The 115,343-nt window shown below is 40.3% G+C and carries 99 protein-coding genes, 4 tRNA genes, 3 rRNA genes and 7 pseudogenes (2 of these 113 cut by a window edge); 67 read left to right on the forward strand and 46 right to left on the reverse strand.

Translation table 11 applies throughout. The annotated features are described in order from the left end of the window. From J1G47_RS01200 to J1G47_RS01240, 10 genes and pseudogenes are all read left to right on the forward strand, one after another. Positions 1 to 481, forward strand: a pseudogene (locus tag J1G47_RS01200) (IS3 family transposase); its annotated part reaches 344 nt to the left of the window's first position; the annotation flags it as partial. Between the two features lie 14 nt (positions 482 to 495). Then, on the forward strand, positions 496 to 816 hold the full coding sequence (locus J1G47_RS01205; RefSeq protein WP_010786985.1) for a GNAT family N-acetyltransferase: 321 nt from the start codon (positions 496 to 498) through the stop codon (positions 814 to 816). Continuing rightward, a pseudogene (locus J1G47_RS01210) lies at positions 804 to 1,237 on the forward strand (GNAT family N-acetyltransferase). The gene J1G47_RS01205 and the pseudogene J1G47_RS01210 overlap by 13 nt, the downstream one beginning before the upstream one ends. Beyond that, complete coding sequence (locus J1G47_RS01215; RefSeq protein ID WP_015940017.1) at positions 1,230 to 1,988, forward strand: Fic family protein; 759 nt, start codon at positions 1,230 to 1,232, stop codon at positions 1,986 to 1,988. Before J1G47_RS01210 ends, J1G47_RS01215 begins: the two are co-directional and overlap by 8 nt. Further along, the gene (locus tag J1G47_RS01220) at positions 1,975 to 2,145 is read left to right on the forward strand and encodes a hypothetical protein (protein ID WP_015940016.1); all 171 of its coding nucleotides are present in this window, start codon (positions 1,975 to 1,977) and stop codon (positions 2,143 to 2,145) included. Before J1G47_RS01215 ends, J1G47_RS01220 begins: the two co-directional genes overlap by 14 nt. A 334-nt stretch (positions 2,146 to 2,479) precedes the next feature. Continuing rightward, positions 2,480 to 3,058, forward strand: coding sequence for a HindIII family type II restriction endonuclease (locus J1G47_RS11700; RefSeq protein ID WP_234885601.1), 579 nt, complete (start codon positions 2,480 to 2,482; stop codon positions 3,056 to 3,058). A 43-nt stretch (positions 3,059 to 3,101) separates the two neighbouring features. Then, the gene (locus tag J1G47_RS11705) at positions 3,102 to 3,392 is read left to right on the forward strand and encodes a PDDEXK family nuclease (protein WP_234885602.1); all 291 of its coding nucleotides are present in this window, start codon (positions 3,102 to 3,104) and stop codon (positions 3,390 to 3,392) included. After that, positions 3,370 to 4,368, forward strand: coding sequence for a DNA-methyltransferase (locus J1G47_RS01230; protein WP_234885603.1), 999 nt, complete (start codon positions 3,370 to 3,372; stop codon positions 4,366 to 4,368). The genes J1G47_RS11705 and J1G47_RS01230 overlap by 23 nt, the downstream gene beginning before the upstream one ends. Next, entirely contained in the window at positions 4,304 to 7,168 is a 2,865-nt protein-coding gene (locus tag J1G47_RS01235; RefSeq protein WP_075592647.1) for a valine--tRNA ligase, read from the forward strand. The genes J1G47_RS01230 and J1G47_RS01235 overlap by 65 nt, the downstream gene beginning before the upstream one ends. Positions 7,169 to 7,237: 69 nt before the next feature. Next, positions 7,238 to 8,125: a VirK/YbjX family protein gene (locus J1G47_RS01240; RefSeq protein ID WP_005711726.1), complete on the forward strand. Its 888-nt coding sequence runs from the start codon at positions 7,238 to 7,240 to the stop codon at positions 8,123 to 8,125. Between the two features lie 109 nt (positions 8,126 to 8,234). On the opposite strand, the gene J1G47_RS01245 is transcribed toward J1G47_RS01240, so the two are convergent. The 5 genes from J1G47_RS01245 to aphA form a co-directional block, all read right to left on the reverse strand. Next, positions 8,235 to 8,837: an IS256 family transposase, variant Zn-binding type gene (locus J1G47_RS01245; RefSeq protein WP_207326699.1), complete on the reverse strand. Its 603-nt coding sequence runs from the start codon at positions 8,835 to 8,837 to the stop codon at positions 8,235 to 8,237. Between the two features lie 136 nt (positions 8,838 to 8,973). Further along, positions 8,974 to 9,132: an IS1/IS1595 family N-terminal zinc-binding domain-containing protein gene (locus J1G47_RS12255; protein WP_420370821.1), complete on the reverse strand. Its 159-nt coding sequence runs from the start codon at positions 9,130 to 9,132 to the stop codon at positions 8,974 to 8,976. 207 nt (positions 9,133 to 9,339) lie between these two features. Then, positions 9,340 to 9,729 carry a hypothetical protein gene (locus J1G47_RS01250; RefSeq protein ID WP_005711722.1) on the reverse strand — a complete coding sequence of 130 codons (390 nt, stop codon included), beginning with the start codon at positions 9,727 to 9,729 and terminating at the stop codon, positions 9,340 to 9,342. Positions 9,730 to 9,791: 62 nt separating this feature from the next. Next, positions 9,792 to 13,688: a phosphoribosylformylglycinamidine synthase gene (gene purL / locus J1G47_RS01255; RefSeq protein ID WP_075620974.1), complete on the reverse strand. Its 3,897-nt coding sequence runs from the start codon at positions 13,686 to 13,688 to the stop codon at positions 9,792 to 9,794. A 274-nt stretch (positions 13,689 to 13,962) separates the two neighbouring features. After that, on the reverse strand, positions 13,963 to 14,682 hold the full coding sequence (aphA, locus tag J1G47_RS01260; RefSeq protein WP_005711718.1) for an acid phosphatase AphA: 720 nt from the start codon (positions 14,680 to 14,682) through the stop codon (positions 13,963 to 13,965). A 176-nt stretch (positions 14,683 to 14,858) separates the two neighbouring features. On the opposite strand from aphA, the gene hemG reads away from it, so the two are divergent. Continuing rightward, positions 14,859 to 15,386, forward strand: a complete 528-nt coding sequence (gene hemG / locus J1G47_RS01265) for a menaquinone-dependent protoporphyrinogen IX dehydrogenase (protein ID WP_075620975.1) — start codon at positions 14,859 to 14,861, stop codon at positions 15,384 to 15,386. Here hemG and J1G47_RS01270 read toward each other — a convergent pair. After that, positions 15,381 to 15,641: a YfhL family 4Fe-4S dicluster ferredoxin gene (locus J1G47_RS01270; protein WP_005711714.1), complete on the reverse strand. Its 261-nt coding sequence runs from the start codon at positions 15,639 to 15,641 to the stop codon at positions 15,381 to 15,383. The two genes, hemG and J1G47_RS01270, sit on opposite strands and share 6 nt — an antisense overlap. Positions 15,642 to 15,820: 179 nt before the next feature. On the opposite strand from J1G47_RS01270, the gene nadR reads away from it, so the two are divergent. The 6 genes from nadR (at position 15,821) to J1G47_RS01295 (ending at position 21,277) form a co-directional block, all read left to right on the forward strand. Next, a complete protein-coding gene (nadR, locus tag J1G47_RS01275) occupies positions 15,821 to 17,092 on the forward strand; it encodes a multifunctional transcriptional regulator/nicotinamide-nucleotide adenylyltransferase/ribosylnicotinamide kinase NadR (RefSeq protein WP_075592642.1) in 1,272 nt (423 codons plus the stop codon). Beyond that, the gene (locus J1G47_RS01280; RefSeq protein WP_015940008.1) at positions 17,089 to 17,778 is read left to right on the forward strand and encodes a metallophosphoesterase family protein; all 690 of its coding nucleotides are present in this window, start codon (positions 17,089 to 17,091) and stop codon (positions 17,776 to 17,778) included. The genes nadR and J1G47_RS01280 overlap by 4 nt, the downstream gene beginning before the upstream one ends. Positions 17,779 to 17,905: 127 nt before the next feature. Then, a complete protein-coding gene (prfC, locus tag J1G47_RS01285; protein ID WP_112063122.1) occupies positions 17,906 to 19,495 on the forward strand; it encodes a peptide chain release factor 3 in 1,590 nt (529 codons plus the stop codon). Between the two features lie 93 nt (positions 19,496 to 19,588). Further along, a complete protein-coding gene (gene rlmB / locus J1G47_RS01290) occupies positions 19,589 to 20,323 on the forward strand; it encodes a 23S rRNA (guanosine(2251)-2'-O)-methyltransferase RlmB (protein WP_207326700.1) in 735 nt (244 codons plus the stop codon). 17 nt (positions 20,324 to 20,340) lie between these two features. Then, entirely contained in the window at positions 20,341 to 20,538 is a 198-nt protein-coding gene (locus tag J1G47_RS12260) for an IS1/IS1595 family N-terminal zinc-binding domain-containing protein (protein WP_457769180.1), read from the forward strand. 136 nt (positions 20,539 to 20,674) lie between these two features. Further along, complete coding sequence (locus J1G47_RS01295; protein WP_207326699.1) at positions 20,675 to 21,277, forward strand: IS256 family transposase, variant Zn-binding type; 603 nt, start codon at positions 20,675 to 20,677, stop codon at positions 21,275 to 21,277. 164 nt (positions 21,278 to 21,441) lie between these two features. On the opposite strand, the gene tuf is transcribed toward J1G47_RS01295, so the two are convergent. The 10 genes from tuf to asnC form a co-directional block, all read right to left on the reverse strand. Then, positions 21,442 to 22,629 carry an elongation factor Tu gene (gene tuf, locus J1G47_RS01300; protein ID WP_015939681.1) on the reverse strand — a complete coding sequence of 396 codons (1,188 nt, stop codon included), beginning with the start codon at positions 22,627 to 22,629 and terminating at the stop codon, positions 21,442 to 21,444. Positions 22,630 to 22,696: 67 nt separating this feature from the next. Next, positions 22,697 to 24,799: an elongation factor G gene (gene fusA, locus J1G47_RS01305; RefSeq protein ID WP_207326701.1), complete on the reverse strand. Its 2,103-nt coding sequence runs from the start codon at positions 24,797 to 24,799 to the stop codon at positions 22,697 to 22,699. Positions 24,800 to 24,896: 97 nt separating this feature from the next. Continuing rightward, positions 24,897 to 25,367 carry a 30S ribosomal protein S7 gene (rpsG, locus tag J1G47_RS01310; RefSeq protein ID WP_015940004.1) on the reverse strand — a complete coding sequence of 157 codons (471 nt, stop codon included), beginning with the start codon at positions 25,365 to 25,367 and terminating at the stop codon, positions 24,897 to 24,899. Between the two features lie 129 nt (positions 25,368 to 25,496). Beyond that, positions 25,497 to 25,871 carry a 30S ribosomal protein S12 gene (rpsL, locus tag J1G47_RS01315; protein WP_005708967.1) on the reverse strand — a complete coding sequence of 125 codons (375 nt, stop codon included), beginning with the start codon at positions 25,869 to 25,871 and terminating at the stop codon, positions 25,497 to 25,499. A 283-nt stretch (positions 25,872 to 26,154) separates the two neighbouring features. Next, positions 26,155 to 26,244, reverse strand: a tRNA-Ser gene (locus J1G47_RS01320). A 76-nt stretch (positions 26,245 to 26,320) separates the two neighbouring features. After that, a tRNA-Ser gene (locus tag J1G47_RS01325) sits at positions 26,321 to 26,410 on the reverse strand. A gap of 75 nt (positions 26,411 to 26,485) precedes the next feature. After that, on the reverse strand, positions 26,486 to 27,595 hold the full coding sequence (gene trmA, locus J1G47_RS01330) for a tRNA (uridine(54)-C5)-methyltransferase TrmA (RefSeq protein ID WP_016528570.1): 1,110 nt from the start codon (positions 27,593 to 27,595) through the stop codon (positions 26,486 to 26,488). A 52-nt stretch (positions 27,596 to 27,647) separates the two neighbouring features. After that, a complete protein-coding gene (locus tag J1G47_RS01335; protein ID WP_005714242.1) occupies positions 27,648 to 27,977 on the reverse strand; it encodes a DUF413 domain-containing protein in 330 nt (109 codons plus the stop codon). 176 nt (positions 27,978 to 28,153) lie between these two features. Then, on the reverse strand, positions 28,154 to 28,921 hold the full coding sequence (gene udp / locus J1G47_RS01340; RefSeq protein WP_160416451.1) for a uridine phosphorylase: 768 nt from the start codon (positions 28,919 to 28,921) through the stop codon (positions 28,154 to 28,156). Between the two features lie 111 nt (positions 28,922 to 29,032). Continuing rightward, positions 29,033 to 29,524 (reverse strand): transcriptional regulator AsnC, encoded by a 492-nt coding sequence (asnC, locus tag J1G47_RS01345; RefSeq protein ID WP_005714238.1) that lies wholly within the window; start codon positions 29,522 to 29,524, stop codon positions 29,033 to 29,035. A gap of 176 nt (positions 29,525 to 29,700) precedes the next feature. On the opposite strand from asnC, the gene asnA reads away from it, so the two are divergent. Further along, entirely contained in the window at positions 29,701 to 30,693 is a 993-nt protein-coding gene (gene asnA / locus J1G47_RS01350; RefSeq protein ID WP_160416452.1) for an aspartate--ammonia ligase, read from the forward strand. A gap of 76 nt (positions 30,694 to 30,769) precedes the next feature. Here asnA and J1G47_RS01355 read toward each other — a convergent pair whose 3' ends face one another. Beyond that, entirely contained in the window at positions 30,770 to 31,111 is a 342-nt protein-coding gene (locus J1G47_RS01355) for a hypothetical protein (protein WP_404857268.1), read from the reverse strand. A 64-nt stretch (positions 31,112 to 31,175) separates the two neighbouring features. Here J1G47_RS01355 and J1G47_RS01360 point away from each other — a divergent pair. The 3 genes and pseudogenes from J1G47_RS01360 to J1G47_RS01370 form a co-directional block, all read left to right on the forward strand. After that, positions 31,176 to 31,623: pseudogene (locus tag J1G47_RS01360) on the forward strand (IS1595 family transposase); the annotation flags it as partial. A gap of 134 nt (positions 31,624 to 31,757) precedes the next feature. Further along, a complete protein-coding gene (locus J1G47_RS01365; protein ID WP_457769182.1) occupies positions 31,758 to 32,147 on the forward strand; it encodes a hypothetical protein in 390 nt (129 codons plus the stop codon). Positions 32,148 to 32,270: 123 nt separating this feature from the next. Then, entirely contained in the window at positions 32,271 to 33,101 is an 831-nt protein-coding gene (locus J1G47_RS01370) for an IS256 family transposase (RefSeq protein WP_207326702.1), read from the forward strand. A 14-nt stretch (positions 33,102 to 33,115) separates the two neighbouring features. On the opposite strand, the gene J1G47_RS01375 is transcribed toward J1G47_RS01370, so the two are convergent. Further along, a complete protein-coding gene (locus tag J1G47_RS01375; protein WP_010787204.1) occupies positions 33,116 to 33,319 on the reverse strand; it encodes a hypothetical protein in 204 nt (67 codons plus the stop codon). Positions 33,320 to 33,513: 194 nt separating this feature from the next. On the opposite strand from J1G47_RS01375, the gene J1G47_RS01380 reads away from it, so the two are divergent. The 10 genes from J1G47_RS01380 to J1G47_RS01425 all read left to right on the forward strand — a co-directional run bounded on the left by J1G47_RS01380 (position 33,514) and on the right by J1G47_RS01425 (position 41,700). Next, complete coding sequence (locus tag J1G47_RS01380) at positions 33,514 to 33,882, forward strand: hypothetical protein (protein ID WP_131321226.1); 369 nt, start codon at positions 33,514 to 33,516, stop codon at positions 33,880 to 33,882. A 241-nt stretch (positions 33,883 to 34,123) separates the two neighbouring features. Further along, complete coding sequence (gene nhaC, locus J1G47_RS01385) at positions 34,124 to 35,515, forward strand: Na+/H+ antiporter NhaC (RefSeq protein ID WP_160435314.1); 1,392 nt, start codon at positions 34,124 to 34,126, stop codon at positions 35,513 to 35,515. Positions 35,516 to 35,858: 343 nt separating this feature from the next. Next, positions 35,859 to 36,107 carry a 30S ribosomal protein S16 gene (gene rpsP, locus J1G47_RS01390; protein ID WP_021111941.1) on the forward strand — a complete coding sequence of 83 codons (249 nt, stop codon included), beginning with the start codon at positions 35,859 to 35,861 and terminating at the stop codon, positions 36,105 to 36,107. A 27-nt stretch (positions 36,108 to 36,134) separates the two neighbouring features. After that, positions 36,135 to 36,662 (forward strand): ribosome maturation factor RimM, encoded by a 528-nt coding sequence (gene rimM, locus J1G47_RS01395; RefSeq protein WP_005714604.1) that lies wholly within the window; start codon positions 36,135 to 36,137, stop codon positions 36,660 to 36,662. Between the two features lie 48 nt (positions 36,663 to 36,710). Continuing rightward, a complete protein-coding gene (trmD, locus tag J1G47_RS01400; protein ID WP_005714600.1) occupies positions 36,711 to 37,478 on the forward strand; it encodes a tRNA (guanosine(37)-N1)-methyltransferase TrmD in 768 nt (255 codons plus the stop codon). Positions 37,479 to 37,491: 13 nt separating this feature from the next. Continuing rightward, positions 37,492 to 37,842 (forward strand): 50S ribosomal protein L19, encoded by a 351-nt coding sequence (rplS, locus tag J1G47_RS01405; protein ID WP_005715236.1) that lies wholly within the window; start codon positions 37,492 to 37,494, stop codon positions 37,840 to 37,842. A gap of 313 nt (positions 37,843 to 38,155) precedes the next feature. After that, on the forward strand, positions 38,156 to 39,196 hold the full coding sequence (locus tag J1G47_RS01410; protein WP_005714716.1) for a HesA/MoeB/ThiF family protein: 1,041 nt from the start codon (positions 38,156 to 38,158) through the stop codon (positions 39,194 to 39,196). After that, a complete protein-coding gene (locus J1G47_RS01415) occupies positions 39,189 to 40,367 on the forward strand; it encodes an MFS transporter (protein WP_005714715.1) in 1,179 nt (392 codons plus the stop codon). Before J1G47_RS01410 ends, J1G47_RS01415 begins: the two co-directional genes overlap by 8 nt. Positions 40,368 to 40,400: 33 nt before the next feature. Further along, positions 40,401 to 40,751: a 50S ribosomal protein L19 gene (gene rplS, locus J1G47_RS01420; protein WP_005715236.1), complete on the forward strand. Its 351-nt coding sequence runs from the start codon at positions 40,401 to 40,403 to the stop codon at positions 40,749 to 40,751. Between the two features lie 133 nt (positions 40,752 to 40,884). Next, on the forward strand, positions 40,885 to 41,700 hold the full coding sequence (locus J1G47_RS01425; protein ID WP_016528453.1) for a shikimate 5-dehydrogenase: 816 nt from the start codon (positions 40,885 to 40,887) through the stop codon (positions 41,698 to 41,700). A 288-nt stretch (positions 41,701 to 41,988) separates the two neighbouring features. Here J1G47_RS01425 and tsaD read toward each other — a convergent pair whose 3' ends face one another. Beyond that, positions 41,989 to 43,023, reverse strand: coding sequence for a tRNA (adenosine(37)-N6)-threonylcarbamoyltransferase complex transferase subunit TsaD (gene tsaD, locus J1G47_RS01430; protein ID WP_005714489.1), 1,035 nt, complete (start codon positions 43,021 to 43,023; stop codon positions 41,989 to 41,991). Between the two features lie 274 nt (positions 43,024 to 43,297). Between tsaD and infC the strand changes: the two genes are divergently transcribed. The 4 genes and pseudogenes from infC (at position 43,298) to J1G47_RS01455 (ending at position 45,643) form a co-directional block, all read left to right on the forward strand. Further along, positions 43,298 to 43,777, forward strand: a complete 480-nt coding sequence (infC, locus tag J1G47_RS01435; RefSeq protein ID WP_005714487.1) for a translation initiation factor IF-3 — start codon at positions 43,298 to 43,300, stop codon at positions 43,775 to 43,777. 99 nt (positions 43,778 to 43,876) lie between these two features. After that, entirely contained in the window at positions 43,877 to 44,074 is a 198-nt protein-coding gene (rpmI, locus tag J1G47_RS01440) for a 50S ribosomal protein L35 (RefSeq protein ID WP_005596065.1), read from the forward strand. 90 nt (positions 44,075 to 44,164) lie between these two features. Continuing rightward, a complete protein-coding gene (rplT, locus tag J1G47_RS01445; RefSeq protein ID WP_005714486.1) occupies positions 44,165 to 44,518 on the forward strand; it encodes a 50S ribosomal protein L20 in 354 nt (117 codons plus the stop codon). Positions 44,519 to 44,747: 229 nt separating this feature from the next. Continuing rightward, positions 44,748 to 45,643, forward strand: a pseudogene (locus tag J1G47_RS01455) (extracellular solute-binding protein). A 122-nt stretch (positions 45,644 to 45,765) separates the two neighbouring features. Here the strand turns inward: J1G47_RS01455 and J1G47_RS01460 are convergent. The 5 genes and pseudogenes from J1G47_RS01460 to leuA form a co-directional block, all read right to left on the reverse strand. Continuing rightward, positions 45,766 to 46,185: pseudogene (locus J1G47_RS01460) on the reverse strand (transposase); the annotation flags it as partial. Then, a complete protein-coding gene (locus J1G47_RS01465) occupies positions 46,152 to 46,334 on the reverse strand; it encodes a transposase (protein ID WP_035498565.1) in 183 nt (60 codons plus the stop codon). The gene J1G47_RS01465 and the pseudogene J1G47_RS01460, both read right to left, overlap by 34 nt. Before the next feature lie 111 nt (positions 46,335 to 46,445). Further along, the gene (locus tag J1G47_RS01470) at positions 46,446 to 46,955 is read right to left on the reverse strand and encodes an IS256 family transposase, variant Zn-binding type (protein ID WP_234924165.1); all 510 of its coding nucleotides are present in this window, start codon (positions 46,953 to 46,955) and stop codon (positions 46,446 to 46,448) included. Between the two features lie 445 nt (positions 46,956 to 47,400). Further along, on the reverse strand, positions 47,401 to 48,651 hold the full coding sequence (gene pepT / locus J1G47_RS01475) for a peptidase T (RefSeq protein ID WP_010787192.1): 1,251 nt from the start codon (positions 48,649 to 48,651) through the stop codon (positions 47,401 to 47,403). A gap of 83 nt (positions 48,652 to 48,734) precedes the next feature. Next, the gene (leuA, locus tag J1G47_RS01480; protein WP_005711876.1) at positions 48,735 to 50,300 is read right to left on the reverse strand and encodes a 2-isopropylmalate synthase; all 1,566 of its coding nucleotides are present in this window, start codon (positions 50,298 to 50,300) and stop codon (positions 48,735 to 48,737) included. Positions 50,301 to 50,809: 509 nt separating this feature from the next. Between leuA and J1G47_RS01485 the strand changes: the two are divergent. The 3 genes and pseudogenes from J1G47_RS01485 to J1G47_RS01495 all read left to right on the forward strand — a co-directional run bounded on the left by J1G47_RS01485 (position 50,810) and on the right by J1G47_RS01495 (position 53,615). After that, positions 50,810 to 51,648, forward strand: a pseudogene (locus J1G47_RS01485) (Cof-type HAD-IIB family hydrolase). An 88-nt stretch (positions 51,649 to 51,736) separates the two neighbouring features. After that, a complete protein-coding gene (locus J1G47_RS01490; RefSeq protein ID WP_010787189.1) occupies positions 51,737 to 51,928 on the forward strand; it encodes a hypothetical protein in 192 nt (63 codons plus the stop codon). Between the two features lie 202 nt (positions 51,929 to 52,130). Beyond that, positions 52,131 to 53,615, forward strand: coding sequence for a TrkH family potassium uptake protein (locus tag J1G47_RS01495; protein WP_207326703.1), 1,485 nt, complete (start codon positions 52,131 to 52,133; stop codon positions 53,613 to 53,615). A 113-nt stretch (positions 53,616 to 53,728) separates the two neighbouring features. Here the strand turns inward: J1G47_RS01495 and J1G47_RS01500 are convergent, their stop codons facing one another. From J1G47_RS01500 to fmt, 5 genes are all read right to left on the reverse strand, one after another. Further along, a complete protein-coding gene (locus J1G47_RS01500) occupies positions 53,729 to 55,090 on the reverse strand; it encodes a sodium-dependent transporter (protein WP_207326704.1) in 1,362 nt (453 codons plus the stop codon). A gap of 157 nt (positions 55,091 to 55,247) precedes the next feature. After that, positions 55,248 to 56,357 carry an alanine dehydrogenase gene (gene ald / locus J1G47_RS01505; protein ID WP_026916992.1) on the reverse strand — a complete coding sequence of 370 codons (1,110 nt, stop codon included), beginning with the start codon at positions 56,355 to 56,357 and terminating at the stop codon, positions 55,248 to 55,250. A gap of 898 nt (positions 56,358 to 57,255) precedes the next feature. Next, positions 57,256 to 58,632 (reverse strand): Trk system potassium transporter TrkA, encoded by a 1,377-nt coding sequence (gene trkA, locus J1G47_RS01510; protein WP_015939972.1) that lies wholly within the window; start codon positions 58,630 to 58,632, stop codon positions 57,256 to 57,258. A gap of 15 nt (positions 58,633 to 58,647) precedes the next feature. After that, the gene (gene rsmB / locus J1G47_RS01515; RefSeq protein WP_207326705.1) at positions 58,648 to 59,946 is read right to left on the reverse strand and encodes a 16S rRNA (cytosine(967)-C(5))-methyltransferase RsmB; all 1,299 of its coding nucleotides are present in this window, start codon (positions 59,944 to 59,946) and stop codon (positions 58,648 to 58,650) included. Beyond that, positions 59,946 to 60,896, reverse strand: coding sequence for a methionyl-tRNA formyltransferase (gene fmt, locus J1G47_RS01520; RefSeq protein ID WP_010787183.1), 951 nt, complete (start codon positions 60,894 to 60,896; stop codon positions 59,946 to 59,948). Before fmt ends, rsmB begins: the two co-directional genes overlap by 1 nt. A gap of 181 nt (positions 60,897 to 61,077) precedes the next feature. Between fmt and J1G47_RS01525 the strand changes: the two genes are divergently transcribed. Together J1G47_RS01525 and J1G47_RS01530 are read left to right on the forward strand one after the other, a co-directional pair. Then, entirely contained in the window at positions 61,078 to 61,344 is a 267-nt protein-coding gene (locus tag J1G47_RS01525; RefSeq protein ID WP_021110264.1) for a type II toxin-antitoxin system prevent-host-death family antitoxin, read from the forward strand. An 8-nt stretch (positions 61,345 to 61,352) separates the two neighbouring features. Then, positions 61,353 to 61,772, forward strand: a complete 420-nt coding sequence (locus tag J1G47_RS01530; protein WP_005711856.1) for a type II toxin-antitoxin system VapC family toxin — start codon at positions 61,353 to 61,355, stop codon at positions 61,770 to 61,772. 90 nt (positions 61,773 to 61,862) lie between these two features. Here J1G47_RS01530 and J1G47_RS01535 read toward each other — a convergent pair whose 3' ends face one another. The 3 genes from J1G47_RS01535 to J1G47_RS01545 are packed head-to-tail and all read right to left on the reverse strand — an operon-like array spanning position 61,863 to position 64,228. Further along, a complete protein-coding gene (locus J1G47_RS01535) occupies positions 61,863 to 62,858 on the reverse strand; it encodes a DNA-processing protein DprA (protein ID WP_015939967.1) in 996 nt (331 codons plus the stop codon). 10 nt (positions 62,859 to 62,868) lie between these two features. Further along, entirely contained in the window at positions 62,869 to 63,627 is a 759-nt protein-coding gene (locus J1G47_RS01540; RefSeq protein ID WP_015939966.1) for a phosphoribosyltransferase, read from the reverse strand. Then, a complete protein-coding gene (locus tag J1G47_RS01545; RefSeq protein WP_015939965.1) occupies positions 63,602 to 64,228 on the reverse strand; it encodes an HAD hydrolase-like protein in 627 nt (208 codons plus the stop codon). The genes J1G47_RS01540 and J1G47_RS01545 overlap by 26 nt, the downstream gene beginning before the upstream one ends. Positions 64,229 to 64,347: 119 nt before the next feature. Between J1G47_RS01545 and J1G47_RS01550 the strand changes: the two genes are divergently transcribed. Beyond that, positions 64,348 to 64,740, forward strand: coding sequence for a helix-turn-helix domain-containing protein (locus J1G47_RS01550; protein WP_015939964.1), 393 nt, complete (start codon positions 64,348 to 64,350; stop codon positions 64,738 to 64,740). A gap of 105 nt (positions 64,741 to 64,845) precedes the next feature. On the opposite strand, the gene J1G47_RS01555 is transcribed toward J1G47_RS01550, so the two are convergent. The 5 genes from J1G47_RS01555 to J1G47_RS01575 form a co-directional block, all read right to left on the reverse strand. After that, a complete protein-coding gene (locus J1G47_RS01555) occupies positions 64,846 to 65,811 on the reverse strand; it encodes a PDDEXK nuclease domain-containing protein (protein WP_015939963.1) in 966 nt (321 codons plus the stop codon). Between the two features lie 268 nt (positions 65,812 to 66,079). Further along, positions 66,080 to 66,370, reverse strand: coding sequence for a nucleotidyltransferase family protein (locus tag J1G47_RS01560; protein WP_035494246.1), 291 nt, complete (start codon positions 66,368 to 66,370; stop codon positions 66,080 to 66,082). A 213-nt stretch (positions 66,371 to 66,583) separates the two neighbouring features. Beyond that, the gene (locus tag J1G47_RS01565; protein WP_016528442.1) at positions 66,584 to 67,009 is read right to left on the reverse strand and encodes a universal stress protein; all 426 of its coding nucleotides are present in this window, start codon (positions 67,007 to 67,009) and stop codon (positions 66,584 to 66,586) included. Positions 67,010 to 67,018: 9 nt separating this feature from the next. Then, positions 67,019 to 69,655 (reverse strand): TRAP transporter permease, encoded by a 2,637-nt coding sequence (locus J1G47_RS01570; protein WP_207326706.1) that lies wholly within the window; start codon positions 69,653 to 69,655, stop codon positions 67,019 to 67,021. 140 nt (positions 69,656 to 69,795) lie between these two features. Further along, positions 69,796 to 70,755, reverse strand: a complete 960-nt coding sequence (locus J1G47_RS01575) for a TAXI family TRAP transporter solute-binding subunit (protein WP_005711837.1) — start codon at positions 70,753 to 70,755, stop codon at positions 69,796 to 69,798. Positions 70,756 to 70,980: 225 nt separating this feature from the next. Here J1G47_RS01575 and J1G47_RS01580 point away from each other — a divergent pair, with 225 nt between their 5' ends. Further along, positions 70,981 to 71,589: a YigZ family protein gene (locus tag J1G47_RS01580; protein WP_005711836.1), complete on the forward strand. Its 609-nt coding sequence runs from the start codon at positions 70,981 to 70,983 to the stop codon at positions 71,587 to 71,589. Between the two features lie 28 nt (positions 71,590 to 71,617). Here J1G47_RS01580 and yidD read toward each other — a convergent pair whose 3' ends face one another. From yidD to rpmH, 3 genes are read right to left on the reverse strand one after another with little or no spacing between them, the layout of a single operon-like run. After that, positions 71,618 to 71,920, reverse strand: a complete 303-nt coding sequence (yidD, locus tag J1G47_RS01585) for a membrane protein insertion efficiency factor YidD (RefSeq protein WP_035492232.1) — start codon at positions 71,918 to 71,920, stop codon at positions 71,618 to 71,620. Further along, positions 71,863 to 72,273 (reverse strand): ribonuclease P protein component, encoded by a 411-nt coding sequence (rnpA, locus tag J1G47_RS01590; RefSeq protein WP_010787170.1) that lies wholly within the window; start codon positions 72,271 to 72,273, stop codon positions 71,863 to 71,865. The genes yidD and rnpA overlap by 58 nt, the downstream gene beginning before the upstream one ends. Next, on the reverse strand, positions 72,273 to 72,407 hold the full coding sequence (gene rpmH / locus J1G47_RS01595; protein WP_005599701.1) for a 50S ribosomal protein L34: 135 nt from the start codon (positions 72,405 to 72,407) through the stop codon (positions 72,273 to 72,275). Before rpmH ends, rnpA begins: the two co-directional genes overlap by 1 nt. A gap of 287 nt (positions 72,408 to 72,694) precedes the next feature. Here rpmH and nhaA point away from each other — a divergent pair, with 287 nt between their 5' ends. Next, positions 72,695 to 73,888, forward strand: a complete 1,194-nt coding sequence (gene nhaA, locus J1G47_RS01600; protein ID WP_016528436.1) for a Na+/H+ antiporter NhaA — start codon at positions 72,695 to 72,697, stop codon at positions 73,886 to 73,888. A 63-nt stretch (positions 73,889 to 73,951) separates the two neighbouring features. Here nhaA and carB read toward each other — a convergent pair whose 3' ends face one another. Both carB and carA read right to left on the reverse strand, forming a co-directional pair. After that, the gene (gene carB, locus J1G47_RS01605; protein WP_207326707.1) at positions 73,952 to 77,152 is read right to left on the reverse strand and encodes a carbamoyl-phosphate synthase large subunit; all 3,201 of its coding nucleotides are present in this window, start codon (positions 77,150 to 77,152) and stop codon (positions 73,952 to 73,954) included. Between the two features lie 146 nt (positions 77,153 to 77,298). Next, positions 77,299 to 78,423, reverse strand: coding sequence for a glutamine-hydrolyzing carbamoyl-phosphate synthase small subunit (gene carA, locus J1G47_RS01610; RefSeq protein WP_075605647.1), 1,125 nt, complete (start codon positions 78,421 to 78,423; stop codon positions 77,299 to 77,301). Between the two features lie 265 nt (positions 78,424 to 78,688). Between carA and J1G47_RS01615 the strand changes: the two are divergent. The 22 genes and pseudogenes from J1G47_RS01615 (at position 78,689) to J1G47_RS01720 (ending at position 106,754) form a co-directional block, all read left to right on the forward strand. Beyond that, positions 78,689 to 79,986, forward strand: a pseudogene (locus J1G47_RS01615) (L-cysteine desulfidase family protein). A 26-nt stretch (positions 79,987 to 80,012) separates the two neighbouring features. Further along, on the forward strand, positions 80,013 to 81,092 hold the full coding sequence (locus J1G47_RS01620) for a calcium:proton antiporter (protein ID WP_005711822.1): 1,080 nt from the start codon (positions 80,013 to 80,015) through the stop codon (positions 81,090 to 81,092). Between the two features lie 227 nt (positions 81,093 to 81,319). Then, on the forward strand, positions 81,320 to 83,221 hold the full coding sequence (gene dnaK / locus J1G47_RS01625) for a molecular chaperone DnaK (RefSeq protein WP_005711820.1): 1,902 nt from the start codon (positions 81,320 to 81,322) through the stop codon (positions 83,219 to 83,221). A gap of 218 nt (positions 83,222 to 83,439) precedes the next feature. Beyond that, positions 83,440 to 83,865: a virulence-associated protein VapD gene (locus tag J1G47_RS01630; protein WP_010787163.1), complete on the forward strand. Its 426-nt coding sequence runs from the start codon at positions 83,440 to 83,442 to the stop codon at positions 83,863 to 83,865. A gap of 52 nt (positions 83,866 to 83,917) precedes the next feature. Continuing rightward, positions 83,918 to 85,054, forward strand: a complete 1,137-nt coding sequence (gene dnaJ, locus J1G47_RS01635; RefSeq protein ID WP_010787162.1) for a molecular chaperone DnaJ — start codon at positions 83,918 to 83,920, stop codon at positions 85,052 to 85,054. Between the two features lie 159 nt (positions 85,055 to 85,213). Next, the gene (ubiD, locus tag J1G47_RS01640) at positions 85,214 to 86,683 is read left to right on the forward strand and encodes a 4-hydroxy-3-polyprenylbenzoate decarboxylase (protein WP_207326708.1); all 1,470 of its coding nucleotides are present in this window, start codon (positions 85,214 to 85,216) and stop codon (positions 86,681 to 86,683) included. A 93-nt stretch (positions 86,684 to 86,776) separates the two neighbouring features. Further along, positions 86,777 to 87,805, forward strand: a complete 1,029-nt coding sequence (trpS, locus tag J1G47_RS01645; RefSeq protein ID WP_015939957.1) for a tryptophan--tRNA ligase — start codon at positions 86,777 to 86,779, stop codon at positions 87,803 to 87,805. A 38-nt stretch (positions 87,806 to 87,843) separates the two neighbouring features. After that, positions 87,844 to 88,443, forward strand: a complete 600-nt coding sequence (locus J1G47_RS01650) for an SGNH/GDSL hydrolase family protein (protein ID WP_010787159.1) — start codon at positions 87,844 to 87,846, stop codon at positions 88,441 to 88,443. Continuing rightward, on the forward strand, positions 88,444 to 88,947 hold the full coding sequence (locus J1G47_RS01655) for a chorismate--pyruvate lyase family protein (protein WP_010787158.1): 504 nt from the start codon (positions 88,444 to 88,446) through the stop codon (positions 88,945 to 88,947). It begins immediately after the preceding gene. A 33-nt stretch (positions 88,948 to 88,980) separates the two neighbouring features. After that, positions 88,981 to 89,784, forward strand: coding sequence for a glutamate racemase (gene murI, locus J1G47_RS01660; protein WP_075605650.1), 804 nt, complete (start codon positions 88,981 to 88,983; stop codon positions 89,782 to 89,784). A gap of 349 nt (positions 89,785 to 90,133) precedes the next feature. After that, positions 90,134 to 91,676 (forward strand): 16S ribosomal RNA (locus tag J1G47_RS01665). A gap of 79 nt (positions 91,677 to 91,755) precedes the next feature. Next, positions 91,756 to 91,832, forward strand: a tRNA-Ile gene (locus J1G47_RS01670). Between the two features lie 69 nt (positions 91,833 to 91,901). After that, a tRNA-Ala gene (locus tag J1G47_RS01675) sits at positions 91,902 to 91,977 on the forward strand. Positions 91,978 to 92,261: 284 nt separating this feature from the next. Then, positions 92,262 to 95,278: ribosomal RNA gene (locus J1G47_RS01680) — 23S ribosomal RNA — on the forward strand. A 335-nt stretch (positions 95,279 to 95,613) separates the two neighbouring features. Continuing rightward, positions 95,614 to 95,729 (forward strand): 5S ribosomal RNA (rrf, locus tag J1G47_RS01685). Together the 16S, 23S and 5S rRNA genes with 2 tRNA genes alongside form the textbook arrangement of a ribosomal RNA operon. Positions 95,730 to 95,875: 146 nt before the next feature. Continuing rightward, positions 95,876 to 98,350: a class I adenylate cyclase gene (locus J1G47_RS01690; RefSeq protein WP_207326709.1), complete on the forward strand. Its 2,475-nt coding sequence runs from the start codon at positions 95,876 to 95,878 to the stop codon at positions 98,348 to 98,350. A 14-nt stretch (positions 98,351 to 98,364) separates the two neighbouring features. Continuing rightward, on the forward strand, positions 98,365 to 100,299 hold the full coding sequence (locus J1G47_RS01695; RefSeq protein ID WP_075592621.1) for a monovalent cation:proton antiporter-2 (CPA2) family protein: 1,935 nt from the start codon (positions 98,365 to 98,367) through the stop codon (positions 100,297 to 100,299). A 76-nt stretch (positions 100,300 to 100,375) separates the two neighbouring features. Then, positions 100,376 to 101,380: a Holliday junction branch migration DNA helicase RuvB gene (gene ruvB, locus J1G47_RS01700; RefSeq protein ID WP_010787109.1), complete on the forward strand. Its 1,005-nt coding sequence runs from the start codon at positions 100,376 to 100,378 to the stop codon at positions 101,378 to 101,380. A gap of 180 nt (positions 101,381 to 101,560) precedes the next feature. Then, the gene (locus J1G47_RS01705; protein ID WP_207326710.1) at positions 101,561 to 103,198 is read left to right on the forward strand and encodes an ABC transporter substrate-binding protein; all 1,638 of its coding nucleotides are present in this window, start codon (positions 101,561 to 101,563) and stop codon (positions 103,196 to 103,198) included. Positions 103,199 to 103,292: 94 nt separating this feature from the next. Further along, a complete protein-coding gene (gene oppB, locus J1G47_RS01710; protein WP_005711628.1) occupies positions 103,293 to 104,216 on the forward strand; it encodes an oligopeptide ABC transporter permease OppB in 924 nt (307 codons plus the stop codon). 10 nt (positions 104,217 to 104,226) lie between these two features. Beyond that, on the forward strand, positions 104,227 to 105,147 hold the full coding sequence (oppC, locus tag J1G47_RS01715; protein ID WP_005711630.1) for an oligopeptide ABC transporter permease OppC: 921 nt from the start codon (positions 104,227 to 104,229) through the stop codon (positions 105,145 to 105,147). A gap of 11 nt (positions 105,148 to 105,158) precedes the next feature. Next, positions 105,159 to 106,754 (forward strand): ABC transporter ATP-binding protein, encoded by a 1,596-nt coding sequence (locus J1G47_RS01720; RefSeq protein ID WP_035490331.1) that lies wholly within the window; start codon positions 105,159 to 105,161, stop codon positions 106,752 to 106,754. A 67-nt stretch (positions 106,755 to 106,821) separates the two neighbouring features. Here J1G47_RS01720 and J1G47_RS01725 read toward each other — a convergent pair whose 3' ends face one another. After that, positions 106,822 to 108,822: an ABC transporter ATP-binding protein gene (locus J1G47_RS01725; RefSeq protein WP_160434800.1), complete on the reverse strand. Its 2,001-nt coding sequence runs from the start codon at positions 108,820 to 108,822 to the stop codon at positions 106,822 to 106,824. Positions 108,823 to 109,073: 251 nt separating this feature from the next. Here J1G47_RS01725 and malT point away from each other — a divergent pair, with 251 nt between their 5' ends. Further along, positions 109,074 to 111,791: an HTH-type transcriptional regulator MalT gene (malT, locus tag J1G47_RS01730; RefSeq protein ID WP_207326711.1), complete on the forward strand. Its 2,718-nt coding sequence runs from the start codon at positions 109,074 to 109,076 to the stop codon at positions 111,789 to 111,791. A gap of 205 nt (positions 111,792 to 111,996) precedes the next feature. Beyond that, on the forward strand, positions 111,997 to 112,308 hold the full coding sequence (locus J1G47_RS01735) for an HI1450 family dsDNA-mimic protein (RefSeq protein ID WP_005711639.1): 312 nt from the start codon (positions 111,997 to 111,999) through the stop codon (positions 112,306 to 112,308). A gap of 109 nt (positions 112,309 to 112,417) precedes the next feature. Here the strand turns inward: J1G47_RS01735 and J1G47_RS01740 are convergent, their stop codons facing one another. The 3 genes in view from J1G47_RS01740 to J1G47_RS01750 are tightly spaced (at most 17 nt apart) and all read right to left on the reverse strand, a layout consistent with a single transcriptional unit that may run on beyond the window. Beyond that, complete coding sequence (locus J1G47_RS01740) at positions 112,418 to 113,668, reverse strand: heme biosynthesis protein HemY (RefSeq protein ID WP_021109777.1); 1,251 nt, start codon at positions 113,666 to 113,668, stop codon at positions 112,418 to 112,420. A gap of 10 nt (positions 113,669 to 113,678) precedes the next feature. Then, positions 113,679 to 115,040, reverse strand: coding sequence for a uroporphyrinogen-III C-methyltransferase (locus J1G47_RS01745; RefSeq protein ID WP_207326712.1), 1,362 nt, complete (start codon positions 115,038 to 115,040; stop codon positions 113,679 to 113,681). 17 nt (positions 115,041 to 115,057) lie between these two features. Then, on the reverse strand, positions 115,058 to 115,343 hold the final stretch of the coding sequence (locus tag J1G47_RS01750) for a uroporphyrinogen-III synthase (RefSeq protein ID WP_015939564.1). 473 nt of this gene lie beyond the right edge of the window; only the last 286 of its 759 coding nucleotides appear in the window; its start codon lies beyond the right edge, outside the window; it ends in the stop codon at positions 115,058 to 115,060.

A 115,343-nucleotide genomic window follows, 5' to 3' on the forward strand; every position in this document is an offset into this window, starting at 1 on the left:
CCCAAATCAAAAATGGGTCACCGATGTGAGTGAATTTAAGTGTGCAGGAGGTAAACTTTATCTCTCGCCGATTAAGGACTTGTTTAACGGTGAAATTATTGCTTATGATGTGGCAAGAAACCCAAGTTTCGAGCAGATAAGCCGAATGATAAAACGAGCTGTAGCAAGGCTTGACGGAGCAACGCCAATACTCTATTCTGACCAAGGTTGGCAATATCAAATGGTAAGTTATCAGTCGATTTTGAAACAAAACGGCATCGTACAAAGTATGTCGAGAAAGGGAAATTGTTTGGATAACAGTGCAATGGAAAGTTTCTTTGGGCGTTTAAAAACGGAATGTTACTTTGGTAAACGGTTTGAGACCTTTGAGCAACTGGAACAAGCTATTCACGAATATATTCATTATTACAATCATGAGCGTATTCAAGTAAGATTAAAAGGACTAAGCCCTGTGGAATACAGAACTCAGTCCTTGAACTAAATCAGTCTAACTTTTTGGGGGCAGATCATAGCTACTCGCAATTTTATAGCCGAGCTGCTTATGACGGCTCTCGCGAAATCAGTTTTTATCTTGATAAAGCTGTTCATGGCAAAGGTATCGGTAAAGCCTGTGTGAATTTCTTAATTAAACAAATGCCCAATTACCAACTGCATACATTATTAGCTTTTGTGTTCGGCAATAACGATCAAAGTTTAGGCTTACTGAATAAAATGGGCTTTGAAATTTGGGGAAAACTTCCCCAAGTTGCAGATATGGAAACAGATTTTGAAGATTTAGTAATCTTAGGATTGAAACAAGGCGTATGTGGCAACTAAAGGCATTTTCCGAACTTTCTGCCCAAGAACTGTTTGAAATTTACCAAGCTCGAGTCGCTGTTTTTGTCGTAGAACAAAATTGTGCGTATCAAGAAGTTGATGAAAAAGATCGGAAAGCCTTGCACCTTTTTGCAAAAAATTCGGCAAAACTGACCGCTTACTGTCGGATTATCCCCGAACAAGATGGTGTGCATATCGGCAGAGTGTTGGTTACCGAAGAAGCACGAGGAACAGGATTTGCGAAAAATTGATGGCACAAGCCTTAACCATTTGCCAGCAACAATGGCAAAGTGAAAACGTCTATGTGCAAGCCCAAGCCTACTTGCAAGATTTTTATCAATCGCTTGGGTTTAAACCGATTTCTGAGGTTTATTTGGAAGATGAGATACCGCATTTGGATATGGCATTAAACAATGAATAATAAACTAGACCAAATTGAATACTTGAAAAATCAGCTAGCTCAATATCGTCCACTTTCAGCCGCTGAAGTGCAACGCTTGCGAGAAGAGTTTATTATTGAGAGTAGCTATAACTCTAATGCGATTGAAGGAAATACAATTACATTGCGTGAAACAGTGCTGATTTTAAAAGAAGGCATTACCATTGCAGAAAAACCAATTCGTGAACATTTGGATATTATCGGTTTTAAAGACGCGTTTAATTATATTTATGAATTAGTGGCAAATAATGAGCCATTAACCGAACGCACGATTAAAGATATTCATTCTTTGGTATTAATGGGGAGTGCGGAAAATCGCGGTGTTTATCGCAAAATTCCTGTGCGTATTTTAGGGGCTGAAAATGAGCCGACGGCACCTTATTTAATTGCGGAAGAAATGCAAAGGTTAATTGAAAAATATCAGCAAAAACTGACCGCACTTCACCCGATTGAAGCGATTAGCTGGTTACATTTGGCATTTGAGAGTATTCACCCTTTTATTGATGGTAACGGACGAACCGGGCGATTGCTGATTAATTTTGAATTATTGAAGCACGGCTATTTACCTGTTGATATTAAATTTACTCATCGATCAAACTATTACCAATGTTTTGATGATTTCCATAAAAATCAGCAAAGTGCAGTGGCTTTAACGGAATTAATTGCGGATTATGAAATTCAAGAGTTAGATCGGTATTTGAAAATTTTGGAGAAATACAATGACCAAAATTGAACGAATTAGAGAACAACAACGCCAACTGCAAATTCAATTTAAAGCGTGGATGGATGATAAGAAAAAGCGTGAAGTGCTGACTTTCCAACGCTCGAATGGAAATATTGTTCGCCATTATCCTGACGGACATGAAGAAATCATTGAATATGCAAAATAATTTAGCTATTTTTTACTTTGTTATTGTGTTTGACAAATCTCCCCTAACCCCTCTTTGCTAAAGAGGGGGATCAGATCGAAGAAAATAATCGCTCATCTGAAAAATTGAGCCTCTTTTTGAAGTACTTCGATTTTATATTTTCGTTTGAGCCAGTTCCCCTCTTTAGCAAAGAGGGGTTAGGGGAGATTTGGCAGAAGTGAAAACGAAGTCGGTAAGTAAAATTTGCCTTATCCCTAGCACGGCAAAGCCGTACTAGATCAAGCATAAGTTAGTCCTTTCAGGACTTTGATTTGAGCTACAGTGTAGCTTATTTATACATAATGTTGAGAAATATATGAAAATAGAAGAAAACACTGTTTTACAGAAATTATTAAATTTAATTGATAGTTTAAGTACTACTAAATTTAAAGATGCAAGTGATGAGCTAACTAACTTTATTTATTCTTTAAACAAAAATCAGTTAATAGCTCTTGTAAGAGCTATTGGTATATTACCTGAATCAATAAAACCAAGCTCAACCCAAGAAAAATTATTTTCTAAAGCTGGAGATATTGTTTTAGCCAAAGCTCTTCAATTACTTAATTTAGATGCTAGACCTTTAGAACAAAGAGGAAATGCTGCTGATGTAACAGCACTATCTATAGAGTTTAACTACGGCTTAGTTGCTGATGCAAAGTCTTTTAGACTAAGTCGCACAGCAAAAAACCAAAAAGATTTTAAAGTAAAGGCTTTAAGTGACTGGAGAGAAGATAAAGATTATGCTGTATTAACAGCCCCCTTTTTCCAATATCCAACAACACAAAGTCAAATATTTAAACAATCATTAGATGAGAATGTATTACTTTTCAGCTGGGAACATTTAGTTATTTTATTGGCAATTAGATCTAAAAGAAACAGATTCTTTTACGTTTGAACAATTGTGGAATTTTCCATTAAAACAAAGTAAAAAAACATCGGTGGCAGAATCTGAGAATAATTTTATGAAAGATTTTAATGAATATTTTATGAAGTTATTTAAAATAGATAAAAAAACATTACATAAATTATTCCAAAATGAAATTAAATTTATTGAAAATAGATCTATAAATGAAAAGTCTTATTGGGAAGGGCAAATTAAAAGAATTAAATCTTTAACTAGAGAAGAAGCTATTGAAGAATTATTAAAAGAAATAAACATATCATCAAAGATAGATATCATTGATGGGTTTGTTGAGGCAATAAAGAATGATGAAAGATTGTATCTATAATGATGATTCGATAATTGCTATAAAAAATATCAAAAGTAATTCTATTCATTCAATCATATCTGATATTCCTTATGGGATAGATTATGATGATTGGGATACGTTACACTCTAATACTAACAGTGCGTTAGGCGGTAGTTCCATAGCTCAACAGAAGACATCTCTATTTAAAAGAAGAGGAAAACCTCTTAATGGTTGGTCTGAAGCAGACAAAAGACGACCACAAGAATATCAAGAATGGGTAGAAAGTTGGTCTAATGAATGGTATAGAGTTCTAAAATCAGGTGGTTCTGTCTTTATTTTCGCTGGAAGACAATTTGCACATAGAGTTATTGTTGCTTTTGAAAATAGTGGGTTTACTTTTAAAGATATGCTTAGTTGGGAAAGAGATAAGGCACCACATCGTGCCCAAAGAATTTCCTGTGTATTTGAAAAAAGAGGAGATACTTTTAATCAGCAAAAATGGGCAGGTTGGAGAGTTGCAAATTTACGTCCAATATTTGAACCAATACTATGGTTTCAAAAGCCATATAAAACAGGGGGGACTTTAGCAGATAATTTAATAGAGAATGAAGTTGGAGCTTGGAATGAAAATGCATTAACATCTTGGAATATTCAGCGAGGAGCTTTAAATCATTCAAATATGTTTAAAGTACAGGTGACCACAGAAGATAGAAAATATCATATCACCCAAAAACCTTTAAACTTAATGAAATTACTGGTGGAACTAGTCACTAAAGAAAAGCAGATTGTTTTAGATCCTTTTGCTGGTAGTGCATCCACCTTATTAGCTGCTCGAGAATTGAATAGACATTTTATAGGATTTGAAAAAAATAAAGAAATATATGATATAGCAGTTAAACGCTTAGAAAATACTTTGGATAATAAGTTAGTACATCAAAAAAGAGACAACAATGACCCAAAAATTCGAAATGGCAGATCGTTTCGACTCGTCGGCAGTCGAACAAGCACTTTATAAACACTGGGAAGAACAAGGCTATTTTAAGCCGAATGAAAACCCGAATGTTCCAAGTTACTGTATCGCAATTCCACCGCCAAATGTGACGGGGAGTTTGCATATGGGGCATGCTTTCCAGCAAACCTTAATGGATACTTTAATCCGTTTTAATCGTATGGAAGGCAATAACACCCTATGGCAAGCGGGTACAGACCACGCGGGGATTGCAACCCAAATGGTGGTGGAACGCAAAATTGCGGCGGAAGAAGGCAAAACCCGTCACGATTATGGGCGTGAAGCCTTTATCAATAAAATCTGGGATTGGAAAGCTTATTCGGGCGGCACAATCAGCCAGCAAATGAGACGACTTGGTAACTCAATCGACTGGGATCGTGAGCGTTTCACAATGGATGAAGGCTTGTCCAATGCGGTAAAAGAAGTGTTCGTGCGTTTACACGAAGAAGGCTTGATTTATCGTGGCAAACGCTTGGTAAACTGGGATCCAAAATTACATACAGCGATTTCCGATCTTGAAGTGGAAAATAAAGAGAGCAAAGGCTCGCTGTGGCATTTCCGCTATCCATTAGCCAATGGGGCGAAAACGGCGGACGGTAAAGATTATTTGGTGGTAGCGACCACTCGTCCTGAAACGATGTTAGGCGATACGGCGGTGGCGGTTCACCCTGAAGATGAACGTTACCAGTCTTTGATCGGTAAAACCGTAATCCTACCGCTTGCAAACCGTGAAATTCCGATTATTGCGGACGATTATGTAGATCGTGAGTTCGGTACAGGCGTGGTGAAAATTACTCCTGCTCACGACTTCAACGACTACGAAGTCGGTAAGCGTCATCAGTTGCCAATGGTGAACGTGATGACCTTAAATGCGGACATTCGTGCGGAAGCGGAAATTATCGGCTCAGACGGTAAACCTTTGACAAATTACACCGCACTTATTCCAGCGGATTATCAAGGTTTAGAGCGTTTTGCGGCACGCAAGAAAATCGTGGCAGACTTTGAAGCACTCGGTTTATTAGATGAAATCAAACCGCACGACTTAAAAGTGCCTTACGGCGACCGTGGGGGTGTGCCGATTGAGCCGATGCTGACAGACCAATGGTATGTGAGCGTGAAACCGCTTGCCGAAGTGGCAACCAAAGCGGTGGAAGACGGCGAAATCCAATTCGTGCCGAAACAGTATGAAAACCTTTATTTCTCTTGGATGCGTGATATTCAAGACTGGTGTATTTCTCGCCAATTATGGTGGGGACACCGCATTCCTGCGTGGTACGATGCGGAAGGCAACGTTTATGTGGCTCGTGATGAAGCGGAAGTGCGGTCAAAATATCAGTTAAATGCTGATGTTGCGTTAAAACAAGATGAAGACGTGTTAGATACTTGGTTCTCATCAGGCTTATGGACATTCTCAACCTTGGGCTGGTCAGAGCAAACCAAAGAACTCAAAATGTATCACCCGACCGATGTGTTAATCACAGGCTTTGACATCATCTTCTTCTGGGTGGCTCGTATGATTATGTTTACGATGCACTTCATCAAAGATGAAAACGGCAAACCGCAAGTGCCGTTCAAAACTGTGTATGTAACGGGCTTGATCCGTGATGAACAAGGGCAAAAAATGTCGAAATCAAAAGGGAACGTATTAGACCCGATTGATATGATTGACGGTATCAGCCTTGAAGATCTACTTGAAAAACGTACGGGCAATATGATGCAACCGCAGTTGGCGGAAAAAATTGCCAAAGCGACCCGTAAAGAATTCGAGAACGGTATCGCTCCGCACGGTACGGACGCACTGCGTTTCACCTTAGCGGCATTAGCGAGCAACGGGCGTGACATCAACTGGGATATGAAACGTTTGGAAGGCTATCGTAATTTCTGTAACAAATTATGGAATGCGAGCCGTTTCGTACTCACTAACGATAAATTAGACTTATCGGCAGGCGAAGTGGAATACAGCTTGGCGGATCGTTGGATCCAATCCACCTTCAACCGCACCGTAGGCGAGTTCCGTGATGCGTTAAGCCAATACCGTTTCGATTTAGCGGCAAATACCATTTATGAGTTCACTTGGAACCAATTCTGCGACTGGTACTTAGAACTCACCAAACCTGTGTTTGCTAACGGTACAGATGCTCAAAAACGAGGTGCAAGCCAAACCCTCGTACGTGTGTTGGAAAAATTGTTACGTTTAGCGCACCCGATTATTCCATTCATTACGGAAGAAATCTGGCAGAAAGTGAAAGGCTTTGCATGGGTGGAAGGCGACACCATTATGTTACAACCTTTCCCGAAAGTGGAAGAAAGCCAAATTGACGAAGCAGCAGAAATGCAAATCAACTGGTTAAAAGAGTTGATTGTGGCAGTGCGTAATATTCGTGCAGAGTGCAACATCGCCCCAAGCAAAGGCTTGGATTTCTTAGTGCGTAACCTGTCTGACGAACATTGCAAAATGTTAGCGGAAAACGACCGCTTGTTAAAAGCAATGGCGAAATTAGACAGCGTACAAGTGCTTGCCCAAGGCGAAGAAGCTCCGCTTTCAGTGGCGAAATTGGTGGGCAACGCAGAAGTACTAGTGCCAATGGCTGGCTTTATTAACAAAGATGCCGAGCTTGCTCGTTTGACCAAAGAGATCGAAAAACTTCAAGGCGAAGTGAAACGTATCGAAGGTAAACTCAGCAACGAAGCCTTTGTCGCAAAAGCCCCAGAAGCGGTTATTGCCAAAGAGCGTGAAAAAATGCAAGAGTACCAAGACGGACTTGAGAAATTGCAGACGCAGTATAAGGCGATTGAGGCGTTGTAATATAGTAATAACTGTCGTTGGAGGTGATATTCTCCAACGGCTCTATTAGTCACGAAAACACATTTCATTATGCACAATACAGTTTATAAATGGCCTGAGCCGTCTCATCTCTATCCAGATAGAGGAAAAAAATCTTATAGATTAAAACGTTTCCGTTATCGTTTTCGCTCTATATTACATAGATCTCTCATAAAGAAATTTGAACATAAAATTAATTCTGAATCTTCGTTAAAACCGTTATTAATCAAAAGAGCCGATTATAGCTATCCTTTAGTTCATCGTTTCTTAGATAAACGCTTTAATAGTCAAAGACGTTTTAACATGATTTGTGACAATTTAGACTTTTTACCTAAAGTACTCTTATCTAAAAATCTCCCTCAGTTATGGGATAGCCCTATATGTTTTACAGAAGTAATTGAAGATTTTGAAATCTATTTAAATGTCAACGAATATCAACCAATGGAGGGTTTCTGGGCATTAGAATTACGCTATAAACCAAGCGGTCAGTTAGTTTATTTATTGACATTTGGTAAATTAGAAAATGCATTACTTATCGCAGTTATTCAAGGTCCGAACTTTGAAGGTTCTAAAGAATTAGTCAAACAACTAACTAAAAAATGCCATGGGCTTCGTCCAGCCTATTTAATGGTTGAAGCCATGAAAGCTTTAACTCAGGTCTTAGGGTATTCTAAATTATTTGGCATTCCACAAAAATATCAGAATAAGTCACGCTTTGTTCAAAGCACACGCTATTTTGTTGATTATGATACTATTTTTAAAGAGAGTAATGGTGAATTAAAGGAATATTGGGAACTTCCCTTAACATTAGAGTCAAAAAACCTTGAAGATATTCCGAGTAATAAACGCTCAATGTATAGAAAAAGATACACAATGCTTAATCATTTATTAAGGGCTATTGCTTCTAAACTAAAATCTGAGTTAGATGTAGTCGTTTAGATAAATTCGGTACTTAATTTTAGGGGCATAGTAGACAAAATGGTTGCTAATTTCGTGAAAACTATGCCTATATGACAAAGTGGTTACTAATGAATATTTTTAATTATTCTTAGCAACTCTTTTTATTTAAAAAATCCTGTATAAACAATATCTGACGATTTTTCGTTAATCCATTATGATTATTTAATTTTCGTTTAAGTTCACTAAATAGCCCCTCTGAGCGATTTGTCGTCTTTTCTATATTTAATTCAGAATGTTTTTCATAGATAAAAATAAAATCCATATAACGCTTTAAACTGGCACAAGCACTTCTTATATTGCGATGTTTATAAGGAAAATAGCCTTTTTCATTCGCTTTATCACTCCTTTCTTTTAAAAAATCTTGATGTTTTATAAACCAAGAATGTAATCGCCGATAAAATTCATTTTTTGAGCTTTTTGTGAGTGTTTTTGCAATTATTTTTAATTCTTTACCCGCTTGTGATTGATGCTTTTTTCTTAATTTCCGCATCACAATTGCCACCATATGAAATTGACACATCTGTACTGGTGTATTAAATAAATCTTTCATCAAACCACGTCTACCATCACAGACAATTGATTGAATTTTATAGCCTTTCATACGAAGTGAATTAAACGCTATTCTGTAATAAACATCTTTTCCCGTTTTGATGACACGATGGTAAACCACTTTTTTAGAAAGCGAATCCATCAGGACTAAAATACTAAATTCACGACCAAAGAAGGTAGTATCCTACAATAATATTTAAATCACGTGATAGTGGTGGATTTAATGCTGTTTTAGGGGCTTTTTCGAGATATCTTTGAATTGTTCTAATTGAACAATGCTATTTTTCGGCAAGTTGTTTATAGGTTTGTTTTCCTATTGAATAATCATTCCAAATACTTATTGGATTTAATTTCTTTTTAAGGGTAAATGTTTTATTACAGGCATTACATTTATAGCGTTGAATATTATTTCTTATACCATGTTTCTTTATTTTCAGACTTTGGCAAAATGGGCAGTTTTTTGTTCATGTTTCAAAAAGAGAGCTTAAAGCCTTGTACTATGAGGCTTTAAGCCACTTTTAGCAGTAGATTTGTCTATTATACCTTTTAATAGAAAGGCTTGTAAGAATATTCATCAGCAATCATTTTATCTACTATACTTTGATAGATCTTATCAAAAACAGGAGCTATCGGAGAAAGGGATATTACTTTTTGTTTGTGATATTACTTTGAATCTTTTCCAGTGACTCTCTCGTCATTTCTTGTGATTTTTCCAGCATTTCGGCTGGATCAAGTTTATCTCCCCATTCTGTAACTTTATTATTTAATAAGGTTACTGATAATCTATCTTGAGATAACATCTGATTATCTATCATACTAAATCCGACAAGTGTTTTCCCCCAATAGCTTAGCACTTCAACGTGCCCTTTATCTGTATTTCTAGCAGATACTTTATTTGGTTGCCCTAATAAGCTAATCACATCTTGTTTAGACATATCCATTTGTAATTGCATAGCTAGCTGATTATATGATGGTTTAGGTGTACAGCCGACTATAAAAATAATAAAAGAAATACTTGCTAATAATTTTTTCATATTAAGCTCCTACATTGTAATTAACAATCTAAAATTTCTAAATAGAACTCGTAAGAATTAGATTATTTGAATGCCACACGCGCATTTCTAAACAACCTCATCCACGCCCCATCTTCCCTCCAGTACTCCGGATACCAAGAGTTGCTCACCGCACGGTAAACGCGTTCTGGGTGTGGCATCATAATAGCGACACGTCCGTCTAGGTTAGAAATGGCGGTAATGCCGTTTACCGAGCCGTTCGGGTTGGCTGGGTAAACTTCGGTTGGGTTGCCGTTATTGTCGATGTATTGGGCGATAACCAAGTTCTGCTTTTGTAAATTTTCAAGCTGATCTGACCGCTTGAATTCCACCTGTCCTTCGCCGTGGGAAACGGCAATCGGCATATGCGAGCCTGCCATTCCGCTGAACCAGAGTGAGTTGGTGTCGTTGATTTTTACCAGCCCTACACGAGCTTCAAAACGTTCGGATTTGTTACGCACGAAGCGTGGCCAGTTTTCTGTACCAGGAATAATTTCTGCCAAGTTTGACACCATTTGGCAACCGTTACATACACCTAATGCGAGTGTATTCGGGTTAGTAAAGAATTGGCTGAATTGATCACGCAACATTGGGTTGAATAGGATCGATTTCGCCCAGCCGCCACCTGCACCAAGTACGTCTCCGTAAGAGAAGCCGCCGCACGCCACGAGAGCATTGAAGTCGGCGAGATTGCGTCTGCCAGCCATTAAGTCGCTCATATGCACATCAATCGCATTGAAGCCTGCACGGTCGAAGGCGGCTGCCATTTCGTAATGGCTGTTTACGCCCTGTTCACGTAAGATTGCCACGGTCGGTTTCACGCCACGGTTGATAAACGGTGCGGCAATATCTTCATTGACATCATAGGTTAAGAATGCAGATAAGCCTTTGTTATTTGGGTCTTTTTTGGTTGCAAATTCTTGATCGGCACATTCAGGGTTGTCACGCAAGCGTTGCATTTGGTGTGTAAGTTCCGCCCAAATTCCACGCAATTCAGAGCGTTTTTCACTGAGTAATTTGCGTGTGCCACTGGTGATTTCAAACAGATCGCCTTCCGTTGCCGAGCCGATGTCTTTGGTAATGTGTAGCAAGTTATGGGCTTTCAATACATCACGCACCGCATTTAAGTCGCCCTCTTTGATTTGAATAACCGCACCGAGTTCTTCGTTGAATAACACGGCTAAACCATTGTCGCCTAATGCGGTAATGTGAGCTGATACGCCACAGTTGCCGGCAAACGCCATTTCCGCAAGGGTGGTGATTAAACCACCGTCTGAGCGGTCGTGGTAAGCGAGTAATTTATCGTCTGCAACTAGGGTTTGCATTGCGTTGAAGAAGTTTTTCAAGGTTTCCACATTCACCACATCGGCAGGTTTATCGCCAAGTTGTTTGTAAACCTGTGCTAACGCCGTTGCACCTAAGCGGTTTTTGCCTTCGCCTAAATCGAGTAACAATAAGCGTGTTGCACCTTTATCGGTACGAAGTTGTGGAGTAACGGTTTTACGCACATCTTCCACACGCGCGAAAGCTGAAATGACGAGAGAAAGTGGAGCGGTAACCGCTTTTTGCTCACCATTCTCTTCCCAAGTGGTACGCATTGACATTGAGTCCTTGCCTACCGGAATGGTAATGCCGAGTGCAGGGCAAAGCTCTTCGCCCACCGCTTTTACTGCTTCATATAATCCTGCGTCTTCGCCTGCGTGACCTGCCGCCGACATCCAGTTTGCCGAGAGTTTAATGCGTTTAATATCGCCGATATTGGTTGCCGCAATGTTGGTAATGCTTTCTGCTACTGCTAAGCGAGCAGATGCGCTGCAGTCAAGTAAGGCAACTGGCGCACGTTCGCCCATTGCCATTGCTTCGCCGTGATAACTGTCTAAACTTGCTGTGGTTACAGCACAGTCGGCAACAGGGATTTGCCACGGGCCGACCATCTGATCGCGAGCTACCATTGCGGTAACTGAGCGGTCGCCGATAGTAATTAAGAAGGTTTTTTCTGCGACTACTGGCAAGCGTAACACACGGTGGAAGGCTTCTTTAAGCTGAATATCTTCCTGTGCAAGCGGTGGATTTTGGACGGTTTTTGACGAAACCTGACGGTGCATTTTCGGGGTTTTTCCGAGTAGCACGTTCATCGGTAAATCAATCGGGTTGTTGTCAAAATGATCGTCGTGTAGGGTTAAATGTTTCTCTTCGGTCGCTTCGCCAATCACAGCATAAGGCGCGCGCTCACGTTGGCAAAGGGCTTCAAATAATGGCAATTTATCCGCCGCAACCGCTAACACATAACGCTCTTGCGACTCGTTACACCAGATTTCAAGCGGTGACATTCCTTTTTCGTCACACAGAATTTTGCGTAAATCGAACTTACCGCCACGATCACCGTCGTGAACTAACTCCGGCATTGCGTTCGATAAACCGCCAGCACCCACGTCGTGAATAAATAAAATCGGGTTCTCATCGCCTAACTGCCAGCAACGGTCGATCACTTCTTGGCAACGGCGTTCCATCTCTGGATTTTCACGTTGAACGGAAGCAAAATCTAAATCTTCTTTGGATTTGCCTGACGCCATTGACGAAGCCGCACCACCGCCTAAACCGATATTCATTGCAGGGCCGCCAAGTACAATTAATTTCGCCCCAACAGGAATTTCGCTTTTCTGAACGTGTTCGGCACGAATGTTACCGATACCGCCTGCGAGCATAATCGGCTTGTGATAACCACGAACTTCTTCACCACCAAAACTGTTTACTTTTTCTTCATAGGTACGGAAATAGCCAAGTAATGCAGGGCGACCAAATTCATTGTTAAATGCCGCTCCGCCAAGTGGACCTTCAATCATAATATCTAACGCAGATGCGATACGGTTCGGCTTAGAAAGCGGATTTTCCCACGGCTGTTCAAAGTTTGGGATCACCAAGTTAGATACGGAGAAACCGGTTAAACCTGCTTTTGGTTTTGCACCACGCCCTGTCGCCCCTTCATCACGGATTTCGCCACCTGAACCTGTCGCCGCCCCTGGGAATGGTGAAATGGCTGTCGGGTGGTTGTGGGTTTCTACTTTCATTAAAATATGCGCATCTTCTTGATGATAGCGATATTGCCCGTCTTGATCAGGGAACCAACGACCGACTTTGGAACCTTCCATTACCGCCGCATTATCTTTATAGGCAGAAAGCACATAATCTGGCGTTTTCTCGAAGGTGTTTTTAATCATTTTGAACAGCGATTTCTCTTGTTTTTCGCCGTCAATCGTCCAGTCTGCATTGAAAATTTTATGGCGACAATGCTCTGAGTTCGCTTGTGCAAACATATAAAGTTCAATGTCGTGCGGATTGCGGTTTAACGCCGTGAAATTTTCCACCAAATAATCAATTTCATCTTCTGCCAACGCCAAACCTAATTCCACGTTTGCCACTTCTAAGGCTTTGCGACCACCGTTTAAAATATCCACAGTCGTAAACGGCTTCGGCTCGTGTTGGGCAAACAGTTGGCTCGCTTGGTTTTCATCGGTTAAAACGGTTTCTAACATACAGTCGTGCAACAAGCCTTTTAGGGTTGCCAACTCTGCTTCATTTAACGCTTGTTCAAACTCGAAATAGTACGTTAAACCGCGCTCAATGCGGTTTACCTCTGATAAGCCACAGTTATGGGCAATATCTGTCGCTTTTGACGACCACGAAGAGATCGTACCAATGCGAGGGGTTACAATCAAACAAAAGCCGGTTGGTTCGTGTTCCGCAAGGGTTGGGCCATAATGCAACAGCTCTTGGATTTTTTGTGTTTCATCGGCTACAAGCGGTCGGTTTAGCTCAACAAAATGCAAATATTCGGCATAGACCGATTTGACAGGCAGTTGATGTTGCTCGAATTTTTGTTGAAGTTGGTTTAAACGAAAGTCAGATAAGGCAGGTGAGCCACGAAAGGTTTGTACAGTCATTGGGCAGTTCCGTTAATGATAGAAAACAAAATTGAAGGCATTATAACGGATTGCGCAAACGTTTGCATTTTAAAAATTCAGAAAGTTTTTCTCATTTTATATTTGGAAGGGGTAGTCTAACGAAACAGTATCGCACAATTGGAGTAACAAAAATAGCACTCATCTAGACAATATGCCTTCTTCTGTTAATTTATTTCGTACAATCTATACTTGAACAGTATTCAAAGGCTATAAGGGAATAACAAATCCCCGCCTTTTAAGACGGGGATATTTATTAGTAGCTTGAATTTATAATAACTTCCTCTCCATATCCGCCAGCCTGAGGGAATGGCGTATAAGTTGAACTTGTGGTACGCAATACACGAATACCACGAATGCCAGCCTCTTTAGCGGCGAGAATATCATCATCGCTATCGCCGTAGTGTAACTGAATATTATGTTTTAAAATCCCTGCGGCTTTATTGTATTTTGTTTTTAATTTATCTTGACCGTGTCCGCCCATAAAATTAACAGGTTGCATATTTTTTATGCCAAAGGTTTTTTCAAGTAACGGGGTGACTTGGTCGTCCTTACCCGCAGTTCTTCCTGTGATAAAGAAAATCTGATCGCCACGCTCTTGGTGCATATTAATGAGATCTTGAGCTACTTGTTTCGGAATAGAGTATTTATCACAGCCTGCATTAATTTCGTCCCAGAACTCTTGATTTTTGAGATAGCTATAATCATTCGGTGAATACTTCTGCTTACCATAGTAGAAGCAACCGCTACTTGCTAATACGGTATCATCAATATCAAAGCTCACATTCATCGGGGCTTTGCCTTTTAAGCTCTCTTTAATTTGCTCAATAGAAACCCAATGAATTGGGGCTTGCTGTTGCTCTGCTAAACGTGTGTTAAATCCAGCTTGAGTATAAGGCTCTTTAGGGGCAGCTTGAGCAGAAAGTGCAACAAACATATACGCTAACAAAGCTGTACGTAAAAAAATAGATTTCATTATATATACTCCTTTTATAAGTGAACAGTAATTAAGCTAATACTCAGATGAATTTTAATTTTCATTCTAAATAAAATCAAAATACTTTAATTAACGGATTGATATAAAACAAATTATAGTTCTTTTAAATTTAAATTGTTAAGATCGTTTTCACAATAGGTTATAGGGAACATAATATGAAAACTGCAATATTTTATTTAACAAATGATGGACAAACAAAAAAAATTTCTGACTATCTTGCGAAGGAGCTACAGCAAGAGACACAAGTTTTCTCCTTACGAGACTTTTCTCTTTGGTCTGTAGAAACATTAGAACAATTTGATTGTATTGTTATTGGCGCATCGATTCGATATGGACATTTTGACCCAGTATTGGAACAATTTATTGATCGATATTATGAGCTACTAAATATAAAAAAATCTGTTTTTTTTAGTGTCAATTTAACTGCTCGTAAAATAACTCGTAATACACCTTATACGAATACATATACACGTAAATTGCTAGACAAAATTCTATGGAAACCAAATATCGCTGAAGTATTTGCTGGAGCATTACTCTATCCTCGCTATAATTTTTTTGATAAAACCATGATTCGCTTTATTATGAAAATAACGAAAGGTGATACAGATACTAGCAGAGAGTATGAATATACAGATTGGCAGCAGGTTAGTGAATTAGCTCAACGAATCAGAAAGCTATCATAGTTTATCCGAATGATGAATTAACACAAACCGTTCCCAAAGCTGTTCATTAGTTTCAATATGCTCAGGATCGGTGATGATACAGTTGTTGATCGGACACACTTTTTGGCAGGTTGGCGTTTCGTAATGTCCAACACATTCCGTGCAAAGATCGGGATCGATGACATAAATTTCATCGCCCATTGAGATCGCTTGATTAGGACACTCAGGTTCGCACATATCGCAGTTGGTACATTTGTGGGTAATCAATAACGCCATAATTTGTTAAATAAGGAATAATTTGGAAGCGAGATTATACCGAATAGTGCAAAAGTAGAAAGTCTTTATACATAATTTTGCAATTTGTTATGTAAATCTTACCGCTTGACTATACATTTTTAAATGACAAAAAGGTCAATTTCGCCTATCATTCTCTCTATTAATGTGAGGACGAACTTATGACAAATTTTGCTTATCTTCAACAAAAACGTAAACAGTTAAAGCTAAAAGTGAATGATGTTTGCGAGCAAGCAGGGGTAACTAGAGCTTATTTTAACCAATTAGTGTCGGGGAAAATTAAAAATCCAAGTGCGACAAAATTAGGTGCGTTGCATAAAGTGTTGAATATCGTTGAGGAACAAAATCAACGAGTAGGCGTAATTTTTGGTAAGTTCTATCCAGTGCATACGGGGCATATTAATATGATTTATGAAGCCTTTAGTAAGGTGGATATGCTACACGTTATTGTTTGTACCGATACTGAACGTGATTTACAACTGTTCCGTGATAGTAAAATGAAGCGTATGCCAACGAATGAAGATCGTTTACGTTGGATGCAACAGATTTTTAAATATCAGCAAAAACAGATTTTTATTCATCATTTAGTGGAAGATGGTATTCCAAGTTATCCAAATGGCTGGGAAGGTTGGGCGGAACGTGTCAAAGAGCTATTTGCTGAAAAACATATTCAGCCAACATTAGTCTTTAGTAGTGAGATCCAAGATAAAGCACCTTACGAGAAATACTTAAATTTGGAAGTGCATTTGGTCGATCCTGAACGTAACTCATTTAATGTATCAGCGACAAAGATCCGCAACAATCCGTTCCAATACTGGCGTTTTATTCCAAAAGAGGTGCGTCCATTCTTTGTGAAAACTATCGCTATTTTAGGTGGTGAAAGTAGCGGAAAAACTGTTCTAGTCAGCAAACTTGCTAATGTATTTAATACGACATCGGCGTGGGAATACGGGCGAGAATTTGTCTTTGAACAACTTGGCGGTGATGAACAGGCAATGCAGTATTCAGACTATCCACAAATGGCATTAGGGCATAAGCGTTATGTTGATTATGCAATGAAGCACGCACACAAAGTGGCGATCATTGATACGGATTACATTACTACTCAAGCATTCTGTATTCAATATGAAGGCAAACCTCACCCATTCTTAGATTCGATGATTAAAGAATATCCTTTTGATGTCACTATTTTATTATCAAATAACACTAAATGGGTTGATGATGGTCTGCGTAGTTTAGGTTCACAAAAACAACGCCAACGCTTCCAGCAGTTACTCAAAAAATTGTTAGAAAAATATAACGTACCTTATATTGAAATTGAATCGCCAAGTTATTTAGATCGCTATAATCAGACAAAAGCGGTGATTGAGGCGATCTTAAATGAAGAATCCATAACATTAACTTTTAAAAACCAAAACGAGAAGAGCGAATGATACTTTTTGCGGGCGATCCTCACGGTAGCTACGTCCACCTTTACCCCTTTGTTCAAGAACGTGAGAATGTGGCGTTAGTGATTTTAGGGGATTTGCAATTAACCACGACCGCAGAGTTGGATAAGCTGGCTCAACACTGCGATATTTGGTTTATTCACGGTAACCACGATAGTAAAACGGTTGCTGCGTATGATGCTATTTGGGGAACTGCTTGGAAAGAACGAAATCTTCACGGTCGCGTTGTCAATATACAAGGCACAAAAATTGCAGGACTAGGGGGCGTTTTTAGAGGGCATATCTGGATGCCTCCTCACCGCCCAATGTTCTTTGATCCTATCCATTATTGCCAATATAGTCCACAAGAGCGTATTTGGCGAGGTGGTGTACCACTGCGTCACCGCACCTCAATTTTTCCTTCAGATGTGGAAGGTTTAGAAACGCAAAAAGCAGATATTTTAATTACCCACGAAGCTCCTCGCCCACACCCACAAGGTTTTGCAGTGATTAATCAACTGGCTCGAAAAATGGGCGTGAAGAAGATTTTTCACGGACATCACCACGATAATTTTGATTATCGTCTAATTAATCGTAATAAGGCCTGTGAAATTTTTAATATCGGTTTTAGAAGTTTAGCAGATATTCAAGGCAACTATTTGCTAATTGGCGTAGATGATCGGGATAAATAAAATTTTATTAGCGGTCAGTTTTTGTCAATAGTTTGCAAATCTTAATATAACCCATCCCCGTCGGTTGTGATCTCTGACTAAATCAGAGAAAATAGCCACCATTTTTGAAAAAGAAAACGAGAATAGAATGTCATTAAATAATTACCCTCAAGAAGTAAATAAACGCAGAACTTTTGCGATTATTTCTCACCCCGACGCTGGTAAAACGACCATCACCGAAAAAGTGTTACTTTACGGAAATGCCATTCAAACCGCTGGTTCGGTAAAAGGCAAAGGCTCGCAAGCGCACGCCAAATCAGACTGGATGGAAATGGAAAAGCAACGTGGGATTTCGATTACTACCTCCGTAATGCAGTTCCCTTACAATGATTGCTTAGTCAATCTACTCGACACACCAGGGCACGAAGACTTCTCGGAAGATACCTATCGTACCTTAACGGCGGTGGATAGCTGTTTAATGGTAATCGACAGTGCAAAAGGGGTTGAAGAACGTACCATCAAATTGATGGAAGTAACCCGCTTGCGTGATACGCCGATTTTAACCTTTATGAACAAGCTCGACCGTGATATTCGTGATCCGATGGAATTGTTAGACGAAGTTGAGAGCGTGTTGAAGATCAACTGCGCGCCGATCACTTGGCCGATTGGTTGCGGTAAGTTGTTCAAAGGCGTTTATCATCTCTATAAAGACGAAACCTATCTCTACCAAACAGGGCAAGGGCATACCATTCAGGAAGTGCGTATTGTCAAAGGGCTAAATAATCCAGAGTTAGATCAAACTGTGGGCGATGATTTGGCTCAGCAACTGCGTGACGAATTAGAACTGGTGCAAGGGGCAAGCCACGAATTTGAACTAGACGCCTTCTTAAACGGCGAATTAACCCCTGTTTTCTTCGGTACGGCATTAGGTAACTTTGGAGTTGATCACTTCTTAGATGGCTTAACCGAATGGGCGCCCGCTCCGCAAGCCCGTGAGTCTGATTTACGCAAAGTAGAAGCAAGCGAAGAAAAATTCAGTGGCTTTGTGTTCAAAATTCAAGCGAATATGGATCCAAAACACCGAGACCGTGTTGCCTTTATGCGTGTGGTATCGGGCAAATATGAAAAAGGAATGAAGCTCAAGCACGTTCGTATCGGCAAAGATGTGATCATCTCCGATGCTTTAACCTTTATGGCAGGCGAACGCTCCCACGCAGAAGAAGCCTACGCAGGCGATATTATCGGCTTACACAATCACGGTACGATCCAAATCGGCGATACCTTTACGCAAGGCGAAAACTTGAAATTTACCGGTATTCCGAACTTCGCCCCTGAATTGTTCCGCCGTATCCGCCTAAAAGATCCGCTTAAGCAGAAACAGTTGCTTAAAGGCTTGGTGCAACTGTCGGAAGAAGGTGCTGTGCAAGTGTTCCGTCCATTGATGAATAACGACTTAATCGTTGGTGCGGTCGGTGTGCTTCAGTTTGATGTGGTGGTTTCACGCCTGAAAATCGAATATAACGTGGAAGCAATCTACGAAACCGTCAATGTAGCAACTGCTCGTTGGGTGGAATGTAAAGATGCCAAGAAGTTTGAAGAATTTAAACGTAAAAACGAGCAGAATTTAGCCCTCGATGGTGGCGATAACTTAACCTATATTGCCCCAACAATGGTTAATCTCAACTTGGTTCAAGAGCGTTATCTGGATGTGGAGTTCTTTAAAACAAGAGAACATTAATTGCCCTCTCCCTCCGAAAATCCTGCGGATTTTCTCCACCCTCTCCCGTAAACGAGAGAGGGGAAAAATAAGATACAGAATAGAAGAATAAATATGAGCGAACAAATCTACGGTATTCATGCCGTTAAATCCTTTTTAGATGTTGCACCCGAACGATTAATCGAAGTGTTTGTACTAAAAGGTCGTGAAGATAAACGATTAACCCCATTACTCAACGAATTACAGCGTTTAGGCATTCGAGTGCAACAGGTCAATCGTCAAGCACTCGATAACAAAGTGCAAGGCGAAGTACATCAAGGGATTATTGCCAAAATCATTCCTGCTAAAGAGCTAAATGAAAGCGATCTTGATCAAATTTTAGATCGCAAAGCAAATCCGTTCTTATTGATCTTAGACGGTGTGACCGATCCCCATAACTTAGGGGCTTGTTTGCGTACTGCCGATACGGCAGGAGTTGATGCAGTGATTGTGCCAAAAGATAAATCGGCACAGCTCACCTCAACGGCTCGCAAAGTGGCTTGTGGTGCGGCGGAAACCGTGCCACTTATTCGAGTAACGAACCTCGCCCGTACTATGCGTGAGTTACAAGAACGTAATATTTGGATCGTCGGCACAGCTGGCGAAGCGACAGAAAGTCTGTATCAGGTGAAATTAACTGGCTCGATTGCGTTAGTGATGGGGGCAGAAGGGGACGGAATGCGTCGTCTTACCCGTGAACATTGTGATCAACTGGTGAGTATTCCAATGGCAGGATCGGTATCATCGCTGAATGTATCCGTGGCGACTGGGGTTTGTCTGTTTGAGATTGTAAGACAGAAGTTATTATAGTCGCCTTAATTCTTTTTTTGAATTATGAACCAAAAAAATGTCATTTTTGCTACAGTAGCGACATTCACAAACATGGTATAAGAAATAATATTCAACGCTATAAATGTAATGCCTGTAATAAAACATTTACCCTTAAAAAGAAATTAAATCCAATAAGTATTTGGAATGATTATTCAATAGGAAAACAAACCTATAAACAACTTGCCGAAAAATAGCATTGTTCAATTAGAACAATTCAAAAATATCTTGAAAAAGCCCCTAAAACAGCATTAAATCCACCACTATCACGTGATTTAAATATTATTGTAGGATACTACCTTCTTTGGTCGTGAATTTAGTATTTTAGTCCTGATGGATTCGCTTTCTAAAAAAGTGGTTTACCATCGTGTCATCAAAACGGGAAAAGATGTTTATTACAGAATAGCGTTTAATTCACTTCGTATGAAAGGCTATAAAATTCAATCAATTGTCTGTGATGGTAGACGTGGTTTGATGAAAGATTTATTTAATACACCAGTACAGATGTGTCAATTTCATATGGTGGCAATTGTGATGCGGAAATTAAGAAAAAAGCATCAATCACAAGCGGGTAAAGAATTAAAAATAATTGCAAAAACACTCACAAAAAGCTCAAAAAATGAATTTTATCGGCGATTACATTCTTGGTTTATAAAACATCAAGATTTTTTAAAAGAAAGGAGTGATAAAGCGAATGAAAAAGGCTATTTTCCTTATAAACATCGCAATATAAGAAGTGCTTGTGCCAGTTTAAAGCGTTATATGGATTTTATTTTTATCTATGAAAAACATTCTGAATTAAATATAGAAAAGACGACAAATCGCTCAGAGGGGCTATTTAGTGAACTTAAACGAAAATTAAATAATCATAATGGATTAACGAAAAATCGTCAGATATTGTTTATACAGGATTTTTTAAATAAAAAGAGTTGCTAACATTTAAAGAAAATAAACATTAGCAACTGTTTTGTCCACTTGGTATAGTTTTTGACGAATCAGCAACTATTTTGTCTATTACACCAAATAAAAGGGCTGAATACGATTAAATATCGCATCCAGCCCTTAAGATAACAATCTAATCTTCTTAAACTAAAAACAGATTATTTGATGATTTTCGCAACAACACCCGCACCTACTGTACGACCACCTTCACGGATAGCGAAACGTAAACCTTCGTCCATTGCGATTGGGTGAATTAAGCTTACTGTCATTTTGATGTTGTCGCCTGGCATTACCATCTCAACACCTTCTGGTAATTCGATAGTACCCGTTACGTCAGTTGTACGGAAGTAGAACTGTGGACGATAGCCTTTGAAGAATGGAGTATGACGACCACCTTCTTCTTTTGATAATACGTAAACTTCTGATTCGAAGTCTGTGTGTGGAGTGATAGAACCTGGTTTAGCTAATACTTGACCACGTTCGATTTCTTCACGTTTGGTACCGCGTAATAATGCACCTACGTTCTCACCCGCACGACCTTCGTCTAATAATTTACGGAACATCTCAACACCAGTTACAGTTGTTTTAGTTGTATCCTTGATACCAACGATTTCAACCTCTTCACCTGCTTTAATGATACCACGCTCAACACGACCTGTTACTACTGTACCACGACCTGAAATTGAGAATACGTCTTCGATTGGTAATAAGAATGGTTTATCAATCGCACGCTCTGGCTCTGGAATGTAGTTGTCTAAGTGATTTGCTAATTCAAGAATTTTCTCTTCCCACTCGGGCACGCCGTTTAACGCTTGTAACGCTGAACCACGCACGATTGGTGTGTCATCACCTGGGAAGTCATATTGTGAAAGAAGTTCACGAACTTCCATCTCAACTAATTCTAATAACTCTTCATCGTCAACCATGTCGCATTTGTTTAAGAATACGATGATGTATGGAACACCTACTTGGCGACCTAATAAGATGTGCTCACGAGTTTGTGGCATTGGACCATCTGTTGCTGCAACTACTAAGATTGCGCCGTCCATTTGTGCCGCACCAGTAATCATATTTTTAACATAGTCCGCGTGTCCTGGGCAGTCAACGTGTGCATAGTGACGTGATTCTGTGTTGTACTCAACGTGTGAAGTATTGATGGTAATACCACGCGCTTTCTCTTCTGGTGCGTTGTCGATTTGATCAAACGCACGCGCAGCACCACCGAATTTTTTCGCAAGAACGGTTGTGATTGCTGCTGTTAAGGTTGTTTTACCGTGGTCAACGTGACCGATTGTACCTACGTTTACGTGGACTTTATCGCCACGATTAAATTGTTCTTTAGCCATTGTAAAGTTTCCTTTGTTGATGAAATCCCGTAGCACGATATGTGCTACGGAGTTTGTAAGTTAAAAATTATTTTTTACGCGCTTCGATAACTGCTGCCGCAACACTTGTTGGAGCTTCAGCATATTTTAACGGTTCCATTGAGTATGATGCACGACCTTGAGTTTGTGAACGTAAGTCTGTTGCATAACCAAACATTTCTGAAAGTGGAACTTCAGCATTGATTTTAACGACAAACTCGTTCGCTTCTTGACCGTTTACCATAGCACGACGACGGCTTAAGTCACCGATAACGTCACCCACATAATCTGGTGGAGTTTCCACTTCAACTTTCATGATTGGCTCAAGTAGAACTGGGTTTGCTTTAGCAAACGCTGCTTTGAATGCTAATGACGCTGCTAATTTGAACGCTAATTCTGATGAGTCAACATCGTGGTATGAACCGAAGTGTAAACGTACACCTAAATCCACTACTGGGTAGCCCGCTAATGGACCAGATTTAAGTTGTTCTTGGATACCTTTATCAACCGCAGGGATATATTCACCAGGGATTACACCACCTTTGATTTCGTTCACGAACTCATATCCTGGACCTTCTGGATCTAATGGATATAAGTCGATAACAACGTGACCATATTGACCACGACCACCTGATTGTTTTGCGTGTTTACCTTCAACATCATTAACACGAGTACGGATAGTTTCACGGTAAGATACTTGTGGTTTACCGATGTTTGCTTCCACTTTGAATTCACGTTTCATACGGTCAACGATGATATCTAAGTGTAACTCACCCATACCTGAAATGATGGTTTCGCCTGACTCTTCATCTGTGTGAACACGGAATGAAGGGTCTTCTTGTGCTAAACGACCTAACGCTAAGCCCATTTTCTCTTGGTCAGCTTTAGTTTTTGGCTCTACCGCAACAGAGATTACTGGCTCTGGGAATTCCATACGCTCAAGGATGATTGGTGCATCTTGTGCACATAATGTATCACCTGTACCAACATCTTTTAAGCCGATTGCCGCAGCGATATCGCCCGCACGAACTTCTTTGATCTCTTCACGTTTGTTTGCGTGCATCTGTACGATACGACCGAAACGTTCACGTTTTTGTTTTACAGAGTTATAAACTGTATCGCCAGAGTTAATTACACCTGAGTACACACGGAAGAAGGTTAAGTTACCTACGAATGGGTCAGTTGCAATTTTGAATGCTAATGAAGCAAATGGCTCATCATCGCTTGCGTGACGCTCACCTTCAGTTTCATCTTCGTTGATACCTTTGATCGCTGGGATATCAGTTGGTGCCGGTAAGTAATCGATTACCGCATCAAGCATTGCTTGAACACCTTTGTTTTTGAATGCAGAGCCACAGCAAACAGGGATTACTTCACCCGCTAATACGCGCTGACGTAATGCAGTTTTGATCTCTTCTTCTGTTAATTCTTCGCCTGAGAAGAATTTTTCCATTAACTCTTCCGATGCTTCAGCTGCTGCTTCAACAAGGTTGTTACGCCATTCTTCACACGCTTCTACCATATCTGCTGGGATATCTTCATATGTGAATGTCATACCTTGGTCAGCTTCGTTCCAGTTGATTGCTTTCATTTTGATTAAATCAACTACACCTTTGAAGTTTTCTTCAGAACCGATAGGAAGTTGAAGAGGAACAGAGTTACCACCTAAACGTGTTTTGATTTGCTCAACAACACGTAAGAAGTTTGCACCTGTACGGTCCATTTTGTTTACGAACGCAATACGTGGTACTTTATATTTGTTAGCTTGACGCCATACTGTTTCAGACTGTGGTTGAACGCCACCTACCGCACAGTAAACCATTACCGCACCATCAAGTACACGCATTGAACGTTCTACTTCGATTGTGAAGTCCACGTGTCCCGGAGTATCGATAACGTTGATACGGTGTTGTGGGTATTGTTGTGACATACCTGACCAGAATGCTGTTGTTGCAGCAGATGTGATCGTGATACCACGTTCTTGTTCTTGTTCCATCCAGTCCATTGTTGCTGCACCATCGTGAACTTCACCGATTTTGTGACTTACACCTGTATAGAAAAGGATACGCTCAGAGGTAGTTGTTTTACCTGCGTCGATGTGAGCACTGATACCGATATTACGATAGCGCTCAATGGGAGTTGTACGAGCCATTATTATTACCTTATTTGGAATCTAATGTGAATTTGTTCATATAGTAATAGGCTTCATCACAAATTTTGAGATGAAGCCTACAAACATCAAAAGCTTATTACCAACGATAGTGAGCAAACGCTTTGTTAGCTTCAGCCATACGGTGAACATCTTCACGTTTTTTCACTGCTGAGCCTTTGTTGTCTGCTGCATCTGAAAGTTCGTTAGCTAAACGCATTGCCATTGATTTATCGCCACGTTTACGCGCAGCTTCAACAATCCAACGCATTGCTAATGCATTACGACGAGTTGGACGAACTTCTACTGGTACTTGGTAAGTAGAACCACCAACACGACGAGATTTAACCTCAACTGTTGGACGCACATTTTCAAGTGCGATTTCGAATGCTTCTAACGCATCTTTACCAGAGCGTTGAGCTAATGTTTCTAACGCATTATAAACGATTGATTCTGCGATAGATTTTTTACCATCAACCATTAAAACGTTGATGAATTTTGCAAGTAATTCTGAACCGAACTTCGGATCTGGAAGAATCTTGCGAGGTTCAATACTACGACGACGTGGCATTGCAATTTCTCCGTATTATAAATCTTCAGGATTATCCAAAACTCTATGGCGACAAAGTCGCATTGACTGGAGTTTATGGTTTAAATAGTTTGACTAATTAGACGTTTGGCCTTACTTAACGGAGAACCATTAAGACTTAGGACGTTTAACGCCGTATTTAGAACGACCTTGTTTACGGTCTTTAACGCCTGCACAGTCAAGTGCACCACGTACAGTGTGATAACGCACACCCGGTAAGTCTTTAACACGACCACCACGGATTAACACAACACTGTGCTCTTGAAGGTTGTGACCTTCACCACCGATATAAGAAGTTACTTCAAAACCGTTTGTTAAGCGGATACGACATACTTTACGTAACGCTGAGTTTGGTTTTTTAGGAGTTGTAGTGTATACACGAGTACACACACCACGTTTCTGCGGGCAAGCCTCTAATGCAGGAACGTTGCTTTTTACAACCTTTTTCACACGCGGTTTGCGTACTAGCTGGTTGATAGTTGCCATTAATAAAGCTCCAGTTAAGATTAAAACAATAAAAAAGCCTTTCACAGACGAAAGGACTAACTCATTCTAAAATAGAACTCAATAGAAGTCAAACCTATTTAATAATATTGGATATCTGATTTAGAGCAAGGACTCTTGAAAATAATGATAATAGTCCTGATGTAGACCGACTTATGAACATAATTACCCAAAGATTATTTGAGATCTACAGCGAGAATAAATTGTAACTAAAAACTAAGAAAATCCCGTTCAGCTTAGATTATTCATATTTTCTATGTTTAGTTGGCGGAGGAAGTGAGATTCGAACTCACGGAGGGCATTAACCCTCGCCGGTTTTCAAGACCGGTGCATTCAACCGCTCTGCCATTCCTCCGAGTTGATGCTATTTTGATTTGCTCTTGAGAGAGAAAACCTGCTGGTAATTACTTACCAACAGGTTGTATATTCAGTGGCGGAGGAAGTGAGATTCGAACTCACGGAGGGCGTTAACCCTCGCCGGTTTTCAAGACCGGTGCATTCAACCGCTCTGCCATTCCTCCGCTGAAAACAGGCGAAATGATATAGATAACTCTGAACTAGGTCAAGCATAAAATGATGCAAAACCGTCAAATGTTCTATTTTTCGCCTACTTGGTTGTTACGAATTAACCAAACCCCACTTTCAATATGCTCGGTGTAAGGGAATTGGTCGAACAATGCACAGCGTTCAATGCGGTGAGTTTGAGTTAATTGTTTTAAATTGTCAGCTAACGTATGTGGATTGCAAGAGATATAGAGGATTCTTTCATAGCCCTGCACCATTTCTAATGTGGCTTGATCAAGCCCTACTCGTGGCGGATCAACAAAAATGGTATTGCAATCATATTGTTTCAAATCAATACCACGTAAGCGGTAAAAGGCCCGAACGCCATTCATCGCTTCCGTAAATTCTTCCGCAGACATTCGGATAATTTGCAAGTTATCTACGCCGTTTACTGCAATATTATATTGGGCAGATTCTACCGATGATTTTGAAATCTCAGTCGCTAATACCTTACGAAATTGATTTGCTAACGCAATTGAAAAATTACCATTGCCACAATAGAGTTCTAATAAATCACCCTTACTATTTGCCGTACAAGCTCTCGCCCATTCCAACATTTTGATGTTCATTTTGCCATTGGGCTGCGTAAAGCTGTTTTCTACTTGGCGATAGCGGTAAATTTGCCCATCAACATTCAAGGCTTCTTCTACATAATCACAATCTAATGCAATTTTTTGCTTCGTCGCACGCCCGATTAACTGGACATCAAAGCCATAGCCGATCAACCGTTGTTTAAGTAACTTCGCTTGCTCTATCCATTCTTCTGTCAGCGATTTATGATAAAGCATTGAAACGGCGATTTGCCCACTTAATGTACTTAAATAGTCAATCTGAAACAGCTTACGTGTAAGTAGCTCATTGTCTTTGATTTCAGCCAGCAACACCGTCATCATTCGATTAATCAGTTGGCTTGCAATCGGAAATTGATCGACACGGTAGCGTTGCTTAGTCGCCTGATCGAACATAATGTGATAGAGATCACCATTATCATGCCAAACACGAAATTCTGCACGCAAGCGAAAATGGCTTGTGTCAGAGGCAAAAACGTCAAGTTCAGGTGCATTAAAAGGTGCAAGTAAAGCGGTGAGATTCTCTGCTTTTTTTGCAAGTAACGCTGGATATTGATGAATTGGTAAGGTCATTTGAATTTATCAATAAAGAAAAAGAAAAGGCTTTTTCAAGCCTTCCCACATATTATTCTGCTGAATCATCGCCACCAAGATCGCCACTTACATCGCCTGAAAGGGTGTAAATGCGTTTGGTTTTGCTGGTTAAATCACGGTATTTAAGCCACGTTTTTTCTAAGAAAGTTTCTGCAACTTTTTCACCTTTAACAACGGCTACGAACTGTTTTTCTTCCGCTGTAGCAGGTTCACGTTCACCGTTTTCTAATGCTAAGCAGGCTTGACCAAATTGCTCTAAGGTTTGCGATTCACGAATGGTGTAATCACCGTGACGAGAGAAACCACGAGGATAATTTTTATCGTCGAAAAAACGACGTGTTACGCTAAAACTTTCTGCCATAATTGCCTCTATTTACACTTTTATTTAGAAAAATCAAAATTGGGCAAGCATTAAAGCTAAAACTTGGGAAAAGATCAATGGTTTATTGATATAAAAACAAGAAAAGAGATAGACTAACCCGAATCCCTTATAAAAACTGAGGCAGTCTGAGATATTCACACTGCCTCATCAACATTTTATTTATAATCTTGAGCCAACTTACCTGCTGCTTCTACCACCACGGAAACCGCACGATCTTCAGTGCCTTTAATGGTTGCTTCGTTTGGGATCTCTTGTTGAGTACGGTTTACGATTACACCCGCAACCATTCCTGAACGTAAGCCTGATGCAGAACACATAGTGAAGAGTGTCGCAGACTCCATTTCAAAGTTCATCACATTTAATTCTTGCCACTGTTTCAATGAACCTTGGAAATGGCGGTAGATTTTGCCTGTGAATGTATCGTAACGCTCTTGACCTGGGTAGAAGGTATCAGATGATGCGGTAATACCAACATAAGGATCGATACCTTGATTTTTCGCTGCCGCATAAAGCTCATTCGTACAACGGAAATCAGCCACCGCAGGATATTCTAATGGTGCAAAATGGCGACTTGCCCCGTCTAAACGTACTGCACCTGTCGTTACCAACACATCACCTACATTAATATGCGGTTGGATTGCCCCTGTTGTACCAATACGCAAGAAAGTACGCACGCCTAATTGAGCAAGCTCTTCAACACAGATAGAAACCGATGGTCCGCCAATACCTGTTGAGCAAACCACAATTGGCTGACCGCCTACATAACCTAACCACGATGTAAATTCACGAGTTGAAGCTAAAAACTCTGGATTATCCATTTTTGCTGCAATACGCTCACTACGAGCTGGATCGCCAGGAACGATAGCAACTTTTGCCCCTTTTAACATTGCTTTGGTTAAGCCAAGATGAAATACCTCTGACATAATTGACTCCTTTTGAGAAAAATTCGAGTAATCTAACCGCTTCATTCTACCAATCAAGCGATCAGAATTGCGATCTTTTTTGCAAACCAATGTTCAAAAATGTGAACAAGATCAACTGGAAACGTTTGCTTGAGGTTTAATTTCTCTCAAAATTGGGTTTTGCATTGAAATTAGGGTGTCTGTTGATTGAATTTCATCAATGCCCTGAATTTTAGTAGCTAAAACATAGTGCAATTCTTGAATGGTATGGGTCATTACTTTAATAAAAATAGAGTAATCCCCCGTGGTGTAATAGGCTTCAACCACTTCATCAAACTCCTGCAACTTTGCAATCACCTTTTCATAATCCTTCGCACTTTTTAGAATAATCCCAATAAAACAGCAGACATCATAGCCCAGTTTACGCGGATTAATGCGTACTTTAGTGCCTTCAATAATTCCTGCTTGACGCATTTTTTCAACACGAACGTGAATTGTCCCTGCACTCACCCCAAAATTTTTTGCCATTTCAGCATAGGGAACTCGAGCATCTTGGGTCAAAACTTGCAGAATTTGTTGATCCAGTAAGTCAATCTGCGATGTTGCCTGATAGTTTTTATGCATTTTCTGTTCCTTTTCTATCTTTTGTTAGAAATTAACTAAAATATAGCATAAATTATTAAATAATATCTAATATAGATTAACTTTGTTTGATTTTTTTATGTAAGTTATTGCGTTTATCAAGAATTAATTTAAATTACGCACATCTCTTACAGAATTTATTCAAAAGGAAATTTATTATGCAAAAATCATTTATTCTTCAACAACAAGAAATCAGCTTTGTTAAGAACACCTTTACCCAAAACCTCATCGAACAGTTAGGTATTATTGAAGTACAAGGCCCAATTTTAAGTGAAGTAGGCAACGGTATGCAGGATAACTTATCAGGTATCGAAAAAGCGGTACAAGTGAACGTAAAATGTATCCCAGGTGCAGTTTATGAAGTAGTTCACTCACTCGCTAAATGGAAACGCCACACCCTTGCACGTTTTGGTTTCCAAGAAGGCGAAGGCTTATTCGTCCATATGAAAGCGTTACGCCCAGATGAAGACTCACTCGATCCAACACACTCTGTTTATGTGGATCAATGGGACTGGGAAAAAGTGATCCCAGCAGGAAAACGCAATTTCGACTACCTAAAACAGACTGTTCGCTCAATCTACCGTGCAATTCGTTTAACCGAATTAGCCGTTGAAGCACGTTTTGATATTCCATCTGTATTACCAAAAGAGATTACCTTTGTTCACAGCGAAGATTTAGTGAAACGCTGCCCAACATTAACCAGCAAAGAGCGTGAAAATGCGATTTGTAAAGAATACGGAGCGGTATTCCTAATCGGCATCGGTGGCAAATTATCAGACGGCAAAGCGCACGACGGACGTGCTCCAGACTACGACGACTGGACAACGGTATCGGAAGGCGAATATAAAGGCTTAAACGGCGACATCTTAGTTTGGAACGAACAACTTGGTACGGCATTTGAATTATCATCAATGGGTATCCGTGTTGATGAAACCGCACTACGCTTACAAGTGGCATTAACAGGCGACGAAGACCGTTTAGAAATGGACTGGCACAAAGATTTATTAGCAGGACGTTTACCACTTTCAATCGGTGGCGGTATCGGTCAATCTCGTATGGCAATGTTCTTATTGCGTAAAAAACATATCGGTGAAGTGCAATCAAGCGTATGGCCGAAAGAGATGTTAGCGAAGTTTGAGAATATTCTTTAATATTATCTCAAAAGCAGGCTAATATTTTTCCGGCATAGTAGACAAAGTGGTTGCTAATGAATATTTTTAATTATTCTTAGCAACTCTTTTTATTTAAAAAATCCTTTATAAACATGATCTTGTGTTTTTTCATTAATCCTGTATGATGCGATAATTTTTCCTTTGGTTGCCCAAATAAGTTTTCGAGCCTATTTGTCGTTTTTTCGATATTTAAATCGCCATGCTTTTCATAGGTAAATAGATAATCCATATAACGTTTAAAACTATGATAAGCACTTCTTACATTCCGATGTTTATAGGGATGATAGCCCTTTTCATTCGGTTTATCTGACCATTCTTCTAAAAACGCTTTATGTTTTAAATACCAATGATGTAATCGTAAATAGAAGTCTTTTTTAGCGCTCTGTTTAAGTGTCAATGCAATAATTTTGGGGCTGTCCTAGATAACGACTAAAAGCTCTATTTTAAGTTAAAATAACCAAATGAGAAAAAGTCGTCTAAGTCAGCATAAACAAAATAAACTCATTGAGCTGTTTGTGGCAGGTGTCACTGCTCGAACAACAGCTGAGTTGGTAAATGTAAATAAAATAACAGCAGCCTATTACTTCTATCGTCTGCGATTGCTTATCTATCAAAACAGTCCACATATGGAGATGTTTGAAGGTGAAATTGAAGCCGATGAAAGCTATTTTGGCGGCCACTCGCAAAGGTAAACGAGGTCGTGGAGCTGTGGGTAAAACCGCTGTATTCGGGCTTTTAAAGCGTGATGGTAAGGTATATACTGTCGTTGTACCGAATACTCAATCTGCGACACTTTTACCGATTATTCGAGAAAAGGTGAAGCCTGACCGCATTGTTTACACCGATTTTTATCGAAGCTATGATGTTCTTGATGTGAGTGAGTTTAATCATTTTCGTATCAATCACAGTAACTTAAAATCTCAAATTTCCATTTTAAAACAATTGGTTAAGGGCAGTTTAAGTTGGTTATCTAGGACAGCCCCAAGATTTATTTATTTAATACACCAGTACAGATGTGTCAATTTCATGTGGTGGCAATTGTGATGAGGAAATTAAGAAAAAAACATCAATCACAAGCGGGTAAAGAATTAAAAATAATTGCAAAAACACTCACAAAAAGCTCAAAAAATGAATTTTATCGGCGATTACATTCTTGGTTTATAAAACATCAAGATTTTTTAAAAGAAAGGAGTGATAAAGCGAATGAAAAAGGCTATTTTCCTTATAAACATCGCAATATAAGAAGTGCTTGTGCCAGTTTAAAGCGTTATATGGATTTTATTTTTATCTATGAAAAACATTCTGAATTAAATATAGAAAAGACGACAAATCGCTCAGAGGGGCTATTTAGTGAACTTAAACGAAAATTAAATAATCATAATGGATTAACGAAAAATCGTCAGATATTGTTTATACAGGATTTTTTTAAATAAAAAGAGTTGCTAACATTTAAAGAAAATAAACATTAGCAACTGTTTTGTCCACTTGGAGCCTCTCCCACAATTTGTGTAAATACCTGTTTCTGAGATAATACATTCAGACACAGGTATTTTATTATGAACGAAAAACAACTTCACGCCTTGGAAGCGGAATTTGCCAAAAATCTAAAAACACCGGAAGACCTCAATCAATTTTCACGGATGCTCAAGAAAATCACCGTCGAGGCTGCGTTAAATGATGAACTGACCGACCATCTTGGTTATGAAAAACATCAGCCTAGAAAAGGTAAAAATGCACGTAACGGTTACACATCTAAGACCGTCATTTGTGATGAAGGTGAGATAGAAATTGAGACGCCTCGTGACCGTGATTGGATTGCTGAAAATGAAGGTGTGAAGTTCTGGGCGAATGTGCTGACAGAGCTTCAAAATCGAGGTTTAAAAGGCTTCCCGGAAGCCATCAATGCAGTCTATCCTAAAACGAAGATTCAGCTTTGCATTGTGCATTTAGTGCGTAACAGCTTGAAATTCGTTTCGTGGAAAGATTACAAAGCCGTCACCGCAGATTTAAAGCAGGTTTATCAAGCCCCGACGGAAGCACAGGCTCGCGAAAATCTGACCGCACTTTCGCAAAAATGGCAGGCAAAATACCCGCTTGTGGCGAAAGGCTGGGAAGATAACTGGGCAAATATTGCCACATTTTTTGATTATCCGGCTGATATTCGTAAAGCGATTTATACCACGAATGCCGTGGAATCGCTTAATAGCGTGATTCGTCGCGTGATTAAAAAACGAAATGTATTCCCGACGGATGATTCAGTTTTCAAAGTGATTTGGCTTGCGATTAAAGATGCATCAAAAAAATGGACAATGCCGATTCAGAACTGGAAACTGGCGATGAATCGATTTATGATTGATTTTGGTGATCGCCTAGACGATCACCGTTAAGTTGAAATGGGTGTTTACACAGAATTTGGGATAGGGTCGCGACCATCTTCAATAAAACGAATATCTAAGAATGCAAGGTTATACACAAAGGTTTGTCCCCGTCCATTTGGTAAGGTATATTGCGATCCGTCAATGGTAAAACGTTGTTCTTCTCTTACCGCAACTAAGGCTAACTCTAACATCATTTCTTGCTCAGTTCTCATTTTGAAGGTTGTCATTTTAGGCTCTCCTGTTTTGCTTAAGTGACGACAGGATTACTCTGTTAGCCCTGCATGGCAAGTTTAGTTTGAGTAAAAACAACTGAGTGCGGTGTATTTAGACTGGGGAGGTGTGGACGGCTGGGGTGGGCAAAAGTGTAATATTATTTCATTAAATGAAAAAGCGAGAATAAGAAATTATCTCGCTTTTGGGGTTGCGGTTATGTCGTGCGGTTTTAGCAAGTGGCAGCGGTAAATATACTCCTTACCCAGAACAAAAATGGAACAACAATCTAGCTCAAGACTGGAATAACGGTTCTATTGCAGGTGTGAAAGCTGATGTGAAGTTAAACGCAGACATTAAACGTGAAACGACAAACACACCAGTTAATGTGAATGCAAAACAAAATAACCTTGTTGTAAACGGTAAGACAGTGAAAGCACGCTTGGTTCCAGAGAAAAAAGCAAACACCAAAGTTACCGCTCATTTACATACCAATGTAGAAGAGATGGTTAAACAAGCGAATGAACAGATGAAAAAAGGACAAACTCCGTTCATTCAAGTGGTAACTCAACGTAAATAAGCGTTAAGTTGAGATGTAAAAAATACCTGTATCTAAAACGAGATACAGGTATTTTTTATTTTATATAATGAAATATTAATCAAATATGTTAGAATAGCTCCCGAATAAATCCACAACTCCCCTCTCTGTCGAATTTCCCCTTGTAAATTAATCTCTCATCGCTTCGATGAAAATTTCCTATTAGTGAAAGCTACCGAAAAGCAAATTACTCTGTATTTCTTACCGCTTGTTTGAGGAAGTTATGTCACACACAACCGAACCACAAATTCACATTCCATTTGGCTATGCCTGTTTACCTATCATTGTGATGATGGTATCAATGGGAATTGCTGTCATTCAATTTGAATCATCTCCCCATATTCCTTTACTGATTAGCACAATTATCGCGGCTATCGTTGCTCGCTGTTTTGGGTATCGCTGGCATACGATAGAACAAGGGATATATCAAGGGATTCGTATTTCTCTGCCAGCTATCGTTATCATCATTATGATTGGTTTAACGATAGGTGCGTGGATTGGTGGAGGGATTGTTGCCACGATGATCTACTATGGATTGCAACTCATCTCGCCTTCTCTATTTTTAGTGACAATTTGCCTTATCTGTGCGGTAGTGACCCTTGCGATTGGCAGTTCGTGGTCCACAATGGGAACTATCGGTGTTGCGGCAATGGGTATTGGGCTAAGTCTCAATATCCCCGCTCCGATGGTTGCAGGTGCGGTCATTTCGGGGGCGTATTTTGGCGATAAGATGTCCCCGCTTTCAGATACCACCAATCTCGCCGCAGGCATTACGCACACGCCGCTTTTTGAACATATTCGCTATATGTATATCACTACCCTCCCAGCGTTCCTTATTGCTCTTCTTGTTTATGCTTATCTCGGTTTACAGTTCAATGCTCAAAGTGTCGAACTCGAAAAAATTGCCGAAATTATGCAAGCCATTAAAACGCACTTTGTTATTTCACCGTGGCTATTAACTGTGCCACTCGTTGTTGCTGTTTTAGTTGCAAAAAAAGTGCCTACACTCCCCGCTTTAACTATCGGGATTTTGTTTGGCTGGCTTTGTCATATTGTGGTACAAGGTGGCGAGATAAAAGTCGCGGTGAACACGCTACATTATGGCTATAAAATAGAAAGTGGCAATGCAATGATTGACTCATTATTCAATCGAGGGGGCATTGAAGCAATGGGGTTCACCATCTCACTGACCATTATTGCAATGGCATTTGGCGGTATTGCGGAGAGAACGGGAATGCTGAAGTCCATTGTTGAAACTATTCTTCGTATTGCCCACAAAACAACCCATCTTATTATTGCTACTGTTCTTTCCTCTATTTTGACTAATTGCACTGCCGCTGAACAATATATTTCTATTCTGCTTCCTGGACGGATGTACGCAAATGCTTACCGTGAAAAAGGCTTAAGTTCAAAAAATCTATCTCGTGCAATTGAAGATGGCGGTACAGTGACTTCCGTATTAGTGCCGTGGAATACTTGCGGTATTTATGCATTCTCTATGCTACAAGTTAGTGCATTTGAATATGCCCCCTACGCCGTAATGAATTATGTAATTCCGCTTATTGCGATTTTATTAGCGAGTTTAAATGTGAGGGTTGAGTATTTGAGAAAGTAGCTTAGTTTTATAACTAAGCTACTTTTTAAATAACGTTTAAGATAACAAGATAGGATTATTTACGACACTGATTCAAAATATCTAATTCTTTATTATAGGTTGAAAGTGATAAGTTCATATCCATCATTCCTATCACAGAATGAAAATAATTGTCGTGAGAATAGGTTTTTGTTTTGCATTTTCTTCTAGAGTTGTAAACATAAAACAAGGGTTTTTCCCTTGCCTTTTTACAAAAAATCCGTATAATCTGGCCGCTTGTTCTCTCTTTTTTGAACAAGTTTCGCACCCTCACCTCGAACGAGGGTTTTCTTTTTTACTATCATTAAACTTTTAGAGGACGGTTATGGTAACCATTCGTTTATCTCGTGGCGGAGCTAAAAAACGCCCATTCTATCAAATCGTTGTCGCTGACAGCCGTAGCCCACGCGACGGTCGTTTCGTCGAGCGTATCGGTTTCTTCAACCCTATCGCAACTGGTAACGCAGAACGTTTACGTTTAGACGTTGCTAAAGTAGATGCTTGGGTTGCTAAAGGTGCATCACTTTCTGATCGTGTTGCAGTATTAGTGAAAGAAGCGCGTCAAGCAGCTTAATTCCACAAATTAAATAAGTAGGTGAATATGAGCGAGCAAAAAATTGAAGTTGTCGGAAAATTAGGTTCAACCTATGGTATCCGTGGCTGGCTACGCCTTTATTCATCGACAGAATATCCTGAAAGCATTTTCGATTATCAGCCGTGGTTCTTAAAAATTAAAGGGCAATGGCAACAAGTTGAACTCGAAAGTTGGCGTTATCACAACAATGATTTGATTGTGAAATTAAAAGGCACAGAAGACCGCGAAACCGCACAGCTATTAACCAACGCCGAGATCGGTGTGGATTTAGCCGTGTTTCCAGAATTGGAAGAAGGGGATTATTATTGGCACGATTTGATCGGTTGCCAAGTGCTAAACCTTGAAGGTTATGCAATGGGAACTGTGACCGAAATGATGGAAACAGGTTCAAATGATGTGTTGGTGGTAAAAGCTGGCAGTAAAGATGCTTTCGGTAAGCAAGAACGTTTAATCCCGTTCTTATATGAACAAGTAGTTAAAAGAGTAGATCTCGCCACTAAAACAATTACAGTGGATTGGGACGCTGGTTTCTAACCTCAGGTATGCAGTGAGCTTTAGCAGTCGCATTTCGTAGGTCAAAATATGTGGATTGGTATTATTTCCCTTTTCCCCGAAATGTTTAAAGCAATTACTGATTTTGGGGTAACAGGTAGAGCAGTAAAACAAAATCTCTTACAAGTGCAGTGTTGGAATCCCCGAGATTTCACACACGACAAACATAAAACGGTAGACGACCGCCCTTATGGTGGTGGGCCAGGTATGTTGATGATGGTGCAACCGCTTCGTGATGCAATTCGTGAAGCAAAAGCAACCGCTTGTAAGGAAGACGGTGTAGAAGCTAAAGTGATTTATCTCTCTCCGCAAGGGCGTAAACTCGATCAAGCTGGTGTACAAACTCTGGCGATAAATCAAAAATTGATTTTGGTTTGTGGGCGTTATGAAGGCATTGACGAGCGATTAATCCAAACTGAAATAGATGAAGAATGGTCAATCGGTGATTACGTTCTCACAGGGGGGGAACTTCCTGCAATGACGTTAATTGACGCTGTTGCACGATTTATCCCTGGGGTATTAGGCAAACAGGCTTCAGCATTGGAAGACTCTTTCGCAGAAGGTTTATTGGATTGTCCGCATTATACTCGCCCTGAAGTATTAGATGGTTTACCTGTACCGCAAGTGCTGATGTCGGGTCACCACGAGCAAATTCGCAAATGGCGATTAGAACAGTCGCTAGAACGAACGTGGTTAAGACGCCCTGAGCTATTGGATAGCCTAGCTCTGACTGACGAACAACGCGTGTTGTTGAATAACATAAAGAAACGACACAAATCAGTTAATTCTAGGACATAGAAGGTTTATTAAAATGAGTAACATCATCAAACAAATCGAACAAGAACAGTTAAAACAAAACGTACCTAGCTTCCGTCCAGGTGACACATTAGAAGTTAAGGTATGGGTAGTAGAAGGTAGTAAAAAACGTTTGCAAGCGTTCGAAGGCGTGGTTATTGCAATTCGTAACCGTGGCTTGCACTCAGCATTCACCTTACGCAAAGTTTCAAACGGCGTAGGCGTTGAGCGTGTATTCCAAACTCACTCACCTGTAATTGACAGCATTGCTGTTAAACGTAAAGGTGCGGTACGTAAAGCGAAACTTTACTACTTACGTGAGCGTTCAGGTAAATCTGCACGTATCAAAGAGCGTCTTGGCGAATAATTTTCGCTTATGCGTTAATGCAAAAAGAAAGCCTTGGGGAAACCCAAGGCTTTTGTTTTGATAGTTTTTAAGAAAGCTATCTATTTGTTAGTACTCTAATTCACAATAAATAAGAAAAAGTTATTATAGTAATAAAAAAAAGTATTGATAATTTATCTTTAGTGCTATAGTATTTTTGTGCCACCTAGATGTGGTATGAAATTTAATCTATAAACTAATAGGGAGGCTACTATGCGTGGACGTCGTGTAAACTAATTTTTTAATATAAAAGAGGGCTATTAAATAGCCCTTTCTTAAATAGTAGGAGATAAATATGAAATATAAAACTACAAACCACACGTATTTAGATTTTTTTAATAACGATGAATTTGTTATTGGCATAGGAAGCATTCAGAAAATAGTATCGGATGAAATATTTTTTCAAGGAATGCTTGATTTGTGTCATTTCTGTATAAGTGAAAAAGAACTCTATGAGATACGTGATTTTATGAAAAAGAACAATATTTCAGAAGAGGTATTGTCCATAGCATTAACAAATAATTTTATCGCTCATTATCATATAGATTTCCAAGATCAGTATAGTAGAAACCATTTATATTATAGCGTGCTAGGTTATGATATTAAAAAAGTTCAGGATAAAATATCAAACAGCCATATTCTAGTTATTGGAGCTGGGGGGATTGGAAATATAGTTTCTTATTTTTCTAGTGTAATTGGCGTGAAAAAAATAACTGTTATTGATGATGATGTTGTAGAGAGATCTAACCTAAATAGGCAATTTCTATTTAGAGAAAAAGATGTTCATAGCTATAAAGTAGATGTAATAAAACGAGAGCTTAGTAAGTTAAGAAATGATTGTGATATTTTTGTAATCAAAGAAAAATTGGATAAAAAAATAATTTATGACCTAGATAATATTGATTTAGTTATTTGCTCAGCAGATGATGATTATTGTGTCGAATTAATTAATGAATACTGTTGTATTAAAAAGATACCCTTGATTAATGTAGGATACTTAAATGATATTTCTGTAATTGGTCCGTTTTATATACCTAAATTACCTAATAGTTGTTGTTTATGTTGCGACAAATCTATTTATTTAGAAAACAATATAAAAAATGAGAAAGTAAATGACTTAAAAGCTAATATGAAAGCTCCTTCCACGGTAGTAAATAATTTCTTTTCAGGGGCTATGCTTGGTTCAGAAATGATAAAGCTCTTTGCAGAAGACTACGATGCTATAACTAGTTTAAATGCGGTAATAGGTATACATAATAAAGATTTCCAATTAGAAAAAATTGATCTTGTTAAGAATAAAAATTGTCAATTTTGTGGGGGAGATGTTTATGAATAACTATGAAAAAATTATTGCTAGTTATGTAAGTACATCATCTGCTCGAATGCTTATTGGAGCTTCATCTACCGTATATATGCTAATTTCAAATATCAGTTTATACCAAATTGGTCTTATTAAAAGTCTACAGGCGATTATTATTCTATTTTTGGGGTTTGTCATAGGTATTGTTTCTGATAGGGTTGAACGAAAAAAATTATATTTGATAGCAATATTTTTGGCTGTTGTATGGCTATTGCTTTTTTATATTGCAGGGATTATACAAAGCTTTGAAATCTTTTTACTTGCTGAAATTTTTAATGCTATTTCTTTAGCAATTTTTCAAAATAACTCTAATGCTTATCTTGTTGAACAATATATTGTTGATAAGCCTAATGGAAATTTATCAGAAGCATTTGGTAAATTAGGAAAATATGATTTTTTCGTTATGGCTATCTTTTCTCTTCTAGGTGGCATGATTTATAGCATAATCAATGGATATGTTTTTGGACTAGCTTCGTTTATTATGTTAATCATTCTATTCCTTTCTTGGCGATTTTTACCTAAATGCAAGCGAAGTTTAGCAAAAAAAAAGCGATATATCAGTAAGCTAGATTTTGCTATTTTGAATAAAAAATTCAAGAAATATCGCTTTGAGGTGGTTGTTTTTGTTATATTGAGTCTCTATTTTCAGATTATTATTCAGTATTGGCAGGTCGTTGTTTATAATTTTGATCTTATTAAAGAATATGAGTTTTTATTAGGGGTTTTATTATTCTTTATGTTAATCGCTCAATCATTAGCAGGCAAGTTAATTGAAACTAATAAAACAAAAATATTGAATTTTATGCCATTTTTGTTTATGGGTAGTGTATTTTTATGTTTGTTCGGTGAGCTAATTCAGAGTTTTATTTTATATTCATTCGGAATTTGCTTGTCATTATTTTCAATACGTCATACATTAATAAAAATAGATGCTATTCTACATCACCAATTATTATCACGTTTTAGAGCGAAGTATGATATGTTACTTAATAGTATAGTTAGAATAGTCAGTGCGTTAGGGTTAATTCTTATTGGTCATTTGAGTGAAATTTATGGTGTTATTACAATCAATTTTGTTGGTGTTTTAATTGGGATTTTATTTTCAATTATGATTATTCTTTATAGGGATAAATGCAATACTCTTTAGATATGTTTAAATTTCTAAAAATATATGTTTTTAATGAGTAACATCATCAAACAAATCGAACAAGAACAGTTAAAACAAAACGTACCTAGCTTCCGTCCAGGTGACACATTAGAAGTTAAGGTATGGGTAGTAGAAGGTAGTAAAAAACGTTTGCAAGCGTTCGAAGGCGTGGTTATTGCAATTCGTAACCGTGGCTTGCACTCAGCATTCACCTTACGCAAAGTTTCAAACGGCGTAGGCGTTGAGCGTGTATTCCAAACTCACTCACCTGTAATTGACAGCATTGCTGTTAAACGTAAAGGTGCGGTACGTAAAGCGAAACTTTACTACTTACGTGAGCGTTCAGGTAAATCTGCACGTATCAAAGAGCGTCTTGGCGAATAATTTTCGCTTATGCGTTAATGCAAAAAGAAAGCCTTGGGGAAACCCAGGGCTTTTGTTTTTTCACGACTTCCTTGTTGTTTTACATCTAAAACAGCATAATGGCACTTATTATTCTATTCAATAAGGCAAATTTATGATCAATAAAGATACTCAACTTTGTATGTCCCTATCGGGCAGACCAGGCAACACCGGCACTTATTTCCATAATTATCTTTATCAAAAACTCGGTTTAAACTTTGTTTATAAAGCATTTACCACCAAAGATATTGAACACGCTGTTAAGGGCGTGAGAGCCTTAGGTATTCGGGGGTGTGCGGTTTCTATGCCGTTTAAGGAAGCCTGTATGCCGTTTTTAGATGAAATTGATGCATCTGCAAAAGCGATTGAATCGGTCAATACGATTGTCAATACCAATGGCTATTTGAAAGCCTATAACACCGACTATATTGCGATTGAGAAATTAATTGCAAAATATCAGCTCGATCCAACCGCTTGTGTGATTGTGCAAGGCAGTGGCGGTATGGCAAAAGCCGTTGTTGCAGCATTTAAACATTCAGGTTTTACGAATTTGAAAGTCTATGCTCGTAATCAAGACACAGGAAAATATCTCGCAGAACTTTACGGCTATCAATATATCAATAGTCTTGAAAATCAACAGGCGGACATTTTAGTCAATGTCACTCCGATTGGTATGAAGGGCGGAAAAGAAGAGTTTGACTTAGCCTTCCCCGAAATGATGATTCAACAGGCTCAAACGGCTTTTGATGTGGTGGCAATGCCAGCCGAAACACCTTTGATTCAGTATGCGAAAGCTCAAGGCAAACAGGTGATTTCTGGTGCAGAAGTGATGACATTACAAGCAGTTGAGCAATTTGTGCTTTATACGGGGATTCGTCCAAGTGATGCGTTAATCGCAGAAGCGGCGGCTTTTTCTAGATCGAATCAATAAAGGCATAATAGACAAAATTGAACGCTATCCTGTAATAAACATCTTTTTATGTTTTGATAACTCAATGGCAAACCATTTTTTTAGAAAGTAAATCCATCAGGACTAAAATACCAAGTTCACGATCAAAGAAGGTCGTATCCACAATAATATTTAAATAACGTGATAGTAGTGGATTTAATGCTATTTTAGGGGCTTTCGAGATACTTTGAATAGTCCTGATAATTCAAAAAAGTGGCTCAAAGCCTTATATTACAATATCTTAATCTACCCTTTATAATACTTTGTCTACTATACATCGATGGGACAAAGTTCAACCATCGGCCAACGTGGTTTGACACTCACGGATAAATCCGTCTGTTCGCCATTTTTTAAACGCAAGAAACCTGCATAGGCAATCATTGCACCATTATCGGTACAAAATTGTGGGCGAGGGTAAAAGACTTCACCGCCGATCTGCTTCATTAATTCGGATAAATCGTGACGAAGTTGTTTATTTGCACTCACACCGCCTGCGATCACTAAACGTTTATAGCCCGTTTGTTGCAACGCTCTACGGCATTTGATAATCAATGTTTCAATCACTGCTTGTTGGAACGCATAGGCAATATCGCAACGGGTCTGTTGATCTAATTCGCCTTTCTCATTCAAATTCGCATTAATCGTATTTGCCGCAAAGGTTTTCAAGCCCGAAAAGCTGAAATCTAAGCCTGGGCGGTCCGTCATTGGACGTGGAAAGGTAAAACGATTTGGCGTGCCAGTTTCAGCAAGTTTAGCTAACGCTGCCCCCCCTGGGTAATCTAAACCGAGCAATTTTGCAGTTTTATCAAAGGCTTCCCCCGCAGCATCATCAATAGATTCCCCCAACAATTCATATTCACCCACATTTTTTACATCGACTAGCTGAGTGTGTCCCCCCGAAACAAGTAAGGCGACAAAAGGAAACTCAGGGGCGTTTTCTTCTAACATTGGTGCGAGCAAATGCCCTTCCATATGGTGAACCCCTAAAGCTGGAACGTTCCACGCATAAGCTAAAGATCGTGCAATGGTTGAGCCGACCAATAACGCCCCAACAAGTCCTGGGCCTGCCGTATAAGCAACGCCATCAATATCCGAAGCGGTGAGATTAGCTTCTTTTAATGCTTCTTGAATAAGTGGCAATGTTTTACGGATATGATCACGAGAAGCTAGCTCTGGCACAACGCCACCGTAGTCAGCGTGCATTTCGATTTGGCTATAAAGTTGGTTTGCGACTAATCCCTTGGCTTCATCATAAATTGCCACGCCAGTTTCATCACAAGAAGTTTCAATACCGAGAATTTTCATTATTGTTATTGGTTTAAGTAATTAAGATAGTGCTTATTATAATGGAATATCAACAATTTTGCTGAGAATGTAATGAAATGATTTTGTCTGTTGCATAATCAGACGAATTTCTGTAGAATCTCGCCCGTTTTGCTCTCTTTAGAGCCTATAAAAAGAAATCATATCTTCTGCAAGCGGTATGATCGTAGCTTAAACTTACTAGAGGAATAGTACTATTAAACCTGTAAAACGTGTTCAGACAAATCGCGCACATCGTCTTAACGAAGAAATCCGCGTGAAAGAAGTTCGCTTAACCGATCAAAACGGCGACCAACTTGGTATCGTATCAATTCAAGAAGCATTAGCGAAAGCTGACGAAGCTGAGTTAGACTTAGTTGAAATTAGCCCAAATGCTGAACCACCAGTTTGCCGTATTATGAACTACGGTAAGTTCATCTACGAGAAAGAGAAAGCTGCAAAAGAGCAGAAGAAAAAACAGAAAGTTGTACAAGTGAAGGAAATTAAATTCCGTCCAGGTACAGACGAAGGCGACTATCAGGTAAAACTACGCAGCCTGATTCGCTTTTTGGAAGATGGCGACAAAGCCAAAATCACGGTTCGCTTCCGTGGACGTGAAATGGCTCACCAAGAAATTGGTATGGACGTGCTAGAACGTGTTAAAAACGATTTAGCGGAAATTGCCGTAGTAGAGTCTGCCCCAGGCAAACTCGAAGGTCGCCAAGTTGTAATGGTACTAGCGCCTAAAAAGAAATAGTCCATTACCTTGAGATGTAATTAGTGCTTCCAAGTAATATTGGCAACAATATTCGCCTAATTACTGGTTATTCATAAACAATGCGGAGTTATTTTAACAATGCCTAAAATTAAAACAGTACGTGGTGCTGCGAAGCGTTTCAAAAAAACGGCTTCTGGCGGTTTCAAACGTAAACAATCTCACTTACGTCACATTTTGACTAAGAAAACAACTAAACGTAAACGTCACTTACGTCACAAATCAATGGTAGCGAAAGCAGACCAAGTTTTAGTAGTAGCGTGCTTACCATACGCATAAGCGTAAATTAAGTACAACGTACGATTAGTTAATTTTTAGTTTAATAATGTCAAAGCGTTAATTTACGCTTAAATAGTAGGAGATTTAATAATGGCTCGTGTAAAACGTGGTGTTATTGCAAGAGCACGCCATAAGAAAGTTCTTAAGGCTGCTAAAGGTTATTATGGTGCACGTTCACGCGTGTATCGCGTTGCTTTCCAAGCAGTAGTTAAAGCTGCACAATATGCTTACCGTGACCGTCGTCAACGTAAACGTCAATTCCGTCAATTATGGATTGCACGTATCAACGCGGCAGCTCGTCAAAACGGTTTATCATACAGCAAATTCATCAATGGCTTGAAAAAAGCGTCTGTTGAAATCGATCGTAAGATCCTTGCTGATATCGCAGTATTTGACAAAGTGGCTTTCGCAGCATTAGTTGCTAAAGCAAAATCTGCTCTTTAATTTTAAAGAATAGATAAATAAGGACGCTTTCGAGCGTCCTTTTTCTTATACTTACATGATGAGGGATTATATGCAAAGTAGGTATAAGAAGTCCAGAATAGCAGCATCTTACTGAAGATGTTGCAATCAGCTTCAATTAACCTAAAATCATAGCCATCTTTAGGTAAGTTTTTATATGGCTTTAGTCAATATAAAAGGACGATTTCTCTCTATTTGGAGAACAAAAAATATGAAAAAATGGGCAGTGGTTTTATCTGCGGCAACTCTTACCTTTGGTAGTCATCACATCATGGCGAAGGAAGGGAATACGGTTTATCTCTATACATGGTCTGAATATGTACCATCAAAGTTATGATGTAATTGCCCCCACCAGCTATTTTGTTTCTAAAATGGCACGTGAAGGAATGTTGAAAGAGTTAGATCATAGCAAATTGCCTGTATTAAGTGAGCTTGACCCACAAATGCTTGATCGTCCTTTTGATAAAGGCAATAAATACTCGGTACCACAACTTTTTGGGGCAACGGGGATTGCATACAATACGGAAACCAGAGTTTAAAGATAAATTACAGTTGTTAGATGATCCTCGTGAGGCATTTAATATAGCGTTATTAAAAATGGGGCAGGATCCGAATACCCAAGACCCTGCGATTTTAAAAGCAGCGTATGAAGAATTTTTGAAATTACGTCCAAATATTTTGGCGTTTAATTCTGACAATCCCTCAAGCTCATTTATTTCTGGTGAAGTAGAAATCGGTACTCTTTGGAATGGTTCTGTACGAATTGCCAAAAATGAAGGTGCTAAAATCAATATGGTTTATCCTAAAGAAGGCACACCGCTTTGGATTGATAACTTGGCAATTCCTGCAACTTCGCAAAATCCGGAAGGAGCTTACAAGCTGATTAACTATATGCTTTCAGCTCCCGTCGCTGCAAAATTGACAAAAGCTATCGGTTATCCAACAGCAAATAAAGTGGCATTAGCACAGTTACCAAAAGATTTGGTTGACGATCCTGCTGTTTTTATTCGTTCTGAAGTGATTGAGAAAAGCCCTTGGCAAGTTGATGTAGGCGATGCGATTGAACTTTATGAGAAATATTATCAAGACCTGAAAACAGCGAAATAAATAGTCAAGGTTGCAAACAGTACAAATAAAATTGGCATAGTAGACAAAATAGTTGCTGATTCGTCAAAAACTATACCAAGTGGAGACCCTATCCCAAATTCTGTGTAAACACCCATTTCAACTTAACGGTGATCGTCTAGGCGATCACCAAAATCAATCATAAATCGATTCATTGCCAGTTTCCAGTTCTGAATCGGCATTGTCCATTTTTTTGATGCATCTTTAATCGCAAGCCAAATCACTTTGAAAACTGAATCATCCGTCGGGAATACATTTCGTTTTTTAATCGCTTTACGAATATCAGCCGGATAATCAAAAAATGTGGCAATATTTGCCCAGTTATCTTCCCAGCCTTTCGCCACAAGCGGGTATTTTGCCTGCCACTTTTGCGAAAGTGCGGTCAGATTTTCGCGAGCTTGTACTTCCGCTGGGGCCTGATAAACCTGCTTTAAATCTGCGGTGACGGCTTTGTAATCTTTCCACGAAACGAATTTCAAGCTGTTACGCACTAAATGCACAATGCAAAGCTGAATTTTCGTTTTAGATAACCAAGATGGTCGGTCAGTTCACCATTTAACGCAGCCTCGACGGTGATTTTCTTGAGCATCCGTGAAAATTGATTGAGGTCTTCCGGTGTTTTTAGATTTTTGGCAAATTCCGCTTCCAAGGCGTGAAGTTGTTTTTCGTTCATAATAAAATACCTGTGTCTGAATGTATTATCTCAGAAACAGGTATTTACACAAATTGTGGGAGAGGCTCTTGGTTTTAATTATTTTTCCTAATTATTACCAACTCTTTTTATTTAAAAATCCTTTATAAACATAATCTTATGCTTTTTCGTTAATCCATTATGAACCGATAATTTCTGCTTCAGTTCTTTAAATAACCCTTCCAACCGATTTGTTGTTTTTTCTATATTTAAGTGAGAATATTCTTCAAAGGTGAATAAATATTTCATATAGTATTTTAAACTAGCATAAGCCCCTCTTACATTACGGTGTTTATAAGGAAAATATCCTTTCTCATTGGGATATTCAGACCGTTCATCTAAAAACGCTTTATGTTTTAAATACCATTGATGTAATCTCAAATAAAATTCATTTTTGTGGCTTTCTTTTAGCGTTTTTACAATAATCTTTAATTCTTTACCCGCTTGTGATTGATGTTTTTTTCTTAATTTTCTCATCACAATGGCGACCATATGGAAGTGGCACATTTGGATTGGGGTATTAAATAAATCCTTTAACAGCCCTCTACGCCCATCATTTGTAATGGATTGAATCCTATAGCCTTTTTCTCGAAGTATGTTCAATGCGAGCTTATAATAGAGGTCTTTTTCTGTTTTGATGACACGGTGATAAACGACTTTTTATAGGTTTGTTTTCCTATTGTGTAATCAGTCCAAATATCTATTGGATTTAATTTCTTTGTGAAAGAAAAAGTTTTATGACAGGACGAACAAAAGTATCTCTATTATTTTTCTTTCCATACTTTTGGATATTGTTCTTAAGGCAAAAAGGACAGTTTTTTGTTCACATTTCAAAAAGTGGGCTTAAAGCCTTGTACTATAAGGCTTTAGCCCACTTTTTTACCAACACTTTTGTCTACTATGCCTAATTTGATATTTAGTAGATAAAGAAAAAATTACTTTGGGAAAGGCGCAATGTTAGCGCCTATTCAATTTTAGGTCTATGATGATCAAGATATAACTTATTCGTAACTATCCTTACTACAAATAATTTTAATTATAAGAATATCTATAATGATTTAAACGGATATCCCCCAAAGGCTTTTGCAATCCCCACCACCACATTTGTCGCCTGTTCCATTACATCAACAGAAATAAACTCGAAACGTCCGTGGAAGTTTTCGCCGCCTGTAAAAATATTTGGCGTTGGTAAGCCCATATATGATAGGCGTGAGCCGTCAGTACCGCCACGAATTGGCTCTAGGTTTGGCGTAATACCCTGTGCTTTCATCACATTTTCAGCAATATCCACCAGATAGCGATAATCTTTGACTACTTCGTACATATTGCGATATTGCTCGACAATCTCTACTTTACCGCACTGTTCGCCATATTTTTGTTGCATTTGTGCCATTGTAGCGGTGAGATAAGTGCCGAATTTTGCTAATTCTTCACGCTCAAAACTGCGTAAAATATAGTGGATTTTACATTCGCTTAAATCGCCTTCAATGTCGTGCAACATAATAAAGCCTTCACGCCCTTCGCTGGTTGCAGGGGTTAAATGTGGCGGTAGGCTGTTTTGGAACTCACAAGCTCGCTCTAAGGCATTGATCATCTTGCCTTTGGCTGTGCCTGGGTGAACACTGCGTCCGTAGAACGTAACAGTTGCCGCATCGGCATTAAAGTTTTCGTACTGTAATTCCCCAAGCGGTCCGCCGTCTAAGGTATAGGCAACATCTGCCCCAAAGGCTTTGACATCAAAATGATCCGCTCCACGCCCGATTTCTTCGTCGGTAGTAAAACCGATACGGATCTTACCGTGTTTGATTTCAGGGTGTGCTAACAAGTATTCTACCGCTGACAGAATAATCGCAATCCCAGATTTATCATCTGCACCAAGCAAAGTTGTGCCGTCGGTGGTCACGAGCGTATGTCCGACTAAGCCGTTTAGGTTCGGGAAATCCTGTGGCGATAGCGTATGCCCACTGCCTTTTAGCAAAATATCACCGCCTTGATACCGCTCAATAACCTGTGGCTTCACATTCTCGCCGTTGAAATCAGGGGAGGTATCAACGTGAGCCAGTAAACCGAGTACGGGAATGGCTTTGTCGCTATTGGCAGGCAATGTTGCAAACACATAGCCGTTAGGATCAACGGAAATCTCGGTTAATCCCATCGTTTCCATTTCAGTTTTGAGTAGATGAAGTAAATCCCACTGTTGCGGTGAGCTAGGGACAGTTTGGCTTTTCGGATCTGATGTGGTGTGGATTTGAACGTAACGCAATAGGCGTTCAAAAAGTTTTTTCTTAAGTAGAAACAAAAATGACCTCCCTTATACAATGACAGTAATATATTAAAATTTTTATATCACGAAATTTTAACTCAACCACAGATAAACTTAAGCTAATTTTTAAGAAAATGACTATTTATTTTCCCCTTCAAATCCGCCACTTTCTGTGAACGATAAATCGCATTGATTGCGTGGATTAAAGCTCTTGCTGAAGATTCCACAATATCTGTCGCTAAACCAACCCCATGGAAACGGCGACCTTGATATTCTACGACAATATCAACCTGTCCTAATGCTTCAGCACCTTCGCCTTTAGCGGTTAAGTTATAGTTGAGCATTTTAATTTCCATACCTGTAATCGCTAAAATAGCATTATAAACCGCATCAACAGGACCGTTACCGCCTTGTGAAACTTGGCTTACACGTTTAGCATCTAACTCAACTTGCACAAAGGCTGAAGCTGGCAAACCACTAATAATTTGTGTGGTAAATACATCAAGGGCTAAACGATCTTCATCGCCTTGTTGCATATCAATAAATGCAAGTGCTTCCAAATCATAATCAAAAACTTGACCTTTTTTATCTGCCAGTTTTAAGAAGGTCTCATAAAGTTTGTCTAAATCGTAATCGCTTTCTTGATAGCCCATCTCTTCCATATGGTTTTTCACGGCGGCACGACCAGAACGAGCGGTCAGATTGAGCTTCTCTTTTTTCAATCCGATAGTTTCAGGCGACATAATCTCATAGGTATTTTTATTTTTAACCATACCGTCTTGGTGGATACCCGATGAGTGAGCAAATGCATTTGACCCTACGATCGCTTTATTCGGTTGAATTGGCATATTACAAAGTTGGCTGACCATTTGGCTGACACGGTGAATTTCTTGAGTATTGATACGAGTATCTAAGCCGTTAAATAAGGCTTGGCGGGTTTTAATTGCCATTACTACTTCTTCAAGTGCTGTGTTACCTGCACGTTCACCGATACCGTTGATGGTACACTCAATCTGTCTTGCACCGTTTTGAATTGCGGTTAATGAGTTTGCAGTTGCCATTCCTAAATCGTTATGGCAATGGACAGAAATCACCGCTTTATCCACATTTGGTACACGGTTCATCACATTAGCAATGATGTTTCCGTATTCCATTGGTAAGCAGTAACCTACGGTATCAGGAATATTGACTGTGGTTGCCCCTGCTTTGATCGCAGCTTCAACAATACGGCAGATATTATCTACCCCTGTGCGTCCTGCATCCTCGCAAGAAAATTCTACATCATCGGTATAGCTTCTTGCTCGTTTTACAGCGTGAACTGCCATATCTAATACATCGTCAAAGGTTTTACGAAGTTTAGACTCAACGTGCAAAGCGGAAGTTGCTATAAATGTATGAATACGAAATGCTTCAGCAACCTTTAAGGCTTCTGCTGCGACATCAATATCTTTATCAACCGCACGAGATAAAGCACATACTCGACTATTTTTAATATGGCGAGCAATGGTTTGAACAGATTCAAAATCGCCAGCAGATGACACAGGGAAACCAACTTCCATTACATCTACCCCTAAACGTTCAAGAGCAAGTGCGATTTGCAATTTTTCTTTTACCGTTAAACTTGCTTTTAATGATTGTTCGCCATCACGTAAAGTGGTATCAAAAATAATAATGTTGTTGCTCATATAAAGTACCTCTTAAAATGTATTCGATAAAAAAAAGCCCACATTTTGACGTGCGGGCTAAGTGTGGGTAGTGAACTTTTCTCTAACCGAGCCTTATCCTCGCACAGAATGCGTGAATCCCAGCAGGTTAAGAGTTAAAAGTTTTACCATAGTTGTGTGTTTATGTTTGCATTGTTATTCAGAAATTGAACATATATTAACTTCAAATGGAGTAATGTCAATAGCATTTTATACTTGGCGCAAACGTTTTCTGTGTATTTTTAGGTAATTAAAATAGTTAAATATGCTAAAAAATTTAGACTAACTAGTGATTAATATAAACCCCTGTAATGTATAACGCATAAATATCATTTTTTTTCAGCAAAAAATGATGTTTAGTATTTTTTATATTATTTTGCTATTTTTTAACCGTAGCTTAATCACAAACAAAAAATGAATGCTTTCTTTTGCGATGATAAAATAAATTTGTTAGGCTTAAACTACCATTTCAAAATGATAAAGGAATTTCTATGACCTTACCTTTTCGTGCAATTATTTCTGATCTTGATGGCACATTACTTAATGCAAATCACCGCATTGGCGATTTTACTATCGAAACATTACGCAAACTTTCACAACGTGGTGTCGATATTTTTTTAGCTACAGGCAGAAATTACCCTGATGTTAAACATATTATTAGTAAAGTTGGCGTCAGCGAAGCAATGTTGGTTACATCTAATGGTGCGAGAGGGAATAGCCTTTCTGGTGAGTTGCTTTATCAAAACCACATTCCTGAAGAGATTGCTTTTAAGATAATGAGCGAAACACCCTTTGATCCTAAGCGAGTCTTCATTAATAGCTATCAAGACGATGAATGGTTCATTAATATTGAAATCGAACAATTACGAAAATATCACCAAGACTCTGGCTTTATGTATCAAGTGGTAGATTTTCAGCAACATCACGGTAAAAAACTGAAAAAGTGTTCTTTATTGGAAAAACGCCTGAAGACTTGTTACCTGTCGAGCAATTTGTGCGACATCATTATGGTGATTTACTACAAATTACTTATTCTACCCCTCAATGCCTTGAAATGATGAATAAAGGCGTTTGTAAAGCAAATACACTTGCAGACTTAGTCAAGTTACGAGGCTATACCTTGAAAGATTGTATTGCTTTTGGCGATGGAATGAATGATATTGAAATGCTATCCCAAGCAGGAAAAGGCTGTCTAATGGGTAATGCAGATCCTCGTTTAAAACAGGCTTTACCAAATAATGAGCAAATTGGTGAAAATAAAGATGAGGCAGTAGCTCAATATCTTAGACAATTATTTCAGCTAGATAAAATATGTAATTCAAGAGCGTGAAATTGAACAAATCTTATTTTGTAAAATTAGAGCATCATTTACATTTTCGTTATAAGCATATGCAGTTCGCTTTGAAACGTTTGGAAAGTTGGCGGCAAATAGTGTTTCTATTGTTACGCTATTAAGTACAGTAACTATCTCATCCGTATTATTTGGCTTAGTCAGTGCAGATAAACCAGCATTGTTTAGAACGGCAATGGAAATTCACGATAAAATTCGAGAGATGAGAGAAATTAATCAATGGTTGAAAGAAGATATGGCGAAAAAATTAGTGATGTAAACAAATGAGTATGCCTAAATTGAATATGGTGAAACCAATTTGGTCATTGAAAAATTAGAACAAAGACAGAGTAAAATTTATTCTTCGTAAAATACAAAATTTATCTCACCGCTTATAAACCAAGATCTTGGTTTTCAAATGATTTGACTCGTGCGAAAAGCAGAGTACCATTTCATTATCTTATTATTTAAAGGATTTCCCTGTGCAATTTTTTTCAATTATGCGTATTGTTGGCATTTTGGTGATGTGTTTTTCTTTCACGATGCTTGTGCCAGCGTTTGTGGCGTTGATTTATGATGACGGCGGCGGTCGTGCGTTTTTGGAGGCCTTTGTGCTGAATTTCAGTGTCGGTACGGCTTTGTGGTGGTTTTGTCGAAAATATAAGCAAGAGCTACGTTCCCGTGAAGGTTTTCTAATCGTGGTGCTGTTTTGGGTGGTGCTAGGGTCGCTGGGGGCGGTGCCATTTATTCTGTTGGAAAACCCTGATTTGAATTTCTCTGAGTCTATTTTTGAGTCTTTTTCAGGTTTAACAACAACAGGGGCAACGGTAATTACAGGGCTAGATCAGCTGCCAAAAGCGATTTTATTTTATCGTCAGTTCCTACAATGGCTCGGCGGAATGGGGATCATCGTGCTTGCGGTAGCCATTATTCCGTTATTAGGCATTGGGGGAATGCAGTTATACCGTGCGGAAATGCCTGGCCCGTTGAAAGAGCAGAAAATGCGTCCACGGATTGCAGAAACGGCAAAAGCATTGTGGCTGATTTATCTCTCTTTGACAGTGCTGTGTGCAGTTGCTTACTGGTTGGCAGGTATGAACGGTTTTGATGCAATTTCCCATAGTTTTGCCACGGTGGCAATTGGCGGATTTTCAACCCACGATGCGAGTATCGGCTACTTTAACAGCCCGATGATTGACTTGATTACGGTACTGTTCTTATTGATCTCTTCCTGTAACTTAGCTCTGCATTTTGCGGTGTTTGATCAGTTTAATGATCGCTACAAAGGCAATAATAAGTCGAATTTTCTTGGTTTGTATTGGAAAGATTACGAATTTCGCTTTTTTATTACGGTTCAGTTAGCGTTATTTGTTATCTGTTTTGGGGTGTTGTTGATTTATAACTATTTTGACGATCACTCCGTCACTTTTATTCAAGCCTTGTTCCAGTCAGTATCTATTTCGACTACGGCAGGTTTTACCACCAACGATTTTAGCCAGTGGCCCTCTTTTTTGCCGTTGTTATTAGTGCTTGCTTCTTTTATCGGCGGTTGTGCAGGTTCAACGGGCGGCGGTTTAAAAATGTTCCGTGTGTTGTTGCTTTATTTGCAAGGAAAACGAGAAATCCACCGCTTTATTCACCCAAATGTTATTCAGCCGATTAAACTTGGTAAACACGTTTTATCAGAGCGGATTGTGGAAGGGGTATGGGCATTCTTTTCAGCCTATTTCTTTGTATTTGTGGTCTGTTGGTTGGCGACTATTGCTTGTGGTATGGAAACTTTCGATGCATTAAATGCGGTGATTGCAAGTTTGAATAACCTTGGGCCAGCATTAGGCACGGTCAGTAGTAACTTTACTCAAATTCCCGACAGTGCAAAATGGGTATTAACGTTTGCAATGGTTTGTGGGCGTTTGGAAGTGTTTACCTTGTTGGTTATTCTCAGCCCGAGCTTTTGGATAGATTAAGAGATTAGTAGTATCCTCCTTTATTAGATTTTATTTACTATTATACCCACTAAACAGAAGCGGTGAGAATATTGTATTTTTTACAACTTTCTCACCGCTTTCATATTACCTAATTAAAGCGAATTAACAAAAATCACAATAATCAGTACAGGAATAACATAACGGACGTAGCTAAACCAAATGTTTGTGAATTTTTCACTGGTGTTTAACTCTTTCTTCGCTTCATCTTTCAACACATAGCCGACGAAAATCGCACTGCCTAGTGCGGTTAAAACAAAGAGAATGTTACCGCTTATGTAGTCGAAAGCATCAAAAATGCTCATACCTGCAATTTTGACATTGCTCCAAACGTTATCGCCAAGTACTGATGGAATATTACCCACGATAAAGATACCAAATAACGTCAAGGTGATCGCTTGTTTACGGCTCAGTTTGGTTTTTTCTTGCAATGCGGTAATCAATACTTCATAGATGGTAATTGATGTCGTAAGTGCCGCAGTGATTAATAAACCAAAGAAGATAATCGCAAAGATTGTACCTGCCCACATATGTGAGAACACTATCGGTAGGCTTTGGAACACTAATGTTGGTCCTGCGTTCGGGGCAACATTAAAGGTAAAGAGTGATGGGAAAATCATAAAGCCAGCAGCAAGGGCAATTAAGGTATTAATAACCCCTGTAATTGTTGCGGTTTTGACTAGATTTTCTTGTTTAGACAAGTAGCTTGATAAGGTAATTAATACCCAAAAACCAAGACTGAGTGCGAAGAACACTTGTCCTAATACGAAGACAAAGAGCTTCGGTGTGATTTTTGAGAAATCAGGCACAAGATAGAAGCTGATACCTTCGGCCGCACCAGGTAAGGTGACATTACGAATAATCATAATGATTAAGAAGACAAAGAGTAGTGGCATCAGTAATTTAACAGAACGCTCGATCCCCTTTTTAATACCTCTAATTAGGATAAAGTAGTTTACCGCAACAAAAACGCCCGTATAAAGAATAACTCTTAATGGATTGTTTTGAATGTTATCTTTAAAGTAGGCAGATGTGGTTTCAATTGTGACTGGAGAAGAGAGATCTAAGCCGCCTGTTGCTAAACTACCGATATAGGTGAGTACCCAACCGCCTAATACCATATAGTAGGCTAAGATACCGACAGAACCCAGTAGCCCCATATAGCCGAGAATTTTCCACGCAGAATGGATTTTTTTGCCATTCGCACTGCCACCGAAGGCATCAATGGAATTGACTTGCATACGACGACCGATCACATTTTCAACTAAAATCATCGGAATACCGATTACAATCATCGCAATACAGAAAAGGAAAACATAAGCACCACCGCCGTTTTCCCCTACAAGATAAGGGAAACGCCAAGTCGCACCGAAACCGACTGTTGCCCCTGCGACAGTTAAAATATAGGTTAATTGACTAGACCAAGACTGCCGTTCAGGTTTTGTATTTTCACTCATAGTACACCTCTTTTAAAAATAGCAGAGAGTAGGCTCAGTCAAGCTAACACAACCGCTAATTTGAGATTGATTTAGGGAAAACCCTAAATGGTGGATAGGAGAGATCCCCCTGATTATTCAGGGGGAATGTTCTTGATCAATACAACACAGCTTGATATTAATTTAATGCATCTTTTGGATCGGTATAAGCAATACCAAAGGCATCACTCACACCTTTGAAAGTACATTTACCGTTGTAAGTATTCAAACCTTGTAATAAGGCTGGATCAGACAAGCACGCTTCTTTCACACCGAGTGCTGCGAGTTTCAAGCCAAATTCTAAGGTTGAGTCAGTTAAACCTAAGGTTGAAGTACGAGCCACACAGCCTGGCATATTTGCCACACAGTAGTGGATTACGCCATCAACTTCATAGATAGGTTCATTGTGTGTGGTTGGATGAGAAGTTTCAAAGCAACCGCCTTGGTCAATTGCTACGTCCACTAATACTGCACCTTTTTTCATCAATTTGAGGTCTTCACGACGTAGTAAGTGCGGAGCTTTAGCACCTGGAATTAATACCGCACCGATCACTACGTCAGCTTCTGGTAATAGGCTTAAAATATTGCCACGAGAGCTGGTGAGTGTTTTGATACGCATATCAAAGATTTGATCGATATAAGCAAGACGAGCAGCGTTAATATCTAGGATAGTGACATCCGCCCCGATACCCATTGCAATTTGAGCCGCATTTAAGCCCACAACACCGCCACCTAAAATCACCACTTTCGCTTTTGGTGTACCCGCTGTACCGCTGAGTAACACACCAGCACCACCGAAGGTTTTTTGGATATATTTCGCAGCTTCTAAGGTCGCCAAACGTCCTGCAATGGCACTCATCGGTGCTAAGCAAGGTAAACCTGCAGGGGTTTTGATGGTTTCATACGCCACAGATTGAATTTTGCGTTCAAGCAACATTTCGGTAAGCGGTTTGTCTGCGGCTAAGTGTAGGTAGGTATAAAGGATTTGATTTTCGCGGAAGTAGTGATATTCACATTCAATAGGCTCTTTCACTTTGATGATCATATCACTTTTTGCAAAGAGTGTTGCTTTGTCAGTCAAAGTTGCACCTGCGGCTTGATACGCTTCATCAGGGAAACCAATTTCAGCACCTGCACCGTGTTCAATATAAACAGTATGCCCTGCTTCAACATAAGATTGCACATTTGCAGGGGTTAAGCCAACACGATACTCTTGGACTTTCACTTCTTTTGGGCAGCCAAGAATCATAGTTTTCTCCTTTAAGATGTAATGAATATATTATAAATAGTTGATTGAAATAGTTATTAATAATATATCATTCAGCGGTTGCATTTATGTATCAGATATACTATTAAATATCCTGTTTCGTCTATATTATATTAAAGGCTTATAAAGTAATTCTGTGATCACAATCACATTTTTTGAAAAAAGATATCTTGATATATCCGTTTGTAGAACCATAAAACCATCTTTGACAGGAGGTTCCCTCTCTTTCTGTAGATTGCTTTTTATCATTTATAAACAGAATAATATTATCGTTTTCTTTACTCATTATGGTTATGCACAATTAGTATTTTGTACCTACCAGTAATCTCTCCTTGTGACCATTTTATCTTACGGATTTTACGCTTTGCGTAGTTTTCCTTTAGCGTTTCCGAATATGATGCTTTTTATTTATTTCGTCAGAAATTACCGAAAATAAACTTTGGCTACTTGAATATTCGGACTTTGATAATTTAACTTTCTTAAATAGTAATAATGACAGGATATAAATCAAGTCTAATAATTCAAACTTAGCAATATAAAAACTAAGTAATGGTGGTTAAAAGAGAAATCCAATAATTAAATTTGATTTACTCTTTCATTCAAAATCAGTACTTATTTTAATTTTAGATTAATAAGATAAGTAGAATCTGTTGTTAAACACATATGTAGTGGAGTTTATATGACGTATAAAATTATTTTTATCCATTGTTATTTACACGAACATAGCATATAAAATGGAAGCGAGCATAGAACTATTTTATTTTGAAGATTTGCCCGTGATTTGTGACTTACATCTCAGCTAGAAAGAGAGGCGAAATAGATTTTGTATTAGATACAATATAGGCAAGTTAATACTAGTTCTATTACTCCTCCTTACTTATTACAAGAAAAACGCACTCAACTGGAAGAGTTTTTCCACTTCGGCAGACTGTTTCTTATCATTCACAAACAGAATAATGTGATCGTTTTCCTCGATCACCGTAGATTTATGGGCAATCAGCACCTCACTATTTCGCATAATCGCCCCCACAATTGCCCCCTGTGGCAGTTTTAGCTCGCTGATTTTGCGACCAACCACTTTTGAGCTTTCTTTATCGCCGTGAGCAATCACTTCAATGCCTTCCATTAAACCTTGTTTAAACGAAGCCACACGAACAATATCGCCTTTGCGGACGTGGCTTGACAAAGCGGAAATTGTCGCTTGTTGTGGTGAAAGAGCAATATCAATAGTCCCACCTTGAATAAGGTGTAGGTATGCCATTCGTTGCACTAAAACGATCGCTTTTTTTGCTCCTAACCGTTTTGCTAACAAAGACGACATAATGTTCGCCTCATCATCGCTCGTCAAAGCAAGGAATAAATCAATGTTCTCAATATGTTCTTCAAATAACAGCTCTTGATCGGACGCATCGCCACATAACACCAAAGTCTTAGACAGCTTAGAAGCAAGTTTTTCGGCTCTTTCTTGGTTTCGTTCAATCAGTTTAACACTGCAACGATCCTCAAGTGCTTTAGCAAGTGCAATTCCAATGCTTCCGCCCCCCACAATCATTACTCGCTTATGTGGTTTTTCCAGCCTTTGTAATTCTGCCATTACCGCTTTGATATGTTGCGTAGCACAGACAAAAAAGATTTCATCACCAGCTTCGATAATCGTTGAACCTTGAGGAATAAAGGCTTTTTCTTGACGGAAGATTGACACAATTCGGGCTTCAACATGAGGTAAATGATCGCCTAATGCCGAAATAGGGTAGCCAACCAACGGACCACCATAATACGCCTTTAAACTCACCAAACTAATTAATTCATCGGCAAAGTGAGCAATCTGCAAGGTACCTGGGTAATCAATAAGGCGTAAAATATCCTGTGTAACTAATAATTCAGGTGCAATGATATGATCGATAGGCAATACGGCGTTATTAAATAAGGTATCACGCTCACGGACATAATCCGAATTACGAATACGGGCAATTTTAGTTGGTACATTAAAGAGCGTATATGCAATCTGACAAGCAATCATATTGCTTTCATCATTATTTGTTACCGCAACCAATAAATCCGCATCACTTGCTCCCGCCTCTCGTAAAATACGAGGTGAAGCCCCATTACCACGAATAACTTGTAAATCGTGCTTATCTTGCAATTGTGCTAAACGTTGCTGATCATCATCAATAATGGTGATGTCATTATCATTATTCGCTAAATTTTCTGCCAGTGTTGAGCCAACTTGCCCTGCACCTAAAATGATGATTTTCATTGCCTACTCACCGTTTTACGCCTGTTTCACTAACTTCGCATAGAAAAATCCATCTCCCCCATCTTGTTTAGGAAAGAATTGCTTCATTAAACATTGCTCGCCACCCACATTGATTTCGACTAATTTAGCCTCTGGGGTTTGAGCTAAAAAGTGCTGAATTTGCTGACTGTTTTCTTCTGGTAACACAGAACAAGTGGCATACAGCAACACACCGTTGGGCTTGAGCCTTGCCCAAAGTGCTTTGAGAATTTTCCCCTGTAATTCTGCCAACTCAGCAATATCTTCTTCTTTGCGTAGCCATTTAATATCTGGGTGACGACGGATTACCCCCGTTGCAGAACAAGGGGCATCAAGTAAAATTTTATCGAACATCTCACCGTTTGTAAGCCACTGTTCAGGCTGGCTGGCATCACCGCAAATCACCGTTGCCGTTTGGTTTAAACGAGCTAAATTCTCTTTAACCCGAACTAAACGGGCTTCTTCAATATCTAATGCAATTACTTTTGCTTGCGGTGCTTTTTCTAAAATATGGGTTGTCTTGCCCCCCGGTGCCGCACAGGCATCTAAAATCAACTCGCCATTTTGTGCATCAAGTAATTCGGCAGACCATTGTGCGTGTGCATCTTGCACCGTTACCCAACCTTGCTCAAAGTGAGGAAGCTGGCTGACCGACACTGCTTTATCTAATAAAACGGCACAATCAGGCACGCAAGCGGTTGCTTCTTTGTGATTTTTTGCAAGATCGCCCAACAATGCCACATAGTCCGTTCGGTTAGTCCGTTGAGTATTCACCCTGATCCACATCGGCGGTTTTTGGTTATTTGCATCAACAATCTCTCGCCAATTCGGATAGGCTTGTTTCAGCTTATTCACCAACCATTCAGGGTGTAGCGTTTGCCAATGTTTATCCACTTTCGCCAAAATTGCTTCTTGCTCACGCAGAAAACGGCGAAGTACTCCGTTAGTCAAGGCTCGAAAGCTATCTAACTTTAACACTTTTGTCGAATTAACCACTTCATCTACCGCGGCGTAGGGCGGTACTCGCATATAAAGTAGCTGATATAAGCCAACCAAAAGCAAACAATGCACCAAGCGAGTTTTGTTTTTCAGCGGTCTTTCTACCAACAATTTGATAATCGCTTCTAAACGGGGCAACACACGGCAAATACCAAAGGTCGTTTCCTGTACCCACGCTAAATCTTTACTATCAAGTTGCGATTGTGCTTCGGGGATCAAGGTTGAAAGGGATTTGCCCTGATCCAACACCTGTAAAATAATCTGTGCCGTAACGGCACGAGTGGAATGTTTTTTCATTAGAGAACGCTTCCTACCTTAAACCAATCCCCCCGTCCGTTTAAAAAATCTTGTACGGACATCGGTTTTTTACCTGCTGGCTGAAGTTGGGTAATGTTTAACACACCTTGTTGCGTGGCAATTTGGATACCGTTTTTATCCACCGCCAACACCGTGCCGACCGCTTTCTCTTGATGTGGTAGCACTTCCGCTTGATACACTTTTATCCGCTCCTCCACCTCATTCACCATCAGAGTTAAGTATGCCATCGGGGCAGGATTGAAGGCTCGGATATTACGTTCAAGCTGACAAGCGGTCATATTCCAATCTAATTTTGCTTCTTCTTTCGTAAGTTTTTCGGCATAGTTCGCTTGCTCGTCTTGCTGTTTTTCAGGCTTAAACTGACCGCTTGTTAAACCGTTTAATACTTCAAGCAACGCTGGCGGTGCAAGTTCGGCAAGTTTGGCATAAAGGCTGGCAGACGTTTCCGTCGCTAAAATCGGTGTTGTCACCTTATGCAACATATCGCCCGTATCTAAGCCAATATCCATCTGCATAATGGTCACGCCCGTTTCCGTATCACCAGCCCAAATAGAACGCTGAATAGGCGCAGCCCCACGCCAACGAGGTAACAACGAGCCGTGAACATTTAAGCAACCATATTTCGGTGCTTTTAACACCGCTTCTGGCAGAATTAAGCCATAAGCCACCACAACCATCACATCAGCGTTTAACGCCTGTAACTCTGCCTGAGCCTCTTCTTTGCGTAACGATTTCGGTTGATACACAGGAATATGGTGCGCTTCCGCCAACTGTTTGACTGGACTAGCTTGTAGCTTTTTCCCACGCCCAGCAGGCTTATCTGGCTGTGTATAAACAGCAATAACGTTATGTTCCGAATTTAACAAGGCTTGTAAATGGGTTGCGGCAAAATCAGGTGTGCCTGCAAAAATAATGTTGAGTTTTTTCATTGTTGATAATCAAAAGTCATTTTGTTGAATGGCATTATTGTAGCGTAAAAATGGTTTGAACGCTGGAACAAAATAAGAGTAATTGAACGGTATAAATCATATTCCACTTTTTACGCTTGTCCTATTTCGCCAATCGCAGTAAGATTGTAACTACTTATCTACATTAAAACGGAGGTACAAAATGCCAGTTATAACCAGCCGTGAATTTAATCAACGTCCTAGCCAAGCTCAAAAAGCCGCTATGCTAGAACCTGTGATCATTACCAATCGTGGTACACCTGCATTTGTGTTAATGACATATCGGGAATATGAAAAAGTACAGCAGGCGAAGCCGTTTGTGAGTATTGCAGATGCACTTTGCCCAAGTAATCCTAATGTAGCGGATATTGAATTTGAGTTGCAACCTCGCAGCAAAGTTCAACGTCGTCCTGTAGATTTTACTGAGTAGGGGAAAAAATGTATTTATTAGATACTAATTTAATCAGTGAAATTAGAAAATTACCTAAAGGTAAATGTAATCAAGGGGTGGCACAGTGGGTAATGACAACATCAAAAGAGTTGATGTTTACTAATGCAGTTGTGATGATGGAATTAGAACGTGGTGTGATGGCAATCGAGCATAAGGATACACTGCAAGGTGAAATGTTACGCCACTGGTTTGAATTTGAGATCAAACCTGCTTTTGATGGCAAAATCCTGAAAATAGACGAAAAAACCGCCCAAATCTGTGCCAAATTACATATCCCTGATCACGCTCCCGAAAATGATGCGTGGATTGCCGCCAGTGCAATTCAACATAACTTAACGCTAGTCACTCGAAATTCCGCTGATTTTGCTCGCACAGGTGTGAAGTTGTTTAATCCCTTTGAAGGGTAAGCGGTGGGATTGAGCAAATTATTTACAAAATTTAGGCATAGCAGTGATTTTTTGCTATGCCTTTTTTGTTTCAAATTACTATCACCTAAATTAGAATAATCCCATTTGTCCATCATCACTCTCTTGGTTTGATGATGGGCTTTTATCCAAATTTAAAATCTGCGTTATCATTGGCATTGGATTGGTTGGATCAATCACAATAACCTTTGCATCTTTCATTACTTGTCGGTTTAAATCATATTTAGGGTTTCTTTGGTATTTCTCGTGATAAATAACCGCACGAGGAATACTATACTCTAAAGATTTTTCCATTGCGTGACGTGAGCCACTATCAATTTTCAATGCGGTAGGATCCACACTATTTGGAGTATAACTGGCACTTAAAATAACAATATCACTAAATAACGCCTGTAAACGATCTCGCCTAATATAACGGGAGCTTAATTCCATTTTAGTGCTAGGAGCATCGTAATATTCAGTAATAAGTAATCCACCCGTTTCAAAAATTTGTTGTGCAAATTCACGATGTTTTACAGGCATTATGTTATTTAATGGGCTAGGTAAAATTGCTACCGTAGCCCCACCGAATTTGAGCGTTTGATCGTGAGCGATAAAATCGCAGCCCTGAGCAAGGCCACTTACGATGACTGCATCTTGTTGCACTAAAAGGCTAACGATTTTACGTTCATCCATTTCGGTATCTTCATCTGGCGTTAAAACACCAATCACAGCTACATTAGTATTTTCCAAACTGAGTAAACCTAGATCACCTTTATAAAAAAGGACATTCGGCTGTTCACTTTCTTTTACTGCTCCACGATGAGTAGGAAATTTTTCATCTCCGATCGCTACAACGCCATCACAACTATCTCCCAAAAGTAAAATCTGTTTTTCAATATTGCTTTTTCGTTGTAAGAAAATTTCTTCTGAAACAGTTTCCTTTTTTACACTTTTGGCTAGTAATTCAACAATTAACTCAAGAGGAGAAGTTTTCGTTTTACTTAAATTCTTATTGATCCAAGCATCTCCAATACCATTGAACGTTTTTGCGGTAAGAATATTTAGAGCATTATCACTATATTTCATTGTTTTATCCTTAAAAAGGGATGTCATCATCTGACGTATTTACGGGGTTGCCAAAAGCATCTAATCGGGAACTGCGTGATCTGTCATTATAACGAGCAGTTTTACTACTATTGATTGGATTACCGAAAGCATCGAAATCATATTGAACGCCCTGCTTGCTATCACTATGATGAGCTGTTTTTGCAACTGTAAATAATACAACTTTATTTGCACCTTCATCTAATAATGCCTGAATACAGTCTTCATCAATATTGATAGTTTTAGTATAAATATCATCAATAAGTAAAATATTTTTTCCTTTTATACCAAATGAAATCAGACAGGTTTTCTTAGTAATACTAGGATAGGGTGAATCTCCATCACCGCCATATTCAGGTTTATGATGGAAGTGAGTAGTTTTTGTATTTTCTATTCTTAGAATATGCTTTATATCTACTCCAATATCCAATGCAATGCGTCGCATTGTAGCAGAAAATAGAAGCTGATTAGGTTTATAGTAAGCTTCTCTTTTAGCTCGGGGAACGATACAAATTGTATCTAATTTTTCCTTTTTAATAATTTCATTTATCGATTCATAGCTATTAGCCCTGAGTTTCTTACAGGCATTATCTAAAACAGAATCACTTTTTTCTCCAAAATCATTTTTTAGATCATTAATAAAATCAGGATTATTAGGTTTTCCCCACCCAAAATAATCTAAGACATAGTAGGCTTTAATTACTTGATGTAAGTATTCATTTATTTCAAGTTGATGAGAATGTAAAGTCATTTTTAACTCCTATAGGGTTGATTTTAATAAGTCGTATATCTGAAACACCTGATAACTTAGCAGAGTCAAGTTGATTTTGATCGTCATCTATAATTATTAAATTATCAGGATCTAAATTTAATTGAGAAATAACTAATGAATATTTATCTAAACTATTATTAGTGTAAAAAATTCGTTCGAATAGATTTTCCAAATCGAAAAAGTCTAATATAGGAATAACACGTCGTGGATTTGCATTTGTAACTAAAATTATTGTAATTTCAGGATTAGATTTAATGTTTTCTAATGCTCTAATCAAAACATCATTTTTCTGAATATAGGATATAAAAGCAGGATAGATTTTATTCTTATAGGTGGCAATTTTAGGTACATCAAGAATAGTATTAAGAATTTCCGAAATAATCTCATAAAGACCTGCTGCAGTGATACGCTGATCAGGCATAGAAGAAACTACTAGTTGATATTGTTTGTCACTCATCTTCATTTGTGCTATATCTTCTATTGAACGGCGATATGCGAGATTATTAGCTTCATTTGTGAAGACTAGCGTGTTATCAAAATCAACGAGCAAATATTTAAAACTAAGTGAATTATCTAACATAACAAAAATCTAGTAAAACCACATAAAATAAACATATCCATTCTACAAACCGTTCACTTATGCTACAATCCACAAAACATTCACATTACCACCCTAAAAAGTACTGATAAGGCAAGGCTATGAATATCAATGATAAAATCCGTTTATTTCGAGAAGATCATCAACTTTCACAAGAAGAAATGGCGACTAAATTAAGTATGTCCACCAAGGGATATGCTAAAATTGAGCGTGGTGAAACCCGAGTGAATTTTGAAAGATTAGAACAAATTTTGGGTGTATTAAATGCGGATATTTATGAATTATTAACTTATGGGGAAAATAAAGGGATTACTATTAGTACAGGAAATAATAATACTAATGCAAGTTCAAATATATTTTTAGGTAGTGATGATGTTGAAAAATTAAATTTAATGCTTGCTCATAAAGATGAAATTATTAAATTAAAAGATGATGTGATTGAAAGTTTAAGAAATGAAATTAGCCTGTTAAAAGAAAAATTATCTGCTCAATAGTAAATAGTTCAAAATATAAAGCGGTAGGATTGTGACAACATTTTGCAATGTTTTATCATAATCCTACCGCTTCATTTTATTGTTTAACACCAAACCAATATCGGTTTATTCCATATCAAATTCAGCCAACAGTTGCTGAAGTTGATATTCTGCAACGCCAATGGGTAATGGATTATTTTGTAAAGCATATTCCACAACAACTTTATTGCGATTTTTACACAACAATAGTCCAATCGTCGGCGTATCTATCTCTGTTTTTAGTTGGTTATCGACGACAGTCAAATAGAAATTAAGTTGTCCGATATGCTCGGGTTTGAAATCGCAGGTTTTCAGCTCAATAACAACATAACAGCGTAATTTTAAGTGATAAAACAGTAAATCAATATAGAAATCATCACCCCCAACATTTAACTTGACTTGGCTTCCGACAAAACTAAACCCAGCACCAAGCTCTAATAAGAATTGTGTAATATGTTTGGTTAAAGCCTGTTCTAATTCACGTTCGTGGCGTTGTTCCGTTAAATTTAAAAAGTCGAAAATATAGGGATCTTTAAAGGCTTGCCTTGCGAGATCAGACTGTGTATCTGGCAGGGTTTTGTCAAAATTCGTGATGGCTATACCCTGACGGTAAAATAGCTGACCTTCAATTTGATGTACCAGCATATTTCTAGACCAGCCATTTTCAATTGCTTTGCGAGCATACCAAAGGCGTTCTTGTTCATCACTCAGCTTATCTAGTAAAGCAATTTGATGATACCAAGGTAATTGTGCAAGCACCTCTTGCACAATTTCAAATTCAGTCCATTCTTGAGCAAATTTTCGCATATATTTCAGGTTTCGACTGGAAAAACCTTTCATGTCTGGAAATTCTGCAGTGAGATCTCGTGAAAGTTGATCGATGACTTTTGCTCCCCACCCTTCGCTTTGCTGCCGCTGTAAAATTTCTTGTCCGATTTTCCAATAAAGCAAAACCATTTCGCTGTTTACCGCGAGCATAGCTCGTTGCTGGGAGTGGTGAATGTGATATTTAAGTGATTTTAACCAATTTTGATAGCTTTCTAGATGTAACATAAATCTGCCCTTGAGATAAGTGAAAAGGCATTATAGAAAGCTGGTATAAGAAGAAAAGTTGATATTTTTCATTTTTCGACGCAGATCGAAAAAATAAGATTTTCTTAATGACAAAAGCGGTGGGATTTCGCAAATATTTTGCAAATTGCAAAAATACTTCCAAAATTCTAGCGCTTATTTTGTGTCTCCAATATTAATGCTTCAATTTGAGTTAATAATTCAGGCACAGATGTAATAGCCGTTTCATAGACTACTACAAAATCTAGCCTCATAATAATTTTGCCTCTGCTAATACTTGCTCACGAAATTTTTCAGGTAAACTGCGTGGGGTAAGCACATCAACTTTTATACCTAGCAAATCTTCCAACTCCATTTGTAAACCACATAGATCAAACATTGTCGTTTTAGGTGTGGTATCTACCAAAATATCTAAATCACTATTTTCTGTGTCTTTCCCTTTGGCGACTGAACCAAATATACGCACATTCTCCACTGCAAATTGTCGGCTGATTGCCATAATTTCAGTGTGTTTAGCTTGAATAAGTTGAGATAGGGTCATTATCGGCTCCTTTAGTCACTCTCATTAATGAAAAGTATAACGGAAAAGTGTTTGATTTGAAATTTTGAATAAGGCTATTTCCTTTAATTCGATATAGCGTTACGTTTAGCTGACAGAAAAATAAGATTTTCTTAATGACAAAAGCGGTGGGATTTCGCAAATATTTTGCAAATTGCAAAAATACTTCAAAATCCTACCGCTTGTATTGATTGCCTAACGCAGAACTAAAATTGGTTTGTCGCTATTTCGAGCGACTTTTACCGTATTTGAACTCAGTCCTTTTGCATTAGGTTTACTGCTTGCCAACATCACGATCAGATCAACGGATTTTTCTTCGGCAATGCGGTTGATCTCTTCGTAGATGGTGCCGTGAGCCACAATATGTTGAACCTTTGAGCCCTCTGGGAAGTTGGCTTGAGTAAAGGCATGTAAGGCTTTATTCGCTTCTTCTATCACAGACTTGTCGAAGTTCTTTGGTAGAAAAGCAGAAATAAAGCTGTCGTCAATGGGTTCGATAATGGTCACAACCCGATACACCGCATCGGAATTGTTCCCTGTGAGTTTTAATGCCGTATCAACCACATATTTAGCACTATTGAGATCGTTTAAGTCGATCGCAAGGAGAAGTTTGTTATACATAATTTGTCCTTATTTTTTCATGCGACGGCGCTGATTCCAGCCGACAAAAATCGCTAATAGGAAAGCCGGAATAAACATTAATTCTTTTGGAAGCGAGTTTTGTGGTAACGCTACATCAAGAATGGTTTGATCCCAGTTTAAACCTGCTTTAGCGGCCGGTGAATCAATTTCAACATTATCAATTAAGATCTTCGGTGACATTTCGCCGTTGATTTCAATTTTCTCTCCGGTATCCAACAAGGTTAATCCCATTGCTTTGATACGCTCTTCGCCCGTTGCACCTTCAGGCACTGTAAGCTGTGAGTAGAATTCAATCGGTTTGCCATAAGGGTTTACTCCTGCGACTTTCAATGTGAGATTTTGTCCTGCTGGCACTTTACCTAACTCCTGAACCATTTGAGCAGGCTCAATATGGCGTGAAGTCGGTGAAATGTGTTCCATAAAGAAGCCTGGGCGGAACAAAATAAAGGCAGCGAAGATCAATACGAATGTTTCCCATAACTTATTTTTGGTAAGAAAGTAGTTCATCGTTGCTGCTGTAAAGAGCAGAATCCCAGTGGTTGCACTGATAAAGACGAGAATCCCTTTCGCCCAACCAACATCAATTAAGAGTAAATCGGTATTGAAGATAAATAGGAACGGTAAAATCGCTGTTCTTAAGCTGTAGTAGAATGCTTGTACCCCAGTTTTAATCGGGCTACCGCCTGAAATAGCAGCCGCTGCAAAAGAGGCTAAACCAACCGGTGGCGTTACGTCCGCCATAATCCCGAAGTAGAATACGAACAAGTGAACGGCGATCAATGGTACGATTAATCCATTCTGTTTACCGACTTCGACAATCACCAATGCCATCAATGAAGATACCACGATATAGTTTGCCGTAGTCGGTAATCCCATCCCTAAAATTAAGCTAAAGATAGCGACTAAAATCAGCATTAATAAGATATTGCCCATCGAGAGCATCTCAATAATACCAGAAAGTTGCACTCCGAAACCGGTGAGCGATACCGCACCTACAATGATACCTGCGGTTGCTGTTGCAATACCGATACCAATCATATTTCTTGCACCCGACTCCAAACCGTCCACTAACTCTTGAACGCCTTGTTTAACTAGCGCAACTTTGTTACCCGCATCATTACGGAAGAAACTTAATAATGGGCGTTGTGTGACTAAAATCACTGCAAGCGCAACAGTTCCCCAGAAAGCGGATAACCCTGGTGAGAATTGCTCAATCATCAAACACCACATTAATACCACAACAGGTAATAAGAAATGTAAGCCAGCGTTCACAGTTGGTTTACGGCGAGGCAATGACACGACCAGTGAATTTGGATCATCAGCTTCTAAATCAGGGAATTGTGAAACGCGGTGAATCAATTTGATATAGACCGCCGCTAATAAAATACACACAATTAAGAAGGCAAAATCAGGGGCAACATTTTTAATCCAGCCTAAGCCGTAATGAACCGCAATAGCTAAGCCAAGTGTTACTAAAATATAGCTTACAACTTTAAGCAAGGTGATTAAAATCGGACTGACAGGTTCAACACGATCCAATCCTTTTAAGCCCATTTTTTGCGCTTCAAGGTGAACGATATACACCAAAGCAATATAAGAAATTAATGCAGGTAAGAACGCATGCACAATCAATTGGCTATACGGCATATTGACGTATTCAATCATCAAGAACGCCGCTGCCCCCATGACTGGCGGCATAATTTGTCCGTTCACTGATGAAGCCACTTCAATCGCCCCTGCTTTTTCAGAGGTCAAACCGACACGTTTCATCATCGGAATGGTGAATGTCCCTGTGGTAACCACGTTGGCAATAGATGAACCTGAAACCAAGCCCGTTAACGCAGAAGAAACTACCGCTGCTTTACCTGGACCACCGCTAAAGTGACCTAAATAAGCAAATGCTGTTTTGATAAAATAGTTACCTGCACCCGCTTTATCCAATAAAGCTCCGAATAACACGAATAAGAATACATATTTGGTTGAAACACCGAGGGCGACACCAAATACCCCTTCCGTGGTGATCCATTGTTGGTTAATGATTTGGGATAATGAACCAGAACGGTGGCTGATGATAGAACTGCTCGGTAAAAATTGTCCAAAATAGTTGTAAAGCAAAAATACAGTCGCAATAATCACTAACGGCAAACCCAAACTACGACGGCAAGCCTCTAACAATAATAAAATGCCTAAACAGCCAGCAATAATATCTTGCGTATTCGGCGCACCAAAACGAGTAACTAGCCCTTCATAGAAAAAAATGTAGTACGCAGCAAGAAACGCTCCGAGGGTTGCAAATAACCAATCTTGGAAAGGAATACGATATTTCGGCGATGTTGCAAAGGCAGGGAAAGACAAGAAGGCAAGGAACATGGCAAAGGCAAGATGGATAGAACGTGCTTTGGTATCATCTACCACCACATTCAAATTCCAGCCCCAATCTCTCACCACTTCTTGTAGCCAAAATGGAAATGGTGAAGTGTAATAGATTTGGAATAGCGACCATAAAATCGCTGTAATAACAATTAATTTTTTACTAAAACCTGTCGGGTTACGACCGCCTGAATCATTTGAGGCGACGAGATCTTGCAGATCATCGTAATCCATAGTTTTGGATTGAGCAGACATAAACTCCTCCGAGAAAACCTAAGACAAGCGGTTAGATTTAACGAAAAATTTGCAAAAAATCAGCCAAATCTGACCGCTTGATGAAAACGACAAAAGGCAGGAAGTGATTTACTCCTGCCTTAATATTAGAAACGGATGAATTACATCCAACCACGCTCTTTATAATAACGGATTGCACCTTCATGTAATGGCGCAGAGAGCGCATTTTTGATCATCTCTTCTTCTTTTAGGTTTTCAAACGCAGGGTGTAAACGTTTGAAACGATCGAAGTTATCAAATACCGCTTTCACCACAGTATAGACACGATCGGCATCCACATCCGCAGAAGTCACAAGCGTTGCATACACACCGAAGGTTTCTACCGGATTATCGGTACCTTTATATAAACCGCCCGGAATCGTTGCTTTTGCATAATAAGAGTGATCTGCCACTAATTTATCAATCGCTTCGCCGGTTACTGGCACTAAATGTGCATCACAAGATGCTGCCGCTTCTTTTAGCGCACCGTTTGGGTGACCAACGTTATAAGTAATTGCATCTAAGTTGTTATCACACATTACAGATGCCATTTCTGCTGGTTTTAATTCAGAAGCTACTTTGAACTCTTTATCTGTCCAACCTTTTGCCGCTAAAATAACGTTCATCGTTGCACGTGTACCTGAACCTGGGTCACCCACATTCACACGTTTACCTTTTAAATCATCAAAGTTAGCAATTTTGGCATCAGTACGAGCCATGACTGTAAATGGTTCTGGGTGAATTGAGAAAACTGCACGTAATTTATCGTTTTTCTTGCCTTTAAATGAGCTTGAGCCGTTGTAAGCATGATATTGCCAATCAGATTGTGCAATACCCATTTCCATCTGTTTATCGGCAATCGCATTCAAGTTTGCAACAGATGCTCCTGTAGATGGCGCATTACATTTCACATTGGTTTTTGCTGTGTCACGGTTTACTAATTGGCAGATTGATTGACCCACTACATAGTAAACGCCTGTTTGACCACCAGTACCGATAGTGACGAATTTGTCCTCTGCGTGAGCTGCCATAGAACCCATTGCTAAACTTGCAACTAACGATAATTTAAAAAAGTTTTTCATGTCTATTTCCTCTAAAAATTCAGGATTGGGAAAAGTAAGATGTTGCGTTTGACCTATAACTCAAATAGGAAAACGATATAAGATATACTCGACTTTTTTCTGTTATGCAAACGTTTTCTCTTAAAAACATGATGACTTTCACATTTTTTTAACAATTTGAAAGAGATTTATCAAATCTCATCATTTAAAGTATGATGGAACTCTATGAAGTAATCAGTTGAGAATATGGAATTTTTTATCCCCAAAGCAGAAGTGATCTTTGAAGAAGAGATCAAAAAAAGTCGCTTTATTACCTACATTCGCCATACAGAAGGAATGGAACAAGCCAAAGCCTTTTGGGCTGAAATACGAGCTTTACATCCGCATGCTCGACATCATTGTTGGGCAACGGTTGCAGGGCAGCCGAATGATTCACAGCAATATGGCTTTTCTGATGATGGAGAACCTTCAGGGACAGCTGGTAAACCAATGCTTAATTACTTGCTAGGTTCAGGCTTGGGGGAAATCAGTGCGGTGGCGGTTCGTTATTACGGCGGGATTTTGCTCGGCACGGGCGGACTCGTTAAAGCCTATGGCAATGGTGTACAACAGGGGCTATTGCAAGTCGAAAAAATTCGCAAAGTTTTAGGTAAATCTTACCGCTTGCAGTGTGAATATGAACAATTTAATACGATTCAACATTTGATTGCGGAACGGGATATTGAGCTACTTGAGCAACAATTTAGTGATAAGGTGGAATTAATCTTAGCGATTAACCCCACACAAGTAGAACTGTTTCAAAATCAATTAACGCAACGTTTTGCGGGTAAGTTGGTATTGGGCAAGATAGATTAAGTTGAGCATTACTGCCCGACCTACAATATTATTTATGTTTTTTACCGCAATTACACTTCGGCGGAACAGGATCTTCCCCCCCTTCGTTCAATGGATTGCAACGTAAAATACGTTTTAGCACAAGCCAGCCACCTTTTATGGCACCGTGAATTTTAACCGCTTCTAACGCATAGGTAGAGCAAGTGGGATAAAAACGACAGCGTGGTCCAATTAATGGGCTAATGACATAGCGGTAAAAATGCACAAAGGCGAGCATTACATAAGCCAAAGGGCTTAGTTTTGATGTTGTTCCTGTTGTACTTTCTGAGCGAGGCGAATGTGGCGTTGCCATAGTTTATCCAAGGTTTCAAATAATTCTTGGTTGCTTAGTTTACCAATTCCGCCTTTTGCCACAAAGACAAAATCATAAGCAGGAAGTTGATGTTGCTTCAAGCGGAAGCTTTCTCGCACAATGCGTTTGATACGATTGCGGTCGTGGGCTCTTTTTAGATGCTTTTTAGCAACAGTAAGACCAATTCGAGCGTGTTCAATATCGTTTTGGCGAGATAAAAGGGTTAATTGAGGTGTGCTAGCACGGAGAGGCAGTTCAAAAACCGCTTTAAATTGAACGGGAGCTAACAGACGTAGCTCCCGAGGAAAAGTTAGCTTATTCACACTGAGTGTTTTGGCTGACTTATCTGCCATTATGCAGATAAGCTTTTACGACCTTTAGCACGACGACGCGCTAATACTTGACGACCGTTTTTAGTTGCCATACGAGCACGGAAACCGTGAGTACGAGCACGTTTTAATACAGATGGTTGAAATGTACGTTTCATTTGCTATCTACCTAAAAATTAAAAATTGACTATAAGCCAAAATGAGGATCATAAAAAAGAGTCGCAATTTTAGCGATAAATATCAAAAAGATCAAGGTTAATCTATAAATTTACCCAAACATAAATTCAAATCCTTGATGGCTACTTTTCGTGAAGTTGATCAAACAAATTTTACAAATTTTCTGCAGTATCTGCCCGCTTCGCCTTGATCTTACACGCTGATTTTGTTAAAAGGAAAAAAGATTTAAGAAAGATTGACGAATTTTACATAACAAGAGGTTAACATAATGATCCAGCATATCCGAAAATTTTTACAACTAGAGTCTGCAAGCGGTATTTTATTGCTCACTTTTGCAATGTTTGCAATGCTGTTTGCAAATACCCCCTTGAAAGACCTCTACTTTGATTTTTTAAGTATGCCAGTCAGTATCCAGATTGGCTTATTCAGTATTTATAAACCGTTATTAATGTGGGTAAATGACGGCTTTATGGCTGTGTTTTTTGTCCTTATAGGGCTAGAAGTGAAGCGTGAAATGATGGTTGGAGCAATTTCTAACTACCAACGTGCAATTTTCCCCGCTATTGGTGCATTAGGGGGAATGATTGTACCAGCTCTTGTTTTCACATTGATTAATAGTGATTCGCCAGAATTTCAGCAAGGTTGGGCGATTCCGATGGCAACAGACATTGCATTTGCACTTGGAGTTTTAGGATTACTCGGCAAACGAGTGCCATTTGCTTTGAAAATTTTCCTACTCGCATTAGCGATTATTGATGACTTGGGGGCAATTGTCGTAATTGCTATCTTTTTCTCTCACGAATTAAGTACCACAGCCCTGATTTCAGCAGCCATTGCAATTGCTGTTTTAATTATAATGAACCGAATGCGAGTTACGGCAATTTGTGCTTATATGGTCGTTGGATTAATTTTATGGGCTTCAGTATTAAAATCAGGGGTTCACGCAACATTAGCGGGGGTAATTATTGGCTTCTGCGTTCCACTAAAAGGTAAAAATGGAGAAGAACCATTGGCCCATTTTGAACATCTCCTTGCACCGTGGTGTTCGTTTGTGATTTTACCGCTATTTGCTTTTTCAAACGCTGGTGTATCTTTAGCAGGAATGAGCTTAAGCACATTATTCTCACCGCTTACAATGGGGGTTGCGTTAGGTTTATTAGTAGGTAAAACCTTAGGTGTATTTAGCTTTAGTTTCCTTGCCGTGAAATTGGGTATCGCACAGTTATCTGAGGGAATTAATTTTAAACAGATCTTCGCTGTGTCTGTCCTTTGTGGTATCGGCTTTACAATGTCAATGTTCTTGGCTGGGCTTGCTTTTGGTGGCGACGAAGCTGACGGCCAATTTATCTCTCTTGCTCGTTTAGGTATCTTAATTGGCTCGGGGATTTCAGCTGTATTGGGGTATTATTTATTAAAATTGTGTACTATGCCTAATATCCATATTAATAATCTGTCTAAATAGATTAGTAAAGAGCTTGAATAACATTAGTTTTGTAAAGTATATTCAAGCTCTTCTTTTTATAATCTAGTTACTATGCAACTCCTGCACCGAATAAACCCCGAACTCGTTGATATGTTCAACGGCATAGGAAATCGCATCAGCTCCTGCAATCGTGGTATAGACAGGCACACGTTGTTGCAGTGCGGTACGGCGGATTGAGTGGCTGTCGGCAATCACTTCAGGCTCACCGTTTACAGTGTTGATCACCATCGCAATTTCGCCGTTTTTAATTGCATCTACGATATGCGGTCTGCCTTCACGCACTTTATTCACGATTTGGGTCGCAATGCCGTTCTCACGCAAGAATTTTGCCGTGCCTAAGGTTGCACATAAGCCGTAGCCTTGCTCTTGTAAACGTTTTGCCACATCGAGTAAGCGAGGTTTGTCGTTGTTATCCACCGATAAGAACACTTTTCCTGTTCTTGGAATACGTTCCCCTGCGCCTAGCTGTGCTTTAAAGAAGGCTTCGGCAAAGGTTTCTCCTACACCCATTACTTCCCCTGTCGAACGCATTTCAGGGCCTAAAATCGTATCTACCCCTGGGAATTTGATGAATGGGAACACTGCTTCTTTGACGAAGTATTTTTGTGGGATCACTTCTTCAAGGGCATTGAGTTCCGCAAGGCTTTCCCCTGCCATTACTCGTGCGGCGATTTTGGCTAACGGCTGACCTGTCGCTTTACTCACAAACGGCACGGTACGGCTGGCACGAGGGTTTACTTCAAGAACATATACCACATCATTTTGTACCGCAAACTGTACGTTCATTAAGCCTTTAACCCCAAGAGCAAACGCCATTTCTTTAGTCTGTCTGCGAATTTCATCGAGGATCTCACCGCTTAATGAGTAAGCAGGTAGAGAACACGCCGAGTCGCCACTGTGGATCCCTGCTTGTTCAACGTGTTGCATAATACCGCCGATTACCATGTTTTCACCGTCACAGATACAGTCCACATCAACTTCAATCGCATTGTTCAAGAAGTGGTCGAGTAAGATCGAGCTGTCGTTAGACACAGACACCGCTTCACGCATATATTTGTTCAATTCTTCATCGTTATAAACGATTTGCATTGCACGTCCACCAAGTACATAAGATGGACGAACCACCAACGGATAACCCACTTCATTTGCCAATACCACCGCTTCTTGTGCATTGCGAGCCGTGCGGTTAGCCGGTTGTTTTAGGTTCAAATCGTGTAGGATTTTTTGGAAGCGTTCACGGTCTTCCGCCGCATCAATGCTGTCTGCTGATGTACCGATAATGTTCACACCGTTTTCGTGTAAAGCATTCGCCAGTTTTAACGGCGTTTGACCGCCATAGTGAACAATCACGCCCCACGGCTTTTCTACACGCACCACTTCCAACACATCTTCCAACGTTAATGGCTCGAAATACAAGCGGTCAGATGTATCAAAATCCGTCGAAACGGTTTCAGGGTTGCAGTTCACCATAATGGTTTCATAACCAGCTTCACGCAAGGCAAGGGAAGCGTGAACACAGCAGTAATCGAACTCAATCCCTTGTCCGATACGGTTTGGACCACCGCCTAAAATCATCACTTTTTTACGATCCGACGGGTTCGCTTCGCACTCTTCTTCGTAAGTAGAATAGAGATAAGCCGTATCAGAAGCAAACTCCGCCGCACAGGTATCGACACGTTTGTAAACCGGCAGAATACCAAGGGTATGGCGATAATCACGCACCGCTTTTTCGCTGACTTTGGTGAGCTGAGCGATACGTTTATCCGAGAAGCCTTTGCGTTTTAAACGACGCAATTCTTCACGATCTAAATCGCTTAACTGTTTTTTCTCAAGGGCAAGCTCTTCTTGCACTAAATCTTGAATTTGAATTAAGAACCACGGATCGATTTTTGAATAGTGATGTACTTCGTCCAAGCTAAAACCTGCACCAAAGGCATCGGCAACATAAAGAATACGGTTCGGGCCTGGGTTTGCCAGTTCACGACGGATTTTTTCAGGCTCTTCCGATAACAAGTTGAAACCACAAATCCCCGTTTCTAAGCCACGCAACGCTTTTTGTAAGCTCTCTTGGAAAGTTCTTCCCATCGCCATCACTTCGCCCACTGACTTCATTTGTGTGGTTAAACGGTCGTCCGCATTCGCAAATTTTTCAAAGGCAAAGCGTGGAATTTTGGTCACGACATAGTCAAGGGTTGGTTCAAAAGAAGCTGGAATTAAACCGCCCGTAATATCGTTGCGTAGTTCATTTAAGGTATAACCCACCGCTAATTTCGCCGCGACTTTTGCAATCGGGAAACCTGTCGCTTTAGAAGCGAGAGCAGAAGAACGGCTCACACGTGGGTTCATTTCAATTACGATCATCTCGCCGTTTTCAGGGTTGATCGCAAATTGCACGTTTGAACCGCCTGTATCCACGCCGATTTCACGCAACACGGCTAAAGAAGCGTTACGCATAATTTGATATTCTTTATCGGTCAAAGTTTGTGCAGGTGCAACGGTAATGCTGTCGCCCGTATGCACGCCCATCGGGTCAAAGTTCTCAATCGAACAGACGATAATGCAGTTGTCCGCTTTATCACGCACCACTTCCATTTCATACTCTTTCCAACCCAAAACAGATTGCTCAATCAAGAGTTCGTGGGTTGGTGACGCTTCAAATCCCCGTTCGCAAATCGCTAAAAATTCATCACGGTTATAAGCGATACCGCCACCTGAACCGCCCATTGTAAATGATGGACGAATTAATGTTGGGAAACCGACCGCTTCCTGTGCTTTCAAGGCTTCTTCAAGGGTGTGAGCAATAAAAGATTTCGGGCAAGACAAACCGATTTTTTCCATCGCTTGTTTGAAACGACCACGGTCTTCCGCCTTATCAATCGCATCTTCACTCGCCCCGATCAGCTCAACATTGAACTGTTTTAACACCCCATTGCGAGATAAATCTAAAGCACAGTTTAATGCCGTTTGACCGCCCATTGTCGGCAAAATCGCATCAGGGCGCTCTTTTTCGATGATTTTCGCCACCGTTCGCCACTCAATCGGCTCAATATAGGTCACGTCCGCCATATTCGGATCGGTCATAATGGTTGCTGGGTTTGAGTTCACCAACACCACTTTATACCCTTCTTCACGCAACGCCTTACACGCCTGCGCCCCTGAGTAGTCAAATTCACACGCCTGCCCAATCACAATCGGACCTGCACCAATAATTAAAATCGTGTTTATATCTGTACGTTTTGGCATAGTTTTTTCTCTGTTGTTGAATTTGGTTGTCTTTTAATATCCGCCACTATTTAGTCCCCTCCCCCGCTTGCAGGGGAGGGGACTTGAATACTAAGCGGTCATTTTTCACAAGATTTTGCAAATTTCCCTTCAAATCTCACCGCTTATCACCCTTTCACCTTTCTCAATTCATCAATAAAGCGGTCAAACAGGTATGCCACATCGTGCGGGCCTGGGCTGGCTTCTGGGTGTCCTTGGAACGAGAATGCGGATTGATCGGTGAGTTCAATGCCTTGTACTGTGCCGTCAAAGAGTGAGCGGTGGGTGACACGAACGTTAGCTGGCAAACTGGCTTCATCAACTTCAAAACCGTGGTTTTGGCTGGTGATCAGCACGTTTTGTGTGTCTAAATCTTGCACAGGGTGGTTTGCACCGTGGTGTCCGAATGCCATTTTCTTCGTTTTGCCACCAGCGGCTAATCCGAGTAACTGATGTCCTAAGCAGATGCCGAAAATCGGTTTTTTGGTTGCCAATAATTTTTGAATAGCGGTAATCGCATAGGTGCAAGGCTCTGGGTCACCCGGACCGTTAGATAGGAAAATACCGTCCGGATTTAAGGCTAATACCGCTTCTGCAGAAGTTGTTGCTGGCACAACGGTGATACGACAGCCACGTTCAGCAAGCATTCTTAAAATGTTACGTTTTACGCCAAAATCGTAAGCGACAACGTGAAATTCAGGGGTGGTTTGTTGCACATAACCTTTGCCAAGTTGCCATTCGCCTTCCGTCCATTGATACAGCTCTTTACAGGTCACTTCTTTGGCTAAATCTTGCCCAGCCATTGAGCCAAAACTGTTGGCAAGTTCAAGGGCTTTAGCCACATCATCACCGACATAAATACAGCCTGCTTGTGCGCCTTTATCACGCAAAATACGAGTTAAACGGCGTGTGTCAATGTCGGCGATTGCAACGATTTTATGTTTAACCAGATAATCAGAAAGCGAAGAGTTAGCACGGAAATTACTATGAATAAGGGGAAGATCACGAATAATTAAACCTGCAGCATACACTTTATCTGCTTCTTCGTCTTCGCTATTTGTTCCTGTATTACCGATATGTGGATAAGTCAATGTAACAATTTGATTAGTGTATGAAGGATCGGTGAGAATTTCTTGGTAGCCCGTCATTGCGGTATTAAAGACCACTTCACCAATGGTATGTCCTTGATAACCAATAGATTTTCCGTGAAACACAGAACCATCGGCAAGAACTAAAATGGCAGGTTCAAACATTATATGTACTCCTAATTATTGAAATTTTTGGCTGTCATTTTGCAAGCTGCCTAATCTCTTACTCAGGAATAGGCGGCTAAGTTTACTAGAGCAAACGTTTGCGTTCAAGTGATAATTATAAAAAATAAATTCAAACATTATCATAATGAATAATTATATTAAAATAATGCATTTTTATTCAACTAAAGACAAGTGAAAAAAGTTACTTTTTGATTATGCAATAAGCGGTTAGAATAGAGAGAAATTTTACTAAAGAGAAAAAAGAATGAATAAATTTGAATTTGCAGAACAATTAATCGCCATTGTGAAACGAGATGTTGCCCCAGCACTAGGTTGTACCGAGCCGATTTTGTTGGCGTTAGCGTCTGCGATTGCGAAATCACATTTGGGCAGTGAGCCTGTTCAAATTCAGGCTAAAGTGTCCCCAAATTTAATGAAAAACGGTATGGGGGTTACCGTACCTGGAACAGGTATGGTGGGATTGCCGATTGTGGCGGCTGTGGGGCGATTGCAGGTGATGCAACGGCAGGTTTGGAAGTGTTGAAACATATTCAAGCTGACGATGTCGCCAAAGCGAAAGCGATGTTAGATGCAAACCAAGTGAGTGTAGATATTGCAAATGTGGATTTTCCGCTTTACTCGGAAGCCTTGTTGTTAGGCGAAACGGGTTGGGTCAAAGTCTGTATTCAAGATACCCATACCAATGTGGTGTTGATTGAGAAAAATGGGGAAGTGTTGTTCCAGCAACAAACGCAAGCGGTTGAAATAGCAGACGATTATCACTTTTTCAATCAACTTTCCGCCGAACAGATTTATCAATTTGCGATGGAAGTTCCTCTTGAACAGATTGCCTTTATTGCCGAAGCGGCTAAATTAAATTCTGCGTTATCTAAAGAAGGTTTGGAAAAAGAGTATGGTTTGCATATCGGACGAACTTTGAAAAAACAGATTGAACTTGGCTTGATGTCTGATGATTTATTATCACGTATTGTGATTGAAACCACGACAGCGTCAGATGCTCGAATGGGCGGTGCGTTGTTGCCTGCGATGAGCAATTCTGGATCGCGCAATCAAGGTATTGCGGCAACAATGCCGTCAGTGATTGTGGCACGCTTTGTGAATGCTGATGATGAGCAACTGATCCGTGCGTTATTTCTTTCTCATACTATTGCGATCTATATTCACAGTAAATTACCAAAACTATCCGCTCTTTGTGCCGTGACTACGGCGGCAATGGGCAGTGCGGCAGGTATGGCATATTTGCTGAAAGGTAATTTTAACGCCATTAGTATGGCGATTTGCAGTATGATCGGCGACATCAGCGGTGTATTGTGTGATGGGGCGGCAAATAGCTGTGCGATGAAAGTTTCAACAGGGGTATCATCTGCCTACAAAGCGGTGTTAATGGCGTTAGATAATAGCCGAGTGACCGGCAATGAAGGTATCGTGGAACATAGCGTTGATAAATCAATCAATAACCTATGTGCGATTGCGACAAAAAGTATGGTCTATATGGATAGACAAATTATTGAGATTATGAGTACAAAAGAGCAGGATTGTTAAACGATAAAAATAAAGGAGAAGACATTATGGCAACACATTCCCATTCCCCTTTGCCAATTTGGTCGGTGATCTTACCGCTTGCAGCTTGGGCTATCTATTTTGTTGGCGTGAAAGAGAACATTTGGCTACAACTTGGGGGCGGTGCGTTATTGATTGGTAGCGTGCTTTCTGCGGTTCACCACGCAGAAGTCGTGGCACATAAAGTTGGAGAGCCGTTTGGTACTATTATTCTAGCACTCGCCATTACGATTATCGAAGTGGCATTAATTGTGTCGCTGATGATCGCAGGCGGTGACAATGCTACCTATCTAGCGAGAGATACGGTATTTGCAGCAATTATGTTGATTTTAAACGGGATTTTAGGCGGTTGCTTATTAATTGGCGGCATTAAACATCACGTTCAATTTTTCCATAAAAAATCAGTGAGTACCGCTTTAGTGACCTTAGTGTCTATTTTGGTATTAACAATGATTTTGCCTAATTTCACAACCAGCTCGGCAGGGGGGACTTATACCAGCTCTCAGTTGGTATTTGTTGCGATTGCGTCACTCGTTTTATATTTCTCTTTTATTATGATGCAAACCGTGCGTCATCGTGATTATTTCTTAGCCGATGATGATAATCCAAACCATCACGCAGAGCCACCTTCGACTAAAGTAGCATTAGTCAGTTTATTGCTATTGGTGATCTGTTTAGGTGTCGTTGTAATGTTGGCGAAAGGGCTTTCCCCTGCGATTGAAACAATGGTGGTTGCTGCAGGTGCGCCGTTATCTTTAGTCGGGGTGATTATTGCTGCTGTTGTTTTGATGCCTGAAGGTTTGGCAGCATTGACCGCAGCCAGCCGTAACCGATTACAAACCAGTGTGAATTTAGCATTAGGTTCAGCGTTAGCCAGTATCGGTTTAACTATTCCGTCTGTTGTGATCGTCTGCTTACTATTTGATATTAATATGGTGTTAGGCTTAGATTGGAAATCAATGGTGCTACTGGCATTGTCCGCTTTCGTTGTGATGGTTTCTCTTAATCACGGCAAATCGAATATGCTTTATGGCGTAGTGCTTTTGGTTAATATGGCGGCTTATGTGTTTACGGTGATTGTGCCGTAGTGAGAAATAGTGTGTGTGTTAATACACATTTTTTTAAATTTTTTTTAGTTTTCCCCTTGAAGCCCACATTTTTATCCCTATTTATTGTTCCGTCTGAGCGGGAACGTAGCACAACTTCCCGTTTCTTTTTTGAAAAATGTTTGAATTGCTCTTGAAATGTAGCGAAAAAGCACAATCTTGTAGCTAACTTAAACAAACAACCAAATTTATATTAGAGGAATCAAATTATGGGAAAAATTATCGGTATTGACTTAGGTACAACCAACTCTTGTGTTGCAGTAATGGATGGCGACAAACCACGTGTAATTGAGAATGCAGAAGGTGCGCGTACTACTCCGTCAATCATTGCGTATACAGACAAAGAAACCTTAGTTGGTCAGCCAGCAAAACGCCAAGCGATCACTAACCCGAAAAATACTTTATTTGCCATTAAACGTTTAATCGGTCGTCGTTTTACTGATTCTGAAGTACAACGTGACATTGAAATTATGCCGTTTGAGATTACCAAAGCGGACAATGGCGATGCGTGGGTATCAGTAAAAGGCGAAAAAATGGCTCCACCGCAAATCTCTGCGGAAGTATTGAAAAAAATGAAGAAAACTGCAGAAGATTTCTTAGGTGAATCAGTGACTGAAGCGGTTATTACTGTGCCTGCTTACTTTAACGATGCTCAACGTCAAGCAACTAAAGATGCAGGTCGTATCGCAGGTTTAGAAGTTAAACGTATCATCAACGAACCAACAGCAGCGGCATTAGCTTACGGTTTAGACTCTAAAAAAGAAAACCAAATTGTTGCAGTGTATGACTTGGGTGGTGGTACATTCGACTTGTCTATCATCGAAATTGATAACTTAGATGGCGAACAAACCTTTGAAGTGCGTGCAACCAACGGTGATACTCACTTAGGTGGTGAAGACTTCGACAACCGTTTAATTAACTACCTTGTTGAAGAATTTCAAAAAGAGCAAGGCGTCGATTTACGCAATGACTCAATGGCAATGCAACGTGTGAAAGAAGCTGCGGAAAAAGCCAAAATTGAGCTTTCATCAGCACAATCAACCGAAGTAAATCTTCCGTATATCACCGCAGATGCAACAGGTCCAAAACACTTAGTATTAACTGTGACCCGTGCGAAATTAGAAGCATTAGTAGAAGATTTAGTAAACCGCTCATTAGAGCCAGTAAAAGTGGCGTTAGCTGATGCAGGTTTAAGCGTATCTGAGATCAACGATGTGATCTTAGTTGGCGGTCAAACCCGTATGCCATTAGTACAGAAAAAAGTGGCTGACTTCTTCGGCAAAGAACCACGCAAAGACGTAAACCCAGATGAAGCGGTGGCTATCGGTGCGGCTGTACAAGGTGGCGTATTAGCCGGTGATGTAACAGACGTATTATTGTTAGACGTAACCCCGTTATCATTAGGTATCGAAACAATGGGTGGCGTAATGACAACTTTAATTGAGAAAAACACCACGATCCCAACGAAAAAATCGCAAGTGTTCTCAACGGCGGAAGATAACCAAAGTGCGGTAACCATTCACGTATTACAAGGTGAACGTAAACGTGCCTCTGATAACAAATCATTAGGTCAGTTCAACCTTGAAGGCATTAACCCTGCACCACGCGGTATGCCACAAATCGAAGTCACATTCGATATTGATGCAAACGGTATTATTAATGTGTCTGCGAAAGATAAGAACACAGGTAAAGAGCAACAAATTAAGATCCAAGCCTCTTCAGGCTTAAGCGATGCTGAAATCGAACAAATGGTGCGTGATGCGGAAGCGAATGCAGAAGCAGACCGTAAGTTTGAAGAGTTAGTTCAAACTCGCAACCAAGCGGATGCGATTGCTCACTCAACCCGTAAACAGATCGCTGAAGCAGGTAGCAACCTTGCGGATGCAGACAAAGCGAAGATCGAAGAAGCGGTAGCGGCATTAGAAAAAGCAGCGAAAGGTGAAGATAAAGCGGATATCGAAGCGAAAATCGAAGCCCTCGTAAAAGCGTCCGAGCCGTTAATCCAAGCAGGTCAAGCTCAGGCTCAACAAGGTCAGCAACAAGCCCAACAAAGTCAAAAAGATGACGGCGTGGTAGATGCTGAGTTTGAAGAAGTGAAAGACAACAAGTAATTTACGGGTAGGGTCACACTGCGTGTGTCCACGGACGCAGGCACTGCGTCCCTACAAAGGGCGTGGCAACACGCCCTTTTGGTGTATATCTACGAAAGAAAACTCGAAATACAGGCTCAAAAGTTAAATGGTGATGATACCGTTGAAAACTGCGTTGATTATGTCCTAATTATCATCAAAAAACATTTTAGATAAAATCTAACTATTGGAAATTGAATATGAGTAGATACCTAATCACTTTTGATATGGATACAAATTGTCTAAAAGATAATTACCATGGAAATACCCATAATAACGCTTACTACGATATTCGAAATACGCTTGAAAAACACGGTTTTGAACATCTACAAGGAAGTGTTTATTTGGGGAAAGAAGGTATTAGTGAAGCACATGGCACTATTGCTATTCAGGATTTAACTGCTAAATTTGATTGGTTTTATCCTTGTGTTTCCAACATTAAATTTTATCGTATCGAAAGCGATCTCAATGCTGATTTTATTGCTGAAAATGTACATAAAGCAAAAGAAGCATTTAAACAACAAATGAAAACGTTAGAACTCACTTTGATAAATTCAGGGTTGGAACGAGCCAAAATTGATGAAATTCTAAATAAGCAGATTTTTTCATTAGAAAACAGAATATAACGAAATTAGGTTACAAGCGGTCAAATTTTCTTAAAAATTTACAAAAAATACTATGAGTAAAAAAGATTACTACGAAGTCCTTGGCTTACAAAAAGGGGCGAGTGAACAAGAGATTAAACGTGCTTATAAACGTTTAGCGGCAAAACATCACCCTGATAAAAACCAAGGCAGCAAAGAAGCTGAAGAAAAATTTAAAGAGATCAAAGATGCCTATGAAGTGTTAGGCGACAACGAAAAACGTGCAATGTACGATCAGTACGGTCACCAAGCCTTTGAACACGGTGGCGGAGCTGGTGGCTTCGGCGGATTTGGTGGTGGCGGTTTCGGTGGCTTTGAAGATATTTTCAGCGAAATGTTTGGCGGTGGTTTTGGTGGTGGCGCTCGTCGCCAACGTGTCGTGCGTGGTGATGACTTACGCTACGATCTAGAAATCACCCTTGAAGAAGCCGTGCGTGGTGTGAAAAAAGATATTCGCATTCGAACTCTTGTTCAATGTGATACTTGCCACGGTTCTGGTGCTGAAGCGGGGAGCAAGGTCGAAACCTGTCCACACTGTCACGGCTCGGGACGAGTTCGTCGCCAACAAGGTTTCTTTATGACAGAAACTGTCTGCCCAAGTTGTCACGGCACTGGTAAGAAAATTGATAAACCGTGTAAATCTTGCCACGGTGACGGACGTGTTGAGAAAACTAAAAACCTTTCGGTCACCATTCCAGCTGGCGTGGATACTGGCAACCAACTTCGCTTATCAGGTGAAGGGGCTGCAGGGGAAAACGGCGCTCCAGCAGGGGATTTATATGTGGTAATTCACGTTAAAGACCACGATATTTTCGTGCGTGACGGCTCAAATCTTTACTGCGAAGTACCGATCAGCTTCACAATGGCGGCATTAGGTGGCGAAATTGAAGTGCCGACATTAGACGGTCGCGTGAAACTCAAAATCCCAGCCGAAACCCAAACGGGTAAACTGTTCCGCGTGCGTGGTAAAGGCGTAACCAGTGCAAGAGGCGGCTATGCAGGGGATTTAATCTGTAAAGTGATTATTGAAACGCCAGTATCGCTTAATGAAGAACAAAAAGAGTTGTTACGTAAATTAGAAGAAAGTCTGGAAGGCAAAGGACAACATCGACCAAAACACGAAGGTTTTTTCAAAGGGGTGAAAAACTTCTTTGATAATTTAAGTAAATAGTTTAGTTGTATTTATTGCATTATATTCCAAATATTGTGGCTATATCTTTAAATAGATAGTTTTAATGGGCTGATTTCAGTATCATACTGGGGTCAGCTCTTTTATTTCTCTAGATTAGAAATTTTATTAAAATTGCATTTTCTTGCAATGGAGAATCAAATGAAATACAAAAACCTGCGAGAATTTCTCGATCTGCTTGAACAAAAAGGCGAACTGAAGCGTATTACTCAAGAGATCGATCCTTATTTGGAAATGACCGAGATTGCGGATCGTACTTTGAGTAAAGGCGGTCCGGCTCTCTTATTTGAAAACCCGAAAGGCTACAAAATACCTGTGCTGTGCAATCTGTTCGGCACGCCAGAACGGGTGGCAATGGGTATGGGACAAGAAGATACCAAAGCCTTGCGAGAGCTAGGCAAGTTGTTGGCGTTCTTAAAAGAACCCGAACCACCAAAAGGCTTTAAAGATCTAATCGGACAGTTGCCACAGTGGAAGCAAGTGCTGAATATGCCAAGTAAGGTGTTGAATAAAGCAGATTGTCAGCAAGTGGTGATCTCGGATGATGATGTCGATCTGTATCAACTGCCGATTATGCACTGTTGGCAAGGTGATGTCGCACCGCTTGTCACTTGGGGTTTAACTATTACACAAGGTCCTTATAAAAAGCGGTTAAATTTGGGGATTTATCGCCAGCAGTTAATCGGCAAAAATAAGCTGATTATGCGTTGGCTGTCACATCGTGGCGGTGCCTTGGATTTCCAAGAGTGGAAAGAAGCTAACCCAGATAAGCCGTTCCCTGTTTCTGTCGCATTAGGGGCAGATCCTGCTACGATTTTAGCCGCCGTTACGCCGATCCCCGATACTTTATCGGAATATGCCTTTGCAGGGTTGTTACGTGGACATAAAACCGAAGTGGTGAAATCCATCAGCAATGATTTGGAAGTGCCTGCCAGTGCTGAGATTGTGCTTGAAGGCTATATCGATCTTAACGAAACGGCGTTGGAAGGGCCTTACGGCGATCATACGGGTTACTACAATGAACAAGAGTATTTCCCTGTGTTTACCGTGACGCATATCACAATGCGAAAAGATGCCATCTATCATTCCACCTACACAGGCAGACCGCCAGATGAACCTGCAGTCTTAGGCGAAGCCTTGAATGAAGTGTTTATCCCGATTTTGCAGAAGCAGTTCCCTGAAATCGTTGATTTCTACTTACCGCCCGAAGGCTGTTCTTATCGCCTAGCGGTAGTGACCATCAAAAAACAATACGCAGGACACGCCAAGCGAGTAATGATGGGAGTTTGGTCGTTTTTACGGCAGTTTATGTACACCAAATTTGTGATTGTGTGTGATGATGATGTCAATGCGAGAGATTGGAAAGATGTAATTTGGGCAATTACCACCCGTTGCGATCCTGCAAGAGATACAACTTTAATCGAAAATACGCCGATTGATTACCTTGATTTTGCGTCCCCTATCGCAGGATTAGGCTCAAAAATGGGGATTGATGCCACAAATAAATGGGCTGGCGAGACCCAACGAGAATGGGGAACGCCGATTACCAAAAATCCCGATGTCGTCAAACGTGTTGATGAAATCTGGGAAAGTTTGGGGATTGAGGATTAATTCCTAAAATGATAAGCGGTTGAATACTTGGCATTTTTAGCAAATTTCTGCCAAAATCACACCGCTAGATTTTTTACTAAAAAGAGAAAGATTATGTCAAAACCAATAGTATTTAGTGGCGTACAGCCATCAGGCGAATTAAGTTTAGGTAACTACCTTGGGGCATTACGTAACTGGGTTAAAATGCAAGATGAATATGAATGTCTATTTTGTATCGTCGATTCACACGCCATCACAGTGCGACAAGATCCAGAGGCGTTACGCAAAGCAACCTTAGATACACTCGCTATTTACCTTGCTTGTGGTATCGATCCAGCCAAAAGCACTATTTTTATTCAATCCCACGTTCCTGAACATAGCCAACTCGCTTGGATCTTAAACTGTTATACCTACTTCGGCGAAATGGGGCGAATGACACAATTCAAAGACAAATCAGCTCGCCACGAAGATAACGTAAACGTGGGCTTATTTACTTATCCAGTGCTAATGGCGGCAGACATTCTACTGTACCAAGCAAATCAAGTGCCTGTAGGCGACGATCAGAAACAACATCTAGAAATCACCCGTGATATTGCTAACCGTTTTAATGCGTTATACGGCAAAAAAGACGCAGAGGGAAATGTCCTTGAGCCAATCTTCGCTGTGCCTGAAGTCTTTATTGCCAAAACAGGAGCGAGAATTATGTCGCTACTTGAACCAACGAAAAAGATGTCAAAATCAGATGATAACCGTAATAACGTTATCGGTTTATTAGAAGATCCAAAATCAGTGGCGAAAAAAATCAAACGGGCAATGACCGACGGTGATGAGCCACCTGTTGTACGTTACGACGTTCAAAATAAACCTGGCGTATCAAACCTACTTGATATTTTGGCAAGCGTCACAGGCAAGACAATTCCAGAATTAGAAACAGAATTTGAAGGCAAAATGTACGGTCACTTAAAAACTGCCGTTGCCGACGAAGTTTCCGCAATGTTAAGCCAACTTCAAGAACGTTATCACCATTTCCGTAACAACGAAGCATTGCTTGAAAGTATTTACCGTGAAGGTGCAGAAAAAGCGAGAGCAAAAGCGAAAGCAACCTTAGCGGAAGTGTATAAGAAAGTGGGGTTTGTTGTGTAGGATGGTTTTTAATCATTACTTTAGACAAAGGATAACCTATGAAAACAGATCAAGACATTTTAGACAGAGCATTAAGCAAACAGGCTGAGTTTGATAAAAAAGCTCAAATTACCCTTGTTGGTCACTCACTATTTGATATGTGGTCAGATATGGAACAAGGCACACCGAATATTGCAGGTAAAACGGTGGCAAATTTGGGGTTGTCTGGTACTAGCACCCGTCAATATCTTGATGTGATTGTTAAAGGTAATTTAATCAAACAGTTAGGCGAAGATGTGTTTATCTTTTTAGGGGTGAATGACATTGTAAAAGAACCTGACTATTCGCCGAAGCAAGTGTTAGATTGGATTAACGAGATTGTGTCAGCCTTTAAAACATTAGCCCCAACATCTCGCTACTATTTATTAGAAGCAACCCCTGTGAATAACATTACGACCACGGACAATCCTGCGATTTTGGCGTTAAATCAATATCTTGAAGCACATTGCCCTGCCGATATTCGTTATGTGAAAACATGGAATGCCTTTGCTAATAAAGAAGGCAAATTGGACTTAAATCTGTGTCACGACGGATTGCACTTTACTCAGCAAGGCTATGATGTGTTAGAGCAGATTTTGCTCAAACAGCTAGGGGCTTAAATGCAGGATTTCGAGCAGTATCGAACCTTATTAGCCACATCTGCTTGGCAAACGGCGGAAACGGGTTTGCCAAGCCAAGTTGCAGAATGGCTGTTACATACACACTCTTTAACCGAAAAGTTACAACAAATTTGCCAAAGGCTATCCGTTGATGTGGTGCAACAGGGCTGGCAAGCGGTCGGTTTTGAGCAACATTTTGCAAAAATGTGGGTGCGAGAAGTGGTGTTAAGTGGTGATGATAAGGTGTGGATTTTTGCTCAAACGCTATTAGTGGAAGAAACAATTGAGAATGTGGCACAAGCCGTTTTAACCCTAGGAGATAATCCTATTGGTTTGTGGCTATTTCCGCAAAATCCACAGCGTTTAACTTTGGAATGGAGCCAAGACAAGCAGACGGGCTTATATGCTCGCCGTTCAACATTGCTACTCAAAGGTTATCCGTTAGAAATTCGAGAGCTGTTTCTGCCACAATTTTCATTTGAAACCACATCAAGAAAGGCGTAGCATTCGCTCGAAGTTCTTTAATTACAAAATATAATGAAACCAACAATTCTTCTTTACGACTCAGGAATGGGTGGTTTGACTATTTACGATGCTATTCGTGAAAATCTGCCAGATGCCCATTATCTCTACTGTTTTGACAACGCGTATTTCCCTTATTCTGAAAAATCAGAAGCGGTGCTGATCGAACGAGCGGTAGGTATTGTGCAAAAAATTGCAGAAAACTATCCGCTTGATATGGTGGTTGTTGCTTGTAACACTGCCAGTACGGTGGTGCTACCTGCCTTGCGAGAACGGTTTGCAATGCCGATTGTCGGGACTGTGCCTGCGATTAAACCTGCTGCCCAAATTTCCCAAACCAAAACCATTGGCTTACTTGCAACCAAAGGCACGGTAACTCGTCCTTATGTCGATGAGTTGATTGAACGCTATGCAAAAGATTGTGTGGTAGAACGCATTGGTTCCACAGACTTGGTGGAAATTGTCGAAGAAAAACAGCAAACGGGGTCGGTGGATATGCAACGCCTGCAAAAAGTTGTTGCAGAATGGCAATCACACCCGACATTAGACACGGTGATTTTAGGTTGTACACATTTCCCATTAGTCAAAGAAGAGTTGCAACAACTATTACCACGGGTGAGTTTTTTTGTTGATCCAGGTAATGGGATTGCGAACCGTGTAGTGAGCTTATTACAAGATGTGAAGAGGAATGTGAATAACGAAAACAAAGAAAATCAGGCATTTTGTACGCAAAACAGTGAAGACTTCCTAAAAAGAGAAAAGGTAATGCAGAATTGGGGATTTAAACGCTTAAATATACTGAATTTTGCTGAAAAATAATTTTGTTTAAAATCAATGGGTTATGTTTTGCTGTTTTTAATTTTTGGTGAAAAACAAAACATTTAGAAAAAAACTTTAAAAAAGTACTTGCGTTGGATTTGAATTTCTCTATAATGTGTGCCACACAACGACGCACTGTTGTGAAGTGTTTAAATTTGACAGTGCGTCGTTCTTTTTTGCTCTTTAACAACTTATCAGACAATCTGTGTGGGCACTTGTTGATTGACTTTGTTTAAATATATTTTTTTAATTTTGAAGTCTTAATAGGTGCTTAAACTAGAAATTCATTTTTACTTAAAAGTAATATGTAAACTTTAGCTAAGCAGTTTATTGAGCGATTAAACTTTTTAAATTGAAGAGTTTGATCATGGCTCAGATTGAACGCTGGCGGCAGGCTTAACACATGCAAGTCGAACGGTAGCAGGGAGGAAGCTTGCTTTCTTTGCTGACGAGTGGCGGACGGGTGAGTAATGCTTGGGGATCTGGCTTATGGAGGGGGATAACGACGGGAAACTGTCGCTAATACCGCGTAATGTCTAAGGACTAGAGGGTGGGACTTTCGGGCCACCTGCCATAAGATGAGCCCAAGTGGGATTAGGTAGTTGGTGGGGTAAAGGCCTACCAAGCCGACGATCTCTAGCTGGTCTGAGAGGATGACCAGCCACACTGGAACTGAGACACGGTCCAGACTCCTACGGGAGGCAGCAGTGGGGAATATTGCACAATGGGGGGAACCCTGATGCAGCCATGCCGCGTGAATGAAGAAGGCCTTCGGGTTGTAAAGTTCTTTCGGTGATGAGGAAGGGTGATGTTTTAATAGAGCATTACATTGACGTTAGTCACAGAAGAAGCACCGGCTAACTCCGTGCCAGCAGCCGCGGTAATACGGAGGGTGCGAGCGTTAATCGGAATGACTGGGCGTAAAGGGCACGCAGGCGGTGACTTAAGTGAGATGTGAAAGCCCCGAGCTTAACTTGGGAATTGCATTTCATACTGGGTGGCTAGAGTATTTTAGGGAGGGGTAGAATTCCACGTGTAGCGGTGAAATGCGTAGAGATGTGGAGGAATACCGAAGGCGAAGGCAGCCCCTTGGGAAAATACTGACGCTCATGTGCGAAAGCGTGGGGAGCAAACAGGATTAGATACCCTGGTAGTCCACGCTGTAAACGCTGTCGATTTGGGGATTGGGCTTTATGTTTGGTGCCCGTAGCTAACGTGATAAATCGACCGCCTGGGGAGTACGGCCGCAAGGTTAAAACTCAAATGAATTGACGGGGGCCCGCACAAGCGGTGGAGCATGTGGTTTAATTCGATGCAACGCGAAGAACCTTACCTACTCTTGACATCCTAAGAAGCTTTCAGAGATGAGAGTGTGCCTTCGGGAACTTAGAGACAGGTGCTGCATGGCTGTCGTCAGCTCGTGTTGTGAAATGTTGGGTTAAGTCCCGCAACGAGCGCAACCCTTATCCTTTGTTGCCAGCGATTCGGTCGGGAACTCAAAGGAGACTGCCAGTGATAAACTGGAGGAAGGTGGGGATGACGTCAAGTCATCATGGCCCTTACGAGTAGGGCTACACACGTGCTACAATGGTGCATACAGAGGGTGACGAAGCCGCGAGGTGGAGTGAATCTCAGAAAGTGCATCTAAGTCCGGATTGGAGTCTGCAACTCGACTCCATGAAGTCGGAATCGCTAGTAATCGCGAATCAGAATGTCGCGGTGAATACGTTCCCGGGCCTTGTACACACCGCCCGTCACACCATGGGAGTGGGTTGTACCAGAAGTAGATAGCTTAACTGAAAGGGGGGGCGTTTACCACGGTATGATTCATGACTGGGGTGAAGTCGTAACAAGGTAACCGTAGGGGAACCTGCGGTTGGATCACCTCCTTACCTGAATGAAGAGATTTGCAAGTGTTCACACAGATTGTTTGGTAATTGTAGACAAGAAAGAGAACGAAGACATCCTTTTGGGTCTGTAGCTCAGGTGGTTAGAGCGCACCCCTGATAAGGGTGAGGTCGGTGGTTCAAGTCCACTCAGACCCACCACTCTAAACGGTGAAGAGAAATCTATACTGAATAGTGAGTGAAACGAAGAAAGCGATGTGATGACATTTTGGGGATATAGCTCAGCTGGGAGAGCGCCTGCCTTGCACGCAGGAGGTCAGCGGTTCGATCCCGCTTATCTCCACCAATCATCATATTTAAGTGAACAAGCAAAATAGAAACTGAATGCGAAATAAAAGCAAGAAGTGACCGCTTGTTAATTTAAGTATGATGATTTAGCCGAAAGGTGATTATCGAATGTTCTTTAAAAATTTGGAAACAAGCTGAAAACTGAGAGATTTTCTGTAGGGGCAAATCACATTTGCCCTGAAACAAGAAAGTCTGAGTAGTAAGAAAAATCTTGACTGAACAAAAGCAGTCAAGTGTTTAGTAGTTAATATCAACTTCAAGTGAAAATGTTTGAGGTTGTATGGTTAAGTGACTAAGCGTACACGGTGGATGCCTAGGCAATCAGAGGCGAAGAAGGACGTGCTAATCTGCGAAAAGCTTGGATGAGTTGATAAGAAGCGTTTAATCCAAGATATCCGAATGGGGAAACCCAGTAGATGAAGAATCTACTATCAATAGATGAATACATAGTCTGTTGAGGCAAACCGGGAGAACTGAAACATCTAAGTACCCCGAGGAAAAGAAATCAACCGAGATTTTGTCAGTAGCGGCGAGCGAAAGCGAAAGAGCCAGCAAGTGATAGCAGCAAAGACAGAAGAATTGGCTGGGAAGCCAAGCGACACAGGGTGATAGCCCCGTATTTTAAGTTTATGTTGTGGTACTAAACTTGCAACAAGTAGGGCGGGACACGAGAAATCCTGTTTGAAGATGGGGGGACCATCCTCCAAGGCTAAATACTCCTGATTGACCGATAGTGAACCAGTACTGTGAAGGAAAGGCGAAAAGAACCCCAGTGAGGGGAGTGAAATAGAACCTGAAACCGTGTACGTACAAGCAGTGGGAGCCCTTTTGGGTGACTGCGTACCTTTTGTATAATGGGTCAGCGACTTATATTTTGTAGCGAGGTTAACTGAATAAGGGAGCCGAAGGGAAACCGAGTCTTAACTGGGCGGTGAGTTGCAAGGTATAGACCCGAAACCCGGTGATCTAGCCATGGGCAGGTTGAAGGTTGGGTAACACTAACTGGAGGACCGAACCGACTAATGTTGAAAAATTAGCGGATGACTTGTGGCTGGGGGTGAAAGGCCAATCAAACCGGGAGATAGCTGGTTCTCCCCGAAATCTATTTAGGTAGAGCCTTATGTGAATACCTTCGGGGGTAGAGCACTGTTTCGGCTAGGGGTTCATCCCGGATTACCAACCCGATGCAAACTGCGAATACCGAAGAGTAATGCATAGGAGACACACAGTGGGTGCTAACGTCCATCGTGGAGAGGGAAACAACCCAGACCGCCAGCTAAGGTCCCAAAGTCTATATTAAGTGGGAAACGAAGTGGGAAGGCTTAGACAGCTAGGATGTTGGCTTAGAAGCAGCCACCATTTAAAGAAAGCGTAATAGCTCACTAGTCGAGTCGGCCTGCGCGGAAGATGTAACGGGGCTAAAATATAGCACCGAAGCTGCGGCATCAGGCGTATCACAAATACGCCTTCGATTAACAACATCGAATGAAGTGAAACGGAATAAGATGTTGGTCAAGCACCCAACACGTTGAGTTGGCATAAAGTGCGGATAGAAATCAGAGGAATATTTGTGATACGCCTGTTGGGTAGGGGAGCGTTGTGTAAGTCGATGAAGGTGTATTGAGAAGTATGCTGGAGATATCACAAGTGCGAATGCTGACATAAGTAACGATAAAACGAGTGAAAAACTCGTTCGCCGGAAGACCAAGGGTTCCTGTCCAACGTTAATCGGGGCAGGGTGAGTCGGCCCCTAAGGCGAGGCTGAAAAGCGTAGTCGATGGGAAACGGGTTAATATTCCCGTACTTGGTAAAGCTGCGATGTGGGGACGGAGAAGGTTAGGTTAGCAGACTGTTGGATGTCTGTTTAAGTTGGTAGGTGGGAAGTTTAGGCAAATCCGGACTTCCATAACACTGAGAGATGATGACGAGTTTCTACGGAAATGAAGTAACTGATACCACGCTTCCAGGAAAAGCCACTAAGCGAAAGGCTTTACTAAACCGTACTGAAAACCGACACAGGTGGTCAGGTAGAGAATACTCAGGCGCTTGAGAGAACTCGGGTGAAGGAACTAGGCAAAATAGCACCGTAACTTCGGGAGAAGGTGCGCTGGCGTAGGTTGTAAGAGTATACCTCCGAAGGCTGAACCAGTCGAAGATACCAGCTGGCTGCAACTGTTTATTAAAAACACAGCACTCTGCAAACACGAAAGTGGACGTATAGGGTGTGATGCCTGCCCGGTGCTGGAAGGTTAATTGATGGTGTTATCGAAAGAGAAGCTCCTGATCGAAGCCCCAGTAAACGGCGGCCGTAACTATAACGGTCCTAAGGTAGCGAAATTCCTTGTCGGGTAAGTTCCGACCTGCACGAATGGCATAATGATGGCCAGGCTGTCTCCACCCGAGACTCAGTGAAATTGAAATCGCCGTGAAGATGCGGTGTACCCGCGGCTAGACGGAAAGACCCCGTGAACCTTTACTATAGCTTGACACTGAACATTGAATTTTGATGTGTAGGATAGGTGGGAGACTTAGAAGCAGGCACGCCAGTGCTTGTGGAGTCGTCCTTGAAATACCACCCTTTAACGTTTGATGTTCTAACGAAGATTACGAAACGTGGTCTCGGACAGTGTCTGGTGGGTAGTTTGACTGGGGCGGTCTCCTCCCAAAGCGTAACGGAGGAGCACGAAGGTTTGCTAATCACGGTCGGACATCGTGAGGTTAGTGCAATGGTATAAGCAAGCTTAACTGCGAGACAGACAAGTCGAGCAGGTGCGAAAGCAGGTCATAGTGATCCGGTGGTTCTGAATGGAAGGGCCATCGCTCAACGGATAAAAGGTACTCCGGGGATAACAGGCTGATACCGCCCAAGAGTTCATATCGACGGCGGTGTTTGGCACCTCGATGTCGGCTCATCACATCCTGGGGCTGAAGTAGGTCCCAAGGGTATGGCTGTTCGCCATTTAAAGTGGTACGCGAGCTGGGTTTAGAACGTCGTGAGACAGTTCGGTCCCTATCTGCCGTGGGCGTTGGAGAATTGAGAGGGGCTGCTCCTAGTACGAGAGGACCGGAGTGGACGCATCACTGGTGTACCAGTTGTCTCGCCAGAGGCATTGCTGGGTAGCTAAATGCGGAAGAGATAAGTGCTGAAAGCATCTAAGCACGAAACTCGCCTTAAGATGAGTTCTCCCTAGCTATAAGCTAGTAAGGGTTGTTGGAGACTACGACGTAGATAGGTCTGGTGTGTAAGCGGTGTGAGCCGTTGAGCTAACAGATACTAATTGCCCGAGAGGCTTAACTATACAACCTCAAGCGTTTTTGAAGTAGACGTGAGAGAGTTAGAGAGCTAAATAGAAACGAAAAGACTAAACAAAACTCAGAGAACAGCTTGTTTCGAATAAGAATAGTGTGGGGGCAAATTACATTTGCCCTTAAAGAACAGAAAGATGTAGGGGCAAATTACATTTGCCCTTAAAGAACAGAAAGATGTAGGGGCAAATTATATTTGCCCTTAAAGAACAGAAAGATGTAGGGGCAAATTATATTTGCCCTTAAAGAACAGAAAGATGTAGGGGCAAATTACATTTGCCCTTAAAGAACAGAAAAAAGAAGATAGAGAGAATCATCAAAAGATTTTCCCGACGACAATAGTGCAGTTGTCCCACCTGACTCCATACCGAACTCAGAAGTGAAAAGCTGTAACGTCGATGGTAGTGTGGGGATTCCCCATGTGAGAGTAGAGCATCGTCGGGGGGGTTATTAAAGAGAAGAACCGCAGGTTAGAGATAGCTTGCGGTTTTTTGTTTTCTGTATACATATCTGATTTGATTCTCCGCTTTTACTTTTTTTCCAAAAAATGTTAAATTGATCACATTTTTAATCCATTGAGATAACCACTGATGAAAGAGCTGATCTTACCTAAAATAAGTCAAAACCTAGCAAGCTCATCTCTTTTTCAAGATCAATTATCTTATATAAAACATCGAGTTGATATGCTCGATCAGTTCCGTATCCATAATACGTTACGCAACCATTCCGAAGCTTTCCAAAGCGTTTTTTCATTATTACCCGCTTTATTACACTATAACATTCCGAGTTTGCCTGCGTATGTTGAAAATGCACCAAAAGGTATTTTTAATTTCAACTTATCGGCTACTCAGAAAGCCCATTTGTCGACCTATTTTCCTCTGCCTGAAGATACAAAATATGTCGCTTTTGATGGTTTGTATGTGATGGGGGGGAGTATTGGATCAATTACGCAAACTTGTTTATCAGACTTGGATCTATGGCTTTGCCATTCGCAATCTTTTAGTTTAGAAGAATCTGAATTATTACAGAAGAAATTGACTTTAATTCAGCAGTGGGCAAAACAGCAAGGGATTGATGTTAATTTCTATTTGATGAATCCAAATAGGTTTAAAGCAAAAAACTACAATAGTGATGTGTGTGATGAGCATAATGGTTCTGCACAGCATTTCTTTTTGCTTGATGAGTTTTATCGTTCGGCAATTCGTTTAGCAGGTAAGCGGATTTTATGGCTACATATAAATAATGGCGAACAGGATTATGAGCAATATGTTCAGCAAGCGGTGAGTTTAGGGCAATTAAATCCAGAGGAATGGATCGACTTTGGAGATTTCTCTGCATTAGCAATTGATGAATATTTCGGGGCAAGCCTTTGGCAACTTTATAAAGGGATTGAAAGCCCTTATAAGTCGGCGATTAAAATTTTATTGCTGGAAAGCTATGCAGAAACTTACCCTGAAACACACCTTATTTCTAAGAAATTCAAGCGGTTATTACTTTCAACGGCAGAGGTTCGCTATCATTTTGATCCATATTTAGCAATGTTAGAGCAAGTAACAACATATTTAGAAAATCGTAAAGAGTTTGTTCGATTAGACCGCTTGCGTAGCTGTTTTTATATCAAGGCTTATGATGGTCAGCACGATAGTTGGCGTAAAGAAGCATTGAGAGAGTTGGTGACGCAGTGGCAATGGAGCGAGCGTGAAATCGAATGTTTAAATAATTGCCGTCAGTGGAAAGTGAAAAAAGCAATGACACATCAGCAGATGATTGTTGAACAGTTATTGCAAAGTTACCGTAATTTAATTCAATTTGCTCGCAAATTTCATATTGATCCAAGCATTTTGCCACAGGATACCGATATTTTAATGCGTAAACTTTATTCTGCATTTGAAGTTGTGCCAGGTAAAGTACCTTTAATCAATCAAAATATCGCTCGAAATTTAGCCGAAGATGAAGTGACTTTCATTGAAGTCAATGAAGGTGTTTCAACTAAAGCAGGCTGGTATCTGATCAATCACGCCCCGTTAAGTTCCTATGACTCAACAACCCGCCACGTTCAGTATCAACGAACACTTATCAAATCAGTGGCTTGGGCTTATTTTAATCGTGTTATCACAGCCTCTACGCAAATTCACTTGGTCAGCCAAAGCCTTCAGCTTTCAACCTTGCGTCAGTTTATTACGGATTTACGTCTTTCATTTCCTGTCGCAACGCCAGCATTGAAAGATGATGATCTTTATCACCCAAATGAAATTCGTAATCTGATTGTCGCGATTAATTTAATTCAAGATCCGACAAAAGATTTATCTCCCTTATCTAAAACGGAGATGGCACAACTGGATCTGTTTAATTTAGGCTCTTCAGAGCAAGGAATGATTGGTAGTGTTAGCATTATTTATCGCAATATGTGGAATGAAATAATGACACAGCACTTTGAGGGAAATGATGCCATTTTGAAATCCCTCAAGTTAATTTCTAATAAAATTTATCGTAATTCTGCACCTCCACAATCTGTCAATGTATTTTGTTATAGCTGTCAGCTAAGAAATGAGTTACAAAATGCAGTAATGAGTTTGGTCAATCGTTGCATTACCGTACAAACAGGCTCTATTTTCCAACGCCAGCAGGCACAGACATTCAAAATGGCTGGAAAAAAATGGCAACTGATTTTTAATAAAAATAATAATTTACAAAATATTGTTGCCGATGAACTCAACGATTTGGGTGATGAGTTGTCAGAGTTTACAGGCAATATTCCTAAAGAGATTTATGATTTTGCCAGTGAAGGCTTTTTACAATTTTTCTTTGATGATAACACCGACGGCAGTTTTAATGTTTATGTCCTTGATAAAAATAACCAGACCGAATGTTATTGCAACTGTGTTGGGGATAAAGAAAATAAAATCCGACGTATTAGCCGATCTTATTCAGACACGGAAGATACCAAAGAAAGCCTTAATAGCTTTAATTTTCCTCAGTTTTATCAGCTCTTAAAACAAAATGATATGATTAAAATTGTACCATTTCAGAGTAAACAACATCGAGAATTTTTAGAACAACATTAAAAATAGGAAAGTTTATGTCCTCAACTTTAGCTAATCCCGAATTGATTAAAACCGTGGTGTTACTTGCAACAAGTATTACTATTGTTCCGCTTTTTAAACGAATTGGACTAGGCAGTGTATTAGGCTACCTCGTGGCAGGTTGCTTAATTGGTCCTTCAGGTGCGGGACTATTCCAAGATCCAAATGCAGTTGTACATATGGCTGAGCTTGGGGTAGTGATGTTCTTGTTTATTATCGGCTTGGAAATGCACCCTGAGCGTTTGTGGAGTATGCGTAAAGCGATTTTCGGTCGAGGTTTTTTACAGGTCGCTCTATGCGGGACATTGCTCACTTTTGCAGGTATTTTTATTCTAGGTTTACCAAAAGAAGTTGCGTTCATTGCAGGAATGGGCTTTACACTCTCTTCGACTGCGATTGTAATGCAAGTGCTTGAAGAAAAAGGGATTAGTACCACACCTAAAGGACAGCGTATCGTTTCGACATTAATTTTTGAAGATCTAGCTATTGTGCCATTATTAGCCTCTATTGCATTTTTAGCACCTGAACAAGCTGGAGCAGAGCAAGGGACAAATTGGACTGCGATTGGTGCGGGCTTAGTGGTAGTGCTGATCTTAGTTGCTTCAGGTAAATGGTTAATGAACCCGCTGTTTAAGATGATTTCTAAAGCTCACATTCGCGAAATGATGACCGCAGCGGCATTATTAGTGGTATTAGGTTCTGCTTTGTTAATGGAATTGAGTGGTTTATCTATGGCAATGGGGGCATTCGTTGCAGGGGTTATGTTGTCTGAATCGTCGTTCCGTCATCAGCTAGAGGCAGATATTGAACCATTTAGGGGTTTATTACTTGGTCTATTCTTTATGGGCGTAGGAATGTCTCTCGATCTTTCTCTTGTACTGAATAATTGGCTATGGTTACTGGGTGTGGTATTGCTTTATGTGGTAGGCAAAGGGCTATCTATTTATGTTGTTGCATTAGTTACTAAACTGACTAACCGTGAAGCCATTATGCGTACAGCGATTATGTCGCACGGTGGTGAGTTTGCGTTTGTTCTTTTTTCTGCTGCCGCTGCTGCAGGTGTTTTTACCGCAGATAATCAAGCGACATTCACTGCAGCGGTGATCGTATCAATGCTTTTATCCCCATTAGTTGTGATTGTAATTCAACGTTTGGTGAATTTGAAAGCGAAAAAATCCACAGGGGAAGCTCAACCAAATTTAGAAGGCATTGAATTTGCAGAAAATTTAGAAAGTAGTGTTCTTGTTATTGGCTTTGGACGTTTTAGCCAAATTGTCTGCCAAGGCTTGTTAGCCCGTGGAATTAATGTTTCGGTGATTGATTCTGATGTTGAGAATATCCGTACGGCAACCCGTTTCGGCTTTAAGGTTTACTATGGTGATGGAGCAAGAATTGACGTATTAAGAGCCAGTGGTATAGCACAAGCAGACTGTGTGATTGTTGGTTTAGCTGAACCTGATCGCACTTTGCAAATATTAGAATTAATTAAACACGAATATCCATTAGTGCCTGTTTTTGCTCGTTCTTACGACCGATTCAATACTGTGAATTTAATTAAACATCATGTTGATTACCAAGTGCGTGAAACCTTCGAATCTGCTTTATTGCTGAGCAAGGTGACCCTTGAACGATTAGGTGCAACAGAAACAGAGGCTCAAGATGTAATTAACCTTGTCCGCCATTTGGATCAGGAGCGTCTGAATGAAGAAGTTCTACACTGTTTTTCCGATGAAATTGCGAAAAAATATTGGCGAATTGAACCATTTGTAAAACCAATACACGAAGCGACCGCTTTAAATGAAGAAACTGCGGATATTTTGGAAGAGGTTGGGGAAAGTATTGAGGTTGTTGAAGTTGAACTTGATGATCAGAGTGAAATGGAAAAGATTAAGTTAGCGACTGATGAAAAGAAAGAAGATGAATTAAGTTAAAATAATTCTTAGCTATTTGAAAGTTAAATTACTTTATAATTTAACTTTAATATGAAATGTAAGATAGATTAAGACAATGATTGAAGCTGACAGAATTATCAGTGCCTCAGCAAAGAAAGAGGACGAAACTATAGATCGTGCAATTCGCCCTAAAATGCTTGCCGATTATGTCGGACAGCCATCAGTGCGAGAGCAGATGGAAATTTTTATCAAGGCGGCTAAATTACGTAATGATGCTTTAGATCACCTGTTGATCTTTGGGCCTCCAGGCTTAGGTAAAACGACACTGGCGAACATTATTGCCAACGAAATGGGCGTGAATATCCGCACGACATCAGGGCCAGTGCTGGAAAGAGCAGGAGATCTTGCCGCAATGCTGACAAACCTAGAACCCTACGATGTGCTTTTTATTGACGAAATTCACCGCTTGTCGCCAGCCATTGAGGAAGTGTTGTATCCAGCAATGGAAGATTATCAGCTTGATATTATGATTGGTGAAGGCCCTGCCGCACGTTCCATTAAACTCGATCTTCCCCCATTTACCCTCGTTGGAGCAACAACACGAGCAGGTTCTTTAACTTCGCCTTTGCGTGACCGCTTTGGCATTGTGCAACGCCTGGAGTTTTATTCCGTTGAAGATCTCACTTCGATTGTAAGCCGTAGTGCCAGCTGTTTGAATTTAAATTTATCCCCTGAGGGAGCCTACGAAATTGCACGCCGTTCACGCGGAACGCCTCGAATTGCAAACCGCTTGTTACGTCGAGTACGAGATTTTGCAGACGTACGAAACAACGGCATTATTTCCTCGGACATTGCAAAACAAGCATTAACGATGTTAGATGTCGATTCCGAGGGTTTTGATTTTATGGACAGAAAATTACTCTCTGCTGTCATTGAGCGATTTGATGGCGGACCTGTTGGATTAGATAACCTTGCAGCCGCCATCGGCGAGGAACGGGAAACCATTGAAGATGTGCTAGAGCCTTATTTAATCCAACAAGGCTTTTTGCAACGTACGCCAAGAGGGCGGATAGCAACGTCGAGGACTTATAGTCATCTGGGGTTGGTAAAATCTGAATAGTGTAAATCGGTAGAATTTTTAAGGTTCTGCCGATTGTTTTTTGTTTTATTCATTGATTTTCTTTACTCAAGTCACATTTTTACAAATAATCTCTATAAAAGTAACTTAAAAACTTTACAAAATTGATTTTTTAAGTTACTAATTAACAATTTTTAACACAACTAAAAGCGGAGATCATTTATGCAAACAACTTTCACCCGTTCTTTATTAGCCAGTGCAGTTGCACTTGGTCTTTCCGTTTCTGCATTTGCAGCTAAAGTGCCTGAAGGTACGGTGCTTGCAGAGAAGCAAGAGATCATTATTAACAATAGCTCAGAACCATCAAGTTTTGACCCACATAAAACAGAAGGTGTGCCAGAAGCTCAAGTTTCTTATCAGTTACTTGAAGGTTTAGTCACCAAAGATTCTGCGGGCGAAATCATTCCTGGTGTGGCTGAAACCTGGAAAAGTTCTGATGATTTCAAAACCTGGACTTTTAATTTACGCAAAAATGCAAAATGGTCTAATGGCGAACCTGTTACCGCACACGATTTTGAGTTCTCGCTTAAACGTTTAGGCGATCCGAAAACGGCTTCACCTTATGCAAGTTACTTAAACTATCTTCAAGTTGAAAATGCTCAAGACATCATTGATGGTAAAAAGCACCGAGTGAAGTTAGGAGTTAAAGCCGTTGATGATTACACTTTAGAAATCAAATTAAGCAATCCTGTGCCTTACTTAGTCGGTATGATGACGCACCAAACGATGTTGCCTGTGCCAAAAGCGGTCGTTGAGAAATTAGGTGATGCGTGGGTGAAAAAAGAGAACTATGTAGGTAACGGTGCTTATAAATTAGTTGAGCATGTGATTAATGAAAAAATCGTGTTTGAACGTAACCCATTGTATTGGAATGATAAAGAAACCGTGATTAATAAAGCGACATTCTTAGCTATTCAAAATGCAAGTACAGACGTTCAACGTTATCGTGCGGGTGACTTACATATCACCAGCTACGGATTGCCTCCAGAGCAGTTCCCGACATTGAAAAAAGAAATTCCAAATGAAGTGTTTGTAACCCGTACGCTTTCAACTTACTACTACGAGCCAAACAACGAAAAAGCACCATTTAACGATGTGCGTGTGCGTAAGGCGTTAAACTTGGCATTAGATCGTAGTGTGATTACGGATAAAGTATTAGGGCAAGGGCAAACGCCAACCTATGTGTTTACACCGCCGTACATTACAGAAGGTCACTTAATTCAACAACCTGAGTACTCAAAACAGGATATGGCATCTCGTAAAGCAGAGGCGATTAAGTTGTTAGAAGAAGCTGGCTTTAGCAAAGCGAACCCTCTTAAATTTACGCTTTTATATAACACTAACGAGAACCATAAGAAAATTGCGATTGCAGCACAATCGATCTTAAAACAAAACACGGGCGGTTTAGTGGATATTAAACTTGAAAACCAAGAGTGGAAAACTTTCTTAGATACACGCCGTGCGGGTAACTATGATGTTGCACGTGCAGGTTGGGCGGCTGACTATAACCAAGCGTCGACTTTCGGTAAATACTTCTTGTCTAACTCAAGTAACAACACCGCTCGTTATAAGAGTGCGGCTTATGATGCTGAAATCAATGCGGCATATAAAGCGGGTAACGCAGAAGAACGTGCGGCAGCTTATGCAAAAGCGGAAGCTCAGTTAGCGAAAGATTATGCGATCATTCCTATCTATAACTATGTAAATCCACGTTTGGTTAAGCCATTCGTGAAAGGTTATGAGGGTAAAGATCCGCAGGATGATATTTTATTAAGAAACCTTTATATCATTAAGCAGTAATTTTTAAGCGGTGCGATTTTTAAAAATCTTTGCAAATTTTGCCAAAAATCGCTCCGCTTGTTTTCTTTTGTTGTGTGGATTGGAGAACTGAGCAATGTTGAAATTTATAATAAAAAGGATTTTAGAAGCGATTCCAACGCTTTTTATTTTAATCACATTTTCGTTTTTTCTAATGCGGTTAGCACCAGGTAGCCCATTTACCTCTGAGCGTGCTTATCCACCTGAAGTGATAGCAAATATTGAAGCCAAATATCACTTAAATGAACCCTTATATAAACAGTATTTTATCTACCTTGAGAACTTAGCTCAGGGGGATTTTGGCCCTTCTTTTAAATATAAAGATCAAACCGTTAATGATTTAATTGCCTCTGCTTTTCCTGTTTCATTTAAACTGGGTATTGTTGCTTTTTGCTTTGCGGTAACTCTTGGCTTGCTGGCAGGAACGGTGGCAGCCTTGAAGCAAAATAGTAGGTGGGACTACTTTATAATGTCCTTTGCGATGACGGGGATTATTATGCCGAGCTTCGTCTTTGCCCCTCTTTTAGTGTTAATTTTTGCCATTTATCTCAAATGGCTACCCGCTGGCGGTTGGAATGGCGGTCAGCTCTATTATATGGTGTTACCTGTTTTATCGCTTACCATTGCCTATGTCGCAGGGATTGCGCGTATTACGCGTGGTTCAATGATTGAAGTGCTACACTCTAATTTTATTCGTACGGCACGAGCTAAAGGCTTGCCGATGGGTAAAATCATTTTTAAACACGCTTTACGCCCAGCTATGTTACCTGTGATTAGCTATCTTGCCCCTGCGTTTGTGGGGATTATTACAGGATCAATGGTAATCGAAAGTGTCTTTGGTTTACCTGGTATCGGACAGCTTTTCGTCAATGGGGCATTAAACCGTGACTATTCCCTTGTGTTAAGTTTAACGATTTTGGTCGGCACATTAACCATTTTCTTTAATGCGGTGGTTGATATTCTTTATGCCGTGATTGACCCGAAAATTCGTTATTCATAAGGAGTGTGAGATGTTAATTAATAATAAGAAAAATCAAGAACTTGCAGAAAAATTAGCGGAACAGACCGCTGACATCGCCGTGGAAGGTCGCAGTTTATGGCAAGATGCTCGTCGTCGCTTTTTCCGTAATAAAGCGGCGGTAAGTAGTCTGATCATTCTCTTTTTTGTGGTGTTATTCATCACTTTTGCGCCGATGTTAATGCCATTTAGCTATGAAGATACAGATTGGAATATGATGAGTGCCGCCCCTGATTTTGCATCAGGACATTATTTTGGTACTGATGCTTCTGGTCGTGACTTGTTGGTACGAATTGCAATGGGCGGACGAATTTCGCTGATGGTTGGGATTGCAGGGGCATTGATTGCCGTTGTCATTGGCACAACCTATGGGGCAATTTCGGGCTATGTTGGCGGCAAAGTCGATATGGTGATGATGCGTTTGCTCGAAATTTTAGGCTCGTTCCCATTTATGTTCTTTGTGATTTTATTGGTGACATTCTTCGGTCAAAACATTCTGTTGATTTTCGTGGCAATCGGTATGATTGCGTGGTTAAGCCTTGCTCGTATCGTGCGAGGACAAACCCTCAGCTTAAAAAACAAAGAGTTTATTGAAGCGGCGATTGTCTGCGGTGTGCCGAAACGCCAGATCATCTGGAAACACATTATTCCGAATGTATTAGGTATCGTGGTGGTTTATGCTTCCCTTGAAGTGCCTGCTTTAATTCTATTTGAGTCCTTTTTAAGTTTCTTAGGTTTAGGTACACAAGAGCCGATGAGCAGTTGGGGGGCTTTATTAAGTGATGGTGCCGCTCAAATGGAAACATCACCGTGGTTATTGGCATTCCCAGCCTTTTTCCTCTGTTTAACCTTGTTCTGTTTTAACTTTATTGGCGATGGTTTGCGTGATGCCCTCGATCCGAAAGACAAATAGGAAGTTGCACAATGAAATTATTAGAAGTCAATAATTTAGATGTCTATCTTAAAACCGATGAAGAATTGGTACACGCAGTGCGTTCGGTTTCTTTCAGTGTGGAAAAAGGACAAACTTTAGCGATTGTCGGCGAGTCAGGATCAGGGAAATCGGTCACTTCAATGTCGATAATGCAATTGTTGCCACATAACATTGTTACCTATGGCGAAAATTCTTCAATTATTTTTGAAGGGCAAGATATTTTACGTTTCTCAGATAAGCAGATGCAATCATTGCGAGGTGATCGTATCGGTATGATTTTCCAAGAGCCGATGACATCTCTTAACCCATTTATGCGAATTGGGGAACAGGTTGCCGAAGCGGTGAGTACCCATAATCCATTGCTGAGCAAACAGCAGGCTCACGAAAAAGCATTGGCGATGTTACAGAAAGTAAAAATCCCGGACGCTGAGAAAAAAATGGTCTGCTATCCTCACGAGTTTTCAGGCGGACAGTTGCAACGCATAATGATTGCAATGGCAATTATCAATGAACCAGATTTATTGATTGCAGACGAACCAACAACCGCCCTTGATGTCACTACGCAAGCGGAAATTTTAGACTTAATGCACGACCTACAAGCGGATATGGGAATGGCGATCATTCTGATTTCTCACGACCTCCGTTTAGTGCATAAATACAGTGACGATGTATGTGTAATGCAAAATGGCGAAATCATTGAGCGAGGGAACACAGAAGAGGTCTTTAAAAATCCTCAGCACCCTTACACCATTGAATTGCTAACACCGATCCCAAGTGATCTAAAACATCAAGTCGCAGAAAATGCCCCACAACTGATCACAGCAGAGAACGTGGATATAGATTACATTTTAAAACGCAATCTATTTGGCAAACCGACCAAAGTGTTTAATGCCGTGAAAAATATCTCCCTAGAGCTAAAAGTAGGCGAAACTTTAGGGATCGTGGGCGAGTCGGGGTCGGGCAAATCGACACTCGGGCGAGCGATTATGCAGATCTTAGCCTATCGAGGAAAAATTGCCTTTGCAGATCAAGAGATCGCCGCATTATCTAACGAACAGCGTCAAGCCTTGAAGAAAGATATGCAAATGGTATTCCAAGATCCGTTTAACTCACTCTCTCCACGCTTGACGGTAGGGGAGATCATCGGCGAGGGCTTGTCTGTGCATTATCCACAAATGAGCAAAGAAGAGCGTCGCCAAAAAGTGATGAAAACCTTGGAAGAAGTTAATCTTTCGCCATCAATGATCAACCGTTATCCCCACGAGTTTTCAGGCGGACAACGCCAACGGATTGCGATTGCCAGAGCGATTATTCTTGAGCCGAAATTCGTCTTACTTGATGAGCCGACTTCAGCCCTTGACCGTTCAACACAATTGACGGTGGTGGAATTGCTGAATAATCTCCAACGTAAATATGGCTTAAGTTACATCTTTATCAGCCACGATTTAGCAGTGGTAAGAGCATTGAGTAACAGAGTGATTGTGATGAGCAAAGGGGAAGTGGTCGAGCAGGGCGAAGCCAAACAGATCTTCGAGCAACCAAAAGATGAATACACCAAGCGGTTAATTGAAGCGTCGAATTTGTAAATTAGCAAGGCATAGTAGAACAGGGGAATTTATCTTTTTCTACTATGCCAAGTTTTAGGTAACGGTATTAACAAATACCATTCTTAATATTCTCAAGCTCTTCCCAACGTTCAAATGCTTGCTCTAACGCCATTTCAGCATCCGCCAGTTTTTGTAACTGAGCTTGAGTATAGCTCGGCTCTTTAGCAAAGAAATCCGCACTATTCACTTCGGCTTGTAAGGCTTCAATTTCTGCTTCAAGCTGTTCCATTTTTTCAGGTAGGGCTTCTAACTCTCGTTGTTCTTTATAAGAAAGTTTGACCTTCTTCCCCTCTCCCTGCTTGCGAGAGGAGGTGTCCGCAGGACGGAGAGGGGCATTTTCGCTTTCAACAAGCGGTGCTTTTTCAACATTTTTTTGCAAAGCTCCACTACCCTCCCCCTGTTTACGGGGGGAGGTGTCCGAAGGACGGTAGGGGGCTTTTGAGGCAAAATAATTCTCCTGTTGTTGCTTCGCATCGTGATAGCCACCAATATATTTATTCACAACCCCTTCGCCTTCAAAGATGTAGCATTCCGTTGCGGTATTGTCGATAAATTGACGGTCGTGGCTGACAATAATCAAAGTGCCTTGATAATCCGCCAACATCTCTTCCAGTAGCTCTAGGGTTTCTACATCAAGGTCGTTGGTGGGTTCGTCCAAAATCAGTAGGTTATTTGGTTTTAGCAATAATTTAGCTAATAACAAGCGGTTACGTTCACCGCCCGATAAGGCTTTGACCGGGGTCATCGCCCGTTTTGGTGGAAATAAGAAATCTTGTAAATAACCAAGCACGTGGCGTTTTACCCCATTGACTTCAATATCTTGTTTGCCGTCCGCCACGTTATCCATTACCGTTTTTTCAGGATCAAGCTCTGCACGGTATTGATCGAAATACGCCACTTCTAACTTAGTGCCACAACGCACTGTCCCTGCGGTTGGCTGAATTTCGCCAAGCAATAGTTTAATTAAGGTGGTTTTACCAATTCCGTTTGCACCGATAAAAGCAATTTTATCGCCACGCAAAATGGTAGTGCTGAAGTTTTTCAGCAAGGTTTTACCTGCCACTTCGTAGCTGGCATTTTCCACTTCAAACACAATTTTGCCTGAACGAGCGGTCTGATCGAGCTGAATTTTTACCGTGCCTTGTACTTCTCGACGTGCTTTACGCTCTTCTCGCAAGGCTTTCAAGGCTCGCACACGCCCTTCATTACGGGTGCGACGAGCTTTAATCCCTTGACGGATCCAAACTTCTTCTTGGGCTAATTTTTTATCAAACAGCTCATTTTGTAAGGCTTCTACACGCAGATCTTCGGCTTTGGTTTCAAGGTAAACATCGTAATTACTAGGATAGGAAACCAGTTTGCCCCGATCTAAATCGACAATGCGAGTTGCCATTTTGCGAATAAAAGCACGGTCGTGAGAGATGAAAATAATACTGCCTTTAAACTCTAATAACAGATTTTCTAACCAAGCAATCGTGTCCACATCTAAATGGTTGGTCGGTTCGTCCAACAGCAACACATCAGGATCAGCCACCAACGCACGAGCCAACGCCGCACGGCGAACCCAACCGCCCGACAGCTCGCACAACCGTTTTTCAGGATCAAGCTCTAACAGCTTCAAGGTATCTTGAATACGGTTTTCAAACTGCCAACCGTTCGCGTGTTCCAGTTGAGCTTGAACTTGAGAAAGTTGCGACATTAGCGTATCGCTGTAATCGGTCAGCATTTGTTGCGAAATGTGGTGATATTGCTTTAAAAGATCGGCTAAATGAGCGATCCCTTCTGCGACATAATCAAACACAGTATCTTCAATATGTCGGGGCGGATCTTGTTCTAAACGGGTGACAACAATATCTTTTTCAAAAATCAATTTGCCATCGTCTAACTGAACTTCGCCAGCCAGCACTTTCATTAAGGTCGATTTGCCTGCCCCGTTTCGTCCGACAAGACAGACACGTTCGCCCTGTTCAATATGTAATTCGGTGTGATCAAGTAGTGGATGATCGCCAAAGCCTAAATAGGCGTTAGAGAGGTTAATTAAAGCCATAGAATATCTGTTGAAATAAAAATTTCGCAAATTTTAGCAGTTTTCCTACCGCTTGTAAGTGATTTAATAAAGTGAAGTAATGAAAGTATAAAAGTGGTTTGAGATTGTATTAAACTTAGTGAGATTGTACTGATTTGGGAGGTAATGGAAAGAGAAGCTATTACTGCCCATAGGTAATACTGTTCTTTTTGTGTATGAAGTTTATTACAAAGTTTGCTACAATCCATTTCCATCATAGACACGGAGGCAAAATGCAAGTTGTTACAAAGCTCATACCTACCAAACTGATTTCCAGTAAATCTACGCACAACGCACGTTCAGCAAATCAAAACATTGAACGTAGTGAGCTTTTAAAAAAACTTGCCGATGTTCCACACTACCCTTTAACCGTCGTGATTGCCCCTGCTGGCTATGGCAAAACGACATTGATTTCCCAATGGAAAGAACGCTTATTAGCAAAAAATGAACAAGTCGCTTGGTTTGCTTTAGATGAAAGCGATAATAACGCCGAACAGTTTTGTCACTACTTTTCATCAGCATTAACCAAAGCTACAGGCATTTCATTACAAGGGATCACCTATAAAAATAACTTGGTGGATTACTTTGGGCAACTCTTAATCTTACTTGATAATGTTCCCCGTCGATTTTATCTCATTATTGATGATTACCATCTTATTGATAATCCCGAAATCCACGATGCACTGCGTTTTTGGTTGAAACATCAGCCTGATACGATGAGCCTTGTGCTACTTTCTCGCCTTACACCGCCATTAAGCATTACTAACTTGCGTATTCACGAAAAACTGCTTGAAATTGATGTACATCAGCTTGCCTTTACACCTGCAGAAACCCGTCAATTTTTTGAACAAAAGCTAAATGAAACATTAAGTGACGAAGTGATTTTTGCGTTATGTGAGCGTGTGGAAGGTTGGGCAACGGCGTTGCAACTGATGATCTTTGCCATTAAACAAAATGCAGAACTGTTGCATTTCCCTGAAAAATTACTGACCAAGCTCAATCAACAACATATCGCTGACTATCTTAATGAAGAAGTTTTTCATTATGTCGATCCTGAAATCAAACGCTTTATGCAACGTTGTGCGATTTTACGTTCAATGAATGAAAAGTTGGTCGTGGCACTTACTCAAGATGAAAGCGGGGTCAAGCGGTTAGATGAGCTGGAAAAATTGGGATTATTCATCACACGAATGACCCACGATGATGAAGAAATCTGGTGGAAATTTCACCCGATTTTAGCCGCCTATCTCTCGCAAAGTTGTCGCTTAGAATTACCGAACGAATGGCAACAGCTACACCAAACTGCCGCAATGATGTGGCTAAAACTGGGCTATGGTTCTGAAGCTCTCTACCACGCTCAAATGCTAGACGATCTACAAACGCTCTACCAAATACTGCAAGAACACGGCTGGGCGTTATTCCATCAAGGGCAACTAAAATTATTGGAAGACTGCTTAAGCCACTTGCCATCAGAACAGATATGGCAAAATGAAAATCTTGTTCTGCTTAAAGCGTGGTTAGCCCAAAGTCAGCACCGCCATCAAGAAGTGAGCGGTATCTTGCAAAAATTCCAGCCAAAGTTACCGCTTACCGAAAGTTTGCAAGGGCGTTTTGATGCATTAAAAGCTCAAGTGGCAATCAATGCGGGCGACGAAGAGCAAGCCTATTTAATTGCAAATCAAGCCTTAGCCAATTTGTCTGATGAATTTGACTATGCCCAAATTGTTGCTAAGTCGGTGATTGGCGAAGCTCAGCATTGTCGTGGTTATCTCAAAGAAAGTTTAGCCTTAATGCAACAAGTCGAAAAAATGGCAACGAGCCAACGGGCGTATCACCACTGGCTTTGGTCTAAACTACAACAGTCTGAAATCCTGTCTGCACAAGGTTTTTGGCAATCTGCCTATGATTTATTAAAAGAAACTACCTTACAAACCAAAGAATTTCATCAAATTCCGATGAATGAATTTTTGCTACGCTTAAAAGGGCAAATTCTATGGGAATGGCACCATCTTGACCAAGCCGAAGCAATGGCGAATGCAGGGATCGAGGTGTTAGACAAGGAAGAAGAACGTATTCAAAGCCTTGCCTTATTAGCCAAAATTTCCCTAACCAAAGGTGACTTAAACAATGCAGAACGTCTGATTGAGCAGTGCCGAATCCTACTGGCTCGTTGTTCGCCCCATAAAGATTGGGTAACGGCACTTGATGAAATCCAGCTGATCTATTGGCAAATGCGTAATGAAACCCGCTATTTAGAAGGCTGGCTTGCTCAAGCGAATTTCCCTAGCCAAGAGCATAACCACTTTACCCAACGCCAATGGCGAAATATCGCCCGTTGTTACCTGCTACAAGAAGATTACGAACAAGCATTGCGTATTCTCAACAGCTTACTGCGTACCACAGCGATTTTTAATCTAGTGAGCGATAGCCAGCGTGCGTTAATTTTGCGTAATCGAGTTTACACCTTACAAGGCAAACCCGATTTAGCCCAACGAGATCTTATTCAAGCCCTAAATTTAAGCCAACAGACCAACTTTATCAGTGCGTTTGTGATTGAAGGCGAAATAATGGCACAACAAATCCGCCAACTACTGCAACTCAATGTATTAGAAGAACTTTCTACACACAAAGCCCAATTTATTTTGCGGAGTATTAACCAGCATAACCGCCATAAAACCGCACATTTTGATGAAGAGTTTGTCAAAAACTTGCTTGCCAATCCACAAGTGCCAGAACTGCTCAAAATCAGTCCGCTTACTCAACGAGAATGGCAAGTGTTAGGGTTAATTTATTCAGGTTATAGCAATGAACAGATCTCTCAAGAACTGGTGGTCGCAATGACCACCATCAAAACCCATATACGCAATCTCTATCAGAAAATCGGCGTAGCAAATCGTGCCGAAGCGATTGAATATACTCGCAGTTTATTGAGAATGATGGGGTATATCTAGATAAAGTAGAAAATCAACAATCAATTTAGAATCTATTCTTCATATATATTTCTTTTTATTTAAGTTGTTTTAGTGTAAAGTTTGGATGTATATGAATGTGGATATTATTTTATACAATAATATTTTCTATTAATCTAATTAATGTTTATTGGTAAATCACTATTATGATTTTTTCAAATGTGATTTGATATAAGAGAGAAATATAATGGCTAATTTGTCCCCTGACGAAGCAATTGAGCTTGCATATGATATTTTTTTAGAAATGGCTTCAGATAATTTAGAGCCTGCAGATATTTTACTTTTTAATTTGCAATTTGAAGAACGTGGAGCGGTGGAAATGGTTGAAACTAGTGAAAATTGGGAGCAAGAAATCGGTGTTTTAATTGATCCAGATGCTTTTGCTGAAGTTTGGATTGGTTTGATAAATCAGAATGATGAGATGGATGATATTTTTGCACGTTTTTTAATTTCCAATGATGCTGAGAATAGAGAATATCATGTAATTTGGAAGAGTTAGAGGATGTAATTGAGGGGACGGAGCCAAGGTAACCATTAATTTATTTTAGTCTAATCTTTTTAATCTGGATATAATAAAGGCAGCTTTTGAGAAGCTGCCTTTATAGTCATTATTTTTCGATCTCTTGTGGCAACGCCAACACTGTTTCCACTGGTTTGGCTTCGACATTGACCTCTTTCAGATCTTCTTGTTTTAATCTATTCGCTAATTCTACATCGTGGGTCTGTTCTGCGACATACAATGCCATAATGCGATCTTTCGCGATACACTCTTTATGCTCAAGCAGTTGCACAAAGTAAGGTTTCGCTTTGTCGAAATGCCCTGCTCTGGTGTGGATATAACCTAGTACACGCGCGTAATCGTCACTGTAACGCTCTTCCGCTTTGCTGTTGCGTTTTAAGAGAACTTTGAATAGTTTATGTTCTTCATCAACTTGTAAGCGTGTTAATTCTGGATAGAGCAACACAAGTTGTTCATCTTGATATTTTTTCACAGTTTCAAGAGCGATTTCTTGAGCAGATTCGTGATCGTCTGTGTCAATTAAGCGTTTAATCAAGCCAACGCGAACGTAAATAGAACGACGGCGGCGGCTTGGTTGATTATCCCACCATTTTAATAAGCCTTCTTGACCTTCTTCATTCATAATTTCATCTAATAAGCCGTCATTGACTTGCTGTTCAAGTCTTTCGTACTCTTCTGCCGATAAGAAACTACGTTGTCCGATTTGTTCTAATACGTCATCGAGTGCTTTGTAAGCCTTCGATTTTTGGTAGATTTCAATCGCAAGGCGTAAGGCTTCAACGTTGTTTGGAGCAAGGACTAATAAGCTATCGACCGCACTGCGTGCCGCAGGGAGTTTGCCTTGTAGCAGTAAAATTCGTGTGCGAGCAATTTCAACGGCAACGTTGTTTGGACCAGCGATTTTAGCAGCTTCAATTAAATACTTGTTCGCATTGAGTTCGTCGCCTCGTTGTTGAGCAGCTTCGGCAGCTTTGATGAAGTTTAACACTGGCTCGGCGGCGTGTTTTGCATTTTTTGCAATTAATCTCTCCGCTTTAGAGTAATCCCCTTCGGTCATTTTCATTAAGCCTTTGAGGGTTTGCTGTTGTGCTTTTTTACGTTTGCGATCGCCAAACCATTGATAAGCACCTCGACTTAACCCAAAGAAACGGCGGACAATCCACTCTATTGCATAAACCACTGCCATAGCTACCGCAAAAAAGACCACGAGCATTACTAGGCTCATTTCAATCACTTTGCCTGCGGTTTCAATGCGTACATAACCTTGATGCCCCGAAATATAAGGCCCTAAAATTAAGCCTGCAAGGACAATTAGCATTAAAAAGAGAACGCGAAACATAATCTATCTCCTATTGTTGCTCTGTAGCAGGTTTTGCTTCGGTTGGTGTTTCTTGAGCTGGTGTTGCTTGCTCAAGGGATTTGTCTTGTTCCAACTGAATTTTGCTAATCGGTTTAGGGGCTTTATTGAGCAGCTGATCTAATAAGCCTAAACTGTGCAGGCGATTTGGTGCGTCAATGTAGATAGATTGTTCAATCATCTCGTCAATTTCTTTTAAGAAGGTTTTGACTTGTTCATTCTGCACATCAAAGTAACTTCTCACCCAAGTGCTAACTGCTTCAAGCGATTGTTTATAGAGTTCATTTTGCTGACGTGGAATTGCCAAAATCGCAATTTGTAAACGCAAGCGGATATTTTCTCGTAAGTAAATCTCTTGATTTGGTGCAACAAAAGCTTTCTCTTTTGCCGTCGCTTTATCGCTGATACGGATAAAGTGATTTAAGAAAGAGTTTGCACTTTTTTCTAGGTTTTGTTGCCAGTCTTGCACTGAGCTACTCACTTCGCCGGTGGCAACACTTTCTTCTTCCACCGTGTTGTCGATCATCGGCATATCATCAAGCAAATTCGCTAATTGCGTTAAGCGTTGCATTAAATTATTTTGATCAACATTGTTTACACTAGCAAGTTGGCTGAGGTCTTGTTTAATCGCTTCACGAATGTTAAGAACTCGATTATCGCTCACTTGGCTTAATACGTTATCCGCTTCAATAAGCAAGCTACGTGCGGTATCAATATCGTTATCTAACACTACTTTGCGTAAGGCATTGTTAAGTAAGAAATCAGCGTCAGATAATAGCCATTCACTTTGGTCTGCTTTTGGTGTCGCCCCTAATTTTTGAATTTGGCTTTGTAGGGCGTTGATTTGCTGAGTATAAGCCGTTTGTGCATTCTCTAACTGTGCAATTTTATCTAATGATTGTTGATAATCTTGAGTAAGTTTGGCAATTTTGACTTTTTCTTCATCAAAGTTAGGGATTTCAGCAACTGTTTGTTCGGGTTGATTTTGGGTTGCTTTTGCTTGTAATGCTTGAATTTGTGTATCAAGTTGAGCAAATTTTTGGTTGCCGAAGAAATACCCTGTTGCCCCCACGCCTAAGGCAATCAAGATAGCCAGCAGAGAGAGTGCTTTTCCCCCTGATGATTGTTTTGGTTGTTCTGATTGAATAGGTTGAGCAATTTCCACTTGTTTTTCCTCTTGTTCAGTTTTTGGATCAATAGCGGTGACTTCCTCTGTCTCTTTTACCATTTCTGGCTCAGAGGCTACCGCTTGTTCTACATCGACTTTCACATCTTCAGTCACGACTGGCTCAAGGTTTTCTGCAACGTTTTTTGTTGCTTCAACCGCTTTTGGCTTTTTGCTCTGTTTCGACATAATGTTCACCTATTTAGTTAAAATTTCACACAGTTGAGTATTGTTTCCAGCAGACTATGATTATCCGCTTTCATTGAAATTTGAATTTGTTCGCTTTTCCAGCCTGATTTTCGGGCAAGTGTGGCGATACGTTTGCCAACCACAATTAAACGACATTGGTAGAGCCAAGGCAGATCCGCTTCTGCGGTTTGTTCGATAAACGTGGTTAAAATCTCACCGCTTGTCACGACAATGGTATCTGTTCCTGCTCGTTTTGCGAGGCTTATCTGCTCGCTTAAATTGTCCGCCAACATTATACGGCGA

It is taken from the genome of Glaesserella parasuis (assembly GCF_017352235.1).
Classification (GTDB): Bacteria; Pseudomonadota; Gammaproteobacteria; order Enterobacterales; family Pasteurellaceae; genus Glaesserella; species Glaesserella parasuis.

Coding starts and splice junctions, on each gene's coding strand:
- purL (WP_075620974.1), bottom strand. CDS start 13,688: ATGACTGTACAAACCTTTCGTGGCTCACCTGCCTTATCTGACTTTCGT.
- J1G47_RS01565 (WP_016528442.1), bottom strand. CDS start 67,009: ATGTATAACAAACTTCTCCTTGCGATCGACTTAAACGATCTCAATAGT.
- ubiD (WP_207326708.1), top strand. CDS start 85,214: ATGAAATACAAAAACCTGCGAGAATTTCTCGATCTGCTTGAACAAAAA.
- rpmI (WP_005596065.1), top strand. CDS start 43,877: ATGCCTAAAATTAAAACAGTACGTGGTGCTGCGAAGCGTTTCAAAAAA.
- carA (WP_075605647.1), bottom strand. CDS start 78,423: ATGTTTGAACCTGCCATTTTAGTTCTTGCCGATGGTTCTGTGTTTCAC.
- trmD (WP_005714600.1), top strand. CDS start 36,711: ATGTGGATTGGTATTATTTCCCTTTTCCCCGAAATGTTTAAAGCAATT.
- J1G47_RS01270 (WP_005711714.1), bottom strand. CDS start 15,641: ATGGCGTTATTGATTACCCACAAATGTACCAACTGCGATATGTGCGAA.
- leuA (WP_005711876.1), bottom strand. CDS start 50,300: ATGAGCAACAACATTATTATTTTTGATACCACTTTACGTGATGGCGAA.
- J1G47_RS01575 (WP_005711837.1), bottom strand. CDS start 70,755: ATGAAAAACTTTTTTAAATTATCGTTAGTTGCAAGTTTAGCAATGGGT.
- J1G47_RS01215 (WP_015940017.1), top strand. CDS start 1,230: ATGAATAATAAACTAGACCAAATTGAATACTTGAAAAATCAGCTAGCT.
- J1G47_RS01695 (WP_075592621.1), top strand. CDS start 98,365: ATGTCCTCAACTTTAGCTAATCCCGAATTGATTAAAACCGTGGTGTTA.
- J1G47_RS01410 (WP_005714716.1), top strand. CDS start 38,156: ATGAAATATAAAACTACAAACCACACGTATTTAGATTTTTTTAATAAC.
- oppC (WP_005711630.1), top strand. CDS start 104,227: ATGTTAATTAATAATAAGAAAAATCAAGAACTTGCAGAAAAATTAGCG.
- dnaJ (WP_010787162.1), top strand. CDS start 83,918: ATGAGTAAAAAAGATTACTACGAAGTCCTTGGCTTACAAAAAGGGGCG.
- J1G47_RS01250 (WP_005711722.1), bottom strand. CDS start 9,729: ATGAAAAAATTATTAGCAAGTATTTCTTTTATTATTTTTATAGTCGGC.
- J1G47_RS01235 (WP_075592647.1), top strand. CDS start 4,304: ATGACCCAAAAATTCGAAATGGCAGATCGTTTCGACTCGTCGGCAGTC.
- rpsG (WP_015940004.1), bottom strand. CDS start 25,367: ATGCCACGTCGTCGTAGTATTGAACCTCGCAAGATTCTTCCAGATCCG.
- J1G47_RS01530 (WP_005711856.1), top strand. CDS start 61,353: ATGTATTTATTAGATACTAATTTAATCAGTGAAATTAGAAAATTACCT.
- J1G47_RS01555 (WP_015939963.1), bottom strand. CDS start 65,811: ATGTTACATCTAGAAAGCTATCAAAATTGGTTAAAATCACTTAAATAT.
- J1G47_RS01725 (WP_160434800.1), bottom strand. CDS start 108,822: ATGGCTTTAATTAACCTCTCTAACGCCTATTTAGGCTTTGGCGATCAT.
- J1G47_RS11700 (WP_234885601.1), top strand. CDS start 2,480: ATGAAAATAGAAGAAAACACTGTTTTACAGAAATTATTAAATTTAATT.
- J1G47_RS01735 (WP_005711639.1), top strand. CDS start 111,997: ATGGCTAATTTGTCCCCTGACGAAGCAATTGAGCTTGCATATGATATT.
- J1G47_RS01365 (WP_457769182.1), top strand. CDS start 31,758: ATGAGGAAATTAAGAAAAAAACATCAATCACAAGCGGGTAAAGAATTA.
- J1G47_RS01580 (WP_005711836.1), top strand. CDS start 70,981: ATGGAATTTTTTATCCCCAAAGCAGAAGTGATCTTTGAAGAAGAGATC.
- J1G47_RS01545 (WP_015939965.1), bottom strand. CDS start 64,228: ATGTTAGATAATTCACTTAGTTTTAAATATTTGCTCGTTGATTTTGAT.
- nhaC (WP_160435314.1), top strand. CDS start 34,124: ATGTCACACACAACCGAACCACAAATTCACATTCCATTTGGCTATGCC.
- murI (WP_075605650.1), top strand. CDS start 88,981: ATGAAACCAACAATTCTTCTTTACGACTCAGGAATGGGTGGTTTGACT.
- oppB (WP_005711628.1), top strand. CDS start 103,293: ATGTTGAAATTTATAATAAAAAGGATTTTAGAAGCGATTCCAACGCTT.
- J1G47_RS01295 (WP_207326699.1), top strand. CDS start 20,675: ATGGATTCGCTTTCTAAAAAAGTGGTTTACCATCGTGTCATCAAAACG.
- J1G47_RS01425 (WP_016528453.1), top strand. CDS start 40,885: ATGATCAATAAAGATACTCAACTTTGTATGTCCCTATCGGGCAGACCA.
- J1G47_RS01415 (WP_005714715.1), top strand. CDS start 39,189: ATGAATAACTATGAAAAAATTATTGCTAGTTATGTAAGTACATCATCT.
- asnC (WP_005714238.1), bottom strand. CDS start 29,524: ATGCATAAAAACTATCAGGCAACATCGCAGATTGACTTACTGGATCAA.
- nadR (WP_075592642.1), top strand. CDS start 15,821: ATGACAAATTTTGCTTATCTTCAACAAAAACGTAAACAGTTAAAGCTA.
- J1G47_RS01375 (WP_010787204.1), bottom strand. CDS start 33,319: ATGACAACCTTCAAAATGAGAACTGAGCAAGAAATGATGTTAGAGTTA.
- rpsP (WP_021111941.1), top strand. CDS start 35,859: ATGGTAACCATTCGTTTATCTCGTGGCGGAGCTAAAAAACGCCCATTC.
- J1G47_RS01630 (WP_010787163.1), top strand. CDS start 83,440: ATGAGTAGATACCTAATCACTTTTGATATGGATACAAATTGTCTAAAA.
- J1G47_RS01335 (WP_005714242.1), bottom strand. CDS start 27,977: ATGGCAGAAAGTTTTAGCGTAACACGTCGTTTTTTCGACGATAAAAAT.
- J1G47_RS01720 (WP_035490331.1), top strand. CDS start 105,159: ATGAAATTATTAGAAGTCAATAATTTAGATGTCTATCTTAAAACCGAT.
- J1G47_RS01655 (WP_010787158.1), top strand. CDS start 88,444: ATGCAGGATTTCGAGCAGTATCGAACCTTATTAGCCACATCTGCTTGG.
- yidD (WP_035492232.1), bottom strand. CDS start 71,920: ATGGCAACGCCACATTCGCCTCGCTCAGAAAGTACAACAGGAACAACA.
- rplT (WP_005714486.1), top strand. CDS start 44,165: ATGGCTCGTGTAAAACGTGGTGTTATTGCAAGAGCACGCCATAAGAAA.
- J1G47_RS01550 (WP_015939964.1), top strand. CDS start 64,348: ATGAATATCAATGATAAAATCCGTTTATTTCGAGAAGATCATCAACTT.
- J1G47_RS01220 (WP_015940016.1), top strand. CDS start 1,975: ATGACCAAAATTGAACGAATTAGAGAACAACAACGCCAACTGCAAATT.
- dnaK (WP_005711820.1), top strand. CDS start 81,320: ATGGGAAAAATTATCGGTATTGACTTAGGTACAACCAACTCTTGTGTT.
- J1G47_RS01570 (WP_207326706.1), bottom strand. CDS start 69,655: ATGTCTGCTCAATCCAAAACTATGGATTACGATGATCTGCAAGATCTC.
- fmt (WP_010787183.1), bottom strand. CDS start 60,896: ATGAAAAAACTCAACATTATTTTTGCAGGCACACCTGATTTTGCCGCA.
- J1G47_RS01705 (WP_207326710.1), top strand. CDS start 101,561: ATGCAAACAACTTTCACCCGTTCTTTATTAGCCAGTGCAGTTGCACTT.
- trkA (WP_015939972.1), bottom strand. CDS start 58,632: ATGAAAATCATCATTTTAGGTGCAGGGCAAGTTGGCTCAACACTGGCA.
- trmA (WP_016528570.1), bottom strand. CDS start 27,595: ATGACCTTACCAATTCATCAATATCCAGCGTTACTTGCAAAAAAAGCA.
- J1G47_RS01240 (WP_005711726.1), top strand. CDS start 7,238: ATGCACAATACAGTTTATAAATGGCCTGAGCCGTCTCATCTCTATCCA.
- prfC (WP_112063122.1), top strand. CDS start 17,906: ATGTCATTAAATAATTACCCTCAAGAAGTAAATAAACGCAGAACTTTT.
- ruvB (WP_010787109.1), top strand. CDS start 100,376: ATGATTGAAGCTGACAGAATTATCAGTGCCTCAGCAAAGAAAGAGGAC.
- J1G47_RS01745 (WP_207326712.1), bottom strand. CDS start 115,040: ATGTCGAAACAGAGCAAAAAGCCAAAAGCGGTTGAAGCAACAAAAAAC.
- J1G47_RS01370 (WP_207326702.1), top strand. CDS start 32,271: ATGAACGAAAAACAACTTCACGCCTTGGAAGCGGAATTTGCCAAAAAT.
- tsaD (WP_005714489.1), bottom strand. CDS start 43,023: ATGAAAATTCTCGGTATTGAAACTTCTTGTGATGAAACTGGCGTGGCA.
- aphA (WP_005711718.1), bottom strand. CDS start 14,682: ATGAAATCTATTTTTTTACGTACAGCTTTGTTAGCGTATATGTTTGTT.
- J1G47_RS01525 (WP_021110264.1), top strand. CDS start 61,078: ATGCCAGTTATAACCAGCCGTGAATTTAATCAACGTCCTAGCCAAGCT.
- rpsL (WP_005708967.1), bottom strand. CDS start 25,871: ATGGCAACTATCAACCAGCTAGTACGCAAACCGCGTGTGAAAAAGGTT.
- J1G47_RS01690 (WP_207326709.1), top strand. CDS start 95,876: ATGAAAGAGCTGATCTTACCTAAAATAAGTCAAAACCTAGCAAGCTCA.
- trpS (WP_015939957.1), top strand. CDS start 86,777: ATGTCAAAACCAATAGTATTTAGTGGCGTACAGCCATCAGGCGAATTA.
- malT (WP_207326711.1), top strand. CDS start 109,074: ATGCAAGTTGTTACAAAGCTCATACCTACCAAACTGATTTCCAGTAAA.
- J1G47_RS01500 (WP_207326704.1), bottom strand. CDS start 55,090: ATGAGTGAAAATACAAAACCTGAACGGCAGTCTTGGTCTAGTCAATTA.
- J1G47_RS01280 (WP_015940008.1), top strand. CDS start 17,089: ATGATACTTTTTGCGGGCGATCCTCACGGTAGCTACGTCCACCTTTAC.
- J1G47_RS01650 (WP_010787159.1), top strand. CDS start 87,844: ATGAAAACAGATCAAGACATTTTAGACAGAGCATTAAGCAAACAGGCT.
- rplS (WP_005715236.1), top strand. CDS start 40,401: ATGAGTAACATCATCAAACAAATCGAACAAGAACAGTTAAAACAAAAC.
- J1G47_RS01540 (WP_015939966.1), bottom strand. CDS start 63,627: ATGACTTTACATTCTCATCAACTTGAAATAAATGAATACTTACATCAA.
- rlmB (WP_207326700.1), top strand. CDS start 19,589: ATGAGCGAACAAATCTACGGTATTCATGCCGTTAAATCCTTTTTAGAT.
- hemG (WP_075620975.1), top strand. CDS start 14,859: ATGAAAACTGCAATATTTTATTTAACAAATGATGGACAAACAAAAAAA.
- rnpA (WP_010787170.1), bottom strand. CDS start 72,273: ATGGCAGATAAGTCAGCCAAAACACTCAGTGTGAATAAGCTAACTTTT.
- fusA (WP_207326701.1), bottom strand. CDS start 24,799: ATGGCTCGTACAACTCCCATTGAGCGCTATCGTAATATCGGTATCAGT.
- J1G47_RS01535 (WP_015939967.1), bottom strand. CDS start 62,858: ATGAAATATAGTGATAATGCTCTAAATATTCTTACCGCAAAAACGTTC.
- J1G47_RS01560 (WP_035494246.1), bottom strand. CDS start 66,370: ATGACCCTATCTCAACTTATTCAAGCTAAACACACTGAAATTATGGCA.
- J1G47_RS01465 (WP_035498565.1), bottom strand. CDS start 46,334: ATGAACGAAAAACAACTTCACGCCTTGGAAGCGGAATTTGCCAAAAAT.
- carB (WP_207326707.1), bottom strand. CDS start 77,152: ATGCCAAAACGTACAGATATAAACACGATTTTAATTATTGGTGCAGGT.
- rimM (WP_005714604.1), top strand. CDS start 36,135: ATGAGCGAGCAAAAAATTGAAGTTGTCGGAAAATTAGGTTCAACCTAT.
- J1G47_RS01245 (WP_207326699.1), bottom strand. CDS start 8,837: ATGGATTCGCTTTCTAAAAAAGTGGTTTACCATCGTGTCATCAAAACG.
- J1G47_RS01740 (WP_021109777.1), bottom strand. CDS start 113,668: ATGTTTCGCGTTCTCTTTTTAATGCTAATTGTCCTTGCAGGCTTAATT.
- tuf (WP_015939681.1), bottom strand. CDS start 22,629: ATGGCTAAAGAACAATTTAATCGTGGCGATAAAGTCCACGTAAACGTA.
- ald (WP_026916992.1), bottom strand. CDS start 56,357: ATGATTCTTGGCTGCCCAAAAGAAGTGAAAGTCCAAGAGTATCGTGTT.
- J1G47_RS01620 (WP_005711822.1), top strand. CDS start 80,013: ATGGCAACACATTCCCATTCCCCTTTGCCAATTTGGTCGGTGATCTTA.
- J1G47_RS01230 (WP_234885603.1), top strand. CDS start 3,370: ATGATGAAAGATTGTATCTATAATGATGATTCGATAATTGCTATAAAA.
- udp (WP_160416451.1), bottom strand. CDS start 28,921: ATGTCAGAGGTATTTCATCTTGGCTTAACCAAAGCAATGTTAAAAGGG.
- rplS (WP_005715236.1), top strand. CDS start 37,492: ATGAGTAACATCATCAAACAAATCGAACAAGAACAGTTAAAACAAAAC.
- nhaA (WP_016528436.1), top strand. CDS start 72,695: ATGATCCAGCATATCCGAAAATTTTTACAACTAGAGTCTGCAAGCGGT.
- rpmH (WP_005599701.1), bottom strand. CDS start 72,407: ATGAAACGTACATTTCAACCATCTGTATTAAAACGTGCTCGTACTCAC.
- rsmB (WP_207326705.1), bottom strand. CDS start 59,946: ATGAAAAAACATTCCACTCGTGCCGTTACGGCACAGATTATTTTACAG.
- asnA (WP_160416452.1), top strand. CDS start 29,701: ATGCAAAAATCATTTATTCTTCAACAACAAGAAATCAGCTTTGTTAAG.